The organism is Staphylococcus pragensis (genome assembly GCF_004785665.1).
GTDB classification, from domain to species: Bacteria; Bacillota; Bacilli; order Staphylococcales; family Staphylococcaceae; genus Staphylococcus; species Staphylococcus pragensis.
This window is the reverse complement of sequence record NZ_SRPJ01000001.1, coordinates 807,401-922,743: the sequence shown is the minus strand read 5'-3', so window position 1 is coordinate 922,743 and position 115,343 is coordinate 807,401. Positions and strand designations below refer to the sequence as shown.

General features: G+C 31.7%; 124 protein-coding genes, 2 pseudogenes and 2 riboswitches (2 of these 128 running past the window's edge). Of the genes and pseudogenes, 113 read left to right on the top strand and 13 right to left on the bottom strand.

What is annotated here, in order from left to right; all coding sequences use genetic code 11:
- The 19 genes and pseudogenes from E2558_RS04585 to holA all read left to right on the top strand — a co-directional run.
- On the top strand, positions 1-640 hold the 3' portion of the coding sequence (locus tag E2558_RS04585; RefSeq protein WP_126567017.1) for a 5-oxoprolinase subunit C family protein. The gene continues 362 nt to the left of window position 1, outside the view; the window shows 640 of its 1,002 coding nt (coding positions 363-1,002); the start codon falls outside the window, past its left edge; the stop codon is at positions 638-640.
- A gap of 3 nt (positions 641-643) precedes the next feature.
- Positions 644-767: pseudogene (locus E2558_RS12600) on the top strand (acetyl-CoA carboxylase biotin carboxyl carrier protein subunit); the annotation flags it as partial.
- Positions 768-841: 74 nt separating this feature from the next.
- Positions 842-1,096: pseudogene (locus E2558_RS12595) on the top strand (acetyl-CoA carboxylase biotin carboxyl carrier protein); the annotation flags it as partial.
- Positions 1,097-1,110: 14 nt separating this feature from the next.
- Positions 1,111-2,472 (top strand): acetyl-CoA carboxylase biotin carboxylase subunit, encoded by a 1,362-nt coding sequence (locus E2558_RS04575; RefSeq protein ID WP_103328073.1) that lies wholly within the window; start codon positions 1,111-1,113, stop codon positions 2,470-2,472.
- On the top strand, positions 2,472-3,224 hold the full coding sequence (gene pxpA / locus E2558_RS04570) for a 5-oxoprolinase subunit PxpA (RefSeq protein ID WP_126567015.1): 753 nt from the start codon (positions 2,472-2,474) through the stop codon (positions 3,222-3,224). Before E2558_RS04575 ends, pxpA begins: the two co-directional genes overlap by 1 nt.
- Before the next feature lie 11 nt (positions 3,225-3,235).
- Positions 3,236-4,474 (top strand): NRAMP family divalent metal transporter, encoded by a 1,239-nt coding sequence (locus tag E2558_RS04565; protein WP_126567014.1) that lies wholly within the window; start codon positions 3,236-3,238, stop codon positions 4,472-4,474.
- A gap of 161 nt (positions 4,475-4,635) precedes the next feature.
- Entirely contained in the window at positions 4,636-5,322 is a 687-nt protein-coding gene (gene mtnN, locus E2558_RS04560; RefSeq protein WP_126567013.1) for a 5'-methylthioadenosine/S-adenosylhomocysteine nucleosidase, read from the top strand.
- Between the two features lie 22 nt (positions 5,323-5,344).
- A complete protein-coding gene (locus E2558_RS04555; protein ID WP_126567012.1) occupies positions 5,345-5,872 on the top strand; it encodes a YqeG family HAD IIIA-type phosphatase in 528 nt (175 codons plus the stop codon).
- Positions 5,873-6,973, top strand: a complete 1,101-nt coding sequence (gene yqeH / locus E2558_RS04550) for a ribosome biogenesis GTPase YqeH (RefSeq protein WP_126567011.1) — start codon at positions 5,873-5,875, stop codon at positions 6,971-6,973.
- A gap of 13 nt (positions 6,974-6,986) precedes the next feature.
- Complete coding sequence (gene aroE / locus E2558_RS04545) at positions 6,987-7,793, top strand: shikimate dehydrogenase (protein ID WP_126567010.1); 807 nt, start codon at positions 6,987-6,989, stop codon at positions 7,791-7,793.
- Between the two features lies 1 nt (position 7,794).
- Positions 7,795-8,085: a ribosome assembly RNA-binding protein YhbY gene (gene yhbY, locus E2558_RS04540; RefSeq protein ID WP_126567009.1), complete on the top strand. Its 291-nt coding sequence runs from the start codon at positions 7,795-7,797 to the stop codon at positions 8,083-8,085.
- A gap of 3 nt (positions 8,086-8,088) precedes the next feature.
- Positions 8,089-8,661, top strand: coding sequence for a nicotinate-nucleotide adenylyltransferase (locus tag E2558_RS04535; protein ID WP_126567008.1), 573 nt, complete (start codon positions 8,089-8,091; stop codon positions 8,659-8,661).
- Complete coding sequence (gene yqeK / locus E2558_RS04530; protein WP_126567007.1) at positions 8,651-9,235, top strand: bis(5'-nucleosyl)-tetraphosphatase (symmetrical) YqeK; 585 nt, start codon at positions 8,651-8,653, stop codon at positions 9,233-9,235. Before E2558_RS04535 ends, yqeK begins: the two co-directional genes overlap by 11 nt.
- Entirely contained in the window at positions 9,236-9,589 is a 354-nt protein-coding gene (gene rsfS, locus E2558_RS04525) for a ribosome silencing factor (protein ID WP_103298677.1), read from the top strand. It begins immediately after the preceding gene.
- A gap of 1 nt (position 9,590) precedes the next feature.
- Positions 9,591-10,316, top strand: a complete 726-nt coding sequence (locus E2558_RS04520; RefSeq protein ID WP_126567006.1) for a class I SAM-dependent DNA methyltransferase — start codon at positions 9,591-9,593, stop codon at positions 10,314-10,316.
- Between the two features lie 46 nt (positions 10,317-10,362).
- The gene (locus E2558_RS04515; RefSeq protein ID WP_226386328.1) at positions 10,363-11,067 is read left to right on the top strand and encodes a helix-hairpin-helix domain-containing protein; all 705 of its coding nucleotides are present in this window, start codon (positions 10,363-10,365) and stop codon (positions 11,065-11,067) included.
- A gap of 132 nt (positions 11,068-11,199) precedes the next feature.
- Positions 11,200-11,658, top strand: a complete 459-nt coding sequence (locus E2558_RS04510; protein WP_126567004.1) for a ComE operon protein 2 — start codon at positions 11,200-11,202, stop codon at positions 11,656-11,658.
- Between the two features lie 6 nt (positions 11,659-11,664).
- Entirely contained in the window at positions 11,665-13,848 is a 2,184-nt protein-coding gene (locus E2558_RS04505) for a DNA internalization-related competence protein ComEC/Rec2 (protein WP_126567003.1), read from the top strand.
- 78 nt (positions 13,849-13,926) lie between these two features.
- A complete protein-coding gene (gene holA / locus E2558_RS04500) occupies positions 13,927-14,901 on the top strand; it encodes a DNA polymerase III subunit delta (protein ID WP_126567002.1) in 975 nt (324 codons plus the stop codon).
- 38 nt (positions 14,902-14,939) lie between these two features.
- Here holA and rpsT read toward each other — a convergent pair whose 3' ends face one another.
- Positions 14,940-15,191: a 30S ribosomal protein S20 gene (rpsT, locus tag E2558_RS04495; protein WP_103298117.1), complete on the bottom strand. Its 252-nt coding sequence runs from the start codon at positions 15,189-15,191 to the stop codon at positions 14,940-14,942.
- A gap of 336 nt (positions 15,192-15,527) precedes the next feature.
- Between rpsT and lepA the strand changes: the two genes are divergently transcribed.
- From lepA to recO, 19 genes are all read left to right on the top strand, one after another.
- Positions 15,528-17,351: a translation elongation factor 4 gene (gene lepA / locus E2558_RS04490; RefSeq protein WP_126567001.1), complete on the top strand. Its 1,824-nt coding sequence runs from the start codon at positions 15,528-15,530 to the stop codon at positions 17,349-17,351.
- Positions 17,352-17,536: 185 nt separating this feature from the next.
- Positions 17,537-18,661 (top strand): radical SAM family heme chaperone HemW, encoded by a 1,125-nt coding sequence (gene hemW, locus E2558_RS04485; protein ID WP_126567000.1) that lies wholly within the window; start codon positions 17,537-17,539, stop codon positions 18,659-18,661.
- A gap of 99 nt (positions 18,662-18,760) precedes the next feature.
- Entirely contained in the window at positions 18,761-19,738 is a 978-nt protein-coding gene (gene hrcA / locus E2558_RS04480; RefSeq protein ID WP_126566999.1) for a heat-inducible transcriptional repressor HrcA, read from the top strand.
- 31 nt (positions 19,739-19,769) lie between these two features.
- On the top strand, positions 19,770-20,396 hold the full coding sequence (grpE, locus tag E2558_RS04475) for a nucleotide exchange factor GrpE (RefSeq protein WP_126566998.1): 627 nt from the start codon (positions 19,770-19,772) through the stop codon (positions 20,394-20,396).
- Between the two features lie 60 nt (positions 20,397-20,456).
- Entirely contained in the window at positions 20,457-22,295 is a 1,839-nt protein-coding gene (gene dnaK, locus E2558_RS04470; RefSeq protein ID WP_126566997.1) for a molecular chaperone DnaK, read from the top strand.
- A gap of 147 nt (positions 22,296-22,442) precedes the next feature.
- On the top strand, positions 22,443-23,588 hold the full coding sequence (gene dnaJ / locus E2558_RS04465; protein WP_126566996.1) for a molecular chaperone DnaJ: 1,146 nt from the start codon (positions 22,443-22,445) through the stop codon (positions 23,586-23,588).
- A gap of 3 nt (positions 23,589-23,591) precedes the next feature.
- A complete protein-coding gene (gene prmA, locus E2558_RS04460; RefSeq protein WP_126566995.1) occupies positions 23,592-24,530 on the top strand; it encodes a 50S ribosomal protein L11 methyltransferase in 939 nt (312 codons plus the stop codon).
- A gap of 1 nt (position 24,531) precedes the next feature.
- On the top strand, positions 24,532-25,284 hold the full coding sequence (locus E2558_RS04455) for a 16S rRNA (uracil(1498)-N(3))-methyltransferase (RefSeq protein ID WP_126566994.1): 753 nt from the start codon (positions 24,532-24,534) through the stop codon (positions 25,282-25,284).
- Between the two features lie 5 nt (positions 25,285-25,289).
- Positions 25,290-26,636, top strand: coding sequence for a tRNA (N(6)-L-threonylcarbamoyladenosine(37)-C(2))-methylthiotransferase MtaB (mtaB, locus tag E2558_RS04450; protein ID WP_126566993.1), 1,347 nt, complete (start codon positions 25,290-25,292; stop codon positions 26,634-26,636).
- A 131-nt stretch (positions 26,637-26,767) separates the two neighbouring features.
- Entirely contained in the window at positions 26,768-26,944 is a 177-nt protein-coding gene (gene rpsU / locus E2558_RS04445; protein ID WP_000048060.1) for a 30S ribosomal protein S21, read from the top strand.
- Positions 26,945-27,164: 220 nt separating this feature from the next.
- On the top strand, positions 27,165-27,815 hold the full coding sequence (locus E2558_RS04440; protein ID WP_371869269.1) for an NfeD family protein: 651 nt from the start codon (positions 27,165-27,167) through the stop codon (positions 27,813-27,815).
- A gap of 12 nt (positions 27,816-27,827) precedes the next feature.
- Positions 27,828-28,814: a flotillin-like protein FloA gene (gene floA, locus E2558_RS04435; protein WP_126566991.1), complete on the top strand. Its 987-nt coding sequence runs from the start codon at positions 27,828-27,830 to the stop codon at positions 28,812-28,814.
- A gap of 18 nt (positions 28,815-28,832) precedes the next feature.
- Positions 28,833-29,546 carry a hypothetical protein gene (locus E2558_RS04430; protein WP_126566990.1) on the top strand — a complete coding sequence of 238 codons (714 nt, stop codon included), beginning with the start codon at positions 28,833-28,835 and terminating at the stop codon, positions 29,544-29,546.
- Positions 29,547-29,906: 360 nt separating this feature from the next.
- Positions 29,907-30,854, top strand: coding sequence for a PhoH family protein (locus tag E2558_RS04425; protein WP_126566989.1), 948 nt, complete (start codon positions 29,907-29,909; stop codon positions 30,852-30,854).
- Entirely contained in the window at positions 30,855-31,316 is a 462-nt protein-coding gene (gene ybeY, locus E2558_RS04420) for an rRNA maturation RNase YbeY (protein ID WP_126566988.1), read from the top strand.
- A gap of 7 nt (positions 31,317-31,323) precedes the next feature.
- Positions 31,324-31,659 carry a diacylglycerol kinase family protein gene (locus E2558_RS04415; RefSeq protein WP_126566987.1) on the top strand — a complete coding sequence of 112 codons (336 nt, stop codon included), beginning with the start codon at positions 31,324-31,326 and terminating at the stop codon, positions 31,657-31,659.
- Positions 31,660-31,680: 21 nt separating this feature from the next.
- Complete coding sequence (gene cdd / locus E2558_RS04410; RefSeq protein ID WP_126566986.1) at positions 31,681-32,085, top strand: cytidine deaminase; 405 nt, start codon at positions 31,681-31,683, stop codon at positions 32,083-32,085.
- Complete coding sequence (gene era, locus E2558_RS04405; RefSeq protein ID WP_103299126.1) at positions 32,086-32,985, top strand: GTPase Era; 900 nt, start codon at positions 32,086-32,088, stop codon at positions 32,983-32,985. It begins immediately after the preceding gene.
- A gap of 30 nt (positions 32,986-33,015) precedes the next feature.
- Positions 33,016-33,768: a DNA repair protein RecO gene (gene recO / locus E2558_RS04400; protein WP_126566985.1), complete on the top strand. Its 753-nt coding sequence runs from the start codon at positions 33,016-33,018 to the stop codon at positions 33,766-33,768.
- 61 nt (positions 33,769-33,829) lie between these two features.
- Here recO and E2558_RS04395 read toward each other — a convergent pair whose 3' ends face one another.
- Positions 33,830-35,221, bottom strand: a complete 1,392-nt coding sequence (locus E2558_RS04395; protein WP_126566984.1) for a glycine--tRNA ligase — start codon at positions 35,219-35,221, stop codon at positions 33,830-33,832.
- Between the two features lie 334 nt (positions 35,222-35,555).
- Between E2558_RS04395 and ccpN the strand changes: the two genes are divergently transcribed.
- The 30 genes from ccpN (at position 35,556) to gcvPB (ending at position 62,893) form a co-directional block, all read left to right on the top strand.
- Positions 35,556-36,179, top strand: coding sequence for a transcriptional regulator CcpN (gene ccpN, locus E2558_RS04390; RefSeq protein WP_126566983.1), 624 nt, complete (start codon positions 35,556-35,558; stop codon positions 36,177-36,179).
- Between the two features lie 11 nt (positions 36,180-36,190).
- Positions 36,191-37,006 carry a pyruvate, water dikinase regulatory protein gene (locus tag E2558_RS04385; RefSeq protein ID WP_126566982.1) on the top strand — a complete coding sequence of 272 codons (816 nt, stop codon included), beginning with the start codon at positions 36,191-36,193 and terminating at the stop codon, positions 37,004-37,006.
- Between the two features lie 60 nt (positions 37,007-37,066).
- Positions 37,067-38,878: a DNA primase gene (dnaG, locus tag E2558_RS04380; RefSeq protein WP_126566981.1), complete on the top strand. Its 1,812-nt coding sequence runs from the start codon at positions 37,067-37,069 to the stop codon at positions 38,876-38,878.
- Positions 38,879-39,164: 286 nt separating this feature from the next.
- The gene (gene rpoD / locus E2558_RS04375) at positions 39,165-40,271 is read left to right on the top strand and encodes an RNA polymerase sigma factor RpoD (protein WP_103298679.1); all 1,107 of its coding nucleotides are present in this window, start codon (positions 39,165-39,167) and stop codon (positions 40,269-40,271) included.
- Between the two features lie 269 nt (positions 40,272-40,540).
- On the top strand, positions 40,541-41,230 hold the full coding sequence (locus tag E2558_RS04370) for a tRNA (adenine(22)-N(1))-methyltransferase (RefSeq protein ID WP_126566980.1): 690 nt from the start codon (positions 40,541-40,543) through the stop codon (positions 41,228-41,230).
- Positions 41,220-42,320 (top strand): Nif3-like dinuclear metal center hexameric protein, encoded by a 1,101-nt coding sequence (locus E2558_RS04365; RefSeq protein WP_126567130.1) that lies wholly within the window; start codon positions 41,220-41,222, stop codon positions 42,318-42,320. Before E2558_RS04370 ends, E2558_RS04365 begins: the two co-directional genes overlap by 11 nt.
- A gap of 45 nt (positions 42,321-42,365) precedes the next feature.
- Positions 42,366-43,712: a DEAD/DEAH box helicase gene (locus E2558_RS04360; RefSeq protein WP_126566979.1), complete on the top strand. Its 1,347-nt coding sequence runs from the start codon at positions 42,366-42,368 to the stop codon at positions 43,710-43,712.
- A gap of 9 nt (positions 43,713-43,721) precedes the next feature.
- A complete protein-coding gene (locus tag E2558_RS04355; RefSeq protein WP_126566978.1) occupies positions 43,722-44,612 on the top strand; it encodes a deoxyribonuclease IV in 891 nt (296 codons plus the stop codon).
- A gap of 258 nt (positions 44,613-44,870) precedes the next feature.
- Positions 44,871-45,647 (top strand): metal ABC transporter ATP-binding protein, encoded by a 777-nt coding sequence (locus E2558_RS04350; protein ID WP_126566977.1) that lies wholly within the window; start codon positions 44,871-44,873, stop codon positions 45,645-45,647.
- A 60-nt stretch (positions 45,648-45,707) separates the two neighbouring features.
- Positions 45,708-46,553 carry a metal ABC transporter permease gene (locus tag E2558_RS04345; RefSeq protein WP_126566976.1) on the top strand — a complete coding sequence of 282 codons (846 nt, stop codon included), beginning with the start codon at positions 45,708-45,710 and terminating at the stop codon, positions 46,551-46,553.
- A 3-nt stretch (positions 46,554-46,556) separates the two neighbouring features.
- The gene (locus E2558_RS04340; protein WP_126566975.1) at positions 46,557-46,979 is read left to right on the top strand and encodes a Fur family transcriptional regulator; all 423 of its coding nucleotides are present in this window, start codon (positions 46,557-46,559) and stop codon (positions 46,977-46,979) included.
- Between the two features lie 247 nt (positions 46,980-47,226).
- Positions 47,227-47,826: a superoxide dismutase gene (locus E2558_RS04335; protein ID WP_126566974.1), complete on the top strand. Its 600-nt coding sequence runs from the start codon at positions 47,227-47,229 to the stop codon at positions 47,824-47,826.
- A 134-nt stretch (positions 47,827-47,960) separates the two neighbouring features.
- Entirely contained in the window at positions 47,961-50,006 is a 2,046-nt protein-coding gene (locus E2558_RS04330; RefSeq protein WP_126566973.1) for a peptidoglycan D,D-transpeptidase FtsI family protein, read from the top strand.
- Positions 50,007-50,121: 115 nt separating this feature from the next.
- Positions 50,122-50,271: a 50S ribosomal protein L33 gene (gene rpmG / locus E2558_RS04325; RefSeq protein WP_103298552.1), complete on the top strand. Its 150-nt coding sequence runs from the start codon at positions 50,122-50,124 to the stop codon at positions 50,269-50,271.
- Between the two features lie 169 nt (positions 50,272-50,440).
- Positions 50,441-50,977 (top strand): 5-formyltetrahydrofolate cyclo-ligase, encoded by a 537-nt coding sequence (locus E2558_RS04320; RefSeq protein ID WP_126566972.1) that lies wholly within the window; start codon positions 50,441-50,443, stop codon positions 50,975-50,977.
- A gap of 14 nt (positions 50,978-50,991) precedes the next feature.
- Positions 50,992-52,452, top strand: a complete 1,461-nt coding sequence (locus tag E2558_RS04315; RefSeq protein WP_126566971.1) for a rhomboid family protein — start codon at positions 50,992-50,994, stop codon at positions 52,450-52,452.
- A complete protein-coding gene (locus E2558_RS04310) occupies positions 52,433-52,636 on the top strand; it encodes a YqgQ family protein (protein WP_126566970.1) in 204 nt (67 codons plus the stop codon). Before E2558_RS04315 ends, E2558_RS04310 begins: the two co-directional genes overlap by 20 nt.
- On the top strand, positions 52,633-53,619 hold the full coding sequence (locus E2558_RS04305) for an ROK family glucokinase (RefSeq protein WP_126566969.1): 987 nt from the start codon (positions 52,633-52,635) through the stop codon (positions 53,617-53,619). The genes E2558_RS04310 and E2558_RS04305 overlap by 4 nt, the downstream gene beginning before the upstream one ends.
- Positions 53,619-53,942, top strand: coding sequence for an MTH1187 family thiamine-binding protein (locus E2558_RS04300; protein WP_126566968.1), 324 nt, complete (start codon positions 53,619-53,621; stop codon positions 53,940-53,942). Before E2558_RS04305 ends, E2558_RS04300 begins: the two co-directional genes overlap by 1 nt.
- 1 nt (position 53,943) lies before the next feature.
- Positions 53,944-54,570, top strand: coding sequence for an MBL fold metallo-hydrolase (locus E2558_RS04295; protein WP_126566967.1), 627 nt, complete (start codon positions 53,944-53,946; stop codon positions 54,568-54,570).
- 51 nt (positions 54,571-54,621) lie between these two features.
- Positions 54,622-55,596 (top strand): competence type IV pilus ATPase ComGA, encoded by a 975-nt coding sequence (gene comGA, locus E2558_RS04290; protein WP_126566966.1) that lies wholly within the window; start codon positions 54,622-54,624, stop codon positions 55,594-55,596.
- The gene (gene comGB / locus E2558_RS04285; RefSeq protein WP_126566965.1) at positions 55,568-56,626 is read left to right on the top strand and encodes a competence type IV pilus assembly protein ComGB; all 1,059 of its coding nucleotides are present in this window, start codon (positions 55,568-55,570) and stop codon (positions 56,624-56,626) included. Before comGA ends, comGB begins: the two co-directional genes overlap by 29 nt.
- 65 nt (positions 56,627-56,691) lie before the next feature.
- Complete coding sequence (gene comGC / locus E2558_RS04280; protein ID WP_126566964.1) at positions 56,692-56,958, top strand: competence type IV pilus major pilin ComGC; 267 nt, start codon at positions 56,692-56,694, stop codon at positions 56,956-56,958.
- Positions 56,948-57,385, top strand: a complete 438-nt coding sequence (gene comGD / locus E2558_RS04275) for a competence type IV pilus minor pilin ComGD (protein ID WP_229716353.1) — start codon at positions 56,948-56,950, stop codon at positions 57,383-57,385. Before comGC ends, comGD begins: the two co-directional genes overlap by 11 nt.
- On the top strand, positions 57,372-57,665 hold the full coding sequence (locus E2558_RS04270; protein ID WP_126566962.1) for a hypothetical protein: 294 nt from the start codon (positions 57,372-57,374) through the stop codon (positions 57,663-57,665). Before comGD ends, E2558_RS04270 begins: the two co-directional genes overlap by 14 nt.
- Positions 57,652-58,080 carry a competence type IV pilus minor pilin ComGF gene (locus E2558_RS04265; RefSeq protein WP_126566961.1) on the top strand — a complete coding sequence of 143 codons (429 nt, stop codon included), beginning with the start codon at positions 57,652-57,654 and terminating at the stop codon, positions 58,078-58,080. The genes E2558_RS04270 and E2558_RS04265 overlap by 14 nt, the downstream gene beginning before the upstream one ends.
- A 158-nt stretch (positions 58,081-58,238) precedes the next feature.
- Complete coding sequence (locus E2558_RS04255; protein ID WP_126567129.1) at positions 58,239-58,757, top strand: shikimate kinase; 519 nt, start codon at positions 58,239-58,241, stop codon at positions 58,755-58,757.
- Positions 58,754-58,890: riboswitch (glycine riboswitch) on the top strand. It overlaps the preceding gene by 4 nt.
- Before the next feature lie 77 nt (positions 58,891-58,967).
- Entirely contained in the window at positions 58,968-60,059 is a 1,092-nt protein-coding gene (gene gcvT / locus E2558_RS04250; RefSeq protein ID WP_126566959.1) for a glycine cleavage system aminomethyltransferase GcvT, read from the top strand.
- A gap of 16 nt (positions 60,060-60,075) precedes the next feature.
- Positions 60,076-61,428: an aminomethyl-transferring glycine dehydrogenase subunit GcvPA gene (gcvPA, locus tag E2558_RS04245; protein ID WP_126566958.1), complete on the top strand. Its 1,353-nt coding sequence runs from the start codon at positions 60,076-60,078 to the stop codon at positions 61,426-61,428.
- On the top strand, positions 61,415-62,893 hold the full coding sequence (gene gcvPB / locus E2558_RS04240) for an aminomethyl-transferring glycine dehydrogenase subunit GcvPB (RefSeq protein WP_126566957.1): 1,479 nt from the start codon (positions 61,415-61,417) through the stop codon (positions 62,891-62,893). Before gcvPA ends, gcvPB begins: the two co-directional genes overlap by 14 nt.
- A gap of 141 nt (positions 62,894-63,034) precedes the next feature.
- On the opposite strand, the gene E2558_RS04235 is transcribed toward gcvPB, so the two are convergent.
- On the bottom strand, positions 63,035-63,421 hold the full coding sequence (locus tag E2558_RS04235; protein ID WP_126566956.1) for a rhodanese-like domain-containing protein: 387 nt from the start codon (positions 63,419-63,421) through the stop codon (positions 63,035-63,037).
- A 156-nt stretch (positions 63,422-63,577) separates the two neighbouring features.
- On the opposite strand from E2558_RS04235, the gene E2558_RS04230 reads away from it, so the two are divergent.
- A complete protein-coding gene (locus E2558_RS04230) occupies positions 63,578-64,408 on the top strand; it encodes a lipoate--protein ligase family protein (RefSeq protein WP_126566955.1) in 831 nt (276 codons plus the stop codon).
- A 101-nt stretch (positions 64,409-64,509) separates the two neighbouring features.
- Here E2558_RS04230 and E2558_RS04225 read toward each other — a convergent pair whose 3' ends face one another.
- Positions 64,510-64,725 carry an SA1362 family protein gene (locus tag E2558_RS04225; protein WP_126566954.1) on the bottom strand — a complete coding sequence of 72 codons (216 nt, stop codon included), beginning with the start codon at positions 64,723-64,725 and terminating at the stop codon, positions 64,510-64,512.
- Between the two features lie 11 nt (positions 64,726-64,736).
- Positions 64,737-65,324 (bottom strand): hypothetical protein, encoded by a 588-nt coding sequence (locus E2558_RS04220; protein WP_126566953.1) that lies wholly within the window; start codon positions 65,322-65,324, stop codon positions 64,737-64,739.
- Between the two features lie 102 nt (positions 65,325-65,426).
- Here E2558_RS04220 and E2558_RS04215 point away from each other — a divergent pair, with 102 nt between their 5' ends.
- The 17 genes from E2558_RS04215 to E2558_RS04135 all read left to right on the top strand — a co-directional run bounded on the left by E2558_RS04215 (position 65,427) and on the right by E2558_RS04135 (position 81,216).
- Complete coding sequence (locus tag E2558_RS04215; protein WP_126566952.1) at positions 65,427-66,488, top strand: M24 family metallopeptidase; 1,062 nt, start codon at positions 65,427-65,429, stop codon at positions 66,486-66,488.
- Positions 66,489-66,512: 24 nt separating this feature from the next.
- Positions 66,513-67,070 carry an elongation factor P gene (efp, locus tag E2558_RS04210; RefSeq protein ID WP_103297141.1) on the top strand — a complete coding sequence of 186 codons (558 nt, stop codon included), beginning with the start codon at positions 66,513-66,515 and terminating at the stop codon, positions 67,068-67,070.
- Between the two features lie 233 nt (positions 67,071-67,303).
- Positions 67,304-67,780 carry an acetyl-CoA carboxylase biotin carboxyl carrier protein gene (gene accB, locus E2558_RS04205; RefSeq protein WP_126566951.1) on the top strand — a complete coding sequence of 159 codons (477 nt, stop codon included), beginning with the start codon at positions 67,304-67,306 and terminating at the stop codon, positions 67,778-67,780.
- Positions 67,780-69,135 carry an acetyl-CoA carboxylase biotin carboxylase subunit gene (gene accC / locus E2558_RS04200; protein ID WP_126566950.1) on the top strand — a complete coding sequence of 452 codons (1,356 nt, stop codon included), beginning with the start codon at positions 67,780-67,782 and terminating at the stop codon, positions 69,133-69,135. Before accB ends, accC begins: the two co-directional genes overlap by 1 nt.
- 13 nt (positions 69,136-69,148) lie before the next feature.
- Positions 69,149-69,508 (top strand): Asp23/Gls24 family envelope stress response protein, encoded by a 360-nt coding sequence (locus E2558_RS04195; protein WP_103297138.1) that lies wholly within the window; start codon positions 69,149-69,151, stop codon positions 69,506-69,508.
- Positions 69,509-69,540: 32 nt separating this feature from the next.
- Entirely contained in the window at positions 69,541-69,930 is a 390-nt protein-coding gene (gene nusB, locus E2558_RS04190; protein ID WP_126566949.1) for a transcription antitermination factor NusB, read from the top strand.
- A 15-nt stretch (positions 69,931-69,945) separates the two neighbouring features.
- Entirely contained in the window at positions 69,946-71,283 is a 1,338-nt protein-coding gene (gene xseA, locus E2558_RS04185) for an exodeoxyribonuclease VII large subunit (protein ID WP_126566948.1), read from the top strand.
- Positions 71,276-71,491: an exodeoxyribonuclease VII small subunit gene (locus tag E2558_RS04180; RefSeq protein ID WP_126566947.1), complete on the top strand. Its 216-nt coding sequence runs from the start codon at positions 71,276-71,278 to the stop codon at positions 71,489-71,491. The genes xseA and E2558_RS04180 overlap by 8 nt, the downstream gene beginning before the upstream one ends.
- Entirely contained in the window at positions 71,484-72,365 is an 882-nt protein-coding gene (locus E2558_RS04175; RefSeq protein ID WP_126566946.1) for a polyprenyl synthetase family protein, read from the top strand. Before E2558_RS04180 ends, E2558_RS04175 begins: the two co-directional genes overlap by 8 nt.
- A gap of 284 nt (positions 72,366-72,649) precedes the next feature.
- Positions 72,650-73,102, top strand: a complete 453-nt coding sequence (gene ahrC / locus E2558_RS04170; RefSeq protein WP_103297133.1) for a transcriptional regulator AhrC/ArgR — start codon at positions 72,650-72,652, stop codon at positions 73,100-73,102.
- Between the two features lie 15 nt (positions 73,103-73,117).
- Positions 73,118-74,794, top strand: coding sequence for a DNA repair protein RecN (gene recN, locus E2558_RS04165; protein ID WP_126566945.1), 1,677 nt, complete (start codon positions 73,118-73,120; stop codon positions 74,792-74,794).
- 144 nt (positions 74,795-74,938) lie between these two features.
- Positions 74,939-76,363 (top strand): dihydrolipoyl dehydrogenase, encoded by a 1,425-nt coding sequence (gene lpdA, locus E2558_RS04160; RefSeq protein WP_126566944.1) that lies wholly within the window; start codon positions 74,939-74,941, stop codon positions 76,361-76,363.
- A 17-nt stretch (positions 76,364-76,380) separates the two neighbouring features.
- Positions 76,381-77,382 carry a thiamine pyrophosphate-dependent dehydrogenase E1 component subunit alpha gene (locus tag E2558_RS04155; protein ID WP_126566943.1) on the top strand — a complete coding sequence of 334 codons (1,002 nt, stop codon included), beginning with the start codon at positions 76,381-76,383 and terminating at the stop codon, positions 77,380-77,382.
- Positions 77,375-78,358: an alpha-ketoacid dehydrogenase subunit beta gene (locus E2558_RS04150; RefSeq protein ID WP_126566942.1), complete on the top strand. Its 984-nt coding sequence runs from the start codon at positions 77,375-77,377 to the stop codon at positions 78,356-78,358. The genes E2558_RS04155 and E2558_RS04150 overlap by 8 nt, the downstream gene beginning before the upstream one ends.
- A gap of 12 nt (positions 78,359-78,370) precedes the next feature.
- Positions 78,371-79,684, top strand: coding sequence for a dihydrolipoamide acetyltransferase family protein (locus E2558_RS04145; protein ID WP_126566941.1), 1,314 nt, complete (start codon positions 78,371-78,373; stop codon positions 79,682-79,684).
- A gap of 103 nt (positions 79,685-79,787) precedes the next feature.
- On the top strand, positions 79,788-80,225 hold the full coding sequence (gene brxB, locus E2558_RS04140) for a bacilliredoxin BrxB (protein ID WP_126566940.1): 438 nt from the start codon (positions 79,788-79,790) through the stop codon (positions 80,223-80,225).
- Positions 80,226-80,238: 13 nt separating this feature from the next.
- Complete coding sequence (locus E2558_RS04135) at positions 80,239-81,216, top strand: aromatic acid exporter family protein (RefSeq protein WP_126566939.1); 978 nt, start codon at positions 80,239-80,241, stop codon at positions 81,214-81,216.
- A 92-nt stretch (positions 81,217-81,308) separates the two neighbouring features.
- On the opposite strand, the gene prli42 is transcribed toward E2558_RS04135, so the two are convergent.
- Entirely contained in the window at positions 81,309-81,404 is a 96-nt protein-coding gene (gene prli42 / locus E2558_RS12320; RefSeq protein WP_160148974.1) for a stressosome-associated protein Prli42, read from the bottom strand.
- 169 nt (positions 81,405-81,573) lie between these two features.
- Between prli42 and E2558_RS04130 the strand changes: the two genes are divergently transcribed.
- The 5 genes from E2558_RS04130 (at position 81,574) to E2558_RS04110 (ending at position 87,339) form a co-directional block, all read left to right on the top strand.
- Positions 81,574-82,698, top strand: a complete 1,125-nt coding sequence (locus E2558_RS04130) for a M20/M25/M40 family metallo-hydrolase (protein ID WP_126566938.1) — start codon at positions 81,574-81,576, stop codon at positions 82,696-82,698.
- A gap of 76 nt (positions 82,699-82,774) precedes the next feature.
- Positions 82,775-84,181, top strand: coding sequence for an NADP-dependent phosphogluconate dehydrogenase (gene gndA / locus E2558_RS04125; protein WP_126566937.1), 1,407 nt, complete (start codon positions 82,775-82,777; stop codon positions 84,179-84,181).
- Positions 84,182-84,373: 192 nt separating this feature from the next.
- Positions 84,374-85,399: a LacI family DNA-binding transcriptional regulator gene (locus tag E2558_RS04120; protein WP_126566936.1), complete on the top strand. Its 1,026-nt coding sequence runs from the start codon at positions 84,374-84,376 to the stop codon at positions 85,397-85,399.
- Positions 85,399-87,045, top strand: coding sequence for a glycoside hydrolase family 13 protein (locus E2558_RS04115; RefSeq protein ID WP_126566935.1), 1,647 nt, complete (start codon positions 85,399-85,401; stop codon positions 87,043-87,045). Before E2558_RS04120 ends, E2558_RS04115 begins: the two co-directional genes overlap by 1 nt.
- Before the next feature lie 192 nt (positions 87,046-87,237).
- The gene (locus E2558_RS04110; RefSeq protein WP_126566934.1) at positions 87,238-87,339 is read left to right on the top strand and encodes a type I toxin-antitoxin system Fst family toxin; all 102 of its coding nucleotides are present in this window, start codon (positions 87,238-87,240) and stop codon (positions 87,337-87,339) included.
- Positions 87,340-87,533: 194 nt separating this feature from the next.
- Here the strand turns inward: E2558_RS04110 and E2558_RS04105 are convergent, their stop codons facing one another.
- Both E2558_RS04105 and zwf read right to left on the bottom strand, forming a co-directional pair.
- Complete coding sequence (locus E2558_RS04105; protein WP_126566933.1) at positions 87,534-88,397, bottom strand: AraC family transcriptional regulator; 864 nt, start codon at positions 88,395-88,397, stop codon at positions 87,534-87,536.
- Between the two features lie 184 nt (positions 88,398-88,581).
- Positions 88,582-90,069, bottom strand: a complete 1,488-nt coding sequence (gene zwf, locus E2558_RS04100; RefSeq protein ID WP_126566932.1) for a glucose-6-phosphate dehydrogenase — start codon at positions 90,067-90,069, stop codon at positions 88,582-88,584.
- 247 nt (positions 90,070-90,316) lie between these two features.
- Here zwf and rnz point away from each other — a divergent pair, with 247 nt between their 5' ends.
- Entirely contained in the window at positions 90,317-91,237 is a 921-nt protein-coding gene (gene rnz, locus E2558_RS04095; protein WP_126566931.1) for a ribonuclease Z, read from the top strand.
- A 65-nt stretch (positions 91,238-91,302) separates the two neighbouring features.
- On the opposite strand, the gene proC is transcribed toward rnz, so the two are convergent.
- The gene (gene proC, locus E2558_RS04090; RefSeq protein ID WP_126566930.1) at positions 91,303-92,118 is read right to left on the bottom strand and encodes a pyrroline-5-carboxylate reductase; all 816 of its coding nucleotides are present in this window, start codon (positions 92,116-92,118) and stop codon (positions 91,303-91,305) included.
- Between the two features lie 251 nt (positions 92,119-92,369).
- On the opposite strand from proC, the gene E2558_RS04085 reads away from it, so the two are divergent.
- Both E2558_RS04085 and E2558_RS04080 read left to right on the top strand, forming a co-directional pair.
- Entirely contained in the window at positions 92,370-93,125 is a 756-nt protein-coding gene (locus tag E2558_RS04085; protein WP_126566929.1) for an SDR family NAD(P)-dependent oxidoreductase, read from the top strand.
- A 22-nt stretch (positions 93,126-93,147) separates the two neighbouring features.
- Entirely contained in the window at positions 93,148-93,390 is a 243-nt protein-coding gene (locus E2558_RS04080) for a hypothetical protein (RefSeq protein ID WP_126566928.1), read from the top strand.
- Positions 93,391-93,446: 56 nt separating this feature from the next.
- Here E2558_RS04080 and E2558_RS04075 read toward each other — a convergent pair whose 3' ends face one another.
- Positions 93,447-94,361 carry an aldo/keto reductase gene (locus E2558_RS04075; RefSeq protein WP_126566927.1) on the bottom strand — a complete coding sequence of 305 codons (915 nt, stop codon included), beginning with the start codon at positions 94,359-94,361 and terminating at the stop codon, positions 93,447-93,449.
- An 81-nt stretch (positions 94,362-94,442) separates the two neighbouring features.
- Here E2558_RS04075 and E2558_RS04070 point away from each other — a divergent pair, with 81 nt between their 5' ends.
- The 3 genes from E2558_RS04070 to xerD all read left to right on the top strand — a co-directional run bounded on the left by E2558_RS04070 (position 94,443) and on the right by xerD (position 96,517).
- Positions 94,443-94,985: an NUDIX domain-containing protein gene (locus tag E2558_RS04070; RefSeq protein WP_126566926.1), complete on the top strand. Its 543-nt coding sequence runs from the start codon at positions 94,443-94,445 to the stop codon at positions 94,983-94,985.
- A gap of 104 nt (positions 94,986-95,089) precedes the next feature.
- Positions 95,090-95,536 carry a ferric iron uptake transcriptional regulator gene (gene fur, locus E2558_RS04065; RefSeq protein ID WP_126566925.1) on the top strand — a complete coding sequence of 149 codons (447 nt, stop codon included), beginning with the start codon at positions 95,090-95,092 and terminating at the stop codon, positions 95,534-95,536.
- Between the two features lie 93 nt (positions 95,537-95,629).
- Positions 95,630-96,517: a site-specific tyrosine recombinase XerD gene (gene xerD, locus E2558_RS04060; RefSeq protein WP_126566924.1), complete on the top strand. Its 888-nt coding sequence runs from the start codon at positions 95,630-95,632 to the stop codon at positions 96,515-96,517.
- A 244-nt stretch (positions 96,518-96,761) separates the two neighbouring features.
- On the opposite strand, the gene E2558_RS04055 is transcribed toward xerD, so the two are convergent.
- Positions 96,762-97,268 carry a DUF309 domain-containing protein gene (locus E2558_RS04055; RefSeq protein ID WP_126566923.1) on the bottom strand — a complete coding sequence of 169 codons (507 nt, stop codon included), beginning with the start codon at positions 97,266-97,268 and terminating at the stop codon, positions 96,762-96,764.
- 94 nt (positions 97,269-97,362) lie between these two features.
- Here E2558_RS04055 and E2558_RS04050 point away from each other — a divergent pair, with 94 nt between their 5' ends.
- The 6 genes from E2558_RS04050 (at position 97,363) to E2558_RS04025 (ending at position 102,833) form a co-directional block, all read left to right on the top strand.
- Complete coding sequence (locus E2558_RS04050) at positions 97,363-98,094, top strand: segregation and condensation protein A (protein WP_126566922.1); 732 nt, start codon at positions 97,363-97,365, stop codon at positions 98,092-98,094.
- On the top strand, positions 98,087-98,626 hold the full coding sequence (scpB, locus tag E2558_RS04045; RefSeq protein ID WP_126566921.1) for an SMC-Scp complex subunit ScpB: 540 nt from the start codon (positions 98,087-98,089) through the stop codon (positions 98,624-98,626). The genes E2558_RS04050 and scpB overlap by 8 nt, the downstream gene beginning before the upstream one ends.
- Entirely contained in the window at positions 98,623-99,360 is a 738-nt protein-coding gene (locus E2558_RS04040) for a pseudouridine synthase (protein WP_126566920.1), read from the top strand. Before scpB ends, E2558_RS04040 begins: the two co-directional genes overlap by 4 nt.
- Before the next feature lie 147 nt (positions 99,361-99,507).
- Positions 99,508-100,233: a response regulator gene (locus E2558_RS04035; RefSeq protein WP_126566919.1), complete on the top strand. Its 726-nt coding sequence runs from the start codon at positions 99,508-99,510 to the stop codon at positions 100,231-100,233.
- Positions 100,214-101,968, top strand: coding sequence for an ATP-binding protein (locus tag E2558_RS04030; RefSeq protein WP_126566918.1), 1,755 nt, complete (start codon positions 100,214-100,216; stop codon positions 101,966-101,968). The genes E2558_RS04035 and E2558_RS04030 overlap by 20 nt, the downstream gene beginning before the upstream one ends.
- Positions 101,969-102,096: 128 nt before the next feature.
- A riboswitch (FMN riboswitch) is annotated at positions 102,097-102,223 on the top strand.
- A 64-nt stretch (positions 102,224-102,287) separates the two neighbouring features.
- Complete coding sequence (locus tag E2558_RS04025; RefSeq protein WP_126566917.1) at positions 102,288-102,833, top strand: ECF transporter S component; 546 nt, start codon at positions 102,288-102,290, stop codon at positions 102,831-102,833.
- A 167-nt stretch (positions 102,834-103,000) separates the two neighbouring features.
- On the opposite strand, the gene E2558_RS04020 is transcribed toward E2558_RS04025, so the two are convergent.
- Positions 103,001-103,249 carry a ferredoxin gene (locus E2558_RS04020; protein WP_002449743.1) on the bottom strand — a complete coding sequence of 83 codons (249 nt, stop codon included), beginning with the start codon at positions 103,247-103,249 and terminating at the stop codon, positions 103,001-103,003.
- Between the two features lie 109 nt (positions 103,250-103,358).
- Here E2558_RS04020 and E2558_RS04015 point away from each other — a divergent pair, with 109 nt between their 5' ends.
- The 4 genes from E2558_RS04015 (at position 103,359) to ypdA (ending at position 108,745) form a co-directional block, all read left to right on the top strand.
- Positions 103,359-104,318 carry a helix-turn-helix domain-containing protein gene (locus tag E2558_RS04015; RefSeq protein WP_126566916.1) on the top strand — a complete coding sequence of 320 codons (960 nt, stop codon included), beginning with the start codon at positions 103,359-103,361 and terminating at the stop codon, positions 104,316-104,318.
- A complete protein-coding gene (locus E2558_RS04010; RefSeq protein ID WP_126566915.1) occupies positions 104,305-105,684 on the top strand; it encodes a RecQ family ATP-dependent DNA helicase in 1,380 nt (459 codons plus the stop codon). Before E2558_RS04015 ends, E2558_RS04010 begins: the two co-directional genes overlap by 14 nt.
- 148 nt (positions 105,685-105,832) lie before the next feature.
- Positions 105,833-107,473: an elastin-binding protein EbpS gene (gene ebpS / locus E2558_RS04005; RefSeq protein ID WP_126566914.1), complete on the top strand. Its 1,641-nt coding sequence runs from the start codon at positions 105,833-105,835 to the stop codon at positions 107,471-107,473.
- 285 nt (positions 107,474-107,758) lie between these two features.
- Entirely contained in the window at positions 107,759-108,745 is a 987-nt protein-coding gene (gene ypdA, locus E2558_RS04000; protein ID WP_126566913.1) for a bacillithiol disulfide reductase YpdA, read from the top strand.
- A 56-nt stretch (positions 108,746-108,801) separates the two neighbouring features.
- Here the strand turns inward: ypdA and E2558_RS03995 are convergent, their stop codons facing one another.
- Entirely contained in the window at positions 108,802-109,770 is a 969-nt protein-coding gene (locus tag E2558_RS03995) for an asparaginase (protein WP_126566912.1), read from the bottom strand.
- A 76-nt stretch (positions 109,771-109,846) separates the two neighbouring features.
- Between E2558_RS03995 and cmk the strand changes: the two genes are divergently transcribed.
- From cmk to E2558_RS03965, 6 genes are all read left to right on the top strand, one after another.
- Positions 109,847-110,509 (top strand): (d)CMP kinase, encoded by a 663-nt coding sequence (gene cmk, locus E2558_RS03990; protein ID WP_126566911.1) that lies wholly within the window; start codon positions 109,847-109,849, stop codon positions 110,507-110,509.
- 309 nt (positions 110,510-110,818) lie between these two features.
- A complete protein-coding gene (gene rpsA / locus E2558_RS03985; RefSeq protein WP_126566910.1) occupies positions 110,819-111,997 on the top strand; it encodes a 30S ribosomal protein S1 in 1,179 nt (392 codons plus the stop codon).
- Positions 111,998-112,209: 212 nt separating this feature from the next.
- Positions 112,210-113,520 (top strand): ribosome biogenesis GTPase Der, encoded by a 1,311-nt coding sequence (gene der / locus E2558_RS03980; protein ID WP_126566909.1) that lies wholly within the window; start codon positions 112,210-112,212, stop codon positions 113,518-113,520.
- A 15-nt stretch (positions 113,521-113,535) separates the two neighbouring features.
- Positions 113,536-114,534 (top strand): NAD(P)H-dependent glycerol-3-phosphate dehydrogenase, encoded by a 999-nt coding sequence (locus E2558_RS03975; RefSeq protein ID WP_126566908.1) that lies wholly within the window; start codon positions 113,536-113,538, stop codon positions 114,532-114,534.
- A gap of 170 nt (positions 114,535-114,704) precedes the next feature.
- Positions 114,705-114,977 carry an HU family DNA-binding protein gene (locus E2558_RS03970; RefSeq protein ID WP_103298232.1) on the top strand — a complete coding sequence of 91 codons (273 nt, stop codon included), beginning with the start codon at positions 114,705-114,707 and terminating at the stop codon, positions 114,975-114,977.
- Between the two features lie 224 nt (positions 114,978-115,201).
- Positions 115,202-115,343, top strand: partial view of a heptaprenyl pyrophosphate synthase subunit A gene (locus E2558_RS03965; protein WP_126566907.1) — the beginning only. 428 nt of this gene lie beyond the right edge of the window; only the first 142 of its 570 coding nucleotides appear in the window; the start codon lies at positions 115,202-115,204; its stop codon lies beyond the right edge, outside the window.

The window sequence follows — 115,343 nt, the reverse complement described above, 5'->3', positions numbered from 1 at the left end:
TGAAGTTGCTGATAGTTACTCAACGCACACTAGAAGTCAAATCGGCGGATATAAAGGCAGAACTTTGAAAAAGAATGATGTTATTAAAGTTAAGTCTAACGACACCTATAAAAACAATTTAGGTAAAACGCTTGATTATGATGCTACACCTAAAGATAACATTATTCATATTATAGAAGGGCCACAGTTTGAGGCATTTTCAGAAGAAAAAAGAAATCTTTTAGTTGAAGGTGAATACAATATTTCCGACCAATCAGATAGAATGGGGTACCGTTTAATAGGTAATAATATTGCACCTGAAGAAAGTGCCGATATTATATCTGAGCCTGTAGCGTTAGGTAGTATTCAAGTACCAAATGACGGCAATCCAATCATCTTATTGAATGATAAACAAACTGTTGGAGGATATACGAAAATAGCAACAGTGAGTCAACTTGATTTGAATAAGCTAGCTCAGTTGAAACCAGGCGATCAACTTCAATTTAAATGGATTTCGATTGAGGATGCTAATCAACATTTACAAAAGTTTGATGAACATTTAAAAACATTGCTTAATCGTATTGAAAAAGAACCAATCTACAATATTCAATCTATGCGATCAACATCACATAAATTGGCAAAAATAATTGAGGAGGAATAATTAGTGAATATTAAAAAAATAGAAGAGGTCATTAATTTAGTAAAATCAAACGGAGTTAAACGTTTCAAATTCAAAGATAATAAAAGTGAATTAGAGTTAGACTTTACAGAAGGCGTTCAAAGCCAAGGTAATGTAAGTGCTCCTTCACAAACAGTGCAAAATAATAATACAAATGAAGAAGCTTCAACTCAAAGTCAAAATGGTAGTTCAAATGATAGCGCTCAAGAAATTAAATCTCCTATGGTTGGTACTTTCTTCTTACAAGATAGTAAAGAGCTAACTGAACCTCAAATTAAAGTAGGGGATCAAATTAAATCTGGCGATGTAATTGGTTATATCGAAGCGATGAAAGTCATGAATGAAGTGATTAGTGACGTTGACGGAGAAGTAGCCGAAATCGTTGTAGATCATGGAACAAATGTAGAATATGATCAAGTATTAGTTAAAGTCAAATAAGGGGGAACTTGTGTATGTATCGTTGTTTAGTAGCTAACAGAGGAGAAATCGCGGTCCGTATCATTAGAGCGTGTCGTGAAATGGGCATAGAAACTGTTGCGATTTACGCTAAAGGGGACGAAAAAAGCTTACACGTTAGCCTTGCTGACCAAGCTGTTTGTATTGGAGAAGCTAACCCACTAGACAGTTATTTAAATATTGAACGTATAATTGGTGCTGCTGAAATTACCGGTGCTAATGCGATTCATCCAGGATATGGTTTCCTATCTGAAAGTACAACGTTCGCTGAAAAAGTTGAAGAAAATGATATCCATTTTATTGGTCCTAATAAAACAACTATGGAAATGATGGGTGATAAAATCACTGCGCGTCAAACTGTAGATTCTGCTGGCGTTCCTGTAATACCAGGTTCGTCTGGTGCGGTTAATTCAGTAGAAGAAGTTAAAGAATTAGCTAAAGAAATTGGTTACCCAGTTGTTTTAAAAGCTGCTAGCGGTGGTGGCGGTAAAGGTATCCGTATTGTTAAAGAACCTGAACAATTAGAAAAATCATTAAAAGAAGCCAAAAGCGAAGGCCAAAAATACTTTAATGATGATCGTGTATACGTTGAAGCATTCATACCAGTAGCAAAACACGTAGAAGTTCAAATTATAGGTGATGGTAAAGAAAATTATGTTCACTTAGGTGAGCGTGATTGTTCCGTTCAACGTAAAAACCAAAAATTAATTGAAGAATCTCCTTGTGCGGCTCTATCAGAAGAGCGACGCAAACAAATTTGTGAAGACGCTGTTAAAGTAGCTAAAGCTTCTAATTACAGAAGTGCAGGTACAATTGAATTCTTAGTTACAGAAGATGCACATTACTTCATCGAAATGAATGCACGTATCCAAGTAGAGCACACTGTAACTGAAATGCGTGCTGATAGAGACTTATTGCAAGCACAACTTTATTTACTACAACATGGCGAATTACCATTCACTCAAGAAGATATTGTGTTTAATGGCCATGTTATTGAAGCACGAATTAATGCTGAGAATCCTGAAAAGAAATTCCAACCTACACCTGGTAAAGTTAAAAAGTTACATTTACCTCAAGGGTTTAATATTCGTGTTGATTCTCTGTTATATCCTGGTTATCAAGTATCTCCTTATTACGATTCTTTAGTAGCTAAAGTTATTGTTAAAGATGCTAATCGTGAAAATGCTATTAAAAAATTAAAAGTAGCACTTGATGAAATGGTAATTGAAGGCTTTTCAACTACAGCAGACTTTTTATATGCAGTTTTAAGCTATCCATTATATGCTGATGGCGATGCAAAAGATGTAGATATTAAATTCCTTGAGAAACATCAAATTATCAAAGGAGTTGAGCTTTAATGAAGATTGATTTGAATTGTGATTTAGGCGAAGCATTTGGTAATTATTCATTTGGTGGGGATAAAGATATTATTCCATTGATCACTTCTGCTAATGTTGCCTGTGGTTTCCATGCAGGGGATGAAAATGTAATGAATGACACAGTGAAAATAGCTAAAGACAATGGTGTAAGTATTGGTGCACATCCTGGTCTACCAGATTTAAAAGGTTTCGGACGCAGAAATATTGATATTGCGCCACAAGAAGTTTACAATTTAATGATTTATCAACTAGGTGCTTTGGAAGGATTTTGTAAAGCCCATGGCACAACTATTAACCATGTAAAACCGCACGGTGCTTTATATAATATGGGTGCAAAAGATAAAAATATTGCCCATGCTATTGCACAAGCTGTATATGACTTTGATTCATCATTAATTTTAGTAGGTTTATCTAATTCTTTATTAATTTCAGAAGCTGAATCAGTTGGTCTTAAGACTGCTTCAGAGGTCTTTGCAGATAGACGTTATGAAGATAATGGCCAATTAGTTAGTCGTAAAGAAGCTGATGCAGTTATCACAGATACTGATGAAGCGTTAGATCAAGTAATTAAAATGGTTACTGAAAATAAAGTGATTAGTAAAAATGGGAAAGAAATTGATTTAAAAGCCGATACAATTTGTGTGCATGGAGATGGCGCCCATGCTTTAGATTTTGTATCACAAATCAGAAAAAAATTAACGAAAGAAGGCATTGATATTCAATCCTTATAGGGGGTTCCAAGATGGGAGAAAATTTAAAACCAAAAACTAACGAGAAAGATTTCCAATTCACAAAAAATCATAGACGTTTACTCTATGGTTCAGTCTTTTTAATGGCTACGTCAGCAATTGGACCAGCTTTCTTAACACAAACAGCAGTATTTACAGCAGAATTTTATGCTAGTTTTGCTTTTGCAATATTGATTTCAATCATTATTGATATTGGCGCTCAAATAAATATTTGGCGTGTACTTGTAGTAACTGGTTTACGAGGACAAGAAGTATCAAACAAAGTGTTACCTGGTTTAGGTACAGTCATTTCATTGTTAATCGCTTTTGGGGGATTAGCGTTCAATATAGGTAACATTGCCGGTGCAGGTCTAGGATTAAACGCGATGTTTGGACTAGATATTAAGTGGGGCGCTGCTATCACAGCGATATTCTCTATTTTAATATTTGTAAGTAAAAGTGGTCAAAAAATTATGGACGTTGTATCAATGATTCTAGGTGTGGTTATGATACTTGTAGTGGCATATGTCATGGTGGTATCTAATCCGCCATATGGAGAAGCATTGGTTCGTACAGTAGCACCAGAACATCCTATTAAATTGATTTTACCAATTATTACTTTAGTTGGTGGTACAGTTGGAGGATACATCACGTTTGCTGGAGCACATAGATTGCTTGATTCAGGTATGAAAGGTCAACAGTTTTTACCATTCGTCAACCGCTCTGCTATTGCTGGTATCTTAACTACTGGTATTATGAGAACGTTACTTTTCTTAGCAGTATTAGGTGTAGTGGTAACTGGTGTAACTTTAAGTGCAGATAATCCACCAGCATCAGTATTTGAACATGCTATAGGACCTATTGGTAAAAACATCTTTGGTGTAGTTATCTTTGCTGCAGCTATGTCATCTGTAATTGGTTCTGCATACACTAGTGCAACGTTCTTAAAAACGTTACATAAATCGATGGTTAATAAAAATAACCTTATCGTCATTATTTTTATTGTTGTATCAACTTTAATCTTCTTGTTTATTGGTAAACCAGTAAGCTTATTGATTATTGCAGGAGCTATTAATGGTTGGATTTTACCTATCACATTAGGAGCTATCCTTATCGCAAGTCGTAAGAAATCAGTTGTCGGAGACTATAAACATCCAACTTGGATGCTAGTATTCGGTATACTTGCGGTAGTAGTTACAATTATTACTGGAATATTCTCATTACAAGATTTAGCCACTCTATGGAAAGGCTAATATACTTGAGCAGGCTGAGACAAATATCAAATGTCTCAGCCTTATTTTTATTTTTAAAATTAAAGAACCACTATTTATCGTGTAATTAACTTATCTTGGTCGTGATGACTATAAAATTATGATAAAATAGCTTATGCTAAGATGAAGATAGAGGTGTAAATATGATTGGAATTATAGGAGCTATGGAAGAAGAAGTAGCTATTTTAAAAGATAAATTAGTAGAGTTGAGTGAAATTACTTCAGCTCATGTAAAATTCTACAGAGGTAAACTAAACAATAAAGAAGTGGTACTAACTCAAAGTGGAATAGGTAAAGTTAACGCAGCTATTTCAACAACTTTATTGATTGAAAAGTTTAATCCCCAAATTATCATTAATACGGGATCTGCAGGTGCTTTAGATGAGAGTTTAGCAGTAGGTGATATTTTAATTAGTAATGAAGTGATTTATCATGATGCTGATGCTACTGCTTTTGGATATGAATATGGCCAAATACCTCAAATGCCTGCGAAATTTAGTGCAGATTCAAAACTATTAAAATTAACTGAACAAATCGTTATTAATCAAGATTTAACTGCTAAAGTTGGTCCAATTGTTAGTGGCGATAGTTTTATTGGCAGTGCGGAGCAACGTTTAAATATTAAACGACAATTTCCAACTGCTATGGCTGTTGAGATGGAAGCGACAGCAATCGCACAAACTTGTTATCAATTTAAAGTACCATTTATTGTTACACGTGCTGTTTCAGATTTAGCTAATGGAGAAGCTGAAATGTCTTTTGAAGAATTTTTAGGAAAAGCAGCTCAATCATCAAGTAAGATTGTAGAAAAGTTAATATCTGAACTATAAAAAAATATTAAAGGTGAAGATTATGGGGTTAATTAAAAAATATTTCATGCCAAATGATTATGTTAAATCTGTTTTTGAAATTGATATTGAAAAATTAGCAAAAGCAGGATTTAAAGGCATTATTACAGATTTAGATAATACATTAGTAGGATGGGACGTAAAATCTCCTACTATTGAAGTTAAAGAATGGTTTAAAAAAGCCAATGATTTAGGTATTACTATCACTATAGTTTCAAATAATAATGAAGAACGTGTATCAAGTTTTTCTAAAGACTTGAATGTGGATTTTATCTTTAAAGCACGTAAACCTATGGGTAAAGCATTTAAAAAAGCAATTAAGCATATGCAAATTCAACCTAAAGAAACAATTGTTATTGGCGACCAAATGCTTACAGATGTTTTTGGTGGTAATCGCAATGGTTTATATACTATCATGGTTGTTCCCGTGAAAAGAACTGATGGATTTATTACGAAATTTAATAGAATAATCGAACGTCGTTTACTAAATTATTTTAAAAATAAAGGATACATTAAATGGGAGGAAAATTGATTGGATGAAACTTTAAAATGTATAGGTTGTGGAGCACCTCTTCAATCTGAAGATAAAAATGCACCTGGTTATGTGCCAGAACATAATTTATTTAGAGAAGATGTGATTTGTCAACGTTGTTTTAGACTTAAAAATTATAATGAAATTCAAGATGTTGGGATGGACAGCGACGACTTTTTAAATTTATTAAACGGATTAGCTGACCGCAAAGGAATTATTGTCAACGTCGTAGATATCTTTGATTTCGAAGGGTCTTTTATCAACGCTATTAAACGTATTGTAGGTAATAAAAAGATTATTTTAGCAGCTAATAAGCTTGATTTACTACCTAAACAAATTAATAAACGTCGTGTAAAAGAATGGCTAAAAAGAACAGCGAGAAAATACGGATTAGAGGCCGAAGAAGTGATATTAATATCTGCTCACAAAGGTTGGGGAATTGATGATTTATTAGCGGCAATCGATCACCACCGTGACAATAATGATGTCTATATCGTCGGCACTACAAACGTAGGGAAATCTACGCTCATTAATAAGTTGATTGAACAAAGTGTCGGAGAAAAAGATGTCGTTACTACTTCAAGATTCCCAGGTACTACTTTAGATATGATAGATATTCCACTTGATGAACGTACATTTATGTATGATACACCGGGTATTATTCAAGCACATCAAATGACGCATTACGTGACTGAAAAAGAATTAAAAATTGTTGTACCTAAAAATGAGATTAAACAACGTGTCTTTCAACTAAACGAAGGGCAAACTTTATTCTTTGGCGGGTTAGCAAGAATTGATTATGTAAGTGGTGGAAAACGTCCATTAGTGTGCTATTTTTCAAATGATTTAAATATTCATCGTACTAAAACTGAAAAGGCAAATGACTTATGGCGTAATCAAATTGGCAATGTCTTAACCCCTCCAAAAGATGCTAAGAATTTTGATATGAGTAATATTAAAGCAGTCCGATTAGAAACGGGTAAAGAAAAAAGAGATGTGATGATTTCTGGATTAGGCTTTATTACTATTGAAGCAGGCGCAAAAGTAATCGTTAGAGTTCCAAAGAATGTTGATGTAATATTACGTAACTCTATAATGTAAGGTGGTAATTTAAATGAAATATGCTGTAATAGGTGATCCAATCTCACATTCATTATCTCCAATCATGCATAATGCTAATTTTCACTCATTAAACATGAATGATTCATATGAAGCATTGCATATTCCAGTAGAACGTTTTAATCAAATACGCGAAATTATTGAAGAAAAAGATATTTCTGGTTTTAATATTACCATCCCACATAAGGAACGTATCATTCCTTTTTTAGATGAAATTGATGCACAATCAGAAACTGTAGGTGCAGTCAACACTGTGAAAATAGTAGATGGCAAATGGATTGGATATAATACTGATGGTCTAGGTTATGTAACTGGCTTAAAACAAGTATATCCAGATTTAGAAAATGCTTATATTTTAATTTTAGGTGCTGGGGGGGCGAGTAAAGGTATAGCAAACGAATTGAACAAGTTCGTCCAACCTAAATTAACAGTTGCGAATAGAACAATAAGTCGTTTTGAATCTTGGACATTAGATGTTAATGCGATTTCACTTGAAGAAGCTGAGACTCATTTAGATGAATTCGATATTATTATTAATACGACTCCTGCAGGTATGGATGATAATAAAGAACATGTCATTAGCTTAAAACATCTATCACCAAATACATTGGTAAGTGATATTGTTTACATTCCTTATAAAACGCCTTTCTTAGAAGAGGCTGAAGCTAAAGGAAATCAAATTTATAATGGCCTGGATATGTTCGTCTATCAAGGTGCAGAAAGTTTTAGAATTTGGACTGGAAACCAAGCAAATATTCAAGAAATGAAATATGCAGTACTAAAAAATTTAAAAGGAGAATAATATGCTTACAGGAAAACAAAAAAGATATCTAAGAAGTTTAGCTCATAATATTGATCCTATTTTTCAAATTGGTAAAGCTGGTATTAATGAAAATATGATTGCTCAAATTGATGATACACTTGAAAATAGAGAACTTATTAAAATTCACGTATTACAAAATAACTTTGATGATAAAAATGAATTAGCAACTACTTTAAGTGAGGCTACTAATAGTCAAGTTGTGCAAGTAATTGGTTCAATGATTGTCATTTATAGAGAATCTGAAGAAAATAAAGAAATCACTTTACCTTAAGTTATGGTAAAAAAAATCGTTTTATATGGCGGTCAATTTAATCCGATTCATACTGCACATATGCTAGTAGCTAATGAAGTTCATTCTATTATTAAACCTGATAAATTCTATTTTTTACCAAGTTATATGGCACCTCTTAAAAGTCATGATGATTATTTAGATGCTAAATTTAGGATGAAAATGATTGAAATGGTTATAAGTGACCTTGGCTTTGGCGAAATCTGTGAAGCTGAATTACAAAGAAAAGGTCAAAGTTATACGTATGATACTTTAAAAGATTTGGTTAATATTGAACCTGATGCTAAATACTATTTTATTATTGGCACTGATCAATATGAGCAATTAGATAAATGGTATAAAATCGAAGAATTAAAACAGTTAATTACTTTTATCATTGTTAATCGTGGCGTAAATCATCAAACAGTTGACGAGGATATGATTTCTATTACTATTCCTCGTATGGATATTAGTTCTTCTATGATTAGACAACGCGTAAAAAATAAAGAAACTATAAATGTCTTAGTCCCCCGAAAGGTTAATAACTATATTAGAGAGGAAGGATTTTATGAAAATTAAAAAAGCTGTTGAATTAATAAAAGATAAATTACCTGAAAAAAGATTCAAACACTCATTAAGAGTCGCTGAAACAGCAGTTAAACTAGCAGAAATTTATGATGGTGACAAAGATAAAGCAGAATTAGCCGGCGTCTTACACGATTATTGCAAATATGATGATTTAAGTACGATGTATCAAATCGTACGCCAACACGATTTAGATAGCGAATTATTAAGTTATGGCAGCGAAATTTTACATGGCCCAGTGTGTGCAGCAATTATGAAGTCTGAATATAATGTTCAAGATGAAGAAGTTTTATTAGCTATTAAAAACCATACTACCGGTCGTAAAGAAATGACTAAAACTGAAAAATTAGTTTTTATTGCTGATTACATTGAGCCTGGAAGAAAGACCCCCGGAGTTGAAGAAATCCGAGATATGGCATACAATCAAGGTAGCTTAGATAAAACAATTTATGAGATATCTAAGCGCACAGTTTTATTTTTAATTGGTAAAGATATTACAGTATTCGGCGCAACGATTTCATGTTTAAACTATTACAATTATAGTGATCAAAAAATAAAGGATGATTAAATGAATTCAGAAGAATTATTAAATATTGCTGTCAATGCGACAGAAAACAAAAAAGCGGAAGATATCGTTTCTCTTAGTATGCAAGGTATCAGTGATATGACTGATTACTTTGTGGTTTGTCATGGTAATAATGAAAGACAAGTACAATCAATTGCTAGAGCTGTTAAGGAAGCTGCTCATGAGCAAGATATCGATGTTAAACGTATGGAAGGATATCAAAGTGCTCGTTGGGTATTAATTGATTTAGCAGACGTTGTAGTACATATATTCCATAAAGATGAACGTAATTACTACAATATTGAGAAATTATATCAAGATGCGCCAATAGAAACATACGAACAGGCAGTTTATTAATATGACTCAGTATGTTGAAATGAGTACAGTATACGATCAATTAACTTTAGATCAACCTTATGACAAGTGGTTTTCTATAGTTAAGCATTATGCACAGCCTTTTACAGACAAACTTGATGTACTAGATATCGGCTGTGGCACAGGAAGTTTAACATCGTTACTTACTTCTATTGGAACGGTTACGGGAATGGATTTAAGTAGTGAAATGCTATCCATTGCTGCTAATAAATCTAATCAAGTGACTTGGTTAGAAGGAGATATGACCGATTTTTCATTAAATAAAACGTTTAATGTCATAACAATATTTTGTGATTCACTGAATTACTTACCAGATGATGAAGAAGTACTTCACACGTTTAATTGTGTATATAATCATCTATCAGATTCTGGAGTTTTTATTTTTGATGTTCACACTATTTTTAAAATGAACACGCTATTCAATAATCAATGTTATATAGATGAAACCAATGATACTTTCCTTGCTTGGGAAGCAATTGTTGGTGAGGAGCCTTATAGTGTCTATCATGATATGAGCTTTTTCATTAAAAATACTGATGGTAGTTATCATAGATTTGATGAGTCTCACTATCAAAGAACTTTTGAAGAGCAACATTATCGTAATTTATTAAATCAAGCTGGCTTTTCTAAAGTTGAAACATTTGTAGATTTTGATATTAATAATCATGATGAAAATGGAGAAAGACTATTTTTCGTCGTTAATAAATAATTTTTAAAGTAAACTCGTTTCCTTATACGTTTATATATATAAGGAGATGAGTTTTTTGTTTAATAATATAAATGACATAATGAATTTTATTCTGAAATGGAAGGTTCAAATTATAATTGCAATTAGTATTATATTAATTGGTGTTTTCTTAATATTTTTTAAAGGAGGGGATATTTCAGAAACAAATTTGAACAATGACCTAGTAAATACTTCAAATAATGATAGTAAAATTTCTAATCAAGGAGTTAACAATCATCACAAAAATAAAAAAGGTGTAGATGATAATTTAGATAAAAAGGACTCAGAAAATAAAACCGTTTTAGTTGATGTCAAAGGTGCTGTTGAGAAACCTGATGTTTATGAAATGAAAAGCTCTGATAGGGTTAATGATGTGTTAAAAAAAGCAAAGTTATTAAAAGAGGCTGATGTCACTCAAATTAATTTATCTGAAAAGTTGACTGACCAAAAAATGATTAATGTTCCTTCTAAAAACGATGTAAATAAAAATTCTTCTAGTCCACCTTCTAGTATCAATTCAAATGGAAAAAATTCTACTCAAAATAAAGTAAATCTGAATACTGCTACTGAAAGTGACCTCTTAAATATTCCAGGAATAGGACCGACAAAAGTTAAAGAAATTTTAGAATATAAACAAAAAAATGGCCAGTTTAATAGTGTTGATAATCTTAAAGATATCAAAGGTATTGGAGGTAAAACTTTCGAAAAAATAAAAGATTACTTTACAGTTTAAAAATAAAATAGTAATTTGATAAATAATCAACTTAAAATAATATGTTAATCGTAGTCTTAATTTTTAATTTACTATGTCTATAGGCTTAAACTATAATATTAGTTAATATACACTTTAATGGAGTTGAAAATTATGGAAAGAATCAAATGGGATGAATACTTTATGGCCCAAAGCCATTTATTGGCATTACGTTCAACTTGTCAACGTCTTTCAGTGGGGGCTACAATTGTAAAAGATAATAGAATCATTGCCGGTGGTTACAATGGATCAGTGGCAGGAGAAGTTCATTGCATTGACGAAGGTTGTTTAATCGAAGATGGTCATTGTATTCGTACAATTCATGCTGAAATGAATGCATTACTTCAATGTGCAAAACAAGGTGTATCTACTGAAGGTGCTACTATATATGTAACTCATTTTCCTTGTCTAAACTGTACAAAGTCAATCATTCAAGCTGGTATTACTAGAATATATTATGCTCAAGATTATCATAATCATGAATATGCACTTAAATTGTTAGCTCAGTCAGGAATAGAGCATCAGCAAATTAATTTTTCAGCTGAAAAGGTTGCTCGATATTTAGTAAATTAATAACTTATGATTTATATTGCTTTAAGTTTATTATCTGGAATTTTGTGGATTCACTTAAAAGTATTTTCACTATTCCTTATAAGTTTATTAATTTTCCTCAGTCTTCAAAAACAATTTAATTTTAACTTTTTCATTTTATTAATTATAAGTTTCATTTTTGGGATATTAGTAGCAGAACATAATATAAACGCAAGCGCTAAACTTAACCAATATTACAGTATGCATCAAATTATAAATAGGGAAGTAGTATTTAACGGTATGGTTAGCCAAACTAAAAATCAGTTTAAAGGCGAATTTAATATTGATGGTATTGAGTATTCGTTTACATATATAAATAAGAATCATAATATAATAGCGAGTATGCTAGAGCATAGTGCTTGTCCAATTAAGGGAACCCTTTCAAATGTTATTAATGATAAGGCATATGTATTCATTAAAGAAATTAATTATAAACAATGTCATGTGCTTGTTCATGATAATTTTATTGAGCGACATATAAAATATATTACAAATAAACTTCAGCATAGTAATTTAAAAAATCCTGAAAAAATATTAGCATTAATTACTGGTGATATGAGCGGGATAGATAAAGAGTATTTAGAAAAAGTCAAAACAATAGGTATTTATCATTTACTTGCTGTGAGTGGTTCTCATATTGCTACTATATCCTTCTTAATACACCAAAGTTTAGTGAGATTCAATATTCCAAAATTGCTGATAAAATTAGCTATAATCTTAGTGCTTATTCTTTTCGCTTTCTATACTGGCTTCGCCCCAAGTGCTTTAAGAGCAATTTTGGCTACAATTATATTTCTAATTATTCCTCATCGGTTTAAACTTTCTTCACTAGATATTTTAAGTATTGTGTTTGTTGGTTTAACAATTAGCTACCCAACAATAATATATGATATTGGTTTCCAATTTTCCTTTTTAATATCATTTTTTATACTTCTATCTTTACCACTAATTAATTCGTTGTCTCACTTACAAAGTCTTTTATTTCTAACATTTATCGCTCAGTTATCTTCCTCAATTTTAAGTATATATCATTTTAATCAACTTCAATGGATTGGACTATTTTCAAATTTAATTTTTGTCCCTTTTTATAGTTTCGTTATCTTTCCTTTATCAATATTTGTATTTATTATTTATCACTTCGTTAATAATGTTAACTTTATTAACAATCTCATGAACAATATTTTTGATTTTCATGATGTTATTCTAAAATTATTTCTTATATTTAAAAATGAACAAATATTTGTTGCCTCAACTTCTCCAATTAACTTACTAATCTACTTTTTACTTTCTCTTTTAAGTTTTGTTTTTATTTGCCACAAGAAAGTACTAGCAAGTTTTCTAATTCTGTTAGTCTATATAGTAGCAATCTTATTCAATTCTCAACCATATCACAGTACAATTACTTTTTTAAATGTAGGGCAAGGGGATAGTTTATTGTTTCAAACTAATAAAAATGAAACTTTAATGGTTGATACTGGAGGAAAAGAATCTTCAAATAATCAATCCGATAATCATAACATTTCAAAATATCATATACTCCCTTCTTTAAAATCTAAAGGTATATCTTCAATCGATTATTTAATCCTTACACATCCACATGCTGATCATATTGCTGAATTTCCTTACTTGGCTAGTCATATTAAAATTAAAAAATTATATATTAATGTTTACAGTTACTCAAAAGAACAACTCTCTCGAATAAGAATGATTTGTGATAAGAATAATATCAAATTATTTGATGCAGCAAAGATTGATACCATTCATTTATCAAATAGTAATATATCTTTTCTTCATTCTTATATACCAATGAGTGAGGATAAAAATGAACAAAGTATTGTTTTATTAGTTAAATATAGAAAGATTAATATATTATTAATGGGAGACGCGACAAAAAATAATGAAACTGTATTACTTAAAAAATATGACTTACCTAAAGTAGATATTTTGAAAGTAGGGCATCATGGCAGTAAAACGAGTAGTTCGCTCCCATTTCTTGAAAAAATTCATCCCTCTATAAGTGTCATATCTAGTGGGAAAAATAATAAGTATCATCTTCCTAATCAATCTACAATTGATTCTCTTTTAAAATTAGACTCTAAAATTTTTAATACTCAAAATGATGGCGAAATTTCTATTGATCTCGATAATCACTTTAGTACCTCTTTTAATTAATTATTGAAAATTAGTGATAATAATTGTCTCATGATATAATATGTAAACGTGTAAAAATTAGAAAGGGTGCTCATTACTATGGGAAATAATATAGTGGCCGTTTATGGAGAAGTACCAGAGCTTGTTGAAAAGAAGAGCAATGAAATTGTAAATGACTTTTTAAATGAAGAAAAAGATGATTTTAATTATATAAAATTTAATCTTTATGAACATAGCATGTCTAATATTATTGAAGAAACATTAACTATGCCTTTCATTTCAGAGAAAAAAGCAATTGTTGTTAAAAATTCTTTTATTTTTACAGGCGAAAAAGTTTCAAAAGATTTAACACCTAATAATGATCAAATTTTAGAATTTCTTAATAAATATGATGGCGAGAATCTTATCATTTTTGAAATTTATCAAAATAAATTGGATGAACGAAAAAAGATAACTAAAACGTTAAAACAAAAGGGCAAACTTTCTAAAGTTGAACAAATGTCTGAAGAAGAAATTAAATCTTGGATACAGAATAAACTTTATGAAAACTATAAAGATATTAAGCAAGATGCATTAAATTTATTTATTGAATTAACAGGTATAAATTTCAACATCGTGTCACAAGAATTAGAAAAAATCATCTTATTTTTAGGTGATAGGGCAACAATAACCAAAGAGGATGTTAATTTAATCATTAATCGTAGTTTAGAACAAAACGTTTTTTTATTAACAGAATATATTCAAAAAGGGCAAAAAGCTAAAGCAATTTCACTTGTAAAAGATTTAATTATCATGAAGGAAGAACCTATAAAGTTATTGGCATTAATTACGAGTAATTATAGATTGTATTATCAATGTAAGATACTTTCTCAAAAAGGCTATAGTGGTCAACAAATTGCTAAGACAGTTAATGTACATCCATATAGAGTGAAACTTGCTCTTACACAAGTAAGACACTACCAATTAAATCAGCTTTTAAATATCATTGATAATTGTGCTGAAACAGACTATAAACTAAAATCATCTTATATGGATAAACAATTGATACTTGAATTGTTTATTTTATCCCTATAAAAAAAGTTCAAGCGCTAAGCTTGAACTTTTTTAAAAAATTATTTACTTGATGACATTAATTGTGATTTAATGCGATCAGCTTTATTTGAATGAATTAAGTTACTTTGTGAAGCTTTATCAACTGATTTGATAGCGAAGCTAACTAATTCAGCTTTATTATCAGCGTTATTAGCGATAGCTGATTTAGCGTTTTTCACTGCAGTACGCATAGCGTTTTTTTGTGAAATGTTACGAGCTTCAGCGCTTTCAGTTGTTCTCACACGTTTAATAGCAGATTTAATATTTGGCATTACTGTCACCTCCTAAAAGTGAGCTTTAGCATATCAAATTTTATTTTGATTACAACAAGAAATATTTTATCAAAACATATATGTTTGTGCAATCATTAATTGAAGTTAAACGATTTTATTTAGAAATTAAATCGTATTTGCTATTGGAAAGCCTAATTCAACACTTTATAATTGAAGTATAAATTAACAACTAGTTCGTTGAAACATGTTAATTATAAATTATAAAGTTAAAATATTATAGTTTATCTCAAATTTGCAATTAAGTTTTAAAAACGATATTATATCAAAGATGTATACATATACGGGCTAATTTTATGAAAGTGAGAATGATAGGTTATGGATATGCAAGAACGCTATAACAGAAGAGAGACTATCCGAAATTTTTCTATAATTGCTCATATTGATCATGGTAAATCAACATTAGCAGATAGAATTTTGGAGAACACAAAATCTGTAGAAACAAGAGAAATGCAAGACCAATTATTAGATTCTATGGATCTTGAAAGAGAACGTGGCATTACAATTAAATTAAATGCAGTACGATTAAAATATGAAGCGAATGATGGAAAAACATATACGTTCCATCTTATTGATACACCAGGACACGTAGACTTTTCTTATGAAGTATCTAGATCATTAGCCGCTTGTGAGGGTGCAATTCTTGTTGTTGATGCTGCACAAGGAATCGAAGCGCAAACATTAGCAAATGTTTATTTAGCTTTAGATAATGAATTAGAATTACTACCTGTTGTTAATAAAATTGATTTACCTGCTGCTGAACCAGAAAGGGTAAAACAAGAATTAGAAGATGTTATTGGTTTAGATCAAGATGACGTTGTATTAGCAAGTGCTAAATCAAACATCGGTATAGAAGAAATTTTGGAAAAAATCGTCGAAGTTGTACCTCCTCCAGAAGGTGACCCAAGTGCACCTTTAAAAGCACTTATATTTGATTCTGAGTACGACCCATATCGAGGCGTTATTTCATCAATTCGAGTAATGGAAGGCGTTGTAAAAGCTGGCGATCGTATTAAAATGATGGCTACTGGTAAAGAATTCGAAGTAAGTGAAGTAGGTATTAACACACCGAAACAGTTGCCTGTTGAAGAATTAACTGTTGGTGATGTTGGTTATATTATTGCAAGTATTAAAAATGTAGATGATTCTCGTGTGGGTGATACAATTACTCATGCTGAGCGACCTGCAGAGGCGCCTTTAAAAGGTTATAAAAAAATGAATCCTATGGTTTATTGTGGATTATTCCCAATAGATAATAAAGACTATAACGATTTAAGAGAAGCACTTGAAAAACTTCAATTAAATGATGCTTCATTAGAATTTGAACCTGAATCATCTCAAGCGCTTGGTTTTGGTTTCAGAACTGGTTTCTTGGGTATGCTTCATATGGAAATTATTCAAGAACGTATTGAAAGAGAGTTTGGAATTGAATTAATTGCTACTGCTCCATCTGTAATTTACCAATGTGTGATGAAAGATGGTTCAGAAGTTACTGTAGATAATCCAGCTCAAATGCCGGAACGTGATAAAATCGAAGCTATCTATGAACCATATGTTCAAGCAACAATGATGGTTCCTAATGATTATGTAGGTGCAGTAATGGAACTATGCCAACGTAAACGTGGACAATTCATCAATATGGATTATTTAGACGATATTCGAGTAAATATTGTTTACGAAATCCCATTATCAGAAGTCGTATTCGATTTCTTTGATCAACTGAAATCAAATACTAAAGGTTATGCTTCATTTGATTATGAATTCATTGAGAATAAAGAAAGTAATCTTGTGAAAATGGACATTCTGTTAAATGGTGACAAAGTCGATGCTTTAAGTTTCATCGTTCATAGAGACTTTGCCTACGAAAGAGGTAAAGCTTTAGTTGAAAAATTAAAAACATTGATTCCTAGACAACAATTTGAAGTACCTGTTCAAGCTGCTATCGGACAAAAAATTGTAGCTAGAACTAATATTAAATCAATGGGTAAAAATGTTTTATCTAAATGTTACGGTGGGGATATTAGCCGTAAACGTAAACTTTTAGAAAAACAAAAAGCAGGTAAAGCTAAAATGAAAGCTGTAGGTAGCGTAGAAATTCCTCAAGACGCTTTCTTAGCTGTCTTAAAAATGGATGACGAATAGAACATTAATGTGGTTAAGACAATCATAGGTACTGTATATAGAGAGGCTGAGACAAAATAAAATGTCTCAGCCTTGGTTAAAATTAGGTGTTAAACTTACTGTTTCTACTTAATTAAAACTACTGAACTTATGTACCTTCGTCTTAACCTTTTTTTATTCGAGAATTTAAAGTGGGGGTGTAAAAAATGACAGTTAAAAGCGCTTATATCCATATACCATTCTGTGTAAGAATTTGTACATATTGCGATTTCAATAAATACTTCATTCATAAACAACCTGTAGATGAATATTTAACTGCACTAATTGAAGAAATGAAAACTAGCCAAAATAGGGAATTAGAAACTATGTATGTGGGCGGCGGCACGCCAACTGCATTAAGTGAAGCTCAACTTGAAAGATTACTTAAAGCTATTAACTCAATATTTAAAATAAACGGTGAGTATAGTTTTGAGGCTAATCCTGATGAACTTACATTTAATAAAGTTAAATTATTAAAAGAATACGGCGTTAATAGAATATCTATGGGTGTACAAACGTTTAAACCTGAATTATTAAAAATACTTGGTCGTACACATCAAAGTGAAGATATTTATAACGCAGTTAACAATGCAAGGAAAGCAGGAATTGACTCTATCAGTTTAGATTTGATGTATCATTTACCTTCACAAACTTTAGAAGATTTTGAGGATAGCTTAAATAGAGCACTTCAAATGGATATTGATCATATTTCAAGTTATGGCTTAATTCTGGAACCTAAAACACAATTTTATAATATGTACCGTAAAGGCAAACTGAAGCTACCTAATGAAGACTTAGGCGCAGAGATGTATCAATACCTAATGAAGAAATTAGAAGGAAGTCAATTTCATCAATATGAAATTTCTAATTTCGCTAAGCCAGGACACGAATCTGAGCATAATAAAGTATATTGGCTGAATGAAGAATATTATGGCTTTGGAGCTGGGGCAAGTGGATATGTGAACGATGAACGATATTCCAATTTAAATCCAGTTCAACATTATATTAATGCAATAAATAGTGGAAAACGTCCTATCTTAACAAGTAATTTTCCTACATTTAAAGAAAAGATGGAAGAAGAAATGTTTTTAGGTTTAAGAATGAATAAAGGGGTTAATAGAAAAACGTTTGAAAATAAATTTAATGTTTCTTTAAATGAAGTGTTTGGTCAAACAATAAATCAACTTAAAAACAATCAATTACTTAAAGAAAACAACGATTATATATCGTTAACTGAGAGAGGAAAAGTGATAGGAAACGAGGTTTTCGAGGCATTTTTATTAAATATATAATTTTTTACAAAAATCAGAGCTTTAACGTTGACTTACTTTGACCAATTTGATAAATTATAATTAGCACTTGAGAGAAAAGAGTGCTAATGAGGTGAAAACATGATTACTGAAAGGCAATTAAGCATTTTAAATGCAATTGTTGAAGATTATGTTGATTTAGGACAACCTATTGGTTCTAAGACCTTGATTGACAGACATCACTTAAATGTGAGCCCTGCTACGATTAGGAACGATATGAAACAATTGGAAGAATTAAACTTTTTAGAGAAGGCACATTCTTCATCAGGTCGTTCGCCATCAGAGAAGGGGTTTAGGTTATACGTCAATCAATTATTAAAACAAACATCTCATCATAAACAAAAGAAAGTTCAACGGTTAAATCAACTATTGATTGAGAATCACTACGATATTTCTTCAGCATTAAGTTATTTTGCAAACGAATTATCTATGAAATCTCAATATGCAACGTTAGTTGTTCGTCCTAATCACAATAAAGATATTATAAATAATATTCATTTAATACAGGCGAATCCGTCTATATTAATTATGGTTATTATTTATCATTCCGGCCATGTAGAACATTTGCAATTAAGTTCGAATATAAGTTTGAATAGTAATAGATTAACTGAAATAGCAAAATTTATTACTAATAACTATAGTCTTGAAGATACTCAATTAAATGAGAAAACTAAGTATTTTTCAAAGACTTTAGAAGAAGAACTTTTTGTAAATGATTTAATTACAATGCTTAATTCTCATTTACTCAAACAAAGTAATAGCATTTTTATGGGTGGAAAGGTTAAACTAATTGATGCATTGAATGAAACCAATGTTTCATCTATTCAACCAATTTTACAATATTTAGAATCTGAACGGATTACTGACTTACTAGAAGATATATCCACCTCAGGTATCAATGTAAAAATTGGTAAAGAAATTGATGATAGTCTGAGTGATATTTCTATTGTCACTAGTCAGTATCATTTTGATGATTCTTTAAAAGGACAAATTGCGGTTATCGGACCAACTGCGATGCATTATCAAAATGTGATTCAATTACTTAGCCAAATTTGGTAAGTCTAATTGTAATTATATTGGAGGGCATAACATGACAGAAAAAGATGAATCTGTAAAAAACACTACAGACTTTTCTGAAGAAAAAGAAAATCACAAAGAGGAACCAACAACAGTAGAAAACGGTGACTCAACTACTTCAGAAGATGATAATTTACAAAATAATGACGTTAGTGAAGAAAACTCTGAAGAAACATCAGTAGATCCTAAAGATGAAGAAATTCAGCAATTACAATTAAAAGCTAACGAAAACGAAGAAAAATATTTAAGATTATATGCAGAATTCGAAAACTACAAACGTCGAATTCAAAATGAAAATGAAACAAATAAAAAATATCAAGCGCAACGTGTCTTAACTGACATTTTGCCAACAATTGATAATATTGAACGCGCACTTCAAATTGAAGGCGAAGACGAATCATTCAAATCCTTACAAAAAGGTGTACAAATGGTTCATGAAAGCTTATTAAGAGCTTTAAAAGAAAATGGTCTTGAAGAAATCGAATCTGAAGGGCAAGAATTCGACCCTAACTTCCATCAAGCAGTAGTTCAAGATAATAATCCTGATTTCAAATCTGGAGAAATTACTCAAGAATTACAAAAAGGATACAAGTTAAAAGATAGAGTTTTAAGACCATCAATGGTTAAAGTAAATCAATAATTTTATTTGACGAAAACACCATTTATTACATTAAATTAATCAAATTGGAGGAATTTTATTATGAGTAAAGTAATCGGTATTGACTTAGGTACAACAAATTCATGTGTCTCTGTATTAGAAGGTGACGAACCTAAAGTAATCCAAAACCCTGAAGGTGCTAGAACTACACCATCAGTTGTAGCATTCAAAAATGGTGAAACTCAAGTAGGTGAAGTTGCTAAACGTCAAGCAATCACTAACCCTAATACTGTACAATCTATCAAACGTCATATGGGTACAGACTACAAAGTTGACATTGAAGGTAAATCTTATACTCCTCAAGAAATTTCAGCTATGATTTTACAAAACTTAAAAAATACAGCTGAAAGCTATTTAGGAGATAAAGTAGAAAAAGCAGTAATTACTGTTCCTGCATACTTCAATGATGCTGAACGTCAAGCTACTAAAGATGCTGGTAAAATTGCTGGTTTAGAAGTTGAACGTATTATCAACGAACCAACAGCTGCTGCATTAGCTTATGGTTTAGATAAAACTGATCAAGATCAAAAAGTATTAGTATTCGACTTAGGTGGCGGTACTTTTGACGTATCTATCCTTGAATTAGGCGATGGCGTATTCGAAGTTCTTTCTACTGCAGGTGACAACAAACTTGGTGGGGATGACTTTGACCAAGTAATCATTGATTACTTAGTATCTGAATTCAAAAAAGAAAATGGCGTAGATTTATCACAAGATAAAATGGCTTTACAACGTCTTAAAGACGCAGCTGAAAAAGCTAAAAAAGATTTATCTGGTGTATCTCAAACTCAAATCTCATTACCATTTATTTCAGCAGGTGAAAATGGTCCATTACACTTAGAAATTAGCTTAACTCGTTCTAAATTTGAAGAATTAGCTGATTCACTAATTAAACGCACAATGGAACCAACTCGCCAAGCTCTTAAAGACGCTGGTTTATCTACTTCAGAAATCGATGAAGTTATCTTAGTTGGTGGTTCAACTCGTATCCCAGCTGTACAAGAAGCAGTTAAAAAAGAAATCGGTAAAGAACCTCATAAAGGTGTAAACCCAGATGAAGTAGTAGCTATGGGTGCAGCTATCCAAGGTGGCGTTATCACTGGTGACGTTAAAGACGTAGTATTATTAGACGTTACACCATTATCACTTGGTATTGAAATCATGGGTGGACGTATGAATACGTTAATCGAACGTAATACAACTATCCCAACTTCTAAATCACAAGTTTACTCAACAGCTGCTGATAATCAACCAGCAGTAGACATTCACGTATTACAAGGTGAACGTCCAATGGCGTCTGACAACAAAACATTAGGTAGATTCCAATTAACTGATATTCCACCAGCTCCACGTGGTGTACCTCAAATCGAAGTAACATTCGACATCGACAAAAACGGTATCGTAAATGTAACTGCTAAAGACTTAGGTACTAATAAAGAGCAAAATATTACAATTCAATCAAGCTCAGCTTTATCTGACGAAGAAATCGATCGTATGGTTAAAGATGCGGAAGAAAATGCTGAAGCTGACAAAAAACGCCGTGAAGAAGTAGACTTAAGAAACGATGCTGATAGCTTAGTATTCCAAGTTGAAAAAACAATCTCAGATTTAGGCGAAAACATAAGTGAAGAAGATAAATCAAATGCTGAAAGCAAAAAAGATGCATTAAAATCAGCACTTGAAGGTCAAGATTTAGATGAAATTAAAGCTAAAAAAGAAGACCTTGAAAAAGTAATCCAAGAATTATCTGCTAAAGTTTACCAACAAGCACAACAAGCTCAACAACAAGCTCAAGGCGGTGCAGAACAACAATCAGGTAATGATAGCAACGTTGAAGATGCTGAGTTTAAAGAAGTAAATGACGATGAAGATAAAAAATAATAGCTATCGTTTATAAAGTTTGCTAAATTCAGTAAACTACCATAAATGTCAGCCAAAAAGTCAAAGTCAATTGAACATTGGCTTTGGCTTTTTCTGTTATAATTAAAATATTTGAATACACGTTGAACGATAAAAGGAGAGATAACAGTGGCTAAAAGAGATTACTATGAAGTTTTAGGTGTAAGTAAGGATGCCTCTAAAGATGAAATAAAAAAAGCTTATCGTAAATTATCAAAAAAATATCACCCAGATATCAATAAAGAAGAAGGCGCTGATGAGAAGTTTAAAGAAATTTCTGAAGCGTATGAAGTTTTAAGTGATGATAATAAAAGAGCTAACTACGATCAATTCGGTCATAGTGGCCCTCAAGGTGGCTTTGGCAGCCAAGGCTTCGGTGGTCAAGACTTCGGCGGCTTTAGTGGCGGAGGATTTGAAGATATCTTTAGTTCCTTCTTTGGTGGATCACGTCAACGAGATCCTAATGCGCCACGTAAAGGTGATGACTTACAATATACAATGACTCTTGATTTCGAAGAGGCTGTATTTGGTACTAAAAAAGAAATATCTATTAGAAAAGACGTTACATGTCATACTTGTAATGGTGATGGGGCTAAACCTGGAACTAATAAGAAAACATGTAGTTACTGTAACGGAGCTGGCCATGTTTCAGTAGAACAAAATACTATTTTAGGTCGAGTAAGAACTGAACAAACATGTCCTAAATGTGAGGGTTCAGGTCAAGAATTCGAAGAACCATGTCCAACTTGTCACGGTAAAGGTACTGAAAATAAAACAGTTAAATTAGAAGTAACTGTCCCAGAAGGTGTAGATAACGATCAACAAATTCGTTTAGCTGGTGAAGGTGCACCAGGCGAAAATGGTGGACCACATGGTGACTTATATATAGTATTCCGTGTTAGACCTTCAGATAAATTTGAACGTGACGGCGATGATTTATTCTACAAATTAAATGTTAGTTTCCCTCAAGCTTCATTAGGAGATGAAATTAAAATTCCTACACTAAATGGAAATGTAATGCTTACCATCCCTGCTGGTACACAAACTGGTAAACAATTCCGTTTAAAAGATAAAGGTGTAAAAAATGTTCATGGTTACGGTCATGGTGATTTATTTGTTAATATTAAGGTAGTTACACCGACTAAGTTAACTGATAGACAAAAAGAATTAATGAGAGAATTTGCGGAGATTAGTGGTGAAAGTATAGAAGAACAACCATCTAATTTTAAAGATAAAGCAAAAAATACAGCACGTAAATTCTTTAGAGGGGAATAAATAATGAACTGGACAGAACTTTCAGTTGTAGTTAGTCATGACGTTGAATATTTAGTTACAGATATTTTAGAGAACTATGGGTCGAATGGCGTAGTAATAGAAGATTCTGATGACTTAATTAATCAACCAGCCGATAAGTTCGGTGAAATCTACGAACTAAAAAAAGAAGATTATCCTGAATATGGTGTAAGATTAAAAGCTTATTTTAATGAAATTAAATACACTCAAGATTTAAAAGACAAGATTTATAATGACATTTTAGCTCTTGAAGATATCGATAAAGATTCAGTTCTTTTTTCTGAAAAAACGATAGCTGAAGTAGATTGGGCGAATGAGTGGAAAAACTATTTCCATCCTTTCAGAGCTTCAGAAAGATTTACTATTGTACCTAGTTGGGAACAATATAATAAGGAATCAAATGATGAATTATGTATTGAATTAGATCCTGGAATGGCGTTTGGTACAGGCGATCATCCAACTACAAGCATGTGCTTAAAAGCGATTGAAACATATGTATCTCCATCTAATTCAGTGATAGATGTGGGTACAGGTTCTGGTATTTTAAGTATTGCTAGTCATCTTATTGGTGTTAAAAGAATCAAAGCACTAGATATCGATGAAATGGCTGTCAATGTAGCTAAAGAAAACTTTAAGAAAAACCATTGTGAAGATGCAATTGAAGCTGTTCCAGGCAACTTATTACAAGATGAAACTGAAAAATTTGATATTGTAATTGCAAATATTTTAGCTCACATTATTGATGAAATGATTGAAGATGCTTATAATACTCTAAATGAAGAAGGTTATTTTATTACTTCGGGTATTATTGAGGAAAAACATGAAGACATTTTGTCTCATATGAAGCGTGTAGGTTTCAATATAGTATCAATCAATCATGACAACGGTTGGGTTTGTATCGTTGGCCAGAAAGTGAGTGACTAAGTTGCAAAGGTACTTTATTAATCAAAACGCTGATGAAAATCAGCGTTTTTTTATTACGAGTAAAGAAGATATTCATCATATTACAAATGTAATGAGAAATGTTGTTGGAGATAAGATTATTATTACTTTCAACGATAAAAAAGTTTATACAACTCAAATCAGTAATATTGAACCAGATCAAATCGAAATTGAGTTATTAGAACAACAAGATATTAATACTGAATTGCCTGTGAATGTGACAATTTGTAGTGGTCTTATTAAAGCAGATAAATATGAATGGCTATTACAAAAAAGTACTGAGATGGGTGCTTCAAACTTTATAGCGGTTGGAATGGATAGATCTGTTGTAAAATTGCAAGCAAATAAAGTTCAAAAGAAATTAGATCGTTGGCAAAAAATTATTAAAGAAGCTGCTGAACAAAGTTATCGTTTAGTCATCCCAGATATAAAATTCAAGTCGAATTTAAACGAAATTTATGATACTATTAGTCATTATGACTATATTTTATTAGCATATGAAGATGAAGCAAAACGTGGGGAAGTTAGTCTTTTTAAAGAACAATTAAAACAATTTAGGACTAATGATCGCATTTTATTTATATTTGGACCTGAAGGTGGCTTTTCAGAGAAAGAAATTTCTAAATTTAGTGAAGTAGCAACCACTGTAGGTTTAGGACCAAGAATTTTACGGGCTGAAACTGCGCCACTATATGCATTAAGTGCTATAAGTTTCGAAAAAGAATTAATGGGGTGAATAATATGTCAACAGTAGCGTTTCACACTTTAGGTTGTAAAGTGAATCACTATGAAACCGAAGCAATTTGGCAACTATTTAAAGAAGCAGATTACGATAGAGTCGATTTTGAAACAAATGCGGATGTGTTCGTAATCAATACTTGTACTGTAACAAATACAGGAGATAAAAAGAGTAGACAAATAATTAGAAGAGCAATTCGTCAAAATCCTGAGGCTGTTGTATGCGTCACAGGTTGTTATGCGCAAACATCATCTGCAGAAATTATGGAAATTCCAGGTGTAGATGTAGTAGTAGGTACGCAAGATCGTCATAAGTTACTTGAATATATTGATCAATTCCGTGAAGAACGTCAACCTATTAACGGTGTTGGAAATATTATGAAGAACCGTACATACGAAGAATTAGATGTGCCATATTTCACAGATAGAACAAGAGCTTCTCTAAAAATTCAAGAAGGCTGTAACAATTTCTGTACATTCTGTATTATTCCATGGGCACGTGGTTTAATGCGTTCTCGTGATCCTGAAAAAGTGGTTGAACAAGCAACTCAACTAGTAAATGCTGGTTACAAAGAAATTGTACTTACAGGTATTCATACTGGTGGTTACGGTCAAGACTTAAAAAATTACAATTTAGCGCAATTGTTAAGAGACTTAGAAGAAATCGATGGTTTAGAACGTATTCGTATTTCTTCAATTGAAGCTAGTCAATTAACTGACGAAGTAATTGGCGTATTGAAACAAAGTAATAAAGTGGTAAGACATTTACATGTACCACTTCAATCTGGTTCAGATACAGTCTTAAAACGTATGAGACGTAAATATACAATGGAACACTTCTCTGAAAGATTAACGAAGTTACATGATGCTCTTCCAGATTTAGCTGTAACAAGTGATGTTATCGTTGGTTTCCCTGGAGAAACAGAAGAAGAATTCCAAGAAACATATGATTTTATTGTTAAACATAAATTCTCTGAACTTCACGTCTTCCCATATTCACCAAGAATTGGTACACCTGCAGCACGTATGGATAATCAAATCGATGAAAGTATTAAAAACGAGCGTGTGCATAAATTAATCGCTTTAAGTGATCAACTTGCAAAAGAGTATGCATCTAAATTCGAAGATGAAGTCTTAGAAGTTATTCCAGAAGAAACTGGAGAAACTGAAGGTACTTTAGTTGGTTATGCTGATAATTATATGAAAGTGGAATTTGAAGGCGATGAATCATTAATTGGCGAAATTGTTAAAGTTAAAATAAATAAAGCTGATTATCCAATTAACCTTGGTAGTGCTATTAGAGTAGTAGATCACGCTACTAATAAATCAGAAGATGCTGTACTATTATAATTTTTAAAAATTATAAAGATTTGCAATTGACCATAATTATTTCATATATTATACTAATGAAAGCATAGTTAATTTGCTATGCGATGAATGACTTTAAAGTTCCGTTGATATTTGGAGGGAGGGAAATACAGATGTCTAAAACAGTAGTACGTAAAAACGAATCACTTGAAGATGCATTACGTCGATTCAAACGTTCAGTATCTAAAAGTGGTACTATCCAAGAAGTACGTAAACGTGAATTTTACGAAAAACCAAGCGTAAAACGTAAAAAGAAATCAGAAGCTGCACGTAAACGTAAATTCAAATAATTAATAGCTCTGTTGACTCCCTCAACACGAATGTTAATTATATATATGCTCTCGATTAGTCTTTGCTAATCGGGAGTTTTTTTATTCTTATAGTTATAGGCTAGCACTATAATATATAAATATATTCATGTATAATCATAGACGAGAGCGAGGTGAAATTGTGGCTTATTCTAACGTAATACATATAGGTTTTAATTCGGCTTTATCTAATAATGCTTGGATGGAAGATTTATCTAACACATTGACTCATCCAATTATCTCTTTAATATTAACTTGTATCATTTTTCTAGGCTTTTTATACCAACTTTATTCTAAAAGATTTAATCTAGCGGGGGTCATTGCATCTCTAGCATTATTAATTTTATTTTTAGGCTTTCTTATTAGTGGAGATGTTAACTTAATCTCCGTATTGCTATTTTTCATAGGTACGATATTAGTAATTATAGAGTTATTCGTGGTAGGTGCCATTATTGGGATTATAGGTATTACATTAATAGTGTTAAGTATTATAATGCTTGGCGACAATATTTTGCTTATGCTACTAAACGTAGTAATTGCCTTAATCTTATCTATCATTGAGTGGGTGATATTAGTGAAAATACTTAAGAGAAAAATTCCATTTTTAGATAAAGTTGTATTAAAAGACTCCACATCTGCTGAAGCAGGTTATAGATCTCACGATGACCGTTCTCACTTAGTTGGACAAACAGCCCGTACCGTTACAGATTTACGACCAGCAGGAATTATCACTGTTAATAATGAAAGAATTGATGCTGTGTCTGACGGCTCTTTTATTCTTAGAAATAAAGAAGTTAAAATCCTTGAAGTGGAAGGTACGAGAGTTGTTGTAAGAGAATTAGAACATTTATAAAGGAGCGATTTAATGTTTAGTATTGGACTTATCATCATTGTTGTCATCATTATAGTAGCCTTATTATTGCTATTTTCATTTGTGCCAATCGGACTTTGGATATCTGCAATTGCAGCTGGTGTAAAAGTAGGAATCGGAACACTTGTAGGTATGCGATTACGTCGTGTATCTCCTCGTAAAGTAATTGGACCACTTATTAAGGCACATAAAGCTGGATTAAATTTAACTACAAACCAATTAGAGTCTCACTACCTTGCAGGTGGTAACGTTGATAGAGTCGTTGATGCAAATATCGCTGCGCAACGTGCTGATATTAATTTACCATTTGAACGAGGTGCAGCCATCGACTTAGCTGGTCGTGATGTATTAGAAGCCGTTCAAATGTCTGTTAATCCTAAAGTAATTGAAACACCATTTATTACTGGGGTAGCTATGAATGGGATTGAAGTTAAAGCCAAAGCTCGAATTACAGTACGTGCAAATATTTCACGCTTAGTCGGTGGTGCTGGAGAAGAAACAATTATTGCACGTGTTGGCGAAGGTATCGTTTCAACAATTGGTTCAAGTGAGCACCATACTCAAGTCCTTGAGAACCCAGACAACATTTCTAAAACTGTATTAAGTAAAGGATTAGATTCAGGTACTGCATTTGAAATTCTTTCTATTGATATCGCTGACGTAGATATCGGTAAAAATATCGGAGCTGACTTACAAACTGAACAAGCACTTGCAGATAAAAATATTGCCCAAGCTAAAGCCGAAGAACGTCGTGCTATGGCAGTAGCATCTGAACAAGAAATGAAAGCAAGAGTTCAAGAAATGCGTGCTAAAGTAGTAGAAGCTGAATCAGAAGTACCTCTAGCTATGGCAGAAGCTTTACGTAAAGGTAATATTGGCGTTAAAGATTATTATAATTTGAAAAACGTAGAAGCAGATACAGGCATGAGAAACGCAATTAACAAACGTACTGAACAAAACGAAGACGAATCACCGAAGTAATTATTAAGGGGTGATTAAATGAATATAGGTATTCTCATATTTGTGATATCTGTTATTATCTCAATTATAAGTGCTGTGCGTGATAAAAGTCATGAAGAGCGTCGTAATCAACTTCCCCCTCAAAGAAAAGGCGGGGGACCTACTCAAAAGCCCGAACGTAAAAAAGGTTTTTTCGAACAACTAGAAGAAGCTTTTAATGAATTTGAAGAGAGCTTGTCTGATGAATCAAATGAACCTAAGCGCTCTGATACATCTCGAAAAAGTTCACGAGACAATCAGAAAAAGGTTTATCATGATAATCAACTTGAAAAAGAAATTTATAAAGAACAACAACCAGAAGAAATTGAACGCACACAAAGACAATCTCGTCGCAAAGTTGAAATGCAACAAGCTGAACAACAAAAAAATGAAAATCCAGGTCGACGTGCTAATGAGGAACGTCAAAAATTACAAGAAAAATTAGAACAAGAATTAGCTGATAGTTTGTTCAATGTCCGTTCTGAAATTGATCGAGAAAAAGAAAAACAACTGTCTCGAATCGAAAGTAAAGCACGTGCTATTATTGAAGATAAAAATTTATCTGAACGAACAAAACGTTATCGACTAAAACAATTGCTTAATAGTAGGTCTATTGAACAAGATATGACTCATCAAAGTTTGCAATTTGATAAAGATCAAATAGTTAATGGGCTGATTTGGCAAGAAATACTGGAAAAACCTAAGCAATTGTAATTAACGTTCAACTTCACTAGAGCAGAACTATGAAATCTCTGAAACTAACATTGATTTCTGTTCTGCTCTTTTTTTATTTTTGTAGTGCAGATAAATAATTAAAAAGATAAAATGCACATATTAAAGTTCATCATATTATTAATACTAAAATTAAGTAATATTCTACCATGAACAAAGCCTATTACATTTGTATCCTTTAACATTGTTTAGTAAAATTTATATGAAAGATAGTATTACTGTAAGTAACTATTTAGAAATTCGTTAAGTTTTATAATACATTTTAAAAGACAATTAGCGTTATAATTAATATTATCAATTTAAATTACTAAACATATTGTATTTGTGAAAAGGAGCGCTTTTATGCCAGGAATAATTCAAATAGACGATATTAATCATTCTCAAGCTTTAATAGGTAATAATGATGAACATTTAAAAGCTATTGAGGAAGCGTTTGATGTCGTGATACATGCTCGTGGACAAGAAATTGCAGTAAAAGGTCAGGTATTAGAGCATGTTGAAAAAGCAGAATTAGTTCTAAAAAATTTATTAAAAGTAATTGAATTGGGAAACTCAATTACACTTAAAGATGTTGAAGCTGCTATTAAAATGGCACAAAATGATACAATTCAACACTTACTAGATTTATATGATGAAGAAATTACTAAAGATGCATTCGGTAAGACGATTCGTGCCAAAACAATGGGTCAAAGATTATATATCAACGCAATGAAACGTAATGACTTAGTATTTGGTATCGGTCCAGCAGGTACAGGTAAAACCTTTTTAGCAGTTGTTTATGCAGCTAAACAATTAAGAAAAGGTAATGTTAAACGTATTGTGCTAACACGACCTGCAGTTGAAGCTGGAGAATCTTTAGGCTTCTTACCAGGCGATTTAAAAGAAAAAGTTGATCCTTATTTAAGACCTTTATATGATGGTTTAAATACTGTGCTAGGAAGAGAACAAACTGCTCGTTTCATTGAGCGCGGCACAATAGAAATTGCGCCTTTAGCATACATGCGTGGACGAACATTAGATGATGCGTTTGTCATTCTCGATGAAGCTCAAAACACTACTCACGCTCAAATGAAGATGTTCTTAACTCGATTAGGCTTCGGTTCAAAAATGGTTGTCACAGGCGACCAGACGCAAATCGACTTGCCAAAAGGCGTCAAAAGTGGGTTAAAAGAAGCAGTTAAAAAACTACATGGTGTGAAGGGCATTAATATTATGCAATTAGATCAAAGTGATGTAGTAAGACATCCATTAGTAAGTAAAATTATTGATCGATACGAAGGAGACCTTTAAATGTTTACAATTGATTTCAATGATCACACTGGACTTGTCAAAGAGGATTGGTATCAACAAATTGATGACTTACTCAATTTTGCAAAAGATCAAGAAAATATCCAAGAAGAAGCTGAACTTTCAGTTACTTTTGTAGATAAAGATGAAATCCAAAATATTAACAAAACTTATCGTGATAAAGATAAAGTTACAGATGTAATTTCATTTGCACTTGAAGAAGATGAACCTGAAATTTCAGGTATGGACATTCCACGTGTATTAGGTGACATTATTATTTGTACTGATGTTGCTCAAGAACAAGCTGATAGTTATGGACATTCGTTTGAACGTGAACTTGGTTTCTTAGCATTACACGGATTTTTACATTTATTAGGTTATGATCACATGAATGAAGAAGATGAAAAAGAAATGTTTGGCCGTCAAGATACAATATTAAATGCATATGGATTGACTAGATATTAATAAATTTATAAATAGATTTAAATACACTTTTGATGGTTTTAAAACGCTTCTTATTAAAGATCATAATTACTTATTGCACATGATTGTTGCGCTTATTGTAATCGTTTTAGGATTCGTATTTCATTTAAACCGGTTTGAATGGATGTTTATTATACTAGCAATCGTTTTAGTACTTACTTTAGAAGCAGTTAATACTGCAATTGAGTGCGTGGTCGATTTAGTAACAATGGATTATCATGAGCTTGCTAAACAAGCGAAAGATATTGCAGCATTCAGTGTGATGTTAGTTTCTATCTTCGCATTGATTATTGGATTAATTATTTTTATTCCACATATTTTTTAAGTGGAAAAGGGGATGAGGTAAATGAGTTATCAATCGCATTATTTTCAAGAAGCAAGAGAAGCACAAAAACGTGCATATGCACCATATAGTAAATTCAAAGTCGGAGCCTATTTAAAAGCGAAAGATGGTCGCACATTTTATGGCGCTAATGTGGAAAATGCAGCATATCCTTCAACTATTTGTGCCGAAAGATCAAGCCTAGTCGCAGCAATTGCAGAAGGCTATAGACCAGGGGATTTTGAATCTATCACTGTCACGGTTGATGCAGACAAACCTTCATCACCATGTGGCACTTGCAGACAAGTATTAAAAGAATTGTGTGATGATGATATGCCAGTTTATATGACAAATCACAAAGGAGAATTATTAGAGTCAACGGTAGCAGAATTATTACCTCATGGCTTCTCAGGAAAGGATTTAGAATAAATGACAGAACATAAGTCAGGATTTGTTTCTATTATAGGAAGACCGAATGTTGGTAAATCAACATTTATGAACAGAGTAATTGGACATAAAATTGCAATCATGTCCGATAAAGCCCAAACAACTCGTAATAAAATTCAAGGTGTCATGACAAGAGATGACGCACAAATCATCTTTTTAGATACACCAGGCATCCATAAACCTAAGCATAAATTAGGTGATTACATGATGCGTGTTGCTAAAAATACGCTTTCAGAAATTGATGCTATTATGTTCATGGTAAATGTTAATGAAGAAATTGGACGCGGCGATGAATACATTATGGAAATGCTAAAAAACGTGAAAACGCCAGTATTTTTAGTACTAAATAAAATAGATTTAGTCCATCCAGATGCGTTAATGCCAAGAATCGAGCAGTACAAGGAATATATGGATTTTACAGAAATCGTGCCAATTTCAGCGCTAGAAGGGTTAAACGTTGATCATTTCATTGATGTTTTAAAAACTTACTTACCTGAAGGGCCAAAGTATTATCCAGATGATCAAATTTCTGACCACCCAGAACAATTTGTAGTAAGTGAGATCATTCGTGAAAAAATCTTGCACCTAACTAGTGAAGAAATTCCACATGCTATTGGTGTAAATGTAGATAGAATGATTAAAGAAAGCGAAGACCGTGTTAGGGTTGAAGCGACAATTTATGTAGAACGTGATTCTCAAAAAGGAATTGTAATAGGTAAAGGTGGTAAAAAACTCAAGGAAGTCGGTAAACGCGCTCGACAAGATATTGAGATGTTACTTGGCTCTAAAGTATATTTAGAACTTTGGGTTAAAGTTCAAAAAGATTGGCGTAATAAAGTTAATTTCATTCGTCAAATGGGTTATATTGAAGACCAAGATTAAAATAAGTAAGATTTGAGGCCGGTGAAAAAAATGCTCGAAAGACAAAAAGGGATTATTATTAAATCAGTTGACTATGGTGAATCTGATAAAATTATCACTATTTTAAATGAATATGGTGCTAAAATTCCTTTAATGGTTAGACGTGCTAAAAAATCAAGAACTGGCCTACAAGCCCATACGCAATTATTTGTGTATGGCTTATTTATTTATAATAAATGGCGTGGCATGGGGACGTTATCTTCAATTGATGTTATTAACCAATATTATGATTTACGTTTAGATATTTTTAATAGTAGTTACGCCACACTTTGTGCTGAAACAATTGATCGTTCGATGGAGCAAGATGAGGTATCGCCATATCATTATCAATTATTGCATTTTGTATTAGAAAAAATAGCCAAAGGTGATTCTGCTCAATTAATGTCAATCATAGTGTTATTAAAATGTATGAGTCGATTCGGTTTCACAGCTTTCTTCGACCATTCAGCAATTTCTGGAGATACAGACCAATCTCAACTCGTGGCATATAGCTTTAGATTTGATGGCACAATTACTGAAAAAGAACTGCCACAAGATCCTCATGCTTTGCGTATTTCAAATAAAACATTTTATTTATTAGATATTCTTCAAAAATTACCAATCAATAAAATGAATCATTTCAATATTAATCAAGATATTTTAGATGAAATGTCAGACTTACTTATTATGCTATATAGAGAATACGCAGGTATGTATTTCAAAAGTCAAAAACTTATTAATCAATTAAAACGACTTAATGAATAGCAAAAACCTAAAAAACCCACTTAAACAATCGTCATGTTAAAGTGGGTTCTAATTTTAGTTATTAAAATGCGACTTTTTCAGCTAAGAATGTTTCTAATTCTGAAATAGGCATACGTACTTGTTCCATAGAATCTCTGTCGCGAACAGTTACTTGGTTATCTTCTAATGAATCGAAATCGAACGTGATACAGTATGGTGTACCGATTTCATCTTGACGACGGTAACGTTTACCAATTGATTGAGATTCATCAAAATCAACTGAGAATTTAGTGCTTAGTTGCTCGAAGATTTTAATTGCTTCTTCTGATAATTTTTTACTTAATGGTAACACTGCAGCTTTATATGGTGCTAAAGCAGGGTGGAAGTGCATCACTGTACGTGCATCTTTACTTCCTTCTACACCTTCTTCTTCATATGCATCACATAAGAAAGCTAATGTAACACGGTCAGCACCTAATGATGGTTCAATACAGTATGGAACGTATTTTTCATTAGTTTCAGGATCATGATATTTGAAGTCTTCACCTGAATGTTCACTATGTTTTTTCAAGTCAAAGTCTGTACGACTTGCGATACCCCAAAGTTCGCCCCAACCAAATGGGAAACGATACTCGATATCTGTTGTTGCATTTGAATAGTGAGATAATTCTTCTTCATCATGGTCACGTAAACGCATATTTTCTTCGTTAATATTTAAGTCTTTTAACCATTGGCTAGCGAATGTTTTCCAATAATTTTGCCACTCGATTTCTTCACCAGGTTTACAGAAGAATTCTAATTCCATTTGTTCAAATTCTCTTGTTCTGAAAATGAAGTTACCTGGAGTGATTTCGTTACGGAAAGATTTACCAATTTGACCAATACCAAATGGTAATTTTTTACGCATAGAACGTTGTACATTTTTGTAGTTTACAAAAATACCTTGTGCAGTTTCTGGACGTAAGAAAATTTCGTTAGTAGAATCTTCAGTTACACCTTGGAAAGTTTTGAACATTAAATTGAATTGACGAATATCAGTCCAATTTGCTGTACCACTAACAGGGCAAACAATACCTTCGTCGTCGATAATTTTCTTCATTTCATCGAAGCTTAAGCCATCAGCAATAAAGTTTTCATCGCCTTTTTCTTTTTGCATGTAGTCTTCGATTAATTTATCTGCACGGTAACGAATTTTACTGTCTTTGTTATCAATCATAGGGTCATTAAAGTTACCTAAGTGACCAGATGCTTCCCAAGTTTTAGGATTCATTAAGATAGCAGCGTCAATACCAACGTTAAATGGTGATTGCGTAATGAATTTTTGCCACCAAGCTTTTTTAACATTATTTTTTAATTCAACACCTAATGGACCGTAATCCCAAGTGTTTGATAAACCACCATAAATATCACTACCAGGGAATACGAATCCTCTGTGTTTCGCTAATGATACGATAGTATCCATATCTTTAACCATATAATCTCTCCTTTTTGAATAAAAAATGCCCCAAGACAATAAATAAATGTAGAGTCACATTTATTATTATCTTGGGACGAGTTAATTGATTTATCTATATAAAAATAATATAGTTTAAACTAATTTTAACCCGCGGTTCCACCCAATTTAGTGTAGACACTCGCTTTTATGAATTTAATGATTAGGCCAAGTTATGTTGTTAAGCTCACACCGTCCTTAACTCGCTTAATATTAGTTTAATTCATTGATGATTTATAAGCAAGGATTTGTATGCATTTGTAGGAGAATAAATAAATGGGTATAATAGAAATGAATTTAAAAGGGGTGAAGACCTATAGAACTGAGTAAACGTCAAGAACAGATAATCGAAATTGTTAAAACTGGTGGCCCAATCACTGGAGAGCATATCGCTGAAAAATTACAACTTACTCGTGCTACTTTACGACCTGACTTAGCTATCCTTACAATGTCAGGTTTCCTTGAAGCTAGACCACGTGTTGGTTATTATTATTCTGGTAAATCAAAAAATAAAATTTTGAGTGATCAATTACGCCAATATATTGTTAAAGATTATATGTCACCGCCTGTCATTGTGAAAGAAGACATGAGCATTTATGATGCTATTTGTACAATTTTTCTTGAAGATACAGGAACATTATTTATTACTAACGATAATAATGATTTTATAGGTGTTTGTTCAAGAAAGGACTTATTACGCGCATCTATGATTGGTGAAGATATTCATACAATGCCTGTAGGCGTTAATATGTCTAGAATGCCTAATCTTACTTTTTTAGAGGAACACGAATTAGTCATATATGCAGCAGATCAAATGATTGAAAAAGAAATCGATTCTATCCCAATTGTTAGAAAAAAAGAAAATAATAAGTATCAAGTAGTAGGTCGTATTTCTAAAACAACAATAGCGAAATTATTCGTATCATTATTTAAAGAATAGGTGGTATAACGATGGAAGATATAAAGATTATCATCGCATCCGACTCGATTGGAGAAACTGCAGAACTTGTAGCAAGAGCATGCGTTTCTCAATTTAATCCCAAAGAGTGTAAACATGAGTTTTTAAGATATCCATATATTGAGACCTTTGAAAATATCGATGAGGTTATACAAGTTGCGATTGATCAAAATGCTATTATAGTTTATACACTTGTTAAACCAGAGATGAAAGATTACATGGAAGAAAAAATCGAAAATCATCAACTTAAATCTGTAGATATTATGGGGCCATTAATGGGACTATTAAAAGACTCATTTAATGATAATCCATATAATCAACCCGGCAGAGTGCATCGATTAGATGACGCTTACTTTAAAAAAATTGATGCCATTGAGTTTGCGGTTAAATATGATGATGGTAAAGATCCTAAAGGTCTACCTAAAGCAGATATCGTATTAATAGGTGTTTCAAGAACATCTAAAACGCCTTTATCTCAATACTTAGCACATAAAAGTTATAAAGTAATGAATGTACCAATTGTACCGGAAGTTACACCACCAGAAGCTCTATTCGAGATAGATCCTTCTAAATGCATTGCACTTCGTATTAGTGAAGATAAACTAAATCGAATTCGTAAACAACGATTAAAACAGCTAGGTCTTAGCGATTTAGCTAGATATGCAAATGAAAAACGTATTAAAGAAGAAATTGAATTTTTTGAAGAAATTGTTGAACGAATTGGATGCCCGGTGATTGATGTATCTGATAAAGCAATTGAAGAAACTGCAAACGATGTGCTTCATATTATTGAACAACAAGCAAAATAATTTTAAATTTTAAGCGATAAAGGTATAATATTATGACTAATATTTAATAGGTGATTTATTTTGCGAATTGAACAGTCAGTTATTAATGAAATAAAAGAAAAAACAGATATACTAGATTTAGTTAGTGAATATGTGAAATTAGAAAAGAGAGGACGCAATTATATTGGTTTGTGTCCTTTTCATGATGAAAAAACGCCATCTTTTACAGTTTCAGAAGATAAACAAATCTGTCATTGCTTTGGTTGTAAAAAGGGTGGTAATGTCTTTCAATTTACTCAAGAAATTAAAGACATTTCGTTTGTTGAAGCAGTTAAAGAACTAGGAGAGCGTGTTAATATAAAAGTTGATGTTGGAAATACTAGTCAACAAACTACACAAATTGCTTCAGATGATTTAAGTATGATTGAAATGCATGAAAGCATTCAAGAATACTATATGTATGCCTTAATGAAGACGGTTGAGGGTGAAGAGGCACTTAACTACTTAATGGACCGAGGATTTACTGAAGAACTTATTAAATCACGTGGTATTGGTTATGCGCCAAATAACTCACATTTTTGTCATGATTTCCTTGAGAAAAAGGGCTATGATATTGAACTGGCTTATGAAGCAGGTTTGTTATCACGAAATGAAGAAAACTTCAGTTATTACGATCGTTTTAGAGACCGTATTATGTTTCCATTAATGAACGCTCAAGGTAGAATTGTCGGCTATTCTGGTCGTACTTATAATAATCAAGAACCTAAATATTTAAATAGCCCTGAGACACCCATTTTTCAAAAAAGAAGATTACTCTATAATCTTGATAAAGCTAGAAAGTCTATTCGTAAAAATGACGAAGTGATATTACTTGAAGGATTCATGGATGTTATCAAAGCTGATTATTCTGGGCTTAAAACAGTAGTGGCAAGTATGGGGACTGCTTTATCTGATGAGCATATTACTGTTCTTAAAAAGCTCACTTCTAATATTACACTTATGTTTGATGGGGACTTTGCTGGTCAAGAGGCTACACTAAAAACTGGACAAACATTGCTACAACAAGGTTTGAATGTATTTGTTGTTCAGTTACCTAAAAATATGGACCCAGATGAATATATAACAAAGTACGGAAAAGAGAAGTTTATAGAATTTGTTAATAATGAGAAAAAGTCATTTATTTTATTTAAAGTTAATAGTCATAAAGATGAAATTAATAATAATGACTTAGCTTATGAACGCTATCTTAAAGAAGTGACGCAAGATATAGCAATGATGCACTCATCAATCCTACAAAAGAAAGTGGTCCAAGATGTAGCTGATGTATTTAATGTTGATCCGACTACATTAAATAATGATGTTAATTATCAACAACAATATATACCGAATGATGTCTATTACCCATCCGATTATGACTATAATTATAATGATAATCATGCACCTAATATTTCGACTATTTTCACTCATCTAAATAAGCAAGAAAAAGCTCAGCGCGCTTTGCTCAAACATTTTATGAATGATAAAGATATCTTTTTAAATTATCATAGAGAACTTGAAGATGAAGATTTCTCTAATAAATATTTTCAAAGTATTTTTCAACTTTTAAAAGAGTATTACGCTGAAAACGATAAATATACGATTAGTGATATCATCTTGTATATCGATGATAATGATGTACGAGAAGCTGTGATTACCTTAGACAATTATGAATTAAATAATGAACCTTATGATAACGAGATTGATGATTATATTAAAAGTATAAATGAACACAAATATGAAGATTCAATAGAAGAATTAAATCATAAATTGCGTGAAGCATCACGCATTGGCGATGTTGAAATGCAAAAATATTATTTAGGGCTTATCGTTAATAAAAATAAACAGAGAATGTAAGAAGAATCTTTTACTAGTCTTTTATATTTAAATATTTTAATATAGTATTTCTATTTAATAACCGTTATTGTATAATGGTTATTATGCGCTTTTAATGGGTAAATATGTACCATAAATTAAATGAGAATCAACTTTATCTAATTAAATTTATTTCACAATATATTATTTTGAATTACTACATGTTAAAATTATTGTGAATTTTTATTTATATTTTTTCTATTATATTGAATTATTATAGAAATTAACCCTTAATTGAAAGTTTATATTAAAATTGGGAGGCCTTTTCATGTCTGATAACCAAGTTAAAATTAAAAAACAAACAATTGATCCGACATTGACATTAGAAGATGTCAAAAAACAATTAATTGATAAAGGTAAAAAGGAAGGTCATCTTAGCCATGAAGAAATTGCTGAGAAGCTGCAAAATTTCGACATGGATTCAGATCAAATGGATGATTTCTTTGACCAATTAAATGATAATGATATCAGTTTAGTCAACGAAAAAGATAGTTCAGATACGGATGAGAAATTAAATCCGAATGATTTAAGTGCCCCTCCAGGTGTTAAAATTAATGACCCAGTAAGAATGTATCTAAAAGAAATTGGACGCGTAAATCTTCTAAGTGCTCAAGAAGAAATCGAATTAGCTAAACGTATTGAACAAGGTGATGAAGTGGCTAAATCACGCCTTGCAGAAGCAAACTTACGTTTAGTTGTAAGTATTGCTAAAAGATATGTTGGTCGTGGCATGTTATTCTTAGATTTAATTCAAGAAGGTAACATGGGGCTTATTAAAGCAGTTGAAAAATTCGATTTTAGCAAAGGATTTAAGTTCTCAACATACGCTACATGGTGGATTAGACAAGCAATTACACGTGCAATTGCTGACCAAGCACGTACGATTCGTATCCCAGTGCATATGGTAGAAACAATTAATAAATTAATCCGTGTTCAAAGACAATTATTACAAGATTTAGGACGTGATCCAGCTCCTGAAGAAATTGGGGAAGAAATGGATTTACCTCCTGAAAAAGTTCGTGAAATTCTTAAAATCGCTCAAGAACCAGTGTCACTTGAAACACCAATTGGTGAAGAGGACGATAGTCACTTAGGAGACTTTATCGAAGATCAAGAAGCTCAAAGTCCTTCTGATCACGCAGCATACGAATTGTTAAAAGAGCAACTTGAAGATGTATTAGATACGTTAACTGATCGTGAAGAAAACGTGCTACGCTTAAGATTTGGTTTAGATGATGGAAGAACGCGTACATTAGAAGAAGTAGGAAAAGTGTTTGGCGTTACAAGAGAACGTATTCGTCAAATTGAAGCTAAAGCGCTTAGAAAACTTAGACATCCAAGTCGTAGTAAACGTCTTAAAGATTTCATGGACTAATCATCTCATTTAAAATTTGAATCAAATGATTTTAAAGATGAAAGAGCATTGATAAATCTAAATATGACTCGGATATGAAAATTGGGGGCTGGGATAAAATTAAGTATCTCAGCCTTAGTTATTATGTAGGCAGTAGCTGACTGATTTAAATATGCGCTTCAATTGAGCTTTATTCAAATCTAGTCATCTTTGCTGGGGTGAGACGACGAAATCTTTTAATAAATTAGGATTTCTGTCTCACTCCCTTTTTATAGTAAAAGGAGTTTATTATGATTAATTTAAATGAAAGATTAAAAGCTGTAAGTCGATATTTATTACCTGGTATGATGGCAGATATTGGCTCAGATCATGCTTATTTGCCTATCTATGCCCTTCAAAATAGTCTCTGCCAAACTGTAATAGCGGGTGAAGTGATTAAAGGCCCTTTTGAAGCTGCAAAAAGAAATGTAACAGAATATCAATTTAACCAATCAATTGATGTACGTTTAGGCGATGGTTTAAGTGTGATTAACCAAAATGATAATGTGCATAATATCACTATTTGTGGCATGGGTGGCCCTTTAATCGCTAAAATTTTAAGTGAGGGTAAAGATAAATTAAGTAATCATCCTCGTTTAATTTTACAAAGTAATATTCAAACTGAAGTTTTGCGTCAAACATTGCAAAACTTGAATTATGAAATTATTGCAGAAGAAATTATTGAAGAAAAGGGCCACATTTATGAAATAGTAGTTAGTGAGTATACTCAAAATATTGAATATCTAAATAAATTTAATTTAAAATTTGGACCTAAATTAATTGAAAATAAAACATCTATTTTTTATAAAAAGTGGCATAGAGAATTAGAAGCATTAGAACACATTCGTAAACAATTGAATTCAGAAGTTCATCATGAGAGACTTAAAGAGATAGAAAATGAAATATCATTGATTAAAGAGGTGCTAAATGATGAAAATTAAGCAGTTAATGTCTGTAATTGATAAGAATGTTCCTTTAAATACTGCTGAAGAGTGGGACAATGTAGGTTTATTAATTGGAAGTAATGATAAAGAAATCACTGGTATATTGACCACTCTAGATTGTACTGATGCAGTAGTAGACCAAGCTATAATGAAAGGTTTTAATACGATAATTGCTCACCATCCCTTAATTTTCAAAGGAATTAAAAACATCACTGACGATGGATATGGGAAATTAATCCGTAAAATTATCTCAAATGATATCCAACTTATTGCATTGCACACTAATCTTGATAATCATGTTGACGGCGTAAATGAAATGCTTGCTCAAAAATTAAATCTGCATAATATTACGTTTTTAAACAATGAACAGGCGACCTATTATAAAGTTCAAACTTATATTCCAAAAGATAATGTTGAAGACTTTAAAGATAGTTTAGATCAGGCTGGTTTAGCGCAAGAAGGCAATTACGAATATTGTTTTTATGAGTCTGAAGGAAAAGGTCAATTTAAACCACTAGGAAATGCAAATCCACATTTAGGACAAATTGATAGTATAGAATATGTAGATGAAGTAAAAGTAGAGTTTATGATAAAAAATCATCAACGTCATTTAGCTGAAACTAAGATTATTGAAAATCATCCGTATGAAACACCAGTTTACGACTTTATTAAAATGACTAAAACAGCTAATTATGGTCTAGGGAAAATTGGAGAAGTCACTGAGCCAGTAGCGATTAAAGACTTTGTAAAGCAAGTGAAACAACAACTTCAAATTCCTAGCGTGAGATTTACTGGTGATGAGAACGCTATTATACGTAAAGTGGCAATTATCGGTGGTGCTGGCATTGGCTTTGAACAAATGGCTATTAATAAAGGCGCAGATATCTTTATAACTGGTGATATTAAACATCATGATGCTTTAGATGCTAAAACGAATGGTATTAATTTATTAGATATCAATCACTATAGTGAATATGTTATGAGAGATGGACTAAAAACGTTATTAAATCAATGGTTGTTTGAATTCAGTGTTGATTTTAAAATTGAATCTTCTGATATTAATACCGATCCCTTCACTTATATGTAAAACTTAAAAAATATACTACAAGAATGATACAAGGAGGCTAAATCGATGCCAAATCATCCATTTGAATTATTTAATTTAGATTCAAAATTAATTGATGCTGTTAAAGATCTTAATTTTGAAAAACCAACAGAAATACAAAACAGAATTATTCCAAGAATTAAAAAGGGTGTTAATTTAATCGGTCAATCACAAACTGGTACTGGTAAATCTCATTCATTTTTATTACCTTTAATGGATTCTATTAATCCAGAAATTCAAGAACCTCAAGCAATTGTGGTGGCACCAACACGTGAATTAGCACAACAATTATTCCAAGCAGCTAGTCATTTAGCAAAATTCAAAACTGATGTAAAAGTAAGTTTGTTTATTGGCGGTACAGATATTGAAAAAGATAAACAACGTACTAATATTCAACCACAATTAGTTATAGGTACACCTACACGAATTAATGATTTGGCTCAAGGTGGTCACTTACATGTTCATTTAGCTTCATATTTGGTAGTGGATGAAGCAGATCTTATGATTGATTTAGGTTTAATTGAAGATGTAGACTACATTGCAGCTCGTTTAGATGATAATGCGAATATTGCGGTATTTAGCGCTACGATTCCTAAATCGCTTCAACCATTTTTAAATAAATATTTAAACAATCCTGATTTCGTAGTTGTTGATTCTAAATCTCAAAATAAAAAGAATATTGAATTTTACTTAATTCCTACTAAAGGTACAGAAAAAGTGGATAAGACACTTCAATTAATTGATATACTAAACCCTTATTTATGTATCGTCTTCTGTAATAGTAGAGATAATGCTAATGAATTAGCTGATTCACTCAATGAAGCTGGCATTAAAGTCGGTATGATTCACGGCGGTTTAACTCCTAGAGAACGTAAGCAACAAATGAAACGTATACGCAACTTGGATTTCCAATACGTCATTGCTAGTGATTTAGCATCTCGTGGTATTGATATTGAAGGCGTAAGTCATGTTATCAACTTTGATGTTCCTAATGATATTGATTTCTTTACGCACAGAGTCGGTAGAACTGGCCGTGGTAATTACAAAGGCGTAGCTATCACAATGTATAGTCCTGACGAAGAACATAATATCTCTTTAATTGAAGATAAAGGTTATCATTTTGAAAATGTAGACGTCAAAAATGGCGAGTTAACACCGATAAAAGCACATAATGTCAGACGTAAACGTGAAAGAAAAGACGATCACTTAACAAATGAAGTAAAACATAAAGTAAGAAGTAAAACTAAGAATAAAGTTAAACCAGGTTATAAAAAGAAATTTAAACGTGAAGTTGAAAAAATGAAACGTCAAGAACGTAAACAATATAGTAAACGTCAAAGTAGACAACAAAGAAAGAATAATAAAAAAGGATAGGTGAATGACATGTTAATTGGTTCTCACGTATCAATGAGTGGTAAAAAAATGTTAGAAGGTTCTGCTGAAGAAGCACACAAATATGGTGAATCTACTTTCATGATTTATACAGGCGCACCACAAAATACACGTAGAAAAAGTATTGAAGACTTAAATATAGATAATGGCCATAAGGCAATGGAAAAATATGGTTTATCTAATATTATAGTTCATGCACCCTATATTATTAATATTGCAAATACTACTAAACCTGAAGTGTTTGAATTAGGTGTCAACTTTTTACAAAATGAAATCGAACGTACACAAGCTATCGGTGCTAAAGATATAGTTTTACATCCTGGGTCTCATGTTGGAGCTGGCTCAGATAAAGGAATTGCTCAAATTATCAAAGGTCTAAATGAAGTACTTACACATGATAATGATGTGAGAATTGCGCTTGAAACTATGGCTGGCAAAGGCTCAGAAGTAGGCCGTAACTTTGAAGAAATCGCGCGTATCATCGATGGGGTGACACATAATGATCGTTTATCTATCTGTTTTGACACATGTCATACGCATGATGCAGGATACAATATTAAAGAAGACTTTGATGGCGTATTAAACGAATTTGATAAAATTATTGGATTAGATCGAATCAAAGTCGTGCATGTTAACGATAGTAAAAATGAACAAGGCGCTCACAAAGATAGACACGAAAATATTGGATTTGGTCATATCGGATTTGACGCCTTAAGCTATGTTGTTCATCATGATGAATTTAAAAAAATTCCTAAAATCTTAGAAACACCATATGTTGGTGAAGATAAGAAAAATAAAAAACCGCCTTATAAATTTGAAATTGAAATGTTAAAATCTCAACAATTTGATCCAAATTTAAAAGATAAAATACTTCAACAATAATATATAAATTATTACTAAGACTATTAAGCGCTTAAGACAAAAATAATATTTTGAAACCTTATAGCAAATTCGCAAAAGCTGACTAATTTGAGATGTTGCTTATATCTAACGTTTCTTAACATTAGTCATTTTAGTGCGGGAGTGGGACTACGAATTCAACTTGAATTTAGTCCCACTCCTTTTTTTATTTGTTAAGTCGTAAACATTACTATTTACAAACTAAATCATTAATTGTATAGTATTAAACGAGGTGAAATCATGAGCCAACCCGTATTTGAATTAAAAAATATTGATTACTTTTTTGATAATAAACAAGTGCTTGAAAATATAAATATAAAAATAAATAAAGGTGACTTTCTCGCAATTGTTGGACCAAATGGGGCGGGTAAATCCACATTATTAAAAATAATACTAGGATTACTTCCGTTGCAAAATGGTGAAATTTATATCGATGGAAAGTCTTATAAAAAGAATACACAATCAGCTTTAAAAATAAGTTATGTATCTCAAAAAGCAAATGCTTTTAGAGCAGGCTTTCCAGCAAGCGTGAGAGAAGTAGTATTAAGTGGTCTTGCAAAGACTAAGAAACTATTTCAACGTTTTAATAAAGAAGACGAAAAATTAGTAGAGGATGTATTGCGTAGATTAAATATTCATCATCTAATTGATAAAAATATTGCCGAGCTTTCTGGGGGACAGCAACAACGAATTTTAATCGCTCGTGCTTTAATCTCTAATCCTTCAGTGTTAATACTTGATGAACCGACAAATGGGATAGATGCGAAACATGTCAGTGAATTCTATGAAACACTAGAACGCTTAAAACATGAAGGTATTACAATTATACTTGTCACTCATGATATTGGTGTAGTAGCCGATACAGCTACTAAAGTGGCTTGCCTTAATAAACATCTACATTTCCATGGATCAACTGAAGAGTTTAAATCTCTTGATGAAGTTGAAATTTCTAAGATTTATGGTCATCCCGTAAAATTTGTTGATCATCAACATAATAGATCATGCTGTGAAGCATAATATAAGATTACAAGGAGTTAATTATGAATAAATTTAATATAACGATATACGGTGATTTCCATGATTGAAGCCTTATTAAATTTTGATTTTATGCGTTATTCACTAATAAGTGGTATACTTATTGGATTTATTGCGCCATTGATAGGCGCCTTTATTGTAGTAAGACGTCTATCCTTAATTGCAGACGCTTTAAGTCATGTGACCTTAGGTGGTATTTCATTTGGGATGTTTATTCTCACGCTATCACCCGCATTAGCATTTATTAACCCAATGTGGTTTGGTATTCTTTTTGCAATCGTTGGAGCACTGTTAATCGAGAAATTAAGAACGTCTTATACAAATTATCAAGAAATAGCTATCCCGATTATTATGAGTGCTGGCATTGCATTAAGTGCAATATTTATTTCATTAGCTGATGGATTTAATCAAGAAATAGTAGGGCTTTTATTTGGATCTATAAGTGCGGTCAATTTGAGTGATTTACTTACGATAATAGTAATTTCAATCATCGTAGTTTTATTCATTATTTTATTTTACAAAGAATTATTTATTTTATCTTTCGATGAAGAATATAGTAAAGTCATCAATATTCCTAAGTGGATTCAATTTTTATTTATAGTTATCGTTGCTATGGTTATCTCTGCTTCTATGAGAGTAGTAGGTATTTTACTAGTAAGTGCTTTAATCACACTCCCAATAGCAATTGCTATGAGAATTACTAAAGGCTTTAAACAATTAATTATTTTAAGTATTATCATTGGTGAAAGTTCAGTAATCTTGGGATTAATTCTTGCTTTCTATATGAATATTTCACCAGGTGGTGTTATCGTAGTCCTATTAGTTCTATTATTAGGAATTACAATGTTATATCAAAGATCTACTTTTAGATTTAAAAAGGGGCATTAAAGTATGAATACAAATGATGCAATAAAAATTTTAAAAAATAATGGTTTAAAATACACAAAGAAACGTGAAGATATGATTAATATATTTGTTCAAGAAGATAAATATATAAATGCTAAACATATTCAACAACAATTAGATAAAGATTATCCTGGTATTTCTTTCGATACTATTTATAGAAACTTACATCTATTTAAAGACTTAAATATCATTGAGAGTACTGAATTAGACGGAGAAATGAAATTTAGAATTGCTTGTACAAATCATCATCACCATCATTTTATCTGTGAAAATTGTGGCGATACAAAGGTAATTGATTATTGTCCAATCGATGAAATTAAACAATTCTTGCCAAATGTGGACATTCATACACATAAATTAGAAGTATATGGTATATGTGAATCATGTCATCATAAAGGAATTAATTAATAAAGAACTATCTAGCTTATGAGGTCATTAGCTAGATAGTTTTTTGAATTTATAGGCCATTAGTCTGAATTATTAGGTAAATAATAAAAATTAAGGCGTATTATGTTTAAAATCTAACTTTATGAGTTATATTAATAAAGTAACAAGATAATAAGTAAACAATATTTAAGATTTAAGCAAAAGGTTTGTTGCTTAATAAATTGCTTGTTATTATTATTGTATCGAAATTTTAGGAGGATGATTATTTATGGCTTTTGAATTACCAAATTTACCTTATGCAGCAGATGCATTAGAACCACACATTGACAAAGAAACTATGGAAATCCACCATGACAAACATCACAACACTTATGTGACAAAATTAAACTCTGCAGTTGAGGGTACTGACTTAGAATCTAAATCTATCGAAGAAATCGTTGCTAATTTAGACAGCGTACCTGAAGATATTCAAACAGCTGTACGTAATAATGGTGGTGGACACTTAAACCACTCATTATTCTGGGAATTATTAACTCCTAATTCTGAAGAAAAAGGTACTGTAGTTGATAAAATTAAAGAACAATGGGGTTCTTTAGATGCGTTCAAAAAAGAATTCGCTGACAAAGCTGCAGCTCGCTTTGGTTCAGGTTGGGCATGGTTAGTAGTGAATAACGGTCAATTAGAAATCGTTACTACACCAAACCAAGATAACCCATTAACAGAAGGTAAAACACCTATCCTTGGTTTAGATGTTTGGGAACATGCTTACTACTTAAAATATCAAAATAAACGTCCAGATTACATCAGTGCTTTCTGGAACGTAGTTAACTGGGAAAAAGTAGACGAATTATATAACGCTGCTAAATAAGTTGATGAATAAACGTTTATTTCAGTGGTCTCTTTGATAGAGGCCACTATTTTTTTGATATAATAATGGTAATATATATAAATTTCATATATCATTTATAGGTAAACATGTTTTAATAATTGAGGTAGGTTATCTTGCTTAAAAGGTTAAAAGAAAAAACAAATGATGAGAAAATAAAACATACAATGAATAAACGTATCAATTTTATTTTCGGTGCAATCGTATTAATATTTGCAATAATTGTATTAAGGTTAGGGTATTTACAAATTGCTCATGGCTCTCATTATAAGCAGTTAGTTAAAAACGATGAAAATATTACTGTAAACGAGTCAGTGCCAAGAGGTAGAATACTTGATAGAAATGGTAAAGTCTTAGTCGATAATGCTTCTAAGCTTGCTATTACATACACGCGTTCAAGAAAAACGAGTCAACAGGATATGTTAGATACAGCAGAGAAACTTTCTAAATTAATAACAATGAAGACGAATAGAATTACTGAACGCGATAAACAAGATTTTTGGATTCAAAAACATCCAGATCAAGTAGAAAGTATGATGAAAAAAGAACAATCCATGCTTAATGATGGAAGTATTAGCCAAGAGCAATATGATAAACAGCTTTATACTAAAATTGGTGATAAACAACTTAACACTCTAAGTAAAAAAGATTTACAAGTCTTAGCAATATTTAGAGAAATGTCAGCAGGTTCGACTTTAGATCCAGAAACAATTAAAAATGAAGATGTCACTGAAAAAGAATATGCAGCTGTCTCTCAACAATTAGATAAACTTCCTGGTGTGAATACTTCAATGGATTGGGATCGCCGCTATCCGTATGGCGATACGCTTCGTAGTATATTTGGTAGTGTCTCAACCCCATCTGAAGGTATCCCTAAAGAGTTAACAGAACAATATTTAGCAAAAGGTTACTCAAGAAATGATAGAGTAGGTAAATCATATTTAGAATATCAATACGAAGATGTATTACGTGGTAAAAAGAAACAAATGAAATATACTACTGATAAATCTGGGAAAGTGATTAATTCAGAAGTGATAAATAAAGGATCACGAGGCGATGATTTACAGTTAACGATTGATATCGATTTACAAAAAAAGGTTGAATCATTACTTGAAAGTGAAATTAAAACGCTACGTAGTCAAGGTGCTACCAACATGGATAATGCGCTTATAGTAGTTCAGAATCCTAAAAATGGTGATATTCTCGCGATGGCTGGAAGACAAATTAGTAAAGATGGTAAATTAACTGATTACGATTTGGGCAATTTCACAGGACAATTTGCCGTTGGTTCTTCTGTCAAAGGCGGTACATTATTAACTGGCTATCAAAATAATGCGATTAAAGTTGGCGAAGAAATGATTGACGAACCATTACATTTCCGTGGTGGCCTAACAAAACGCTCTTACTTTAACCAAAATGGTAAGGTAAGAATAGATGATAAAGAAGCTTTAATGCATTCATCTAACGTTTATATGTTTAAAACTGCTTTAAAATTAGCAGGAGACCCGTACTATTACGGTATGAATTTACCAACAGATATTAGAGAAGCAGGTCAAAAATTAAGAAAAGGATTAAACCAAGTAGGTTTAGGTGTTAAAACAGGGATTGATTTGCCAAATGAAACAATTGGACAAATTGAACCTTTAACAAATAATCCTGGTAACTATCTTGATTTATCTATCGGACAATACGACACTTATACACCACTTCAACTATCTCAGTATATTTCTACTATTGCTAATGATGGTTATAGAATTCAACCTCATATAGGATTAGCCGTTCATAACGCAACCAATAGTGATGATGTTGGTCCAGTTAAAGAGAAAATAAAAGGAAATGTATTAAATAAAGTTAATAATTCACAAGATGAAATTGATGAAGTTAAAAAAGGATTTGAAATGGCCTTTAACAAAGTCGATGGTACGGGTTATGCTAGTTTCCATAAAACAGAAGTCCCATCTGCAGGTAAAACGGGAACAGCCGAAGTATTCCAAAACGGAGAATCTCGCGTAAACTCAACTTATATAGGTTATGCACCAATTAAAAATCCTAAATTAGCTTTCTCAATTGTGTATACTAACCAACCAGTTCCACCACCATGGTTAAATGGTGGAGACTTAGGACGCGATGTCATTAATTATTACTTTAAAAATAAAAAATAATCTTTAATTACACATTTTAGAACTAATAGGCGTTACTAAAATTAATACTTTTCAATTTTTGTTCTAAGTGGTATGATAATAAAGTCGTATTTAGAAAAGGTAAGGAGGAATTAACATGCGCGTAAACGTAACATTAGCTTGTACTGAATGTGGTGACAGAAACTACATTTCAACAAAAAATAAAAGAAACAATCCTGAACGTATCGAAATGAAAAAATATTGTTCACGTGATAACAAACACACTTTACATCGTGAAACTAAATAATAAAACGATTGATTAGGCTGAAATGATATTTCAGCCTATTTTTTTATATTTAAGTATTTTATATGTATGATTAAGTATTAGATTATAGTCCTCATTTTCATTTCATCTAAATGACATCATCATTTAATAACGTTATAATATATTTAGTGTGCAAAGGTGGTGTAAGGGAATGAATAAGAAGACTATCCGCAAAGATATTCTTTTAAAAATGAAGATGTTTGATTCTTCAAAAAAAGAAATTGCTGATCATTGGTTGAAAGAACAATTACTTAATAATGAGTGGTATAAAAATGCTCATCGTATCGGTATGGTACTTTCAATGCCTCATGAAGTAGATACATATAAAATCATTCAAACTGTATTAAATGATAATAAAAAAGTATTTGTTCCTAATACTAATTACAAAACGCGTGAAATGAATTTTAAAGAATTAATTGATTTAGATTCAATTGTAGAAGATGAAAAAGGGATTAATTATGTTGAGGCTGATACTGAGATTACAGATGAATTAGATTTAATTATAGTACCTGGTGTAGCTTTTCGTAATGATGGTTATAGAATTGGCTATGGTGGAGGCTATTTTGATCGATTTCTTAGTCAATCAAATGCAAATACGATTAGCTTAATTTATGATTTTCAACTTACAGATTTTGAAATTGAAAATCACGATCAACCTGTTAAAGAATTAATTATTTATAAAACTTGATGGTGGAGAAATTAATGGATAATGAAAAACAATTTTGGAAATCAATATTTTATTGGATTCGTTATTTTGACTATCATCTAATAAATATTGAAAAAAATGAAAATGAGGTATGGCTTGCAAATCAACACAAAAGAAAATTAGCTATTTTTCGTAAAGATGTTACCTCTACACAAGAAATTCGATTTGATAAATCTAAAATTTATGAAAATAGTCGTAGCATTAATGAGAAATTAAGCTTCGAACCTAAAGCATTTGAGTTCTTTTATTTTGCCGATAAAGATTTAAATATAAATGAATTTAAAGATACACATCCTTTTAAAATGGACTTTCATTTAATTAATGACATACGTGATTTAGAAAAATTGATGCCTAATCTAATGCTAGCAAAGCTTATTTCACGAAGTAATAAAACATCAGCGCTTCAATATAAAAAACGCGTAATGAGACAAAATCCAATCGATAAATATATGATGACATTTACGCCTATGACCTATCTTTTAATCGCTATTAATGTGATTATTTGGCTCATAATGATTTTGTATTTAAATCATTTCTCTGATATTAAATTACTAGATGTCGGTGGGCTAGTTCACTTTAATGTTGTTCATGGTGAATGGTACCGTCTTATCACTTCAATGTTCTTACATTTTAATTTCGAACATATATTAATGAACATGTTATCACTATTTATTTTTGGTAAGATTGTTGAATCTATTGTCGGTCCATTAAAGATGTTAGGTATTTACTTAATTTCGGGATTACTTGGTAACTTTATTTCACTATCTTTTAATGTTCATACGATATCAGTTGGAGCTAGTGGTGCCATTTTTGGTCTTATAGGTGCTATTTTTGCAATGATGATTATCAGTAAAACTTTTGATAAAAAAGTAATTGGACAAATGCTAATTGCGTTACTAATAATGGTGGTACTATCTTTATTCTTGTCGAATGTCAATATAATGGCACATTTGGGAGGATTTGTAGGTGGAATATTAATTACGCTTGTTGGCTATTATTTTACTGTAAATCGTAATCTATTTTGGATATTTTTAATTTTACTCCTATTAATTTTTGTAGCATTGCAGATTAGAATTTTCACAATTAAAGAGCAAAACATCTATGATAAATTAATTCAAGATGCAATGGTAAAATATGATTATAAGGAAGCAAGTCATTTAGTCGACCACACTATAAATAAAGGCTATGATGATGCCGAAACTTATTATTTAAAAGGTTTAATTACTGCAACTACTAGCTCTAGAGCTGAAGGAATGGCTGATTGGGAAAGAGGATTAAAAAAATATCCTAATTCAGGACTATTAAATTATGAATTAGCAATAGCAAATAGAGCATTAAATGATAATGAAAAAGCTTTAAGTTATGTAAAAAAAGCAGTAAAAATTGATTCAAATGACAATAAATATAAAAATTTAGAAAAAGAGTTGAAAAAGACAAATGAAACAGGAAATCAATAATTTCTATGATGTCTTACAGCTTTTAAAAAAGTTTGGATTTATTATTTATTTTAAAGATCCTAATGATATGTATGAAATGATGTTACAAGAAATAAAATCACTATATAATTATGAATTAATATCTAAAGATAATTATTTAAAGTGTATTTTAATTATTAACCAAAGAAGGAATGAACATAAATGAAAAACGTAATTTTAGCAGCTGATATTGGTGGTACAACTTGTAAACTCGGTATTTTTGATGAAAATTTAGAACAATTGCACAAATGGTCAATTGAAACAGATACATCTGATCATACAGGGGAAAAGCTATTAAAAAATATTTATGACTCATTTATTGAAATTTTAGCGACTCGTGATTTAGATGTAAAAAATGCGCTTGGTGTTGGTATAGGAGTACCGGGACCAGTTGATTTTGAAACTGGAATTGTGAACGGCGCCGTAAATTTACATTGGCCAGGCAATGTAAATGTTAGAGAAATCTTTAGTAAATTTGTTGATTGTCCAGTCTACGTAGATAATGATGCCAATGTAGCGGCCTTAGGTGAAAAGCACAAAGGTGCAGGTCAAGGCGCTGATGACGTTGTTGCTATAACACTTGGCACAGGTTTAGGTGGCGGAATTATTTCAAACGGTGAAATTGTTCATGGACATAATGGTTCAGGAGCTGAAATTGGACATATTAGAACAGATTTTGATCAACGCTTTAACTGTAATTGCGGTAAATCAGGTTGTATAGAAACTGTAGCATCTGCAACTGGTGTAGTTAATTTGGTTAATTTTTATTATCCTAAATTAACCTTTAAATCTTCTATTTTACTTTTAATTAAGGAAAATAAAGTTACTGCAAAAGCAGTTTTTGATGCTGCTAAAGCTGGAGATCAATTCTGTATCTTTATCACTGAAAGAGTTGCTAACCATATTGCATACTTATGTAGTATTATTAGTGCCACTAGCAACCCTAAATACATTGTACTTGGTGGCGGAATGTCTACAGCCGGATTAATTTTAATTGAAAATATTAAAACTGAATATCATAATTTAACTTTTACCCCTGCACAGAAGGATACTGAAATTGTTCAAGCTAAACTTGGTAACGATGCAGGTATTACAGGGGCAGCTGGATTAATTAAAACTTATATATTAGAAAAGGATGGTGTAAAATAATGGCTATCGTTGATGTAGTTATTATTCCTGTTGGCACAAATGGGCCAAGCGTAAGTAAATATATTGCTGAAATTCAAATGAAATTAGAGGAATTCAAAAAAGAAGGTAAAATTGATTATCAATTAACACCTATGAATACATTGATTGAAGGAGATTTAAAAGACTTATTTGAAGTTGTTCAAGCTATACATGAACTTCCATTTGATAAAGGATTAGATAGAGTTTGTACTAACTTACGTATTGATGATAGAAGAGATAAATCTCGTAAAATGAACGATAAGTTAAAATCAGTTCAAAAACATATGGATGGACAAGGTGAGTAAAATGAGAATTTCAAATTTAACTTTAGGCTTAGTAGATACAAATGCTTATTTTATTGAAAATGACGAAAGTGTTTTATTAATTGACCCTGCAGGTGAACCTGTTAAAATCTTTAAAAAATTAAATGAAATTAATAAACCATTGAAAGCTATTTTATTAACGCATGCTCACTTTGATCATATTGGTGCACTTGATGCCGTATTAGAAAAATATGATGTACCTCTCTACATGCATAAAGAAGAATTTGACTTTTTAACTGACCCAGAAAAAAATGGAGCAGCTAAATTTAAACAATATGGTATGCCTTTAATCACAAGTAAAGCAAAACCTAATTCATTAGATGAGGGCGACTTTACTATTGGCAACTTTAATATGAAAGTCCTTCATACACCTGGACATTCTCCAGGCAGTTTAACGTATGTATTTGATGATTTTGCCGTTGTAGGTGACACACTATTTAATAATGGAATTGGTCGAACAGACTTATATAGAGGCGATTATGAAACCTTAGTAGATTCAATTAAAGATAAATTATTTGAATTAGAAGGGGACTTACCATTATTCCCAGGTCACGGTCAATATACAACAGTTGATGATGAACAATTAAATCCTTACTTAAATGGACAATAAAATAAAGTAATTTCTTCACCTCCTACGTTTAATAATGTAGGAGGTGATTTTTTGAAGATATTATTTAAAGAAATTGTAAACAAAGCTATTAGTAAAAATGCAAGCGATATTCATTTTATTCCTGCTGAAGATGAAGTATATATCAAATTTAGAGTAAATGATAATCTCGAATTATATGAAACTTTTAAATTAAGTATTTATCAGAAATTATTAGTTTACATGAAATTTCAAGCAGGATTAGATGTGTCAACTCAACAAATTGCTCAAAGTGGTCGTTATACGTATCAAGCGAAAGGATTATATTATTTAAGGATTTCTACATTACCTCTATCATTAGGAATAGAAAGTTGTGTTATCAGAATCATACCTCAATATTTTCAATCTAAAAAAGAATATAAAGATTTTAAGGATTTCAAACATTTAATGAATAAAAAGCAAGGCTTAATTTTATTTACAGGACCTACTGGATCTGGAAAAAGCACGTTAATGTATCAAATGGTTTTATATGCCTATGAGAAACTGAATTTAAATGTGATTACTATTGAAAATCCTGTTGAACAAATACTCAAAGGTATTACTCAAGTTTCAATTAATAAAAAAGCTGGTATCGATTATATAAGCTCTTTTAAAGCTATATTAAGATGTGATCCAGATGTCATTTTGATAGGAGAAATTAGAGATGCAGAAGTTGCAAAATGTGTTATTCAAGCTAGTTTAAGTGGGCATTTAGTTTTATCAACAATGCACTCAAGTAATTGTAAGGGAGCGATATTACGTTTATTAGAGATGGGTATTAGTATACAAGAAATTTCACAAGCTATAAATTTAATATCTAATCAACGGCTAATAACTACATTATCTAACCAACGGCAACTTGTTTGCGAATTAATAAATAATAATCAAATACAATACTTTTTTGAACATAATCATACGTTACCTAAGAACTTTAATCATTTAAAAGATAAGTTATTACTTATGTCGAAAGAGGGCACAATATGTGAAGAAACTGCAGATAAATACTTATAAAAAAAGAAATTTGAACACAATTCACCAAATTATGCTCCTTGAGAATTTAAATAGTTTATTAAAAAGTGGATTTACTTTATTTGAATGTTTCAATTTTATAAATCTGTACTTCAAATATAGGGACAAAACGTTAAGTAGCAAAATTATAGACAATATTAAAAATGGAATGGCTTGTGATGAAGTTTTAAATTTGATTGGCTATCCTCAATCAATCATTACGCAAATTTATTTCGCACAAAAATTCGGTAATATAGAAGATTCTCTTCAAGAATCAATAAACTACTTAAAAACAAACTTGAATGCTAAGCAACAAATCATAAAGTCAATACAATATCCCATAGTTTTAATAGTCATCTGTATTGGTATGATAACTATATTGAACTATACAGTACTTCCTCAATTTGAACAATTGTACGCCACAATGGATGTAAATCTTTCCTTCTTTCAAAAATTTCTCACCCAAACTATTTCTGCTTTACCAACTTTAATTATGATTATCTTATCACTTTCACTTTTTATATTTACGATTTTACTCATCATACAAGCTAATATTAGTGTTGATAGAAAGGTTAAATTGTTAACTCAAATACCCATATTTAAAGGTTATTATAAATTATTTAAAACATATCAAATCGCTAGTGAACTGTCATTGTTTTATAAAAATGGAATTACTTTACAAAGTATTGTTTCAATTTATGTTAGTCAAAAAAATAATTCATTTTTAAATTATTTAGGTAAAGCTTTATTAACGAATTCAAATAATGGGATTAGTTTAGCAGAAAGTTTGAGAGCGCAACAATGTTTCCAAGATGATTTAATCAAATTTATTCAACAGGGCGAAAAGAGTGGAAAATTAGACGTGGAACTAAAATTATATAGCCAAATATTAATTCAAAGAATTCAAAATAAAGCTTTGAAACATTCAAAAATTATTCAGCCAGTTGTTTTTTTATTTTTGGGTTTTTTTATTATTAGTTTATATCTAGTCATTATGCTCCCTATGTTTCAACTTATGCAAAACATTAAATAACGAAGAGGCGATAGTATGAAAAATTATGTACAAAAATTAAAAAGTTTAAAATTACACTTATTGAAATGTTACTTGTATTACTTATTATTAGCGTTTTATTAATTTTAATTATTCCAAATATTGCTAAACAAACAGCTCACATACAATCAACTGGCTGTGATGCTCAGGTGAAAATGGTCAATAGTCAAATTGAAGCTTATACACTTAAAAATAATAGAGCACCTAATAGTATTGATGACTTAGTAACAGACGGATATATCAAAGAAGGCCAAAAATCATGTAAATCTGGAGAAACAATTACGATCAACAATGGTGAAGCTATTGCAAGTTAAAGTATTTAGCGGATTTACTATGATAGAAAGTTTATTAACTCTTTTAATACTAGTTATCTTATTAAATATAAGTTTTGCCATTTCTAAAGAAAATAACTTTTCTATTCTTAGTGATGAATTAAGCTTAAATCAACTTATTTCTCAATTTGACTATTACAAGTCTAAAGCAATAGGTGATAATCAATCTATCACTCTTGCGTTAACGGAAAATTCTTCAATTATAAATGTAGTAGAAGAAAAAGGATTACATTATAATTTTAAAATTCGAAGTGGTAAAGTCAAATCCATCTCTAAAATTAAAAAAATAACTTTTGATAAAGATGGGAGAATAAATAATTTTGGATCGTTTGTGTTAAATATAAATGAGCGTTTATATAAAATCATATTTCATATCGATAAAGGGAGAATAAGATATGTATCAATTTAACAAAAGAGCAAGTATTTTAGCAGATAGCCTTTTCTCTTTTCTTATTATAATTATTATTTCTACTATTTTTATCCCTTTATTATCACAATTAAATCTTTCTCTTAGAGAACAATATGAATATTTAGAAATGAAGCAGGCTATTATAACTAGCATTAATCATTACAATATTAAAGAATTGAGAAGGGGTATTGATTTAGGTGTTTATCATATTAAACTCAATAAAGCTTCGATTTGTAATTATAAAGTTATTGAAAAGAATAAAGTTTGTGTCAAATTTTAATTTAAAAGCTTTTACCTTTATTGAAATGCTTTTATCTCTTTTAATAACGCTATTAGTATTAAGTTTAATTCCCCAAATGTTAAAACTCACTCATTTTTATCTCCATGAATCATATGAGAACTACCAAACTGAGTATACTTTTTTTCTATCCGATGTAAGTCACTTATCAAATAAATCTAATACTTCTTTCCAAATAATTAATAAAAACACTATATTAGTACAAGAAAAAGAGGGGAAAGGTTACATAAAATATAAAAATTCGAAATTGATTTATGAAAATAATGGACGAGGAAATATTACTCTATTAAATAACGTTATAGATTTCAAAACTAAATCTATTAACTCAAAAATAATCAAAGTTACATTAAAAATTGGGGATGAAACGATAAATTATGAGAAAGAATTTTACATTTAATACTAAAGCCTTTATTAGTAGTTATACGTTATTTCTATTTATTATTTATTTATCAATAATTACTTTTTATACTACACAATTTAGTATAAAATTGAAGACAATTCATAATATAAGTCATTATTATGATCATGTTATTATTGAAAAATTAGAAAAAGGTGATTCAACTGAACGCTAAACAATTACCTATAATATTTATTGGCTTTATGGGAACAGGAAAAAGTACTATTGGTGAATTTCTTTCACTAGAAAAGCAATTAACTTTTATTGATTTAGATGCTTATATTGAAATAAAAGAGAATAAAACTATTCCAAAAATATTTGAACAAATAGGAGAAAGTGGTTTTAGAAATTTAGAATATAAATATTTAAAACAATGTATATCGAAATATGATGTAATTTCTACTGGCGGAGGCGTAATAGAAAACGTTGATTCTTTAAACCTCTTAAAGCAAATTAAAAATGTCATATGGTTGGATTGCACCATTGAGACTATTCATCGACGAATTGAAAATGACCCTCATAGACCTAATGCTAAAAATAAGACTAAAAATCAGTTAAAAAACTTGTATTTATCAAGGGTTTCAAGATATAATGAAATCGCATTCATGAAAGTGAATAGTGAAAAAACAATCAAAGAAATTTATGATTCTATCATAAATCATCTATCTTGCGGTTGATCAGTATTAGAGAGAATATTGATAATCATATGTGTCTTATATAAGTGTAATAGATTACACTGTGATTTTTCTTTATCGCCGAAGGTGCAAGTATAAATACGAAACTCTCAGGCAAAAGGATAATACTGTTACGCATTCCTGGATTAAGTGTATAAACAGGGTAGCAATTTGCTACTCTGTTTTTTTATAAAAATTATAGGGGGTTTTCAAATGACAAGCGAATTAAAAAAAACACCATTGTATCAAAATTATGTAGACAGTGGTGCTAAAATAGTAGAATTCGGTGGATGGGCTATGCCTGTTCAGTTTACAAGTATCAAAGAAGAACATAATGCAGTTAGATATAATGTAGGTATGTTCGATGTAAGCCACATGGGAGAAATCTCAATTAAAGGTAATGATGCTAGTAAATTTGTCCAATACTTATTATCAAACGATACTAATAATTTAACTGAAACTAAAGCACAATATACTGCTTTATGTAATGAAGAAGGCGGTATCATTGATGATTTAGTAACATATAAAGTAGGCGAAAACGATTATTTATTAATTGTTAATGCTGCTAACACTGATAAAGACTTTGCTTGGATTCAAAAACAATCAGCTAACTTTGATGTTGAAGTATCAAATGTTTCTGATCAATATGGTCAATTAGCTGTTCAAGGTCCTAAAGCTAGAGATTTAGTTAGTGAATTAGTTGATGTTGATGTAAGTGAAATGAAACCATTTGATTTTAAACAAGGTGTTACTTTATTTGGTAAAAATGTTATTTTATCTCAATCAGGTTACACTGGTGAAGATGGCTTTGAAATCTATTGTGATGCAGGAGATACGGTAGATATTTGGAACGGCTTTACTTCACATGACGTAGTTCCTTGCGGATTAGGCGCAAGAGATACATTAAGACTTGAAGCTGGATTACCTTTACATGGTCAAGATCTTACTGAATCTATCACACCATATGAAGGTGGCATCGCTTTTGCTGCTAAACCATTAACCGAAGAAGATTTCATTGGTAAATCAGTATTAAAAGATCAAAAAGAAAATGGTTCTGAACGTAGAACTGTTGGTTTAGAATTACTTGAAAAAGGTATCGCAAGAACAGGTTACCCAGTATTAGATCTAGATGGTAATCAAATTGGGGAAGTTACATCTGGAACTCAATCACCTTCATCAGGTAAATCAATTGCAATGGCAATTATTAAACGTGATGAATTTGAAATGGGAAGAGAATTACTAGTTCAAGTGCGTAAAAGACAGCTTAAAGCTAAAATCGTTAAGAAAAATCAAATCGAAAAATAATTAAGGGGTGTGTATTGTGAGTCATCGTTATATACCATTAACTGAAAAAGATAAGAAAGAAATGTTAGAGACTATTGGTGCTAATTCTATTAATGAATTATTTGGTGATGTACCAGAAGATATTTTATTAAACAGGGATTTAAATATCGCTAGTGGTGAAGCTGAAACTACTTTATTAAAAAGATTAAACAGAGTAGCTAATAAAAATATTACTAAAGAAACACATGCATCATTCTTAGGTGCTGGTGTATATGATCATTATGCGCCTGCAGTAGTAGATGCAATGATTTCACGCTCAGAGTTCTATACAGCGTATACACCTTACCAACCTGAAATTTCTCAAGGTGAATTACAAGCTATTTTTGAATTCCAAACGTTAATTTGTGAATTAACTAATATGGATGTAGCTAACTCTTCAATGTATGATGGTATTACTAGTTTTGCTGAAGCTTGTATCTTAGCTTTCAACCATACTAAAAAGAACAAAATCGTCGTTTCAAAAGGTCTTCACTATCAAGCATTACAAGTACTTAAAACTTATGTAAAAGTTCGTGAAGAATTTGAAATTGTAGAAGTTGATTTAGATGGTACAATCACTGATTTAGAAAAATTAGAACAAGCTGTGGATGATGAAACAGCAGCTGTAGCTGTTCAATATCCAAACTTCTATGGTTCAATTGAAGATTTAGAAAAAATTCATTCATTTATTGAAGATAAAAAAGCTTTATTTATCGTATATGCTAACCCATTAGCTTTAGGTTTATTAACTCCTCCAGGTTCATTTGGCGCAGATATCGTAGTAGGTGATACTCAACCATTCGGTATTCCAACACAATTTGGTGGACCACACTGTGGTTATTTCGCTACTACTAAAAAATTAATGCGTAAAGTACCTGGTAGATTAGTTGGTGAAACTCAAGATGATGAAGGTAACAGAGGTTTTGTATTAACATTACAAGCTCGTGAACAACATATTCGTCGTGACAAAGCGACTTCAAATATTTGTTCAAACCAAGCTCTTAATGCTTTAGCTTCATCAATTGCTATGTCTGCTCTTGGTAAACAAGGTGTTTATGATATTGCAGTTCAAAACTTAGAACACGCTAATTATGCAAAAAATCAATTTAAAGAAAATGGTTTCGAAGTATTAGATGGAACATCATTTAATGAATTTGTTGTTAAATTTGATAAACCAATCAAAGAAGTGAACAAGCAATTAGCTGAAGAAGGCTTCATTGGTGGTTTTGATTTAGGTGAAGCATCTAGTGACTTTGAAAATCATATGTTAGTAGCTGTTACTGAATTAAGAACAAAAGATGAAATAGATACATTTGTTAAGAAAGCTGGTGAGCTAAATGGTAGTAAGTAAATCAAGTCCATTAATTTTCGAAAGATCTAGAGCAGGTAGATATGCATACTCATTACCTCAAAGCGATATTAAAGGTGATTCTGTCGAAAGCATCTTAGATGATAAATTCATCCGTAAAGATAAAGCAGAATTTCCAGAAGTAGCTGAATTAGATTTAGTACGTCATTACACAGAACTTTCAAATAAAAACTTTGGTGTAGATTCTGGTTTCTATCCACTAGGATCATGTACAATGAAATACAATCCAAAAATTAATGAGAGAGTAGCACGTATTCCAGGATTCGCTGAATCTCATCCATTACAAGAAGAAGAACAAGTACAAGGTTCTCTTGAAATTATTTATAGCTTACAAGAAGAGTTAAAAGAAATTACAGGTATGGATGAAGTTACTTTACAACCTGCAGCTGGTGCACATGGTGAGTGGACTGCATTAATGATCTTTAAAGCATATCATATTGCTAATGGTGAAGGTCATCGTGACGAAGTAATCGTACCTGACTCAGCACACGGTACTAACCCAGCGTCAGCTTCATTTGCAGGCTTTAAATCAGTAACTGTAAAATCAAATGAACGTGGGGAAGTTGATATTGAAGACTTAAAACGTGTTGTAAATGAAAACACAGCAGCGATCATGTTAACTAACCCTAATACTTTAGGTATTTTCGAAAAAAATATTATGGAAATCCGTGAAATCGTTCATGAAGCAGGCGGCTTATTATACTATGATGGCGCAAACTTAAACGCAATTATGGATAAAGTACGTCCTGGCGATATGGGATTTGACGCTGTGCACTTAAACTTACACAAAACATTCACTGGCCCACACGGTGGCGGTGGTCCTGGTTCAGGTCCAGTAGGAGTTAAAAAAGAATTAGCAAGCTATCTTCCTAAACCAATGGTTGTTAAAGATGGCGATACTTTCAAATATGACAATGATATTGAAAATTCTATTGGCCGTGTTAAACCATTCTATGGTAACTTTGGAATCTATTTAAGAGCATACACTTATATTAGAACAATGGGTGCTGAAGGTTTAAGAGAAGTATCTGAAGCTGCAGTACTTAATGCGAACTATATTAAAGCACGCTTAAAAGAGCGTTACGAAATTCCTTATGATCAATATTGTAAACATGAATTCGTACTTAGCGGTTCTAAACAAAAAGAACATGGTGTTCGTACATTAGATATGGCTAAACGTTTATTAGACTTTGGTGTTCATCCACCAACAATTTACTTCCCATTAAACGTTGAAGAAGGTATGATGATTGAGCCTACTGAAACTGAATCTAAAGAAACATTAGATTACTTCATTGATGCAATGTTACAAATTGCTGATGAAGCTGAAAATAACCCTGATACCGTTTTAGAAGCGCCTCATACTACTATTATTGATAGATTAGATGAAACTACGGCTGCTCGTAAACCAGTATTAAAATTTGAAAAATTACATGATGAAAAACAATAATTCATTGTAAATATTAAGACAGGCACAATACAGTTATGCCTGTCATTTTTTGGTATTCATTTCATAATTATATCTATAAATAGCAAAAGAAAAACTCTTAGAGCTTTTCTCTAAGAGTTTAATAATGGTTCTGGCAATTAACTATTTTTTAGTTTTAATCTTACCAGTCCATTTTTTATATCCGCCTTTGAGCATGTAAATATCTTTATAGCCATTCTTTTTAAGGATACGTGCTGCACGATAACTAGCAATGCCGTTAGCATCACAAAGATAAATAGGTTGATCTTTTCGTAGACCTTGGAATCTTTGGCTAAACATTGAGATTGGAATATTACGTGCGCCATTAATATGACCATAATCATAATCAACTTTTTCTCGTACATCAATGACTTGAGCTTTTCTTAAGCCTTTATGAAATTCATTTTGTTCTAATTCTGTCACAGCACGTTTATTGATAAACCAATTTCCTAACATGTAAAGAATAATTAAGACTATAATAACCAATGCTATAATCAAAGATACATTCATATTGCATCCTCCCTAATTAACCGATATTATAATTATAAGGCTGTTAGCACAATTTATCAAAATTTTTTTATTGTCTAATTATGGCTTTATTTAATTTAATACTAATTTATATATACGATTTATAAATAAATAAAAAGTTGTGATTGGAGTTTTTTTATGACTGAAACATGGAACTTTATTAATACAGGAAGTCATAATCCTTACTATAATATGGCTATGGACGAAGCTCTATTAAATTTTGTTTCTCGCGGAGAAATTGATCCAGTAATAAGATTTTATACATGGGATCCCGCTACATTATCAGTAGGATATTTTCAAAGATTAACAAAAGAAATAGATATTGAGAAAGTTAAAGAAAAAGGATTTGGCTTAGTGCGACGTCAAACAGGCGGACGAGGTGTGTTACATGATAAAGAATTAACATATAGTGTTATCGTTCCAGAGTCTCATCCTGATATGCCATCTACAGTAACAGAAGCTTACCGAGTTATTTCAGAAGGTCTTTTAGAAGGATTTAAAATTTTAGGATTTGATGCTTATTTCGCTATACCACGCTCAAAAGAAGAAAGAGAAAAATTAAAACAACCTAGAAGTGCAGTTTGTTTTGATGCGCCAAGTTGGTATGAGTTAGTAGTTGAAGGACGTAAGATTGCAGGTAGTGCTCAAACTCGTCAAAAAGGCGTTATATTACAACACGGTTCTTTACTTCAAGATGTAGATGTAGATGAATTATTTGATATGTTCATTTTCAAAAATGATCGTTTAAAAGATAAAATGAAAAAAGCGTTTGTAGACAAAGCTGTCTCAATTAATGACATTTCTGATCGTCGTATCACAATTGAAGAAATGGAAAAAGCGTTTGAAGAAGGGTTTAAAAAGGGCTTAGACATCGACTTTAAACCTTTAACTTTAACTGATGCACAATTAGCAGAAGTCAAAGAACTTGAAGAAAAATATCGTTCAGATGAATGGTTATATAAAAAATAATTAAAAAAAGAGGCTGACCATTGTAAAGCTTAAAGGCAAGGATGAAGTAGTATTGCCTAATTAGATTTACATTAATGATTCAGCCTCTTTTATAATTCTAGTTATTTACGATTGCGTCGTTTATACTTTCTTACTGCTTTTCTATATTTTCTTTGATCTTCAGTAAGAAAGAAGAAGTAATAAATAAGATAAATGATTACTGCAATAATAAAAAGAGTGAAAATTGATTTAACAAATGACACTAAGAATACATTTAGATTTAAAATTAATCCAATCGCTGCAATCGCTAAAACAATATAAAATATTACATTTTTCAATTAAAAAACTCCTATGATCCAGAATTACTAGATAGATTGATTTGTGATAATTTAGTGCGTCCTTGATTTAATTTATCCGTATCATTAGATTCATATCCGTTTTTAATATCTTTAAAAGCAGATTGAATATTTTTATTTATCTGTTTAATATTTTTATCCGTACTTTCGTTTTTGTCACTCATTTTCTTTTTAGATACTGAACCTTTATATTTACTATATGCATTATCAATATCATTAGAAAGAGAATTTAATTTCTCTAAATTTTGATTTTTATCTTCTTTTTTCTTTTTAGTTAAATCAAGCTTATTAAAATTCCCAATAACTTTTGCAATATCTTGATAGTATTGAGAACTAGCGTTTAAAAATTCTGTTTCATTATTATTATCTACAGTTTGCGAAACGTTTTTCTTATCATTATTTAAAGCATTTAGCTGTGATTTTTGGTCACTGATATCTTGATTTAGTTGTTGAATATCGAGTTTCAAGTTGTGGTTATCATCTCTTAATTTAGTTGTTTTTTCTTCTAAAGGACCTAAGTTCTGAGTGCCACAGCCAACTAGCAAACACGAAGCTCCTATAATCATTATTAGTTTTTTCATGTAAATCTCCCTAAATCAAAATCTATTTATTCGAAAACAAGTATGATATCATTTTAATGTAAATAATTAAAATGTACAAACGTTATACAAGAGGTGAACAATATGGATAAAATAGCGAAAATTCACGACTTACTTAACAAACAAGATTTAGACGCTGTAGTGATTTTATCAGATTATAACCGTAGATATGTTTCTGAATTCACGGGAACAAGTGGTGCACTTGTCATTTCGAAAAAAGAGAACAAACTTATTACAGATTTCCGCTATATAGAGCAAGCGACTAATCAAGCTGTTAATTTTGACATTATCAATAGAAGTGGAAGCATTAATGACGAGATTATTTCAATCATAAATAGTCGAAATTTTCAAAAAGTAGGATTCGAAGGTCATTTAGTTAGTTATGATACATATCAAATTCTTAATCAAGCTTCTGCCCAATTAATTAGTATTGGAAATAGAATTGAACAAATTAGAGAAATTAAAACACCTGAAGAAATCGAAAAAATAAAAGTTGCCGCTAAAATTGTTGATGACACTTATGATTATCTTTTAAAAACAGTTAAAGTTGGTATGACTGAAAGAGAAGTAAAAGCATTATTAGAAAGTAAAATGTTAGAATTAGGTGCTGACGGTCCATCATTTGACACCATTGTAGCGTCAGGATATAGAGGCGCTTTACCTCATGGTGTAGCTAGCGATAAAGTGATTGAACGTGGAGATATGATTACTTTAGATTTTGGCGCATATTATAGAGGTTACTGTTCTGATATCACGCGTACTTTCGCTATAGGTGAACCTGATGCTCAATTAAAAGAAATTTACGATATCGTACTTAAATCTCAAATTAAAGCCATTAACGAAATTAAATCTGGTATGAGCGTAAAAGAAGCTGATGCATTATCTAGAGACTATATCGTAGCACATGGTTATGGTGCAGAATTCGGACATTCCTTAGGGCATGGGATTGGTTTAGAAATTCATGAAGGCCCACTATTATCTAAAAATGCAAATGGTACAATAGAAGTAAATAACTGTGTTACTATTGAACCAGGTATTTATGTCGACGGTCTTGGTGGGGTACGTATTGAAGATGACATTTTAATCACTGAAAATGGCTGTGAAGTCTTTACTAAATGTACGAAAGACCTTATTATTTTAGAGTAAGCGTATAATTGAGGAGGAAACTGAATGATTTCGGTTAATGATTTTAAAACAGGTTTAACTATTTCTGTAGATAATGGTATTTGGAAAGTTATTGATTTCCAACACGTAAAACCAGGTAAAGGTTCTGCCTTTGTACGTTCTAAATTACGTAATTTAAGAACTGGCGCTATTCAAGAAAAAACTTTTAGAGCTGGTGAAAAAGTAGAACAAGCTATGATTGAAAACCGTCGTATGCAATACTTATATGCTGATGGTGACAATCACGTATTCATGGATAATGAAACATTTGATCAAACTGAGTTATCAGGAGATTACTTAAAAGACGAATTAAAATTCTTAAAAGCTAACATGGAAGTTCAAATCCAATCATACGAAGGTGAAACAATTGGAGTTGAATTACCAAAAACTGTTGAATTAGAAGTTACTGAAACAGAACCTGGTATTAAAGGTGATACTGCAACTGGTGCTACTAAATCTGCTACAGTTGAAACAGGTTACACTTTAAATGTACCTTTATTCGTAAATGAAGGCGACATTTTAGTAATCAATACGAGTGATGGTAGCTATATTTCAAGAGGTTAATCGTTAACTATATGTTATATAAACTCTAAGACATAAGCATTGTCTTAGAGTTTTTTAATTTCTAAAAAGTAGTCAATGAATACGAAAACGTACTTGGATTTCATTTTCAAACAAGAAAATAATATAAATTATTACTAAGCGTTTGAATTGAAAATGACACATGCTTGAATTGGTTGAAACAGTCAAGTAAAATAGATTGGTAGATGAAAACTAAGTCAAGGAGTTATCCACTTATGAATTTTAAAGAAATAAAAGAATTAATCGAAATTCTTGATCAATCAAGCTTAACTGAAATTAATATTGAAGATAATAAAGGTAGCGTAGTTAATTTAAAGAAACAAAAAGAAACTGAAATTCAATACGCACAACCGCAACCATCTGTAGTTGCACCACAACCTACAGCTTCTCAACCACAATCAGCAACACAATCTGCACCATCAAGTAATTCTGAGAGTGTTTCTGATGTAGATGACAACTACCAAACAATTAATGCACCTATGGTCGGTACGTTTTATAAATCACCATCACCTGAAGAGGATGCATATGTTAAAGTAGGCGATAAAGTATCGGATGATTCAACAGTTTGTATTTTAGAAGCTATGAAATTATTTAATGAAATACAAGCAGAAATTTCTGGTGAAATCGTAGAAATATTAGTAGAAGACGGACAAATGGTAGAGTATGGCCAACCGTTATTTAAGGTGAAATAATGAAAAAAGTATTAATTGCTAACCGTGGAGAAATAGCGGTTAGAATTATTAGAGCATGTCATGATTTAGGTATTCAAACTGTTGCAATCTATTCTGAAGGAGATAAAGACGCGCTACATACTCAAATTGCTGATGAAGCATATTGCGTCGGTCCTACACAGTCTAAAGATTCATATTTAAATATTCCTAATATCTTATCTATAGCAACATCTACAGGTTGTGACGGCGTTCATCCTGGTTATGGATTTTTAGCTGAAAATGGCGATTTCGCTGAATTATGTGAAGCATGTCAATTGAAGTTTATTGGGCCTAGCTATGAATCTATTCAAAAAATGGGAATTAAAGATGTAGCTAAAGCGGAAATGATAGCAGCAAACGTTCCAGTTGTACCTGGAAGCGATGGTTTAGTTGAAACAATAAGTGATGCTAAAAAAATTGCTAACGACATTGGCTATCCAGTAATTATTAAAGCTACTGCTGGAGGCGGCGGTAAAGGAATTCGTGTCGCTCGTAATGAGAAGGAATTAGAAAATGGTTTCCGCATGACACAACAAGAAGCCGAAACTGCATTTGGAAATGGTGGATTATATCTTGAAAAATTCATCGAAAATTTCCGCCACATTGAAATTCAAGTGATTGGTGACCAATTTGGTAATGTGATTCATTTGGGTGAACGTGATTGTACAATTCAAAGACGTATGCAGAAGTTAGTAGAAGAAGCTCCTTCTCCAATTCTTTCTGAAAAAACACGTCAAGAAATGGGAGATGCCGCAGTCAGAGCTGCTAAAGCAGTTAACTATGAAAACGCAGGCACAATTGAATTTATTTATGATTTAAATGATGATAAATTCTACTTTATGGAAATGAATACGCGTATTCAAGTAGAGCATCCAGTAACTGAAATGGTAACAGGTATCGACCTAGTTAAACTTCAATTAAAAGTAGCTATGGGAGAACCATTACCTTATAAACAAGAAGATATTTCAATTAATGGTCATGCCATAGAATATAGAATTAATGCTGAGAATCCATTTAAAAACTTTATGCCTTCTCCAGGTAAAATCACACAATATATAGCGCCAGGTGGATATGGGGTGAGAATTGAGTCAGCATGTTATACAAATTACACTATACCTCCATATTATGATTCAATGGTAGCTAAATTAATCGTTCATGAACCAACTAGGGATGAAGCGATTATGACTGGTATTAGAGCATTAAGTGAGTATTTAATTTTAGGAATTGATACAACCATTCCATTCCATTTAAAATTAATGAATAACGATATTTTCAGAAGTGGTAGTTTTAATACAAATTTCTTAGAAAAGTATAATATTATGGATGATACTGAGTAGGAGGTTACATCAAATGGTAAAAGTAGCAGATTATTCAAATTCTAATTTAGGTAAAGTTGAAATAGCGCCTGAAGTTATCTCTGTTATTGCGAGCATCGCAGTATCTGAGATTGAAGGTGTAACTGGACACTTCGCCGACTTAAATAACACTAACTTAGAAAAAATTAGTAGAAAGAATTTAAGTAAAAATTTAAAAATTGAAGCAAAAGATGATGGTATTCACATTGACGTATACTGTTCGATTAAACACGGCGTTAAAATCTCTAAATTTGCAAGTAAAATCCAAGCAAATATTTTCAATTCTATTAAAACTATGACTGCTATTGAACCAAAAGAGATTAACATTCATATCATGCATATTACTGCTGAATAGATTAGAACAAATATTAAAATAAGGAGTTTGTTATGAGTCGTAAAGAATCTAGAAAACAAGCATTTCAAACATTATTTCAATTAGAAATGAAAGATACAGATTTGACTATCAATGAGGCGATTAATTTCATTAAAGATGATTACCCTGATTTAGATTTTGATTTTATTCATTGGTTAGTTACTGGTGTCAAAGATCACGAGCCAGTGCTTGATGAAACAATCGAACCTAAACTCAAAGATTGGTCAATCCAGCGTTTATTGAAAAGTGACCGTATTATTTTACGAATGGCTACTTTTGAACTTCTTCATAGTGAAACCCCTTCAAAAGTAATTATTAATGAAGCAGTCGAACTTACTAAACAATTTAGTGATGATAATCATTATAAATTTATCAATGGTGTATTAAGCAATATAAAAAAATAGTATTGAGTGATGTCTATGTCTGAATATCTAAGTGTTTCAACTTTAACTAAATATATTAAATATAAATTTGATCAAGATCCACATTTACAATCTGTATTTCTTAAAGGTGAATTATCAAATTTTAAAAAACACTCAAGTGGCCATTTGTATTTTAATGTAAAAGATAAAGATAGTGTTATTAGTGCAATGATGTTCAAAGGAAATGCTTCACAACTTACATTTGATCCAAAAGAAGGCGATGAAGTATTACTAGAAGCTAGAGTTTCAGTATATGAACGTCGAGGTAATTATCAAATTTACGTTAATAAAATGGAACTTGATGGTATTGGTAATCTCTACCAAAAGCTAGAAGAACTTAAGCAAAAGTTAGCTAAAGAAGGCTTTTTCAATAAAGAATATAAAAAAGCCATACCTAAGTACCCTAAAAAAATAGCAATTTTAACTGCAAGTACAGGTGCAGCAATTCGTGATATTCATTCCACGATTAATAGTCGTTACCCTTTAGTAGAGAAAATCTCGATTAGCACACTAGTACAAGGGGCCCAAGCTAAAAATGATATTATTGAAAAAATCCAATATGCAGATAGTTTGAATGTGGATACTATTATTTTGGGCCGTGGCGGGGGTTCTATAGAAGATTTATGGAATTTTAATGAAGAAGATGTTGTTAGAGCTATTTTCAATTGTCAAACACCTATCATATCAGCAGTTGGCCATGAGACTGATTTTACGTTGAGTGACTTTGTAGCCGATGTCAGAGCTGCTACACCTACTCAAGCGGCAGTAATTGCTACACCAGATCAATATGAGTTATTGCAACAAATTAAGCAGTATCAATTCTCACTAACAAAATTTATTAAGCAGTACGTTGAAAAGCAACATAAACATTTAGATTATTTAGCGTCATATTACAAATTTAAGCAACCCTCATTATTATATGACCAACAAATTCAACGAAGAGATGATTTAGAGAAACAATTAAAACAAAAACTTTTATTAAGTATTGAAAGTAAGAAAAATAACGTTAAATTATTGCAAAACCATTTTAATTTAAAAAATTTCAATCGAACTATTTTACAAAATCAAAAGACTGTTTCTAGTCATCGTCATCGTTTAATCAATGTAACCAATCAAACCATTGAAAATAGTAGAGTTAAATTACAAAATAAAATAGAACAACTTAATAATTTAAGTCCTACAAACATCATGTTAAGAGGTTATACAATCGTTAATAAAAATGATAAAGTCATAACAAGTACACATGATTTAAAAGAAAATGACGAGATTACATTATCTATGAAAGATGGTAGCGTTAATGCTACTGTTAAGAAAGTTAGGTGTAAAGATGAGTAAAGAACAACAAAGTTTTGAAGAAATGATGCAAGAGTTAGAAAATATCGTTCAAAAATTAGATAATGAAACAGTATCATTAGAAGAATCATTAAACCTATACCAACGTGGAATGAAATTATCTGCTGCTTGCGAAACGACTTTAAAAGATGCTGAAACTAAAGTGAATCAATTAATCAAAGATGAAACAGAGGGTGCCGATAATGAGTAAATTATCAACAAATGAATTAATTGAACAAATTAATACATTACTTAATGAAACAGTTGGAGATTCATCACTTAATACTAATTTAGAAGAAAGTATGCGTTATTCTCTAAATGCTGGTGGCAAACGAATTCGACCATTACTAGTATTATTAACGCTCAATGTTTTAAACGAAGACTATAATAAAGGGCTTCAAACAGCATTAGCCCTTGAAATGATTCATACTTATTCGCTTGTTCATGATGACTTACCTGCCATGGATAATGATGATTACAGACGAGGTAAACTTACAAATCATAAGGTATATGGTGATTGGAAAGCTATACTTGCTGGTGATGCATTACTAACTAAAGCATTTGAAGTCGTAGCAAATGATCAATTACTTAAACCTGAGGTAAAAGTAAAAGTGATTTCTCGTTTAGCTCACGATAGTGGTCATTTAGGAATGGTTGGTGGTCAAACATTAGACATGGATAGTGAAGATAGTTCAGTAGATTTAACTACATTAGAGCAAATTCACAGAGCCAAAACAGGGGCATTATTACAGTTTGCTATTTTAAGCGCGGCTGATATTGCTGAGGTGGATGAGAATATTTCAAAAGCCTTAGAAAAATTCAGTGATAATTTAGGTTTAATGTTCCAAATTAAAGATGACTTATTAGATATCTATGGAGACGAACAAAAGCTAGGCAAGAAAGTGGGTAGTGATTTAGAAAATCATAAAAGTACTTATGTTTCTTTACTAGGAAAAAAGGGCGCCGAAGAAAAATTAGAATGGCACAGAAATGCAGCGATTGAAGCGCTAAATCCACTTAACACTCATTATGATGTTACACCTTTATTAGACATAGTTGAATTATTTTATAATAGAGATCACTAAATAACAAAATATTATTTTAAATTAATCCTTCTGAGTATTATACTTAGAAGGATTTTTAAATTTAAAAAGATAGATTTACTCCAGATTAAAGTTAATATTGTTTTAATATGTATAAATTTATACATTTAGATGTAATAAATAAATTCTTTTGACTACATATCATTTTAAAATTTAACCTTAAATATCTGATATGACAACCTTTCTAAGTAGTTAACTTTAGTAGTAGTTCCAAAGGGGTTATGTTAAAATCATTGTATAAATATTCGAAACTAGGAGTGTTCACAATGGCTAAAAAATCAGTGAGACATATAAAAATCCGAGAAATTATCTCAAGTGAACAGATTGAAACACAAGATGAACTAGTTAAACGTCTTAATGAATATGATTTAAATGTTACACAAGCAACCGTTTCACGAGATATAAAAGAACTACAACTAATTAAAGTACCTACACCTTCAGGTCAATATGTTTATAGTTTACCGAATGATCGTAAATATCACCCACTTGAAAAACTGGGCCGTTATTTAATGGATTCATTTGTTAATATTGAAGGTACAGGAAACTTACTTGTTCTCAAAACACTTCCTGGAAATGCTCAATCTATCGGTGCTATTCTTGACCAAATTGATTGGGATGAAGTATTAGGAACAATTTGTGGTGATGATACTTGTCTTTTAATTTGTAAAGATGAAGAAGCAAGTAATACAATTAAAACTAGAATTTTTAATTTATTATAAGGATGCGATGAATTCATGTTACAAACCTTATCAATAAAACAATTTGCCATCATTGATGAACTAGAAATCCAATTTTCAGACGGTTTAACTGTATTAAGTGGGGAGACTGGTTCTGGTAAATCAATTATTATTGATGCAATCGGACAATTGATTGGTATGCGTGCTTCATCAGACTATGTAAGGCATGGAGAGAAGAAAGCGATTATTGAAGGTATATTTGATATCGATAATAGTAAAGATGCTATATCCGTTCTTAAAAGCTTAGATATCGACATTGATGAAGACTTTCTACTAGTTAAGAGAGAAATTTTTAGTTCGGGGAAAAGTATATGTAAAATCAACAATCAAACTGTTACCCTTCAAGACTTGCGTAAAGTAATGCAAGAGCTTTTAGATATACATGGGCAACATGAAACGCAAGTATTATTAAAACAAAAATATCATCTGCAATTATTGGATGACTATGCTGAAGACAAATATTTAGATATTAAAGAAAAATATCATAATCTCTTTAATGAATATAAAAATAAAACGAAAGAATTAGAAAAACTTGAATCGGCAGACCAAGCTTTATTACAACGTTTAGATTTGATGAAATTTCAATTTGAAGAATTAAAAGAGGCTTCTTTAAAAGAAGGCGAAACGGAACAACTTGAAGCTGACATACGTCGAATTCAAAACTCTGAAAAATTAAGTTTGGCATTAAACAATGCTTATGTCGCTTTAACTGATGAACATGCTATTACTGATAGGCTATATGAATTTAGTAATCACTTACAGGCTATTAACGATATCCTTCCAAATAAATACAATAAATTGAAAGAAGATGTCGATCAATTCTACTATACTTTAGAAGATGCTAAGCATGAGCTTTATGATGAAATGTCGAATACAGAATTCGATGAGCAAGTTTTAAATGAACTTGAATCTAGAATGAATTTACTAAATAACCTTAAACGTAAATATGGAAAGGATATTAGTGAATTAATCACTTATCAAGATAAACTTGAAAGTGAAATTTCTAAAATTGAAAATTATGAGGAAAGTACTTCTCAGCTAAAAGAAGAAATTTCTCAACTTTATAAAGAAGTACTTAACGTTGGTAAAGCACTTTCTAAAGAACGTCGGAAAGTTGCACGTGAATTAAGAGATCACATTGTCAAAGAAATTCAAAATCTGCAAATGAAAGATGCAAATTTAGAAATATCTTTCCAACCTTTAGATAAACCAACCTTAGAAGGTATAGAATTTGTAGAATTCTTAATTAGTCCAAATAAAGGTGAACCACTCAAGAGTCTAAACAAAATAGCATCAGGTGGCGAACTGTCGCGTATTATGTTAGCTCTAAAAAGTATCTTTGTTCAATCAAGAGGTCAAACTGCAATTTTATTTGATGAGGTTGATTCTGGAGTATCAGGCCAAGCAGCCCAAAAAATGGCTGAAAAAATGCGTGATATAGCCCAATATATTCAAGTTATTTGTATCTCACATTTACCTCAAGTTGCCTCTATGAGTGACCATCATTTGTTAATTAGTAAAGCGTCTAATGAAGATCGTACAACTACCCAAGTGAAAGAACTCGAAGATGGCGATAAAATAGACGAAATCGCTAGAATGATTTCAGGTGCAAGCGTAACTGATTTAACGCGTGAAAATGCTAAGGAAATGATTGAACAAAATCGTAGAAAATAGTTGTTGAGAGTAGTGAGAATTATTTTCAGAATTTATCAATTTGATGTAAAATAACTAAGTATAAATAATTTTGACTTACAAGAGGGTGTGAACTGAATTGTTTCACGCTCTCTATCTAAGTTTAGACAAGTTAGGAGTAAGAACATGTCTGAAAAACAATATGATCTTGTCGTGTTAGGCGGAGGAACTGCAGGTTATGTAGCAGCAATTCGTGCCTCACAATTAGACAAAACAGTAGCTATCGTTGAACAATCTTTGCTAGGTGGAACATGTTTACACAAAGGTTGTATCCCAACTAAAGCATTATTAAAATCGGCCGAAGTGACACGCACAGTTAAAGAAGCTTCAAGCTTTGGTGTCAACGTGGGCGACTTTACGATTGATTTTTCAACAATGATGTCAAGAAAAACTGAGATTGTTGAACAAATGTATAAAGGTGTAAATGCATTAATGCAAAGAAATCATATTGATGTATACAATGGTACTGGACGCATAATGGGCACTTCAATCTTTTCTCCACAAAGTGGTACAATATCAGTGGAATACAGTGATGGAGCGTCTGATTTATTACCAAATCAATATGTGTTAATTGCTACTGGAACAAGCCCTAAACCATTGCCATTCTTAGACTTTGATAAAGAATATGTTATTTCTAGCAATGAATTATTAGAGATGACAAAATTACCTCATAGTATAGCGATTATTGGCGGAGGCGTAATTGGTCTTGAATTTGCTTCACTTTTAATTGATTTAGGCGTAAAAGTTTCTGTAATTGAAGCAAATGAACGCATATTGCCGACGGAAAGTAGTCAAATCGCAAAATTTCTTAAAGATAGTTTAGAGCAAAGAGGCGTAACTTTTTTTGAGAATTGTCAATTAGATGAATCTTCAATTTTGAAGAGTGAAGACAACGTATCCATAACAGTGAATAATGACCAATTAGTTGAAGCTGAAAAAGTATTAATAGCTATAGGACGTATGCCCAATACGTTTGACATTGGCTTAAATAATACAAAAATAAAAACTGATGATGCTGGTTATATCAAGGTTAATCATTTTCAACAAACAGAAGATGCACATATCTATGCTGCTGGTGATTGTATCGGAAAATTACAGCTTGCACATGTCGCATCAAAAGAAGGTGTGGTTGCAGTTGAACATATGTTCAGTTCATCACCAATACCGTTAGATTATGATTTAATGCCTAAATGTGTATATACATATCCTGAAATTGCATCCATTGGGTTAAATAATGAAATGGCAAAATCTCAAGGAATCAATACACGTACATATAAAGCACCATTTAACGCAATAGGAAAAGCAGTTATCGAGGAAGATGCAAAGCAACGAGGATTTTGTGAGGTTGTCATTAATCAAGATAGTGAGGAAATTATCGGTTTAAGTATGATAGGACCACATGCTTCTGAATTAATAAACGAAGTAGCGCTATTACAGTTTATGAACGGTTCTGCATTAGAATTAGGTCTAACCACACATGTGCATCCTTCCATATCTGAAGTATTAATGGAATTAGGATTAAAAATAGAAAATAGAGCAATTCATGTTTAACAGGGAGGAAATATAGGATGATTGATTATAAATCTGTCGGCCTTACAGAAGAAGACCTCAAACAAATTTATAAATGGATGGATTTAGGAAGAAAAGTAGACGAAAGATTATGGTTGCTTAACCGTGCAGGTAAAATACCTTTTGTTGTAAGTGGGCAAGGTCAAGAAGCAACGCAAATTGGTATGGCTTATGCCATGCAAGAAGGAGATATCTCGTCACCATACTATAGAGATTTAGCATTTGTCACTTATATGGGTATTACACCTTATGATACATTGCTAGCTTCATTTGGTAAAAAAGATGATATTAATTCTGGTGGTAAACAAATGCCGTCACATTTTAGTCACCGTGAAAAAGGTATATTATCTCAAAGTTCTCCGGTAGCAACGCAAATCCCACATTCAGTAGGAGCTGCTTTAGCTTTAAAAATGGATGGAAAAGCAAATATAGCTACAGCAACTGTAGGTGAAGGTAGTTCAAACCAAGGTGATTTCCATGAAGGTCTAAACTTCGCAGGTGTTCATAAATTACCATTTGTTTGTGTCATTATAAATAATAAATATGCAATTTCTGTACCAGATTCTTTACAATATGCTGCAGAAAACTTATCTGATAGAGCTACTGGTTATGGCATTTATGGTGAAACCGTTGATGGCAATGATCCGATTGCTATGTATAAAGCAATGAAAGATGCTAGAGAAAGAGCTCTAAATGGAGAAGGAGCAACGCTAATTGAAGCCGTTACTAGTCGTATGACACCTCATTCTTCAGATGATGACGATACATACCGTACTAAAGAAGAACGTGAATCTCTAAAAACATTAGATTGCAATTTAAAATTTAAAGACTATTTACTAGAACAAGGCATTATTGATGAAGAATGGTTGAGTGAAGTTGAAGAAGAGCATAAAGCGATCGTAAATAAGGCGACTAAAGATGCGGAGCAAGCACCTTATCCTTCAGTAAACGAAGCGTATCAATTTGTATATGACCCTGAAGGAGGTATAACTAATGACTAAAATGAGCTATATAGAAGCCATTCAACAGGCACAAGATTTAGCAATGGAACAAGACAAAAATGTCTTCATTCTAGGCGAAGATGTAGGACGTAAAGGTGGCGTATTTGGCGCAACTCGTGGTTTACAAGAGAAATATGGCGTCGAACGCGTCATAGATACACCGTTAGCTGAATCAAACATCATTGGTACTGCTATAGGAGCTGCAATGTTAGGAAAACGTCCAATCGCAGAGATTCAATTTGCTGATTTTATTCTACCTGCAGTGAACCAAATCATTAGTGAAGCTGCTAAAATGCGATATCGTTCAAATAATGATTGGCAATGTCCTCTAACGATAAGAGCACCATTCGGCGGTGGCGTCCATGGTGGTTTATATCATTCACAAAGTGTAGAAAGTATTTTTGCCTCTACACCTGGATTAACAATTGTTATTCCATCTTCACCATATGATGCAAAAGGATTACTATTATCATCTATTGAATCAAATGATCCAGTGTTATTCTTTGAACATAAGAAAGCATATCGCTTCCTAAAAGAGAAAGTACCAGAAGAATATTATACTGTTCCATTAGGAAAAGCAGATGTTAAACGTGAAGGTGAAGATATTACTGTGTTTACATATGGCTTATGCGTCAACTACTGTCTTCAAGCTGCGGATATTTTAGCTGCAGATGGTATTAGTGTAGAAGTTGTAGATTTACGTACCGTTTATCCTTTAGACAAACAAACAATTATTGAAAGAGCTAAAAATAATGGCAAAATTTTACTTGTTACAGAGGATAATCTTGAAGGTAGCATTATGTCAGAAGTTGCAGCTATTATTGCTGAAAACTGTTTATTTGATCTAGATGCGCCAATTATGCGTCTTGCTGGACCTGACGTGCCTTCAATGCCTTTTTCACCTAATCTTGAAAATGAAGTAATGATGAACCCTGACAAAATCTTAGATAAAATGCGCAAACTTGCACAATTTTAAGGAGGCAATATTATGGATATTAAAATGCCAAAATTAGGGGAAAGTGTACACGAAGGTACGATTGAACAATGGTTAGTTTCTGTAGGAGACCATGTTGATGAATATGAGCCACTATGTGAAGTAGTCACTGATAAAGTAACTGCAGAAGTACCTTCGACTAGTTCAGGTATCATTACCGAGCTATGTGTCAATGAAGGTGAAACAGTTGAGATTAATCATGTTATTTGCAAAATTGAAAGTGCAAATGAATCAGAATCAAATGATAATGAAGACCAACAACTTAATATGAATTTAAGTGGTGATGATCAACTTTCTATCAATAATGAAATTAGCGATCAGTACAATAACACAAATATGTCTCAACAATCGTTACAATCTCAGTCTCAATCATCTACACCAAAAAATAATGGTCGTTTTTCTCCAGTAGTATTTAAAATTGCTTCAGAAAATAACATAGATTTATCATTAGTTCCTGGTACTGGCTTTGAAAATAGGGTTACTAAAAAGGATATTGAAGCTTATATTAAATCAGGCCAAAACAATGCTTCTCAACAAACACAGTCATCTACGCCTAAAGATGAAGTAAAAACTCAAAATATCCCAGTTACCTCACAATCATCAAATCTACATGACCAGGTAATTCCAGTAAAAGGTGTACGTAAAGCGATTGCACAAAATATGGTTACAAGTGTTACTGAAATTCCACATGGTTGGATGATGGTTGAAGTAGATGCTACTAATCTAGTAAAAACGAGAAATTATCACAAAAATAGTTTTAAAGAAAATGAAGGATATAACTTAACATATTTTGCTTTCTTCGTAAAAGCAGTAGCTGAAGCGCTTAAAGCTAATCCACTCTTAAATAGTAGTTGGGATGGCAACGAGATTGTATTGCATAAAGATATCAATATTTCTATTGCGGTAGCTGATGAAGATAAGTTATACGTTCCTGTCATTAAAAATGCAGATGAAAAATCTATAAAAGGTATTGCAAGAGAAGTTAATGAATTAGCGCTTAAAGCACGCAATGGTAAATTAACTCAAGAAGACATGTCAGGCGGTACATTTACAGTTAATAATACTGGAACATTCGGCTCTGTGTCATCAATGGGTATTATTAATCATCCTCAAGCAGCTATCTTACAAGTAGAATCAATTGTAAAACGACCAGTCGTTATTGATGATATGATAGCGATTAGAAGCATGGTGAATTTATGTATCTCTATTGACCATCGAATTCTTGATGGCGTACAAACAGGTCGTTTTATGTCTCAAGTTAAACAACGCATTGAGAATTATTCCGTAGATAACACTAATATCTATTAATTTTAATGAAGACGTTTTATAACTATTAGACAAGCTATTTGAACTCTGATTGTTAAATTAGTAAAATGACAATAACTAAAGAAATGATAGAAAGGTGATTCTCATGGATTTAAATTTTGATTTATATATGAATGGCGTGGTAGAGCAAGCGCGTAATGAAATTGAATCTGCAGGTTATGAGCAATTAACTACTGCTGAAGAAGTGGATAAAGTATTACAACAAAACGGTACATCTTTAGTTATGGTTAACTCTGTATGTGGCTGTGCAGGTGGTATCGCACGTCCTGCTGCAAGCCATGCATTACATTATGATAAATTACCAGATAGATTAGTAACAGTATTTGCTGGCCAAGATAAAGAAGCAACACAACAAGCACGAGATTATTTTGAAGGTTATGCACCTTCAAGCCCATCTTTTGCTCTAGTTAAAGATGGTAAAATTACTGAAATGATTGAACGTCATCAAATTGAAGGCCATGATGTCATGGATGTTATTAACCAACTTCAAAATCTTTTCGAAAAATATTGCGAAGAAAGATAAGAGGAACCTACCCATGTTAAAGTTAAATCCTTATAAGATTGGATTTAGAACTCTTAAAACTGCGGTAGGGATAACGCTAGGCGTTATCTTAGCGAAATGGATAGGGCTTGATAATTATGCTTCAAGCGCTATCCTTATTGTTTTATGTATTAAACACACTAAAGTACATTCTGTACAAGCCATTGTATCACGCGTTGTATCTTGCGTTTTGGTCCTATTAGTTGGCTCATTTATATTTAGTTTATTAGGTCAAAATGCAGTAGTACTTGGTTTAATCGTCTTATTATTTATTCCATTAACCGTTATGCTAAACGTTCAAGAGGGCGTTGTGACGAGTTGTGTAATATTGCTACATGTATTTAATGCAAAAACAATTAATCTACATCTAATCATCAATGAACTACTCCTATTGACTATTGGCTTAGGAATTGCATTTATCATGAACTTAATCATGCCTAGTCTAGATAAGAAATTACTTGATTTTAAAAGAGAAGTGGAATCAGGATTTAAGAAAATATTCAAATCCTATAGTGAAGCTTGTACCCATTATAATAATGATTTTGCTATTTCTTTTGACAAGATACAACTAGATATTCGAAAAGCTAAATCAATTGCTTTTAGAGATGTAAAAAATCACTTTGGTCGTAATGAAAATTCGTATTATCATTACTTTGATATGAGAGAGGAACAACTTGAACTCTTACGTAGAATCCAACCTTTAATCCATCAGATTACAGTAGATGATCCATTAATTGAAGATATAGCTAATTTGTTGGGGGAAATTGGTGAAAATGTAAATAGTAATGATTATACAGCTCTAAGGTTGCATTCTTTATATGAAATACGCTTATCCCTAGATGAATTGCCTTTACCAAAAACACATCAATCTTTAAAATCACGCGCAAGTATGATGCAAATTCTTAATGAATTAGAAGAATATTTGAATATCAAGTCTCAATTCGGTTCATTAAGATTACACAGTGAGATATAAATGAATTAATGATTTGATTGTTCACATATTTAAAAATAAAGGGTGAAATGTTAAACTTCAACATTTCACCCTTTAATTCAAACTTAAGATTATTAGTGCATTAATGGTACTAAACTTGTAAGTAGTAAAGCTGCTACAACAGCAATTAACATTATGATAATAATCACTTTTAAAACTTTATTATTCAACTTAGCCGCTCCTTAAATTTCAAGTTCCTACTTAAAATCTTTAATTATAGTTTAATTATAGTATATAAATTAACCTTAAATGATTTTAATACAAATGGCAATCAATTTATTTTTGATATTGATGAAAGTCAGTTAAAATAATAATTATATGAGAAAGGGGTTTTTACGCATGGTAAACAGTCAACGCTTATTAAATACATTTTTAGAATTAGTTCAAATTAATTCTGAAACGGGTCATGAAGAAGTCATTCAACCCATTTTAAAACAAAGATTTGAAGATTTAGGTTTGGAAGTAAAAGAAGATAATGCTTCTGAGAAAGAGTGGTTAGGTGCTAATAATTTAATTTGTACATTACCAAGCACAACGACTAAAAAAGATGTTTCGAATATTTATTTTACTAGTCATATGGATACTGTTGTTCCAGGTATTGATGTGAAACCTCAAGTTAAAGATGATGGTTATATTTATTCTGATGGTACAACTGTTCTTGGTTCAGATGATAAAGCTGGTTTAGCGGCTATTATTGAAGCGATAGAAGTATTAAAAGAAAATAATATTCCTCATGGACAAATTCAATTTGTGATTACTGTTGGAGAGGAATCTGGATTAAAAGGCGCTAAAGAATTAGATCCATCCATGCTTGATGCTCAATTTGGTTATGCAGTGGATGCGAGTCAACCTGTTGGTACTACTGTAGTAGGTGCGCCGACACAAATGGTATTAAAAACAACTATTCTTGGTAAAACTGCACATGCGAGTACACCTAATGAAGGTATCAGTGCAATCAACATTGCAGCTAAAGCGATTAGCAAAATGAGTTTAGGTCAAATTGATGATTACACAACGGCCAATATTGGTAAATTCCATGGTGGATCAGCCACTAATATAGTAGCTGATGAAGTGATTATTGAAGCTGAAGCACGCTCTCATAATGATGAAAGTATTGATAAACAAGTTGCTCATATGAAAGAAGTATTTGAAACAACTGCTCAAGAATTAGGCGGTCAAGCTAAAGTAGAAATAGAAAAAAGTTATCCAGGCTTTAAAATTGAAGATGACAATCAAGTGACTCAATATGCAATTAACAGTGCTCATGCACTAGGACTTAGTGGTAATACTGTTATTGCTGGTGGTGGTTCAGATGGAAGTATCATTAATACATTTGGTATTCCAACAGTCATCCTTGGCGTAGGGTATGAGCATATTCATACTACTTCTGAACGTATAGCTGTGGAGTCTTTAAATCAATTGGCACAACAGTTATTAAAAATCATTGAATTAGTCAGTGAATAGTTATTAGTTTAGTGAAGTCTTTTCAAGTTTTGTGATACAATACTATTGAAAAAATCGAATGAGAGAGGTAAGTAATATGACTCAACAAATAGGTGTAGTAGGATTAGCTGTAATGGGTAAAAACCTAGCATGGAATATTGAATCACGTGGTTACAGTGTATCAGTATATAACCGTTCAAGTGAAAAAACGGATGAAATGGTGAAAGAATCAGAAGGTAAACAAATTCACCCAACATATTCTTTAGAAGAATTTGTTAATTCATTAGAGAAACCACGTAAAATTTTATTAATGGTTAAAGCTGGTCCAGCTACTGATGCAACAATTGACAGCTTATTACCTTTATTAGATGATGATGATATTTTAATTGATGGCGGAAATACAAATTATCAAGATACTATTCGTCGTAACAAAGCATTAGCAGAAAGTGGTATTAACTTTATTGGAATGGGTGTATCTGGCGGTGAAGTTGGTGCGCTTACTGGTCCTTCATTAATGCCAGGTGGTCAAGAAGCTGCTTATAATAAAGTAAGTAATATTTTAGATGCTATCGCTGCTAAAGCTAAAGATGGCGCTTCATGCGTAGAATACATTGGTCCTAATGGTGCAGGTCATTACGTAAAAATGGTGCATAATGGTATCGAATATGCAGACATGCAATTAATTGCTGAAAGTTATGCAATGATGAAAGATTTATTAGGTATGTCTCACGAAGAAATCTCTAAAACTTTCAAAGAATGGAACGCTGGTGAATTAGAAAGTTACTTAATTGAAATCACTGGTGACATTTTCACTAAACTAGATGAAAATAATGAAGCTTTAGTTGAAAAAATTCTTGATACAGCTGGTCAAAAAGGTACTGGTAAATGGACTTCAATCAACGCATTAGAATTAGGTATTCCTTTAACAATTATTACTGAATCTGTATTTGCACGTTTCATTTCTTCAATTAAACAAGAACGTGTCAATGCATCTAAAGAGTTAAACGGCCCTGAAGTTAAATTCGACGGTAATAAAGAAGACTTCTTAGAAAAAATTCGCAAAGCTTTATACATGAGTAAAATCTGCTCATATGCTCAAGGGTTTGCTCAAATGCGTAAAGCAAGTGAGGAAAATGAATGGAACCTTAAACTAGGTGACCTTGCTATGATTTGGCGTGAAGGTTGTATCATCCGTGCACAATTCTTACAAAAAATTAAAGACGCTTATGATAATAATGCAAAATTACAAAATCTTTTATTAGATCCATACTTCAAAGGTATTGTTACTGAATATCAAGATGCGTTAAGAGATGTTGTTGCGACTGGTGTTCGTAATGGTGTACCAACACCTGGTTTCTCTGCAAGTGTAAACTATTATGATAGTTACCGTTCAGAAGATTTACCAGCTAACTTAATTCAAGCTCAACGTGACTATTTCGGCGCTCACACTTATGAACGTAAAGATAAAGAAGGCGTATTCCATACTCAATGGGTAGAAGAATAAACCTTTTCGAAACTAAAAAATAGTATATTTTCATGGAGTAGTAGCTATTTATGTTACTACTTCATTTTTTTGCAAATATTGTGCAATCGTTTGCACAAAATCGTTGACTTCTTATTCATATATTTTTAAGATAGAGATATAGCTTGTTGTAAGCGCTTACCTATTTTTAAAAGAAAGTGTGGTTTCTTATGAATGAAGACAACCATTAAAGATGTAGCTTCTGAGGCGAATGTATCAATATCGACCGTTTCAAGAGTGATTCGGAATAACCCTAAGATTACTGAAGCAACTGCGAACAGAGTTAGAGAAGCTATGGACAAATTAGGCTATAGTCCTAATCAAGCTGCTCGCACATTAATTACAAACAAAACTTTAACAATTGGTTTAATTATTAAAAGTTCATCCTCCAATGTGAGGCAAAATCCTTTTAATAGTGATGTGCTTAATGGCATTCATCAAGAATGTAATCGTCACGGCTATTCAACCAAAATGACGGTATCTGAACATTCAAATGAGCTATTTATTGAAGTTAAACAAATGATTCAATCGCGAAGTGTAGATGGTTTTATACTCTTATATTCTAAAGAGAATGATGAAATTGAGAAACTACTTCATGAGCAAAGTCTTCCTTATATCGTGGTTGGTAAACCTCTTAATTATAATGATGTCATTCATATTGACAACAATAATATTAAGGCCGCTGAACTATTAACACAGTATTTGTATAATTTAGGTCATAGATACATCCTTTTTCTTAGAGAGCCAGGAGATTTTGCTGTGACTAAAGATAGAGAAGATGGCTTTAGAAATATTTGTGAGGATTTTACAATCCAATATGCAGTTGAAGAGGCAACGTCTCGACATTCAATAAATAAGATTATTGAACATTATTGTATTAATAATCATTCGCTTAAACCTACTGCGCTTATTACTTCTGATGTAATGTTAAACCTTCAAGTACTTAGTATTTTATATGATTATCACTTTAATGTACCTAATACTATTCAAACCTGTACTTTTAATACTTCTTATTTGACTGAAAATGCAGCACCGCCACAAACTAGCGTCTGCATTAACCCTGATTTGTTAGGTAAAGAAGCTGGCGCAACAATCATTAATCTATTAAAAGGGTTACCTGTGTCATTTTCAGAAAAAGAAATAGAAACACATTTAGAAATTAGACAATCTACTAAAAAGTTGACAAAGGAGAATCAATAATGACTAAAAATTGGTGGAAAGAAGCAGTAGCGTATCAAGTTTACCCAAGAAGTTTCAAAGATAGTAATAATGACGGAATAGGTGATTTACCAGGCGTTATTGAAAAGTTAGATTACTTAAAAGACTTGGGAATAGATGTGATTTGGCTAAGTCCTATGTATCAATCGCCTAACGATGATAATGGTTATGACATTAGTGATTATCAAGAAATTATGGATGAATTTGGCACAATGGAAGATTTCGACCGCTTATTAGAAGGCGTCCATGAGAGAGGCATGAAACTCATCTTAGATTTAGTTGTAAATCATACGTCAGATGAACACCCTTGGTTTATTGAGTCGAAATCAAGCAAAGATAATCCTAAACGAGATTGGTATATTTGGGCAGATCCTAAACCTGATGGCTCTGAACCTAATAATTGGGAAAGCATCTTTAATGGGTCAACTTGGCAATTTGATGAAGTCACAGATCAATATTACTTCCACTTATTTAGTAAAAAACAACCTGATTTAAACTGGGATAATCCAGAAGTACGTAAAGCAGTATTTGATATGATGAATTGGTGGTTTGAAAAAGGAATTGATGGCTTCCGAGTAGATGCCATTACGCATATTAAAAAAACATTCGAAGCCGGAGATTTACCAGTACCTGAGGGGAAAAAATATGCACCAGCATTTGATGTAGATATGAATCAACCAGGTATTCAAGAATGGTTACAAGAAATGAAAGATGAATCTCTTTCTAAGTATGACATTATGACTGTAGGAGAGGCGAATGGCGTCAATCCTGATAATGCAGAAGAGTGGGTTGGAGAAGATAAAGGTAAGTTTAATATGATTTTCCAATTTGAACATTTAGGTTTATGGAGTACAGGCGACTCACAATTCGATGTTAAAGCGTATAAAGATGTGTTAAACCGTTGGCAAAAGAAATTAGAAGGCGTAGGATGGAATGCTTTATTTATTGAAAATCACGATCAGCCACGTAGAGTTTCTACATGGGGTAATGATAAAGAATACTGGTATGAGTCTGCTACGAGTCATGCAATAGTTTATTTCCTTCAACAAGGAACGCCATTTATTTATCAAGGACAAGAAATTGGTATGACAAATTATCCATTTGAAAGTATCGAAACCTTTAATGACGTGGCAGTTAAAAACGAGTACCAAATTGTAAAAGAACTAGGCGGAGATGTTAATCAATTACTAGATAAATATAAAATGGAAAATCGTGATAATTCACGTACACCAATGCAATGGAATGATTCTATAAATGGAGGCTTTACTAAAGGTACACCTTGGTTCCCAGTCAATCCGAACTATAAAGACATCAATGTAGCACAACAATTGGAAGATGAAAAATCAGTACTTAATTTTTATAAAAAATTAATTCAATTGAAGAAATCAAACGATATTTATACTTATGGACAATTTGACTTAGTTGATGCAGAAAATGAAAATGTATTTGCTTATACGCGTAAATTAGATGGTAAAACAGTAGTTGTGGCAGGGAATTTAACAGATAAATCTGCACAATTATCACTACCATTTGAGGTAGGTAGTGAAGCAATTAAACTACACAACTATGATAGTCCGTTAGACGTAACATCTCTCAAACCGTTTGAAGCTTTTGTAGCTGAAATATAATATGCATACGAGGTGAAGACAATTTAAATATTATCTTCACCTCGTTTCATTTTCTTAAAGTATTGTAACAATTAAGGAAGGTCATCTTCTATAGAGAAAGTTATCTATTACTTAATAATTAGAGATGATATAATAATAAAGTCGCCTATCTCTCAGGCGTCAATTTAGACGCAGAGAGGGGGTGCATATAAGATGGTCGAAGCTCTTGTTCACATCACGACCACAGCCATAAGTGGTTGTATTGTTGCGTTATTTGCGCAATGGCTACGTACACGCAATAATAAGAAAAAATAGGCGACAAGCCACACCAGTAAAAAATCCCCTCACTACTCGCAATAGTGAGGGGATTGGTGCATAAAATGCACGAAGCTCTTGTTAATTGCATTATAGCACTAGAGCGTAGAATATTGCAAAAATATTTACCTAAAAAAAGCGGTTAATGCGCTCTAGTTATCAGCTCATTAATCGCACTTATTTTATTTAATAATTTATATATCGTAATTTTCTTGTTTAATAGGTAACCAAAGTTGAATTTTAGTGAATGGGTCCTCAAATGAGAAATCAAAAGGATAAATTTCAACATACAAGCTGTCTCGTTCATAGGGTAAAGTGAGTTGCAAACTTGATTCTATATAATACCAAGCTTCATTAACTGCATAATCAATTTCGCCTTTTAAATTGAATTTAGCATAATGTCTACCCGGTAACAATCTACTTTCTAAATGTGCTGGATAGCGTTCACTTGGGACGCCAACAAATATTTCTACACCTTCATCTAACGGGCAAGTAATGACAAATACTTCATAAGGGCTTATATTATTATATCTTTTCAATTCTTTTAATCTACCATCGTTGAATAAATCTTCTAAAAAATCAGGAACTTTAAAGGGGTTAGATAAGTTATCCGCTTCAACAAATCGAGCATATCCAACTAATGGTATATCATCAGTAGTATCTAATCTATATGGATAAGGTGCACGTTCAGTAGTCGTTAATTTAATATACAATCGTTCTTGCAATTTTAACTCATCTTTTTTAGCAGATGCTTGAATAGGTGAGATACCATGAAAATCACTAAAATCATTAGCAAATTCATTTGAACTTGCATAATTGTACTTTTTAGCTACATCAACTAATCTTGAAGCGCTAAGCATCATTTCTCTAGCAGCTACAGTCATTTTTCTAGCATGTGCATAACTCTCTGGTGATTGTCCTACAATCATTTTAAATGATTGATCTAGATGGTAAGGAGAAAGACCAACGTAATCACTTAAATCTTGCAAATTAAACGGCTCTAATAAACGATCCTCAATATATACGATTGCCTGTTGTATCTGCTTGATAACGTCCAAAACTTTCACTCCAATAATTTTACAATCAATTAATACATATTTTACCTTATTTTATAAAAATATACATCTTAACGTGTGCTATATTTAATAACTTTTTCAAAAAATAATGGAAGAAGGACAGAATATGAGTTTAAATCATTTAGATTCAAACTCATATTTGTCCTCCTCATGAACTATATACGTTTTATTGAATGTCGTCCCACCAATGATTTCCGTCACGACTTAACAATAAATCACTTTCCAATGGACCATTAGTACCAGATTGATAATTAGGGAAACATGAAGGTTCATTCATTGTCCATTCATCTTGAATGATATCAACAAATTTCCAAGTTGATTTTAATTCTTCCCAATGAGTAAAGTTAGTCGCGTCACCTTTAAGGCAGTCAAACAATAGATTTTCATATGCGTCAACGGTATTCATTTTATCCTGTGCACTTAATGCATATGATAATTGTACAGGTTCAGTATCAATGCCTTGAATATTTTTCTTAGCATTTAAATGAAGTGAGATACCTTCATTTGGTTGAATATTGATAACGAGTAAATTAGAATCAAGCAATTTATCAGTTTGATAGTATAAATTCATAGGAACTTCTTTAAATTCTACTACAACTTGAATTGTTTTAGATTTCATACGTTTACCAGTTCGAATATAGAATGGCACACCTGCCCAACGGAAATTATCAATAGTTAAACGACCTGAAACGAATGTAGGTGTATTTGAATCTTCAGCTACGCGGTCTTCTTCACGATACGCTTTAACTTCTTCACCGTTAATATAGCCTCTATCATACTGACCACGAACAAAGTTCTTTTTCACTTCTTCAGGTTTTAATTGTCTAAGTGATTTTAATACTTTAACTTTTTCAGCACGGATATCTTCACTTTTGAGACTGATAGGGGCTTCCATTGCTAATAAAGCGACCATTTGTAACATATGGTTTTGTACCATGTCTTTTAATGCACCGCTTGATTCATAATAGCCACCACGATCTTCGACACCGAGTATTTCAGAAGATGTAACTTGTATATTAGAAATATATTTATTATTCCATAATGGTTCGAACATGGCATTAGCAAAACGTAATACTTCAATATTTTGTACCATATCTTTACCAAGATAGTGGTCAATACGATATATTTCTTCTTCCTTAAATGATTGACGAAGTTGATTATTTAATTGTTCAGCTGATTTTAAGTCGCTACCAAATGGTTTTTCAATCACCAGACGTTTAAAGCCATTTGTTTCAGTAAGACCAGATGATTTTAAGTAATCAGAAATAATACCAAAGAATTGAGGTGCCATCGCTAAGTAGAATAGGCGATTACCTTTTAATTGATATTGAGTATCTAACTGATTAGAAAAATCTAATAAATCATGATAACTTTGTTCATCACTAACATCATGTTTGAAATAATAAACATGTTCCATAAATTTATCAATTTGAGTAGTATCTTCAACATGTGATTCAATAGATGCTTTCACTTGTTCACGGAAAATTTCATTCGTGTAATCTCGACGTCCAATTCCTATAATAGCAATGTGTTCATCTAAATTATCTTGTTGGAATAAGTGGAATAATGACGGAAATAACTTTCTATGACTTAAATCTCCAGTAGCACCGAAGATAGTAATTAAACAAGGGATGTATTTCGTTTGTTTACTCAAGTTCAAAACCTCAATTCTTTAATTGCTATGATTTATTTATTATAAAATAAATTATTAGTAGTTCCTACATTTTTGCCTTTCAGATGTCCTATAATTCAAATTTACATCCAAAACGAATAATGCGCAATTTAATATAATATAAATACCATTATACCTTAAATCGTTTTAATTTTATTTATTTTATTTCTCATTATAACAATCACTTCTACATATGATAAAATATATTGAAGAAAAAGGAGGCATATGCATGGAAGTTACATTTTTCGGGACGAGTGCGGGTTTACCAACTAAAGAAAGAAACACGCAATCCATCGCTTTAAATCTTGAACCATATTCAAATGCGATTTGGCTTTTTGATGTAGGCGAAGGGACTCAACATCAAATCTTACATCATTCAATTAAGCTAGGTAAAGTGGATCATATATTTATCACGCATATGCACGGCGATCACATTTTTGGCTTACCTGGATTATTGACTAGTCGTTCATTCCAAGGTGGAGAAGATAAGCCACTAACTATTATTGGACCCAAGGGTATACGAGCTTACATTGAATCTTCACTTAAGTTATCAGAATCTCATTTAAATTATCCAACTACATTTATTGAGATTGATAACAATTTTACATATCATCATAAAGGTTTTTCGGTATCAGCTAAGTTATTAAATCATGGCATACCTTCTTATGGTTATCGTATTGAATCCCCAACAACACCTGGCACAATTGACGTTCAAGCATTAAAAGCAATTGGATTAGAACCAGGACCTAAATATCAAGAAGTTAAAATGTATGATACTTTCGAACATAATGGACAAGTATTTAATTCTGATGATTTCAAAGGACCTGCCAAACCTGGACCGATTATATCTATTTTTGGTGATACTAAGCCTTGTAAGAATGAAATGATAATTGCACAAGATGCAGAGGTAATGATTCATGAAGCGACCTATATAGAAGGGGATAAAACGTTAGCAAACAATTATCACCATAGCCATATTGATGATGTTTTTGGCTTAATTAAACAAGCTAATGTAAGCAAAAGCCTAATTACACATCTAAGCAATCGTTATAATTATGAAGATATCGATAAAATAAAAGATGAATTAAAACAACTTGAAGATACACCAAACTTCGAGTTCGTTAAAGACTTCGAAACTTATAAAATTTAATTATTAAATTAGAACCCTATCCACATCATCAAAGCGGATAGGATTTTTTAAATAAAAATTTAGTATTAATTATCTTCACTTTTTGAAAGTTCTATACTTCTTTCAACGGCAGCGTTTAAGCAATCTTCAAATATGCCTTTAATATCGTGTTGTGCTAAAGCATTTAAACCTGCTTGAGTTGTACCACCTTTAGAAGTGATGTTTTTACGTAATTGTTCCATACTTAAATCAGAACGTTCTATCATTTTACTTGTACCAATAATTAAGTTTTTGATTGATTCTTCGACTTGACCTTTTTCAAGACCTAATTCAGTACCAGCTTTAACATATTGTTCAAATACATGATATAGGAAAGCAGGACCGCTTCCAGTAATAGCTGTTACTTGGTGTAAGTGATCTTCGTCAACTTCAATGACAGAACCAAACGCATTTACTAATTCAATGACTTCATCTTTAGATTTAGGTCCAAAGTTTCCTGAAAAGCTAATTCCCGTTACTGAATGTCCAACTTGAGCATTAGTATTAGGCATAATACGCGCAATAGGATTTGTTACTTGAAGTTGTTCATGAATATAGTTAATTGGTAAACCAGCCATAATGGAAATAAATCGATTTTCATCCGTAATATGTGGTTGAATACGTTTTGCGACTTCTTCAAAATCATAAGGTTTAGTTCCTAAAAATACATAATCCGCATCTTTTAATAACGCTTCATCATCATAACTGTATTCCACACCTAACTCTTCAGCAAATTGTTTAAGTCTTTCTTCATTTGACTTATTAGTTAGATAAATATCATTGGAATTAAGCGTTTTAGAATTAATAATTCCTTTAAAAATCGCTTGTGCCATATTACCAGCACCATAAAATACTAATTTCATTAACAACATCACCCTCACTATTCATTTTATACCACTATAGTAACATATAAGAGGTACTTATTTTGAATTTTAAAAATTTAATGTTTCTAAACACATGAGCTTCATCCCAGTTGATTCTCAGCATAAACTCTTAATTACAGAAACTTAGTTTTTTATTGAAAAATAAGTACATATTAAACTTTCTATTCATTTATAAATAATTAAAAATAAGTTACTATAGTAACAAAGTTTATAAAGGGGTTTGAAGAGATATGATTGGTCATCATTATATTGTTACTGGAGGCACTAGTGGTCTAGGTTTAGAAATAGTGAAACAGTTATTAAAAAAAGGTGCATATGTTACAGTAATAGCACGAAATAAAACAAAGTTTAATAATATTCAATTTGGTCCTTATCAATCAAAAGTGTCTATGATTCACTGTGATTTACAAGATAGGGAAGCCATTGCTAACGTCGCCTCTAACATTAACACTCCAATTAATGGACTTATTTACAGTTCAGGGTTAGGCTATTTCAAATCGGTTGCACATCATACTGCAGAAGAAATGATTGAAACATACGACGTAAACTTGATTAGTTTCAATTTACTCTACAATATTTTACGACCTTACTTTTCAAACAAAGCTACTATCGTAGGCATTTCAAGTCAGGCCGCTTTCGTTACACAAGCCAATGCAGCACATTATGGTGCTTCTAAAGCTGCCCTTAATGCTATTTTAAATGCTTTACGTATCGAGGAATCTCAATTTCATTTTATGGCAGTGAATCCTGGACCAATTAAAACGCCTTTCCACGAAAAGGCTGACCCAAGTTTAAAATATGCGCAAACATATGATTCAATCATGATTGACCCTCAACAATTAGCTAAAGATATTATAGAAGGCATCATTAAAAGAAAAAAAGAAATTAATCAACCAAAGTGGATGTATCACTTGTTAAAAATTTACCAATTGGCTCCAAGAACACTTGAACAATGGTTGACTCCTTTATTTAAAAATAAAATTTAACAAGAACAAAGGTGGAATGATGATGATTTGTTGTGTGAATAAACATGTCAAATATGCTGTTGAAAACTTGCAACCTATGACACCACAAACTTCTTTTCAACTTAAAGATTTATTAGGAAATTCATACTATAATTCTTTAGAAAGTAGTGAACAAGAATTTATTGAATTTAAATTTCATGAGCTAGTTTTAAGAGGCGAAATAATGAATGTTTCAATAAAAGGGCTATCTGATGAGGGACTATATCACTATTTAAAACAATATTAAAAAATCGGAATAGCATATTCGTATTCAGCGTATTGCTACTCCGATTTTTAATAATTTTACTTAGTATTTAAATGTTGTGTATACTCTAAATTTTTCACACGTTCACGTGCTGCCTTAATACGATCAAGACTTACTGTTTTTTTATAATTTTCAACATTGTCTTTCAATTGTTCTACAGAACTAGCACCGACTATAATTGAACCAAGTGCATCGTGAGAAGTTAAATATTCAAAAGAAAGGGCACTTAAATTACTTTCGACTTCTTTGATTGAAGCAATTGTTTCGCCTAACTCATGGTAGTCATAATCGAATATGCCATCTTTAAACTTCTTATCTAAAACATCTACGCTTTTTGAAGTAAGTAACCCTTTAAATACAGGACCACGTGCTAAAACTTTTACGTGATGAGCGTGTATGTCATTAAGTAATTTTTCTGGGCGATTATCAATTAAATTGAATTGAGACATAATTGTTTCAATCTCACTATGTTTTAAATAATAATCAATCACATTTGGACGAATTGAAGAAATACCATATGCTCTAATAATCCCTTCTTGCTTAAGTTCATTAAAAGCACTGATTGTCTCATCTAGAGGATCCTCAATTGTTCCACCATGTAATTGATATAAATCTAAATGATCTAAACCAAGACGTTGTAAAGAACCCTTAACGCTTTCTTTTATATATTTTTTTGAAGGATCCCAAGTTGTACCACCATCCTCAGTTGGACGGTTTCCCACTTTTGTACCAATAACGATGTCATCTCGATTTTGATATTTCTTTAAAGCTTTTCCAACTATGTCTTCATTTACACCGCGATCATAAATATCTGCAGTATCAAAATAAGTGATACCCTCTTCAATCGCAGTTTCAATAATGGGTTCAGCTTCTTGATAGTTTGTACCTAAACTCATACATCCCAAACCTAATTCCGAAATTTCTATGCCGCTTTTTAATATATTCTTTTGCATGTCCAATCTCCTTTCGATACACTTTAGGTAACGCATTCATCTTATCAATTTATATTAAGAATTAAAAGGGACGTGAATATAGTGGAATTTAATGAAAAAACATTTGATAGAACGGTAATTTATAATGGTAAAATTATTGACTTAGAAATTCATGATGTAGAACTACCAGATGGTAAAACATCAAAAAGGGAAATTGTAAATCATAATGGGGCAGTAGCTGTTTGTGCAATTACTCCTGAAAATGAAGTCCTCTTAGTCAAACAATACCGTAAACCTGTTGAAAAACCATTACTTGAAATTCCAGCCGGTAAACTTGAAGAGGATGAAGAAAGAGAAGAAGCAGCTAAACGTGAATTAGAAGAAGAAACAGGTTATATTGCTAATGATTTAAACTTCATTACTCATATGTATGGATCACCTGGCTTTTCTAATGAAAAACTATCAATCTATTTCTCAGATAACTTAAGTGAAGGGGAAATGAACTTAGATGATGATGAATTTGTAGAGCTTCACAAAGTGCCAATTGATAAAATCAAAGACTTACTTGATAGCGACGAAATCGAAGATGCTAAAACAATTATTGGCCTACAGTATATATTATTAAATTATAATCATTCTAAATAACAACCGTTTAAAGCTTGCCTTTTATTGAGAATATTGTTAATTTAGTATGTGAGATATTATCACTTTAAAATGATTATAATTATTAATAGAGGAGTGTCGCTCCCATGGAAGAACGATTAAACAGAGTAAAACAACAATTACAACAATCATCTTACAAATTAACACCTCAACGTGAGGCAACGGTTCGTGTTCTAATTGAAAATGAAAAAGATCATCTTAGTGCTGAAGATGTCTATTTAAAAGTTAAAGATAAAGCACCAGAAATTGGACTAGCCACTGTTTATAGAACACTTGAATTATTAGCCGAATTAAAAGTTGTAGATAAAATTAATTTCGGCGATGGGGTAGCACGCTTTGATTTAAGAAAAGAAGGCGCAAAACATTTTCATCACCATCTTGTATGTATGGAATGTGGTAAAGTAGATGAAATTCATGAAGACTTATTACCTCAAGTAGAAGAACGTGTTGAATCAGAATATAATTTTAGCATTTTAGACCATAGATTAACATTTCATGGCGTCTGTGCCGAGTGCCAAGCTAAAGGTAAATAATTTAGCTAATTTAAAACAATTTTAGACGTCGGAGTGAAACAAGCACTTAGAATTTGTTTCACTCCATTTTTCTATATCAATGAAGGTGGAAATATGAATACGATTATTGAAGAATATTTGAAATTTATACAGATTGAAAAAGGTTTAAGTGAGAATACAATCGGTGCCTATAGAAGAGATTTAGCTAAATATGAAGCTTATATGAAAGAACATAAAATTGCACATATTGATTTTATTGACCGTCAAGTTATTCAAGAATGCCTCGGCCATTTTATTGACGAAGGTGCGTCTTCGAAATCAATTGCTCGTTTTATCTCAACAATTCGAAGTTTTCATCAATTTGCATTACGTGAGAAATATGCCGCTAAAGATCCTACAGTACTGATTGAGACACCTAAATATGAAAAGAAACTACCCGATGTGTTAGAAGTAGAAGAAGTTGTTCAACTTCTTGAAACACCTGATTTAAATAAAAATAATGGTTATCGCGACCGCACAATTTTAGAGCTTTTATATGCTACAGGCATGCGTGTATCAGAATTAATTAATATAGAAATTGAAGATATTAATTTAATTATGGGATTTGTCAGAGTGTTTGGAAAAGGGAATAAAGAAAGAATTATACCTTTAGGGGATACAGTTATTGAATTTTTAGATACTTATTTAGAAAAAGTGCGTCCTCTATTATTGAAAAAGACAATTACTAATGTATTATTTCTCAATATGCATGGCCGACCATTGACACGCCAAGGTATTTGGAAAATGATTAAACAGTATGGCTTAAAAGCCAACATCAATAAAACTTTAACACCACACACACTTCGTCATTCTTTTGCTACACATTTACTTGAAAATGGTGCTGATTTACGTGCAGTACAAGAAATGTTAGGTCATTCAGATATTTCAACTACTCAACTTTATACGCACGTTTCTAAATCTCAAATACGTCAAATGTATAACCAATTCCATCCAAGAGCTTAAATTTATAATTATAAGAATTTAGGACATAATACCTAGAAGTATAGCCAGTAAATGATTTTTCAAGTCATTCACTGGCTTCTTTTATAATTAGACATTATTATACTTTGAAAAATAGGTCACTTTCGAAGAATTTAATAAACATCATTGAACCAAACTAACGCAGTACTTTAAATACAAAAATCTTCACATGATTCAACTCATTTTACCGATGAAAACTTCCGTACTTTTCTTTATAAGTCATATTTCATGACATGTTATTTTTCTTATCTAGAAGGGCTTGTTGTCGAGCAGCAATCACTTCACTTCGATCTCTAAGCAGGTGATGATGTACGATGTAATCATCTTTGATTACAAATTCGTTAAATTCATAATCTGGCATTTCTGTATAAATGTTATCTTCAAATTGCTTGTTAATAGGCAATTTTACAGGAGTGAATTGTTTGTGTAGTGTTATTTTTTCGATTTGAGTATTCAATAAAGCTTTATAACTATTTTCATATAGACCCACACTCGATTTGTCCTTAGCATTTTGAAATGTAACAAATGCCTTTTTACAGCTTTTCAATGCTCCAATGTAATTTTCTCTTCTATAATGATACATAGCAGTAGTAAATAATATAAGACTTACAATAGCATCATTTTTAGAAAAATGGGGATTAGCTTTCCAAGCATCTTCTAAAATATCATGGCATAAAAAATAATGTTGATGCTTATGAAATTGATAATAAAAATCGATTAATGCTCGTTCCATTCCACTTCAACCTCAATTTAAATGTTTATGATATTCATGCTATAATACTTTAGTAAATTATGCACGACACAGAATTAATATAAGGACGATAATTATGTATGAAGTTAAGTTAGATGCCTTTAATGGCCCTCTAGATTTATTATTACATTTGATACAAAAGTACGAAATTGATATTTATGATATACCAATGAAAGCCCTAACTGAACAATATATGCAATATGTACATGCAATGAAACAACTAGAAATCAATTTGGCCAGTGAATATTTAGTTATGGCTTCGGAACTACTAATGATTAAAAGTAAATTATTATTACCTCAACATGCAACGGTAGATGAGTTAGAAGAAGACCCCCGAGAAGACTTAGTAGGGAGATTAATTGAATATCAAAATTATAAAGAATATACAATGTTATTAAATGCCAAAAAAGAAGAACGTGAATTATACTTTACTAAACATCCTACTGATTTATCACATCTTGAAAAAGACACAACTTGGGATAGTAACCAAACGATAGATTTAACTGATTTAATTGTAGCTTATCAACGTGTTAAAAATAGAGTGGCTTTAAATACACCAAAAACTGTGGAAATTACAAAAGAGTCTTTTACCATTCAACTAGCTACTGAAAAGGTAACACATCAATTGCGCAGTAAATCATCATTCAACTTCTTTAGCTTATTTACATTTCATGAGCCTATTGAACACGTAGTGACTCATTTTTTAGCTATTTTAGAAATGTCAAAAGCTGGTTTAATCAACTTAGAACAGTCTAAAAGTTTTGATGATATAAACATCGTTAGAGGAGTGAATTTCAACATTGGATAATATAGGTATTTTAGAAGCACTATTATATACAGTAGGTGATGAAGGTTTAGAAGCAACTCAACTAGCTGAAATATTAGATATCGATTTAAAAGCTTTATCCGACCTTATTGAATCTTATCAGTCAGAAGGACTTGCTATTCAAAAGTACGGAAACATTTACATTTTAACATCAAAAAAAGAAGCCGCTTCATATATAGAACAGTTGGTTGAACAAAAATCTAACATGAAACTTTCACAAGCTGCCATGGAAACTTTATCCATTATTGCATATAATCAACCTTTAACTAGAAGTGATATAGAATTAATTAGAGGAATCAATTCAGATGGAGCAGTTCGTACGCTCATCGCACGTGGATTAATTGAAGCTAAGGATAATGAACAATCGCGAAGCCATCTTTTAAATACGACTGATCTATTTTTAAATGTATTTGGAATTGAAAAAATTGAAGATTTACCAACTACTGAAGAAGATGAAGAAGAAATGGAAGATTTCTTCAGTAACCTTATAAACCAAAAAGGAGACTCAAAATGAGCAAAGAATTAGAAAGATTACAGAAAAGAATTGCTAATAGTGGTTATACGTCACGCAGAAAAGCTGAAACTTTAATTGCAGAAGGAAAAGTAAAAGTTAATGGGCAAGTAGTGACTGAGCTTGGAACAAAAGTGAAACCGTCAGACACAGTTGAAGTTGAAGGCATAAAAATTGAACAAGAAGATAAAATGTATATTTTATTTTATAAGCCCACTCAAGTTATCACAAGCGTCTCAGATGATAGAGGGCGTACAGTAGTCACTGATTACTTTGATGATTTAGAAACACGTATATATCCAGTTGGGCGATTAGATTATGATACATCTGGGTTGTTATTACTAACAAATGATGGAGAATTCACTAACTTAATGACACACCCAAGATATCACATTCAAAAAAAATATGTAGCCAAATTAAAAGGTTACCTTATGCGAGAAGAAGTTAAAGCATTAGAACATGGTATTGAACTTGAAGATGGTTTCACACAACCAGCACAAGTCAAAGTCAAGAAACAAGATAAAGAAAAGAATACTACGCTTGTAGAAATTACTATTAGTGAAGGACGTAATAGACAAGTAAGACGTATGTTCGAACACTTCGGCCATAAAGTTGATAAATTAACTAGAATTGAATTTGGAAACTTAAATTTAAAAGGTTTAAACGTAGGTAAAGGTAGAGTTTTAACTCCTCATGAAGTAAAAGTATTAAGACATATGGCTGAAAACGGAAAATAAAATATCGTTAATTCAAATATCAAATGAAATTAATTACGCAAAATTTCATTTGATATTTTTTTCACAATATAGGGACAAATTAAAGATTTGAATAGGTCTATGTGCTATAATATGAAGAGTAAGAGCATGTGTAGGAGGTAGAGCAAAATGACGAATGAAATTTTAATTGTAGACGATGAAGATAGAATTAGAAGATTATTGAAACTCTATTTGGAAAGAGAATCGTTTACTATTCATGAAGCAAGTGATGGTCGAGAGGCATATAATCTTGCTATGGAAAATGACTATGCGTGCATTCTATTGGACTTGATGCTTCCAGAAATGGATGGAATTGAAATGGCATCTAAATTGCGTGAGCATAAAGATACACCTATTATTATGCTTACAGCTAAAGGAGAAGAAACGAATAGGGTTGAAGGCTTTGAATCAGGGGCTGATGATTATATCGTTAAACCATTCTCTCCAAGAGAAGTTGTATTAAGAGTTAAAGCATTATTGCGCAGAACTCAATCTTCTAAACCTGAACAAAGTGAACCTCACGCAAGAGATATTATTGAGTTTAATCACTTAGTTATTGATAATGACGCTCATAGAGTGTTAGCCGATAACCAACAAGTTAATTTAACGCCTAAAGAATATGAATTGCTTATCTATTTAGCTAAAACACCTAATAAAGTATTTGATCGTGAACAACTTCTTAAAGAGGTTTGGCATTATGAATTTTATGGAGATTTAAGAACTGTTGATACTCACGTAAAACGTTTAAGAGAAAAACTAAATCGCGTTTCTGCAGATGCTGCTCATATGATTCAAACCGTTTGGGGCGTTGGTTATAAATTTGAGGTTAAAACAAGTGACGAACCGACTAAATAGTGTAGTTATAAAACTGTGGTTAACTATAATTCTTATAGTAACGACAGTTTTAATTTTATTGAGTGCTGCCTTAATCACATTTATTCAATATTATTATACTCAGCAAACGGAAAACGAAATCAGATCTGATGCCTCTAGAATCAGTCATTTAGTAGAGCATGCAGACAATAAGCAGTTAGCCATTGAACACAGCCAACAACTTATCGATGGGTCTGGTGGCGGAATTATTATGGCAGATAAGAGTATGGACGCTGAAACAACAAATACCCCATTGAAAAATAAAATGTTGAAAGAAATTCATAATGATAGTCATTTTAATAAAGTTTTTACTAAAGGCGAGTCCGCTACTCAGAACGTTACAATTAATCATAAAGGAAACTCACGTTCATATATATTATTAGGTTATCCAATGCAACCACAAGATCATAGTAACTCCAAATACAGTGGCGTGTTTATTTATCAAGATTTAAAAACAATTGAAGATACTAATAATGCGATTACCATTATTATTTTAATTACTGCCATTATTTTCTTGGCAACTTCAACTGTGTTTGCTTTCTTCTTATCAAATAAAATTACTAAACCTTTACGACAATTGCGCACACAAGCATTTAACGTGTCAAAAGGAGATTATTCTCAAAAGACGACTGTATCAACAAAAGATGAAATCGGAGAATTATCACGAACTTTTAACAATATGAGCTATGAGATTCAAGAGCATATTGAAGCTATTTCAACTCAAAGAAATATTCGTGATAGCTTAATTAATTCAATGGTAGAAGGCGTATTAGGCATTAATGATAATAGGGAAGTCATCTTATCTAATAAAATGGCAGATGACATTATCCCAACTATTGATAAAACGACCTATAAAAAAATTGAGAAACAAATTGAAATAACATTTACTTCAAAAACTACTGAATTCCAAGATTATGAATTTAATGGTAAATTTTACGTATTTATTATGAGCTATATTCCTCGTATTCAACAAGATGGACGCAGTGGCATTGTAGTTATTATTAGAGATATGACCAATGAGCACAATCTCGATCAAATGAAAAAAGATTTCATTGCTAATGTATCTCATGAATTACGTACACCTATCTCTTTATTACAGGGTTACACTGAGTCTATTGTAGACGGTATCGTAACAGAACCTGAGGAGATCAGAGATTCTCTATCAATTGTATTAGATGAAACAAAACGATTGAATCGTCTTGTTAATGAATTACTCAATGTAGCTCGTATGGATGCTGAAGGTTTAACTGTAAATAAAGAAGTTCAGCCTATTAAGCCCTTGCTATCTAAAATTCAAATGAAATATAGACAACAAGCCCATGATTTAGAAATTGATATGAATTTACTTCCAAATGTGGATGAGACACCATGGGAATATGATGCTGATCGTATTGATCAAGTACTTACTAATTTGATTGATAATGCGACGCGTTATACTAAACCGGGTGACAAAATCAGTATCATGACTTCAGAAGATGATAATTATCAAATTCTGTATGTAAAGGATACTGGTAGCGGTATTGCACCTGAACATCTTGATTTAGTCTTTGATAGGTTTTATAAAGTAGAAGCCTCAAGAACACGTGGTAAACAAGGTACTGGTTTAGGATTATTCATTTGTAAAATGATTATCGAAGAACATGGTGGTAATATTTCCGTAGAAAGTACATTAGGTAAGGGAACAACTTTTATTATTAAATTACCTAAACCTGAATAATCATTACTTTGACCCACTTAATCTTTAAAAACTAAAAGATTAAGTGGGAATTTTATTTTGAATTGAGCATGAGTATTGCACAAACTTTTTCCTTAATGTAATATTTAATTTAAATTAATAAATACGAAATTCATCTTCGGGGTAGGGTGAGAGTCCCGACCGGCAGTAAAATAAGCCTGCGACCCGCTTCTTTGAAGTGGCTGATTCAGTGTAAATCTGAAGCCGACAGTATAGTCTGGATGGGAGAAGATGGAGGTTTTTTGTTGTGCAAAATTATCCTCCTATTCTATGCAAGATGAATGGAAGGAGAAAATTGAATATGCAACAAAATAAACGCCTCATTACTATAAGTATGTTAAGCGCAATTGCATTTATATTAACATTTATAAAATTTCCATTGCCTTTTTTACCACCATACTTAACATTAGACTTTAGTGATGTACCAACATTATTAGCTACATTTACATTTGGCCCCTTAGCAGGTGTCATAGTAGCTTTAGTAAAAAATATATTAAATTTTATTTTTAATATGGGAGATCCTGTAGGGCCCGTTGCTAACTTTTTAGCTGGCGTAAGTTTCTTATTATCTGCTTATTATGTTAGTAAGAAAAAATTCTCTCATTCTAATCGTTCCTTAGTTATTGGTTTAGCGGTAGGTACGATTGTTATGACAGTTGTTCTAAGTATTTTAAATTACTTCGTCTTATTACCTTTATATGGCATGATTTTTAACTTAGGCGATGTCTTTACCAATTTAAAAATTATAATTTTATCTGGAATCATTCCTTTCAACATCATTAAAGGAATTATCATTTCTATTATTTTTATACTTTTATATCAACGTTTAAAAAGAGTTCTTAAATAGAATATGAATTTATTTGAAATCGAGACTGGAATCAATAAGGTTCCAGTCTTTTCCAATTTCGTGCCTAATTTATACTCAATGCATTTCGAAATAAAAAATAAAACCGACAAAGCATGCAACTTTGTCGGCTATCTATATAATATAGTGATATAATCAAATTTAACTTACTATTCAAATTTTAATGCATCGCCATCGAATGGTTCCTCTTCAATTTTAATTGAATCTGTTGGACAACCTTCAAGAGCGTCTTCCATATCTTCATATAATTCTTCTGGTACTTCTGCAGTACCTTGATTATCATCAAGGATTACGAAAGCAATACCTTCGTCGTCATAATCATAAATATCTGGTGCTGCTGCGCCACATGCACCACAAGCTATACAGGTATCCATATCAACGATTGTATACTTTGCCAATTTCTTCGCCTCCTTTGATAAAAATGCTACACTAGTATAACAAATGTTAATTCAGACATCGATTAATTTAATTTCTAATTTATAAGTTTCATAAAGTGAGGATTCACCTATGTACGATATCTTTTCATATGCGTATAGACACACATTTAATTATAAAACTGATAAAAGTATTTACAATATATTATGCGGAAAAAAATCACATCAAACATTTTTTGATGCTTGTTCTCAACAACTTTTATCATTATATCATAGTTTTCCTAAATTAAAATATCCGTCTTTTGAGCAATATGTTCAAAATAATGAAAGTAATCAAATTCAACTTAAAATTCATACAAGATTTACATATGATAGTTTAATCAATACTTATAGTTGTATTCAATTATTAGTTCAATCGATCACTCATTATCTTAATAATGAGCTGAAGTTTATTCCTATTTCCCAGCAATTAAAAGTTCAACAACGCGTGAAACAGGTTTATTTAGATATTATAAATCATGAGTTAATTGAAGATTTCCAAGAAGAATTATCACAATTATTTCATACTATTTATACTCAAAATGACAATTGCTGTTATATCCATTATTATTTACAAGGTTTTGATGAGCAAATGTATACGCGTCAACAAGTGAGTCTAATTGAAGATATTCCTATAACGGATTTATTTACATTAGAACTTAACGATTTAGTGGAACTGATGTATGCCCTCGAACAAAAGGACCAATTTCCAATACTTTCTAAGTTAATTATATTACCTCCGTTATTAAATAAAACGGCATTATCACAAAAGCAATTACTTCGAGGGATTACAATGGATGAAGTTGCTGTAATACAAAATGTGAAAGTGAATACTATAGAAGATCATGTATTGGAGTTATTCATTAAAGGCTATTTCCATGAGTATACTGATTATGTTGATGAACATTTCATTTATGATTTTGAAAAATTTTACGTTAATAATAGAGGGGAACGTTTGAAAATATATAAAAATCAATTCGAGCAATTATCATATTTTCAAATCAAATTAATTATTGTAGGTATCGAAAGAGGTGATATTAATGTTGGAAGATAAGCTTAAAGAATGGTTTGGGTATGACGCTTTTAATCCAGGGCAATGTGAAATAATTGAAAGCATTCTTAATGGCCAACACACGCTAGGCGTTCTACCAACTGGTAGTGGTAAAAGTTTATGTTACCAATTTCCAACTTATATGAAACAACAGCCTACGCTTATTATTTCTCCCTTAATATCATTAATGGATGACCAAGTCATGCAACTGAAAGCACAAGGTGAAAAGCATGTCAGCTATATTCATTCTGGTATGGAAGAGCAAGAAAAAAAGGAAAATATCAACTTATTAAAGAAAAGTCGCTTTATATTTTTAAGTCCAGAATTTTTATTACAATCTAATCATTTTGAGCTTATCAATCAAATCAATTTTGGATTAATTGTATTAGATGAAGCACACTGTTTATCTGAATGGGGATATGATTTTCGTCCACATTATGCGTTAGTAGGACAGATTACACAGTTTTTCAAATCTGCAACCATATTAGCGCTCACAGCTACAGCACCACCACATCTCCCAGAAGATTTAGAAACAATTTTAAAAATTAAGTTTAAAACTATCAAAACTACCATGAATAGAGATAATATTTCATTTTCTCACATCAATTTTGAAAGTGATGATGACAAAATCACTTGGTTGCTCGAATTCTTGGAAACTTCAGGACCTACAATTATTTATGTTTCATCTAAGAAAATGTGTTTCGAACTGGCTAATCTCATTTATAAAAAAGGTTATCTAACTGGAATTTATCATGGTGATTTATCTTATCAAGAACGTCATACTGTGCAACAACAATTTATTAATAATTTTATTCCTGTCATTGTTGCAACAAGTGCTTTTGGAATGGGAGTTAATAAAAAGGACATTCGCACTGTAATTCATTTTCACTTATCCACGAGTCCATCAAATTATTTACAAGAAATCGGTAGAGCAGGAAGAGACGGAAAACAAAGTCAAGCCATTAGTCTTTTCCAACCTGATGATAGTTTTATTCTTGAAACGCTGCTATTTAATGATGCGATTTTAGCTGAAGATGTAGAAACCTATGATTTAGGTGCCTTTTTACCTCCTAATAAACAAGAGATATTAGACGTTTTGCGCCAAAGATATTCAATTATACAGCTTAAAAAAATATTTAAAACATCATTAATCCGTAAAAAGCTAGGCTATCAACGCATGATTGGTTATACAAGTCTCGATCAATGTCGAAGAAGTTACTTACTTGAGTTCTTTGGAGAAGTACCTGCTAAGCCTAACCAATGTTGCGATATTGATTCTAACTTAACTTCTCTAAATTGTTTTAATAGAAAAAAAGTAAAGAGAAAATTTAATTATAATGAAAAACTTAAAAATTTATTCAAATATTAGGTGCTTTTCTTTACTATGATATTTTATACAGGATATAATTAAATCACCAAATGTTTTATAAAAAATGTTAAAAATGATACATATTTGCTATATTCAAGGGTATAAAGTATGTGACAATTAAATAATTAATTAAGAAAGGATGTTAGCCATGTCTAAAAATAATTTTAGAGATGACTTCGAAAAAAATCGTCAATCAATTGATTCAGACGATCAATTCGAACATACAAATCACAACTCTGATGAAACTATCGATGAATTTGATAATCAATCAGATCAACAATTTCCACCAAGAAATGCACAAAGACGTCAAAGAAGACGTAATCAAGCAACAAATCGTAGTAAGAAATTTGATGACCAACCAAATGACTACAACAATGAAGGGTCATTAGACGATCGTTACGATGAAGAAGCTTTTGAAGACGTACATAATGATCGCTTTGAAAATGAATCAGATTATTCAAACAGAAATCATCGTAATAACGATAGACGTTCTAACAATTATGATGACTTCGAAGATGATTTTGAAAATGACCGTTTAAATGATAATGACCGTCGTCATCGTGATTTTGATCAAGAAGAAGATGGTTACAGAAATCGTAGAGATGGTAGAGATATCAGAAGAGATCAACGTCATGATGAAAATCTTGAACATGATCAAGATGATCGCTTAGTTAACGGTAAAGATGCTGCAATTGCTGGTGGTGCTGGAGCTGCCGGAGCTGCTGCGGGTCATAATAAAAATAAGAAGAAAAATCGTAAAAACAATCGTGTAGATTCTCGTGATAACAGAAAAGATTATCGCGATGACAGAGATCACTTAGATAATGATAGAAATTCTCGTGATCGTGATAATGATAAATACGATGACGATACAAATCGTGCACGTGACAACCATAAAAAACATAGTAAAGGCAAAACAGCTGCAATTGGTGCAGGTGCTGCCGGAGCTGCTGGAGCTGCAGGTGTAGCTGCTTCTAAAAATAAAAAACACCATTCTAAAGATAATGACTTAGATCATCATAATACACGTGATGACCATCATAATGAAGCACGTAACCACCGTGACGATTATCGTGATAATGATAGATATGATAATCATGATAGCTTCCAAGCTCACGATGGTAAGAAAAAACGTGGATTAATGGGTATTTTATTACCATTACTTGCATTGTTATTAATTTTAGCTGCTTTAGCTATCTTCATTGGTATGTATTTAAATAATGATAATAAAGATAAGGATGGCACTAAAGAAGAGAATACTACAGAGCAAACTTCACAAAAATCTGATGAAAAAGATAACTCAAAAGATAAAACTACTGAAGATAATAAAGCAGACAAATCAAGCGAATCAAACGAAAAATCAAATGTAAATGATAATAAATCGGATGAAAATGCGACAACTGAAGATAAATCTTCTGAAAACAGCGCAGCTAAAGACAAAGATAACAGTGCTTCAACTGGCGCAACAACAAATGAAAATAATAGTGCATCTTCTTCAGAAAATAGTTCAAATAACTCTTCTGATAATAATAGTAATAGCGATAATAACAATGGTAATTCACAGGCTACTCAAAATAATAGCCAAAATTCAAATGGTAATAACAATCAATCAAATAATGCTACTGCTGGTCAACAAACACACGTAGTATCAGGTAATGAAAACTTATACCGTATTGCTATTCAATATTATGGTCAAGGTACAATTGAAAATGTAAATAAAATTAAACAAGCTAATGGTTTAACAAGTAACAATATCACTAACGGTGAAAAATTAGTTATTCCTCAATAAGCTATTTAAAATTAATTCTAGAGAACAGGCTGGGACAATTATTAATTGTCCCAGTCTTTTTTACATTTGGCAGTAGCTGATTGATATGAAAATGCGCTTAAATTCATCTTTTCTCATATCTAGTCATCCCTAGGGCAGGACGATGAAATTATTTTAATTTCTGTTCTGCTCCTATTTTATTGTTTGCTTTATTAATTTACTATCTTATAACTTGTAAATGTTTTTCTATTTAGAAAAAGGGACTTAACTGCTATAATATATTGGTGATTAAAGGAGGCCAAAAACATGCAAATCGTTGAGAGTATTATTATCGGTGGAGGCCCATGCGGTTTAAGCGCTGCAATCGAGCAAAAGAAAAAGGGTATTGAAACACTTGTAATTGAGAAAGGTAATATAGTGGATGCAATTTATAAATATCCAACACACCAAACGTTCTTCTCTTCAAGTGATAAATTAAGTATTGGCGATATACCTTTTATCGTTGAAGAAAGTAAGCCACGTCGAAATCAAGCTCTTGTATATTATAGAGAGGTAGTTAAACACCATAATTTAAGAGTTAACGCTTTCGAAGAAGTTTTAACTGTTAAAAAAATCGATAATAAATTTACGATTACTACTACTAAAGACGTCTATGAATGTAAATTTTTAACTGTTGCAACTGGGTATTACGGTCAACACAATACGTTGGAAGTTAAAGGCGCAGATTTACCTAAAGTTCAACATTATTTTAAAGAAGCACATCCATACTTCAATCAACATGTAACAGTGATTGGCGGTAAAAACTCTGCAGTTGATGCCGCACTTGAATTAGAAAAAGCAGGCGCTAAAGTGACCGTACTTTATAGAGGAGATCGCTATTCAGCAGCTATTAAACCATGGATTTTACCGAACTTTGAATCATTAGTAAATCATGAAAAGATTACAATGGAATTTAATGCAAACGTAATTGAAATTACTGAAGATAGCGTTATCTATGAAAAAAATGGTAAAACAATTGAAATTCCAAATGATTATGTGTTTGCGATGATAGGCTATCATCCAGATTATGAATTCTTACGTTCTATCGGCATTGAAATTAATACAAATGAATTTGGTACCGCGCCTGTTCATAACAAAGAAACGTTTGAAACAAATGTTGAGAATTGTTATATAGCGGGGGTTATTGCTGCTGGAAATGACAATAACTCTATTTTCATTGAAAATGGGAAATATCACGGCGGTATTATTACTCAAAGTATATTAAGTAAAAAACAAACGCCACTTGAAAGCTAAACAAAGCGACAAAAGCGGAACAGATATCATTGTCTGTTCCGCTTTTAATTTATAAATTACTGTTCAAAATAAGTTTCTAGCGTTTCTAAGTTCATATCATTACTTAAACCGACCAATAATTTCAATCTTGCTTTAGGACCATTTAAACCATTTGAAAAGATTAATCCTTTTTTAGATAAGTAATATCCGCCACCTTCATAAGCGTATACTGGACTAACTATTCCATTAAATGAACGCGATACAATAACGATAGGGATATTATTATTCAAACAAGCCTCGATACCTTCTAGGCAACTTGGTGGCAAATTTCCTTGTCCAAGCGCTTCAATAACTATTCCATCCACTTGTCGCTCTGCATAAAATTTTAAAACATCACTTTGCATACCCATATAGGCCTTTAAAAGTGGCACATTTTTTTCTGTATCAATCATTTTCAACGCCTGTTGTTGATACGGACGACTATAAAAATGAATATTATCTTTAGTCAGAATACCTAATGGTCCTTGATTAGGACTTTGAAATGTATTAATGTTCGATGTGTGTGTTTTAGTAACATTTCTAGCCGTATGTATTTCATCATTGAATACTACCATTACACCATTTTCACGAGCTTCATCCGATGAGGCTACTCTTATAGCAGAAATAAAATTATATAAGCCATCTGCACCAATTTCATTTGAAGATCTCATCGCACCAGTAATAACAATTGGTTGTTTGATGTTAATAAGTAAATCTAATAAATACGCTGTTTCCTCCAACGTATCAGTGCCATGTGTAATGACAAAACCATCATATATATTCTCTTTAGAAGACTGTAGTATGGTATTACGTAGTTCAATAATATGTTGGATTGTAATATGTGGAGAGGGAATATTAAATGGATGAACTTCATTTACATGAGCATATTCATTAATAATATCTTTATGTAATGAGATGGGATTTACCTCATTAGTCACTACTTGACTAAATTGATTTTGAGACATGCTAATCGTCCCGCCTGTATGGATAACAAGAAGATGTTTCATTAAATTCCTCCTATTTTTAATTTACATATTTATGATAAAATAATACAAATAAAACAACAAGGAAGGAAAAATAATCATGGAGTCAATTAATATTGCATTGGACGGCCCTGCAGCTGCAGGTAAAAGTACCATCGCTAGACGAGTAGCTAGTAAATTATCAATGATATATGTGGATACTGGAGCAATGTATCGTGCTATTACTTATAAATACTTACAACAACAACGTCCGGAAGATTTTCAAAAACTTGTTAATAACACTACGTTAGAATTAAAATATGATGATGCTAAAGGACAACGTATTATACTAGATAATCAAGATGTTACTGACTATTTACGTGAAAATGATGTCACACAAAATGTATCTTATGTTGCATCTAAAGAACCCGTTCGTACTTTTGCAGTTGAAAAACAAAAAGATTTAGCAGCTAAGAAAGGTATCGTAATGGATGGAAGAGATATTGGTACAGTAGTCCTTCCTGATGCTGAATTAAAAGTGTACATGATTGCATCTGTTGAAGAACGTGCTGAAAGACGTCAAAAAGAAAATGAGGAGCGCGGCATACCTTCAACATTAGAACAGTTAAAACAGGAAATTGCTGACAGAGATCACTATGATATGAACCGTGAAATTTCACCGTTAAGAAAAGCTGATGATGCAATTACTCTTGATACAACTAGTAAAACCATCGAAGAAGTTACTAATGAAATCATGACAATGGTAAACAATTTAAGAAAATAATATACACAGCTATTTAAATTAATTCGTGCTATTCATTATGGATAATGCGAATTATTTTAAATAGCTTTTTTTGTCTTATATAATTATTAATGAGAAAGAAAATGATAAATAACTATAACCTAAAATATATCATATTGATGAAAAATTATTATTAATAATCAATAATACAAATAACTGATTGCTCAATATTAAATAATTTTAAAAATTGATATCTTTTTTAAAAACTTATGAAACTAAAGGGGAATTTCTTGACAATTCTGTTAGTTTATAAGATGTTATAGTTATGTAGTGTATAAGGAGGCAAACAAGATGACTGAAGAATTCAATGAATCAATGATTAATGATATTAAAGAAGGTGACAAAGTCACTGGAAAGGTTCAACAAGTTGAAGACAAACAAGTTGTAGTGCATATTGATGGTGCTAAATATAATGGTATTATTCCAATTAGCCAACTTTCAACTCATCACATCGAGAACCCTAACGAAGTGGTTAAAGAAGGCGATGAGGTTGAAGCATATGTTACTAAAATTGAAATTGATGAAGAAAATGACTCTGGTGCATATATCTTATCAAAACGTCAACTTGAAACTGAAAAATCATATGAATATTTACAAGAAAAACTTGATAATGATGAAGTGATTGAAGCTAAAGTTACTGAAGTAGTTAAAGGTGGATTAGTTGTTGACGTTGGTCAAAGAGGTTTCGTACCTGCTTCTCTAATTTCAACTGATTTCATTGAAGATTTCTCTGTATTTGAGGGACAAACAATTCGCATTAAAGTTGAAGAATTAGACCCAGAAAATAATAGAGTCATTTTAAGCCGTAAAGCTGTAGAGCAAGCTGAAAACGATGTTAAAAAAGCTTCATTATTAGAGTCACTTAATGAAGGCGATGTTATTAAAGGTAAAGTTGCTCGCTTAACTAACTTTGGTGCATTTGTGGATATTGGTGGCGTAGATGGTTTAGTTCACGTTTCAGAACTTTCTCATGAGCATGTTGATTCTCCAGAAGATGTTGTTTCTGTAGGTCAAGAAGTAGATGTTAAAGTAAAATCTGTTGAAAAAGATTCTGAACGTATTTCATTATCAATAAAAGATACGCTCCCAACTCCATTTGAACGTATTAAAGGTGAATTCCATGAAGATGATGTTATCGAAGGTAAAGTCGTTCGTTTAGCAAACTTCGGTGCATTTGTGGAAATTGCTCCAGGTGTACAAGGTCTTGTTCATATTTCTGAAATCGACCATAAACATATCGGTACGCCAGGTGAGGTTTTAGAACCAGGTCAACAAGTAAATGTTAAAATTTTAGGTATTGATGAAGAAAATGAACGTATTTCTTTATCAATTAAAGCTACTTTACCTAAAGAAGATTTAATCGAAAGCGATGAAGCTACAACTCAAAGTTATTTAAGCAATGATACTGATGACGATAACCCAACATTAGGGGACGTTTTCGGTGACAAATTTAAAGATTTAAAATTCTAATATGACATTTAAATTTTAACTAATGTATCTCCCAATTAAAGTTTAATTCCTTTAATTGGGATTTTTTATATTAAGTGGATAATTTATGTTAAGGATAAACATAGATGAGCATATCAGAAAAGAATTTAAAGATAGACGTTATATAGTTAGTTTTAAATCAGTAGGTCATATGATAAAATTATATAGATTTTAGATAGAGAGGAAGTTAGCTTATGACGAAACCTATTGTAGCTATTGTAGGTAGACCAAACGTAGGGAAATCTACAATATTTAATAGAGTAGTAGGTGAGCGTGTATCAATCGTTGAAGATACACCTGGTGTCACTCGTGATCGTATCTACTCATCAGGTGAATGGTTAACACATGAATTTAATATTATTGATACAGGTGGTATTGAAATTGGTGATGCGCCTTTTCAAACCCAAATTAGAGCACAAGCAGAAATTGCCATTGATGAAGCTGACGTTATTATCTTTATGGTTAATGTACGTGAAGGTTTAACGCAAAGTGATGAAATGGTCGCTCAAATGTTATATAAATCTAAAAAGCCAGTAGTATTGGCGGTTAATAAAGTCGATAATCCTGAAATGCGAAATGATATTTTTGATTTCTACTCATTAGGATTTGGCGATCCTTATCCAATTTCTGGTTCTCACGGATTAGGACTAGGGGATTTACTAGATGAAGTGGTGAAACATTTTAAAGAAGATACGGAAGAACTTTATGACGAAGATACAATTCGCTTATCAATTATTGGACGTCCGAATGTAGGGAAATCAAGTTTAGTCAATGCGATATTAGGCGAAGAACGTGTTATTGTTTCTAATGTTGCAGGTACAACTCGAGACGCTGTAGATACTGAGTATAGCTATGATGGCCAAGATTATGTCTTGATAGATACAGCTGGTATGCGTAAAAAAGGGAAAGTATACGAATCAACTGAGAAATATTCAGTATTGCGTGCACTTAAAGCTATTGAACGCTCTAATGTTGTATTAATCGTAATTGATGCTGAAGAAGGTATTATTGAACAAGATAAACGTGTAGCTGGTTATGCCCATGAAGAAGGTAAAGCTATCGTTATTGTCGTTAATAAATGGGATACTGTTGAAAAAGATAGTAATACGATGAAAAAATTTGCGGATGACGTCCGTAATCAATTCCAATTCTTAGATTATGCTCAAATCGCCTTTGTTTCTGCGAAAGAAAGAACACGTTTACGTACGTTATTCCCTTATATTAATGAGGCAAGTGAAAATCATAAAAAACGTGTTCAAAGTTCTACACTTAATGAAGTAGTAACGGATGCGATCTCAATGAATCCTACGCCAACGGACAAAGGGCGCAGATTGAATGTATTCTATACAACTCAAGTTGCTATTGAACCTCCAACGTTTGTTGTTTTTGTTAATGATGTTGAATTAATGCATTTTTCTTATAAACGTTATCTTGAAAACCAAATCAGAAATGCGTTCGGATTTGAAGGTACACCAATTCACATCATTCCACGTAGAAGAAATTAAAAAGGAGATTTCACTATGACTAAGATTACTGTTTTTGGTATGGGAAGCTTTGGTACTGCACTCGCTAATGTACTAGCTGAAAATGGTCACACTGTTTTAATGTGGGGGAAGAATGAAGAAAGTGTTGATGAACTAAATAAACATCATCAAAATAAACGATATTTAAAAGAAGCTAAACTGGATGAAGGTATTCGAGCAACTTCTGATATTAAAGAGGCTGTAGATTTTACTGATATCTATTTAATCGCTCTCCCTACAAAAGCAATTAGAGAAATTACAAGTCAAATTGATCAACTTATTGATTCAAAGAAGATTTTTATTCATGTTGCTAAAGGTATAGAAAATGATACTTTCAAACGTGTTTCTGAAATGATTGAAGACTCAATTTCAGAAAACCACAATGGAGGTATTGGCGTACTATCTGGTCCTAGCCATGCCGAAGAAGTTGTTATTAAACAACCAACAACTGTAGCTGCTTCTTCTAAAGATGAAAAAATTAGTAAACTTATCCAAGATTTATTCATGAACGATTATTTACGTGTATATACAAACAATGATCTAGTAGGTGTAGAATTAGGTGGCGCTTTAAAAAATATTATTGCTGTAGCTAGTGGAATTGTAGCCGGTATGGGCTACGGAGATAATGCTAAAGCAGCTTTAATGACTAGAGGTTTAGCTGAGATTAGTAGATTAGGGGAAAAGTTGGGTGCCGATCCAATGACGTTTTTAGGATTAGGCGGTATTGGAGATTTAATTGTAACTTGTACTTCTACACATTCTCGTAATTTTACGCTTGGCTATAAATTAGGGAAAGGCCAGACGACTGAAGAAGCGCTTAGTGAAATGAATATGGTTGTAGAAGGAATTTATACGACTAATTCAGTTTACCATCTAGCTAAAGAACAACATGTTGACATGCCTATTACTAATGCTTTATATAAGGTTTTATTTGAAAATAAACCTGTAAAAGATAGCGTTAAAGATTTAATGGGACGCGATAAAAAAGCTGAATAAGGTGTTAAATTACACTTTATTGTAAAATTTCTTTGAATTGAGTGTATAAAAGCTGATATTTCAGTGTTTTGAGCGTTTAAATCGTTGCGGTAATGCCAATTCTTGTGTTAAAGTCATAGCATAATGATATAAAAAGATATCATTATCATTCATCTGGAGGTGAATTCATAATGAATAAAACTGATTTAATCAACGCGGTTGCTGAACAAGCTGATTTAACTAAAAAAGAAGCTGGTGCAGCTGTAGACGCTGTTTTCGAATCAATCCAAGGCTCACTTTCTAAAGGTGAAAAAGTTCAATTAATTGGTTTCGGAAACTTTGAGGTACGTGAACGTGCTGCACGTAAAGGACGTAACCCTCAAACAGGTAAAGAAATCGAAATTCCTGCAAGTAAAGTTCCAGCATTCAAAGCTGGTAAAGCATTAAAAGATGCTGTAAAATAATTTACTTAAAAAGCCCTTCGAGGGCTTTTTTATTTATACATATAATTCTTTTAAAGATATCTGTATATACATATTAAAACTTGATTATTTTAATACATTTCATACATGAATATTTCTATATAAAAGATGTTTATTCATAAAGTTTTATTCCTGTGAAGTCGCTATATTTTATTTTTATAGATATAATGTTAAGATGTATAGTGATAATAACGTGAGGTGTGAACATGGAACGAACATTAAGCATATTAAATAGACAAATTGATCAAAGGCTTATGGGAATCACTGACTATGAATCAATTCATATTAATAGTAATTTAAGTGATTTATTAGATAGCTACGATATCCCAGAGAATGCTAAACTCGCTT

What these genes read in the sequence shown, in the direction of transcription:
- E2558_RS04575 (WP_103328073.1), top strand. Translation starts at nt 1,111, where the DNA reads ATGTATCGTTGTTTAGTAGCTAACAGAGGAGAAATCGCGGTCCGTATC.
- pxpA (WP_126567015.1), top strand. Translation starts at nt 2,472, where the DNA reads ATGAAGATTGATTTGAATTGTGATTTAGGCGAAGCATTTGGTAATTAT.
- E2558_RS04565 (WP_126567014.1), top strand. Translation starts at nt 3,236, where the DNA reads ATGGGAGAAAATTTAAAACCAAAAACTAACGAGAAAGATTTCCAATTC.
- mtnN (WP_126567013.1), top strand. Translation starts at nt 4,636, where the DNA reads ATGATTGGAATTATAGGAGCTATGGAAGAAGAAGTAGCTATTTTAAAA.
- E2558_RS04555 (WP_126567012.1), top strand. Translation starts at nt 5,345, where the DNA reads ATGGGGTTAATTAAAAAATATTTCATGCCAAATGATTATGTTAAATCT.
- aroE (WP_126567010.1), top strand. Translation starts at nt 6,987, where the DNA reads ATGAAATATGCTGTAATAGGTGATCCAATCTCACATTCATTATCTCCA.
- yhbY (WP_126567009.1), top strand. Translation starts at nt 7,795, where the DNA reads ATGCTTACAGGAAAACAAAAAAGATATCTAAGAAGTTTAGCTCATAAT.
- E2558_RS04535 (WP_126567008.1), top strand. Translation starts at nt 8,089, where the DNA reads ATGGTAAAAAAAATCGTTTTATATGGCGGTCAATTTAATCCGATTCAT.
- yqeK (WP_126567007.1), top strand. Translation starts at nt 8,651, where the DNA reads ATGAAAATTAAAAAAGCTGTTGAATTAATAAAAGATAAATTACCTGAA.
- rsfS (WP_103298677.1), top strand. Translation starts at nt 9,236, where the DNA reads ATGAATTCAGAAGAATTATTAAATATTGCTGTCAATGCGACAGAAAAC.
- E2558_RS04520 (WP_126567006.1), top strand. Translation starts at nt 9,591, where the DNA reads ATGACTCAGTATGTTGAAATGAGTACAGTATACGATCAATTAACTTTA.
- E2558_RS04515 (WP_226386328.1), top strand. Translation starts at nt 10,363, where the DNA reads ATGAGTTTTTTGTTTAATAATATAAATGACATAATGAATTTTATTCTG.
- E2558_RS04510 (WP_126567004.1), top strand. Translation starts at nt 11,200, where the DNA reads ATGGAAAGAATCAAATGGGATGAATACTTTATGGCCCAAAGCCATTTA.
- E2558_RS04505 (WP_126567003.1), top strand. Translation starts at nt 11,665, where the DNA reads ATGATTTATATTGCTTTAAGTTTATTATCTGGAATTTTGTGGATTCAC.
- holA (WP_126567002.1), top strand. Translation starts at nt 13,927, where the DNA reads ATGGGAAATAATATAGTGGCCGTTTATGGAGAAGTACCAGAGCTTGTT.
- rpsT (WP_103298117.1), bottom strand. Translation starts at nt 15,191, where the DNA reads ATGCCAAATATTAAATCTGCTATTAAACGTGTGAGAACAACTGAAAGC.
- lepA (WP_126567001.1), top strand. Translation starts at nt 15,528, where the DNA reads ATGGATATGCAAGAACGCTATAACAGAAGAGAGACTATCCGAAATTTT.
- hemW (WP_126567000.1), top strand. Translation starts at nt 17,537, where the DNA reads ATGACAGTTAAAAGCGCTTATATCCATATACCATTCTGTGTAAGAATT.
- hrcA (WP_126566999.1), top strand. Translation starts at nt 18,761, where the DNA reads ATGATTACTGAAAGGCAATTAAGCATTTTAAATGCAATTGTTGAAGAT.
- grpE (WP_126566998.1), top strand. Translation starts at nt 19,770, where the DNA reads ATGACAGAAAAAGATGAATCTGTAAAAAACACTACAGACTTTTCTGAA.
- dnaK (WP_126566997.1), top strand. Translation starts at nt 20,457, where the DNA reads ATGAGTAAAGTAATCGGTATTGACTTAGGTACAACAAATTCATGTGTC.
- prmA (WP_126566995.1), top strand. Translation starts at nt 23,592, where the DNA reads ATGAACTGGACAGAACTTTCAGTTGTAGTTAGTCATGACGTTGAATAT.
- mtaB (WP_126566993.1), top strand. Translation starts at nt 25,290, where the DNA reads ATGTCAACAGTAGCGTTTCACACTTTAGGTTGTAAAGTGAATCACTAT.
- rpsU (WP_000048060.1), top strand. Translation starts at nt 26,768, where the DNA reads ATGTCTAAAACAGTAGTACGTAAAAACGAATCACTTGAAGATGCATTA.
- E2558_RS04440 (WP_371869269.1), top strand. Translation starts at nt 27,165, where the DNA reads ATGGAAGATTTATCTAACACATTGACTCATCCAATTATCTCTTTAATA.
- floA (WP_126566991.1), top strand. Translation starts at nt 27,828, where the DNA reads ATGTTTAGTATTGGACTTATCATCATTGTTGTCATCATTATAGTAGCC.
- E2558_RS04430 (WP_126566990.1), top strand. Translation starts at nt 28,833, where the DNA reads ATGAATATAGGTATTCTCATATTTGTGATATCTGTTATTATCTCAATT.
- E2558_RS04425 (WP_126566989.1), top strand. Translation starts at nt 29,907, where the DNA reads ATGCCAGGAATAATTCAAATAGACGATATTAATCATTCTCAAGCTTTA.
- ybeY (WP_126566988.1), top strand. Translation starts at nt 30,855, where the DNA reads ATGTTTACAATTGATTTCAATGATCACACTGGACTTGTCAAAGAGGAT.
- cdd (WP_126566986.1), top strand. Translation starts at nt 31,681, where the DNA reads ATGAGTTATCAATCGCATTATTTTCAAGAAGCAAGAGAAGCACAAAAA.
- era (WP_103299126.1), top strand. Translation starts at nt 32,086, where the DNA reads ATGACAGAACATAAGTCAGGATTTGTTTCTATTATAGGAAGACCGAAT.
- recO (WP_126566985.1), top strand. Translation starts at nt 33,016, where the DNA reads ATGCTCGAAAGACAAAAAGGGATTATTATTAAATCAGTTGACTATGGT.
- E2558_RS04395 (WP_126566984.1), bottom strand. Translation starts at nt 35,221, where the DNA reads ATGGTTAAAGATATGGATACTATCGTATCATTAGCGAAACACAGAGGA.
- E2558_RS04385 (WP_126566982.1), top strand. Translation starts at nt 36,191, where the DNA reads ATGGAAGATATAAAGATTATCATCGCATCCGACTCGATTGGAGAAACT.
- rpoD (WP_103298679.1), top strand. Translation starts at nt 39,165, where the DNA reads ATGTCTGATAACCAAGTTAAAATTAAAAAACAAACAATTGATCCGACA.
- E2558_RS04370 (WP_126566980.1), top strand. Translation starts at nt 40,541, where the DNA reads ATGATTAATTTAAATGAAAGATTAAAAGCTGTAAGTCGATATTTATTA.
- E2558_RS04365 (WP_126567130.1), top strand. Translation starts at nt 41,220, where the DNA reads ATGAAAATTAAGCAGTTAATGTCTGTAATTGATAAGAATGTTCCTTTA.
- E2558_RS04360 (WP_126566979.1), top strand. Translation starts at nt 42,366, where the DNA reads ATGCCAAATCATCCATTTGAATTATTTAATTTAGATTCAAAATTAATT.
- E2558_RS04355 (WP_126566978.1), top strand. Translation starts at nt 43,722, where the DNA reads ATGTTAATTGGTTCTCACGTATCAATGAGTGGTAAAAAAATGTTAGAA.
- E2558_RS04350 (WP_126566977.1), top strand. Translation starts at nt 44,871, where the DNA reads ATGAGCCAACCCGTATTTGAATTAAAAAATATTGATTACTTTTTTGAT.
- E2558_RS04345 (WP_126566976.1), top strand. Translation starts at nt 45,708, where the DNA reads ATGATTGAAGCCTTATTAAATTTTGATTTTATGCGTTATTCACTAATA.
- E2558_RS04340 (WP_126566975.1), top strand. Translation starts at nt 46,557, where the DNA reads ATGAATACAAATGATGCAATAAAAATTTTAAAAAATAATGGTTTAAAA.
- E2558_RS04335 (WP_126566974.1), top strand. Translation starts at nt 47,227, where the DNA reads ATGGCTTTTGAATTACCAAATTTACCTTATGCAGCAGATGCATTAGAA.
- rpmG (WP_103298552.1), top strand. Translation starts at nt 50,122, where the DNA reads ATGCGCGTAAACGTAACATTAGCTTGTACTGAATGTGGTGACAGAAAC.
- E2558_RS04320 (WP_126566972.1), top strand. Translation starts at nt 50,441, where the DNA reads ATGAATAAGAAGACTATCCGCAAAGATATTCTTTTAAAAATGAAGATG.
- E2558_RS04315 (WP_126566971.1), top strand. Translation starts at nt 50,992, where the DNA reads ATGGATAATGAAAAACAATTTTGGAAATCAATATTTTATTGGATTCGT.
- E2558_RS04310 (WP_126566970.1), top strand. Translation starts at nt 52,433, where the DNA reads ATGAAACAGGAAATCAATAATTTCTATGATGTCTTACAGCTTTTAAAA.
- E2558_RS04305 (WP_126566969.1), top strand. Translation starts at nt 52,633, where the DNA reads ATGAAAAACGTAATTTTAGCAGCTGATATTGGTGGTACAACTTGTAAA.
- E2558_RS04300 (WP_126566968.1), top strand. Translation starts at nt 53,619, where the DNA reads ATGGCTATCGTTGATGTAGTTATTATTCCTGTTGGCACAAATGGGCCA.
- E2558_RS04295 (WP_126566967.1), top strand. Translation starts at nt 53,944, where the DNA reads ATGAGAATTTCAAATTTAACTTTAGGCTTAGTAGATACAAATGCTTAT.
- comGC (WP_126566964.1), top strand. Translation starts at nt 56,692, where the DNA reads ATGTTACTTGTATTACTTATTATTAGCGTTTTATTAATTTTAATTATT.
- E2558_RS04270 (WP_126566962.1), top strand. Translation starts at nt 57,372, where the DNA reads ATGTATCAATTTAACAAAAGAGCAAGTATTTTAGCAGATAGCCTTTTC.
- gcvT (WP_126566959.1), top strand. Translation starts at nt 58,968, where the DNA reads ATGACAAGCGAATTAAAAAAAACACCATTGTATCAAAATTATGTAGAC.
- gcvPB (WP_126566957.1), top strand. Translation starts at nt 61,415, where the DNA reads ATGGTAGTAAGTAAATCAAGTCCATTAATTTTCGAAAGATCTAGAGCA.
- E2558_RS04235 (WP_126566956.1), bottom strand. Translation starts at nt 63,421, where the DNA reads ATGAATGTATCTTTGATTATAGCATTGGTTATTATAGTCTTAATTATT.
- E2558_RS04230 (WP_126566955.1), top strand. Translation starts at nt 63,578, where the DNA reads ATGACTGAAACATGGAACTTTATTAATACAGGAAGTCATAATCCTTAC.
- E2558_RS04220 (WP_126566953.1), bottom strand. Translation starts at nt 65,324, where the DNA reads ATGAAAAAACTAATAATGATTATAGGAGCTTCGTGTTTGCTAGTTGGC.
- E2558_RS04215 (WP_126566952.1), top strand. Translation starts at nt 65,427, where the DNA reads ATGGATAAAATAGCGAAAATTCACGACTTACTTAACAAACAAGATTTA.
- efp (WP_103297141.1), top strand. Translation starts at nt 66,513, where the DNA reads ATGATTTCGGTTAATGATTTTAAAACAGGTTTAACTATTTCTGTAGAT.
- accB (WP_126566951.1), top strand. Translation starts at nt 67,304, where the DNA reads ATGAATTTTAAAGAAATAAAAGAATTAATCGAAATTCTTGATCAATCA.
- accC (WP_126566950.1), top strand. Translation starts at nt 67,780, where the DNA reads ATGAAAAAAGTATTAATTGCTAACCGTGGAGAAATAGCGGTTAGAATT.
- E2558_RS04195 (WP_103297138.1), top strand. Translation starts at nt 69,149, where the DNA reads ATGGTAAAAGTAGCAGATTATTCAAATTCTAATTTAGGTAAAGTTGAA.
- nusB (WP_126566949.1), top strand. Translation starts at nt 69,541, where the DNA reads ATGAGTCGTAAAGAATCTAGAAAACAAGCATTTCAAACATTATTTCAA.
- xseA (WP_126566948.1), top strand. Translation starts at nt 69,946, where the DNA reads ATGTCTGAATATCTAAGTGTTTCAACTTTAACTAAATATATTAAATAT.
- E2558_RS04180 (WP_126566947.1), top strand. Translation starts at nt 71,276, where the DNA reads ATGAGTAAAGAACAACAAAGTTTTGAAGAAATGATGCAAGAGTTAGAA.
- E2558_RS04175 (WP_126566946.1), top strand. Translation starts at nt 71,484, where the DNA reads ATGAGTAAATTATCAACAAATGAATTAATTGAACAAATTAATACATTA.
- ahrC (WP_103297133.1), top strand. Translation starts at nt 72,650, where the DNA reads ATGGCTAAAAAATCAGTGAGACATATAAAAATCCGAGAAATTATCTCA.
- recN (WP_126566945.1), top strand. Translation starts at nt 73,118, where the DNA reads ATGTTACAAACCTTATCAATAAAACAATTTGCCATCATTGATGAACTA.
- lpdA (WP_126566944.1), top strand. Translation starts at nt 74,939, where the DNA reads ATGTCTGAAAAACAATATGATCTTGTCGTGTTAGGCGGAGGAACTGCA.
- E2558_RS04155 (WP_126566943.1), top strand. Translation starts at nt 76,381, where the DNA reads ATGATTGATTATAAATCTGTCGGCCTTACAGAAGAAGACCTCAAACAA.
- E2558_RS04150 (WP_126566942.1), top strand. Translation starts at nt 77,375, where the DNA reads ATGACTAAAATGAGCTATATAGAAGCCATTCAACAGGCACAAGATTTA.
- E2558_RS04145 (WP_126566941.1), top strand. Translation starts at nt 78,371, where the DNA reads ATGGATATTAAAATGCCAAAATTAGGGGAAAGTGTACACGAAGGTACG.
- brxB (WP_126566940.1), top strand. Translation starts at nt 79,788, where the DNA reads ATGGATTTAAATTTTGATTTATATATGAATGGCGTGGTAGAGCAAGCG.
- E2558_RS04135 (WP_126566939.1), top strand. Translation starts at nt 80,239, where the DNA reads ATGTTAAAGTTAAATCCTTATAAGATTGGATTTAGAACTCTTAAAACT.
- E2558_RS04130 (WP_126566938.1), top strand. Translation starts at nt 81,574, where the DNA reads ATGGTAAACAGTCAACGCTTATTAAATACATTTTTAGAATTAGTTCAA.
- gndA (WP_126566937.1), top strand. Translation starts at nt 82,775, where the DNA reads ATGACTCAACAAATAGGTGTAGTAGGATTAGCTGTAATGGGTAAAAAC.
- E2558_RS04120 (WP_126566936.1), top strand. Translation starts at nt 84,374, where the DNA reads ATGAAGACAACCATTAAAGATGTAGCTTCTGAGGCGAATGTATCAATA.
- E2558_RS04115 (WP_126566935.1), top strand. Translation starts at nt 85,399, where the DNA reads ATGACTAAAAATTGGTGGAAAGAAGCAGTAGCGTATCAAGTTTACCCA.
- E2558_RS04110 (WP_126566934.1), top strand. Translation starts at nt 87,238, where the DNA reads ATGGTCGAAGCTCTTGTTCACATCACGACCACAGCCATAAGTGGTTGT.
- rnz (WP_126566931.1), top strand. Translation starts at nt 90,317, where the DNA reads ATGGAAGTTACATTTTTCGGGACGAGTGCGGGTTTACCAACTAAAGAA.
- proC (WP_126566930.1), bottom strand. Translation starts at nt 92,118, where the DNA reads ATGAAATTAGTATTTTATGGTGCTGGTAATATGGCACAAGCGATTTTT.
- E2558_RS04085 (WP_126566929.1), top strand. Translation starts at nt 92,370, where the DNA reads ATGATTGGTCATCATTATATTGTTACTGGAGGCACTAGTGGTCTAGGT.
- E2558_RS04080 (WP_126566928.1), top strand. Translation starts at nt 93,148, where the DNA reads ATGATTTGTTGTGTGAATAAACATGTCAAATATGCTGTTGAAAACTTG.
- E2558_RS04075 (WP_126566927.1), bottom strand. Translation starts at nt 94,361, where the DNA reads ATGCAAAAGAATATATTAAAAAGCGGCATAGAAATTTCGGAATTAGGT.
- fur (WP_126566925.1), top strand. Translation starts at nt 95,090, where the DNA reads ATGGAAGAACGATTAAACAGAGTAAAACAACAATTACAACAATCATCT.
- xerD (WP_126566924.1), top strand. Translation starts at nt 95,630, where the DNA reads ATGAATACGATTATTGAAGAATATTTGAAATTTATACAGATTGAAAAA.
- E2558_RS04055 (WP_126566923.1), bottom strand. Translation starts at nt 97,268, where the DNA reads ATGGAACGAGCATTAATCGATTTTTATTATCAATTTCATAAGCATCAA.
- E2558_RS04050 (WP_126566922.1), top strand. Translation starts at nt 97,363, where the DNA reads ATGTATGAAGTTAAGTTAGATGCCTTTAATGGCCCTCTAGATTTATTA.
- E2558_RS04040 (WP_126566920.1), top strand. Translation starts at nt 98,623, where the DNA reads ATGAGCAAAGAATTAGAAAGATTACAGAAAAGAATTGCTAATAGTGGT.
- E2558_RS04035 (WP_126566919.1), top strand. Translation starts at nt 99,508, where the DNA reads ATGACGAATGAAATTTTAATTGTAGACGATGAAGATAGAATTAGAAGA.
- E2558_RS04025 (WP_126566917.1), top strand. Translation starts at nt 102,288, where the DNA reads ATGCAACAAAATAAACGCCTCATTACTATAAGTATGTTAAGCGCAATT.
- E2558_RS04015 (WP_126566916.1), top strand. Translation starts at nt 103,359, where the DNA reads ATGTACGATATCTTTTCATATGCGTATAGACACACATTTAATTATAAA.
- E2558_RS04010 (WP_126566915.1), top strand. Translation starts at nt 104,305, where the DNA reads ATGTTGGAAGATAAGCTTAAAGAATGGTTTGGGTATGACGCTTTTAAT.
- ebpS (WP_126566914.1), top strand. Translation starts at nt 105,833, where the DNA reads ATGTCTAAAAATAATTTTAGAGATGACTTCGAAAAAAATCGTCAATCA.
- ypdA (WP_126566913.1), top strand. Translation starts at nt 107,759, where the DNA reads ATGCAAATCGTTGAGAGTATTATTATCGGTGGAGGCCCATGCGGTTTA.
- E2558_RS03995 (WP_126566912.1), bottom strand. Translation starts at nt 109,770, where the DNA reads ATGAAACATCTTCTTGTTATCCATACAGGCGGGACGATTAGCATGTCT.
- cmk (WP_126566911.1), top strand. Translation starts at nt 109,847, where the DNA reads ATGGAGTCAATTAATATTGCATTGGACGGCCCTGCAGCTGCAGGTAAA.
- rpsA (WP_126566910.1), top strand. Translation starts at nt 110,819, where the DNA reads ATGACTGAAGAATTCAATGAATCAATGATTAATGATATTAAAGAAGGT.
- der (WP_126566909.1), top strand. Translation starts at nt 112,210, where the DNA reads ATGACGAAACCTATTGTAGCTATTGTAGGTAGACCAAACGTAGGGAAA.
- E2558_RS03975 (WP_126566908.1), top strand. Translation starts at nt 113,536, where the DNA reads ATGACTAAGATTACTGTTTTTGGTATGGGAAGCTTTGGTACTGCACTC.
- E2558_RS03970 (WP_103298232.1), top strand. Translation starts at nt 114,705, where the DNA reads ATGAATAAAACTGATTTAATCAACGCGGTTGCTGAACAAGCTGATTTA.